Source organism: Oxynema mangrovii CENA135 (genome assembly GCF_016632315.1).
Lineage (GTDB): Bacteria > Cyanobacteriota > Cyanobacteriia > Cyanobacteriales > Laspinemataceae > Oxynema > Oxynema aestuarii.
Map to the genome: position 1 here is coordinate 968109 of NZ_JAEOXH010000001.1, position 115343 is coordinate 1083451.

The following is a 115343-nucleotide window of genomic DNA, read 5'->3' on the forward strand; positions in this document are numbered from 1 at the left end:
TAGACCCAGCCACCAACTTAGACCAAGCTATCACCGCCTACAACGAAGCAGCCACGATTCGCCGCCGTCCAGGACTGGAAAAAGACCTTGCCGATACCCTAAATAACGCTGGTTTTGCCTACCAAGCTCAATCTCGCTTGCCCAGTAATAGTCCCTCCCAGAAAGAAACCGCCCTCAACCATGCCTATCGCAGCTTTGCCGAAGCCTTAGAACAGGTGGAATCTCTGCGCGGTGAAATTACCACCGAGGGTTATAAACGCAACTTTAATGAAGAATGGAATAGTATCTATGGGGGCATGGTGAAAGTGTGCCTAGAACTGGGCAACCACACTACCGCCATTGAATATGTAGATCGCAGCAAAGCCCGCAACCTAACAGAACTCATCGCCACCCATGAGGCATACCCAGGCGGAGAAATCCCCACAGAAGTCCGCCAACGCTTGCAAGAACTCCGCCAAGCTATTTCTGAAGAAGACCGCCGCCTCACACAAGACCCCAATCCCGACTATAGCCACATCACCCAACTGCGGGAAGAGTTCCAGGCAAAATATCCCTATAAACCTTTGAACTTCGGGGATATTCAGTCTTTACTGGACAGGGAAACCGCTATTTTGGAATGGTATATTCTGGGCGATAAATTCCTTACTTTTACCCTCACTAAGGAAACCCTCAACCTTTGGCAGTCTTCTGAGAAAGACCTCAAAAACCTCATCGACTGGACAAACGCCTATATCAACGACTACCGCAGCCGAGACAACAGCCAATGGCGCAATACCCTCCCCCAACGCCTAGAACAACTCGCTCAAATCCTCCACCTGGATGAAATCCTGCACAACCTGCGGGAAAAATTCCCCAACTGTAAAAAACTCATCCTCATCCCTCACCGCTTCCTGCACCTGTTCCCTCTCCACGCTTTACCTATTCATCACACCCACAACCAGGGCGCAAGCATTGCGCCCCTACATGACCCCGTAGGGGCGCAATGCTTGCGCCCAATCCCCCTACAGGAATTATTTCCCAAAGGTGTCGCCTATGCGCCTAACTGTCAGGTGTTGCAACAAGCGCAAAAACGTATCAACCAACGTCCCGATTTTAACCAACTCTTTGCTATCCAAAACCCGACCCAAGACTTGGACTTTACCGATATCGAAGTGGCAGCGATTCAATCCCTATTCAATCCGCACCATATCCTCCAATATGAGGCAGCGGAAAAAGCAGCGATTCTCGATGGGGATAACTTGAAAAATGCTCACTGCACTCACTTCTCCTGTCACGGCTATTTCAATTTTGAAGATGCCCTGAAATCTGCCCTCCTGTTAGCTAAGAGCACCTTCACACCCCCGCCACCGAATGAGGACCAAAGCCGCTATATTCCCCTACAAAATGGCAATCTCCTCGACTTGGGCAAGTGCCTCACAATAGAGGATATCTTGCGTCTTGACTTGAGCAATTGTCGTCTCGTCACCCTTTCTGCCTGCGAAACTGGGATTACTGACTTTAACTCCACCAGTGATGAATATATCGGGTTACCCAGTGGGTTTATTTTGGCCGGTGCTCCGAATGTCGTCTGTTCTCTGTGGGCGGTGAATGACCTCTCTACCGCTTTGCTGATGATTCGATTTTACCAAAATGTCAAAAGTGGTGAAACGGTTCCCCTGGCTTTGAAACAGGCTCAAATCTGGCTGCGGGATGTGACCGTGGAGGGGTTGCAGGTGTGGTCAAGTCAGCTAATGTTACGTTCAACTTATCGAGGGCAGTTCCGTCGGCGTTTTAGTAAGATGGAGGGAACGGCTAAACCGTTTGCTTCGCCTTATTATTGGGCGGGGTTCTGTGCGATCGGTGCGTAGGAGCAAAACCATGTTACAAGAAGACGAAACGATCCAAGACTTTATCAAGTTGGTAGAGACGCAAAAGCCTTTATTTGCGGACTGCCAAGAGGAACTGCAACAACTGCTGGGGAATTTGCCCTCGGATAAGGAGGGAATGTCCGATGCGATCGCCGATTGGTGTGAGGCTCATCCATCGGTCCAGAATGCTCTGGATGCGCTGTCTGAACAAAAGGAGGGCGATCGGGTCCCGGGACATACCGGCATCGCACCCCCGCCACCAGACCCCAAATTCTACCAACAAATGCTGGAAAATGCCATCCGGCGCAACCAATCGCCGTCCAACAAACCATGACTGAGGATTCTCTGGCGCAACAGGTGGAGAATCCTAAACTCACGTTATATGCTTTCCACCTGTGCCACGATATGACATTAGGTGAAGGGGAACGGGTGGAAGATTGCGATCGCCTGTGGCAGACTTTTGAGGAATTGGGGCAAGAGTTGGCGATCGCACCCCTCGCCACTTGCCGCCAATGGTTCAACCTCCCGGAAAATGGGGGAACGGTTCCGTTTCGAGAACTGCTTTCTCAGGAAATCGATCGCTGCTTGCGCTTCCCGATTCCCCAATCCCGCCGCAACGGTGAACTTTACGCCCTCCAACTGCATGACACCTACGCCGCTGACCTCACTTTTCGCTATTCGGGTAGCGTCTCTGTTGACCAACTCAGTCACCTCAATCCCCAGGGAAAACTGCTTCCCGATCGCATTCAAGCTTCCCTCGGACAAACCTTAGTTTTGTTTGCCAAACCCCTCATCAATGGCGATACTTCCCACCCCGAAACCCTGCAAAAATTCGCCGATCGCTGCTTAAAAGCATTGCTGGCAGAAGCAGACTCCCACTGGCAAAATCTATCCTATATCGCCCAGGGCAAACTACTCGGTAGCCCAATTTTTGAATATGACAACTTCGCCGAAGATCCGGCGCAATCCTGCCACATTCTCATCTGGTTAAACTGCCATCCCGACACCACTCCACTCGAAGCCTCCGCCACCTATTATGAACCCCTCATCAATCTGCTCTGCTCCCGCAGCAAAATCCGCTTTAGCTATCACCAAGCCCGCCAGCGTTACCGAGACGCCCGCAAGATTTATCAACAGCTAGAAACGGTGATGCAGGGGTTACAAACCTTGCCAGCAGATACAGCAGAGCGATTAACCTTTCTGAAGGGTTCCATCTCAAAAACTACCCCCAAAGCGTTTACTTATGCCAGCTACATCCGCGATATTGAAGACCAACGCACGGCAATTATTACCAACTTTAGGAATTATATCACAGCGCTCAATCATTTGAACCAACTAGAAGGAGAAAATGAGTTAAAACTTTTCCAAGACTTCAGCGATCGGCGTTCCCAATTTCTCGGACAAATCCGCACCGACCTCAACTATTTAATGCCGGGAAAAACTTTATTCGGAGACTGTATTGCCACCATGCGCGGCATTGTGGAAGTGGAACAAGCTGAGATAAACAACAAACTTCAGGAAACGGAACAAGACCTGCAAGACCACATTCAGGCGATCGGGGTTGGCATTGCTGCAGGGGCGATCGTTGCTTCTAGTTTCGGGCTAGTCACTCAACCGTGGTATTTTCCCAATCGTGAAAAAATAGAGCTACCTTTTCTCTCACCTCACCCCTTGATAATGGCATTAATTTTCAGTGGGTTATGTTCTGTAGGTTCTTGGTTAATCGCTCGAAAAGTGATTGAGAAAAAGCGGGGGAAATGAGGCTCGGAAATTGTAGGGAAACACTCGGCTTCCCAGTTGGGTAGCAACACCTGCTATCCTCATCGGAGGATCGCCGCCGTTCCTCTCGAACGAGGGGCGATCGCCCGCTCTCTTTTCAACCCTACAGACTTCAATGGATTTCTCCTGTCCGATTCCGATCGCCCAATATCCCAAAATCTTACTCGCTCACGGGGGCGGCGGTAAGTTAATGCACCAGCTCATCGAACAGATGTTCGCCCCCACCTTTGACTCGCTAGGAACCCAACACGATTCGATCGTGCTGACGCCGCCGCCGGGGGCGATCGCCCTCACCACCGACTCCTACGTGATTAACCCCTTATTCTTCCCCGGCGGCGATATCGGTTCCCTCGCCGTCCACGGAACGGTCAACGATTTAGCCATGAGTGGGGCCCGTCCCCTGTATCTCACCGTCGGCTTTATTCTCGAAGAAGGCTTACCGATGGAAACCCTCTGGCGGGTCGTCCGATCCATGCGCCAAGCTGCCGATCGCTGCGGCGTGAAAATTGTGACCGGAGATACAAAAGTCGTCGATCGCGGCAAAGGCGACGGCATTTTTATCAACACCGCCGGAGTCGGCGTCGTCGAACATTCTCAGGAGATCGCCCCTCCCTCGGTCCGTCCCGGCGACGTCCTCATCGTCAACGGCGATCTCGGTCGTCACGGGATCGCGATTATGGCGGTTCGCGAAGGTTTGGAATTTGAAACCGAGATCGAAAGCGATTCAGCCCCCGTGGTCCGGGAGGTCTCCGCCTTACTCGACGCCGGAATCGAAATTCACTGTTTGCGCGATCTCACTCGCGGCGGTCTGGCGAGTGCCCTCAACGAAATTGCCTCGGCGGCGGCAGTGGACATCGCGATCGACGAGCGATCGATCCCGATCCGTGAAGACGTGCAAGCGGCGTGCGAACTCCTCGGTTTCGATCCCCTCTATGTCGCTAATGAAGGGCGTTTCGTGGCGTTCGTCCCGGAAGAATTTGCACAAAAGACGCTCGATATTTTGCAACGGAACGACCCGCGATCGCGAGCGATCGGTCGCGTTACGGAGATAGGAAAAGGCTTGGTGACGATGCAGAGTAAAATCGGTGCGAGTCGCATCGTCGATGTACTGAGTGGGGAACAATTACCCCGTATTTGCTAAAGAAGAGGAGGGGACGATCCCGAACGTGAGATTTTATCGGTCGAGGGATGTCCCCCATTCGATCTAAGAACCCGAGAAAGAGGCGGGGTAAATGGGAACCGTCAGCGATCCCCATTGTGTTCGCTCACTGCTCGGAGGGCAGTTGCACGAGGTTTACCCTACTTGCGATCGCCGATCGGTTCGCGACGCGAGGAGCGTTTTTTCTTGGGAGCCTCGAACGATTTACGAGGACGGGGAGTGCGGCGATCGCCATTGCGCCGGGGCTTGCTGCTGTACACCGGAATCGGTTCTTCTGGCGCTTCGCTTTCGGCCCAGTTCGGACGGATGCGGTCGTAAGCCAATTGCAAGGCGGCGGCGGCGATCGCGTGGGGATCGTACTCTTCGCTCAATTGGGCGACAATCGGCAAGAAAGACGCCAAGCGTTCTCCGGCGAGCACCTCATGCACCTGGGTTTGCAGTTTCTCCAGATGGCGCGCCTCAATTTGCGATCGCGTCGGAATCGAACGAATATCGAACCGTTGTCCCACCCGATCCTCGATTTGACGCAGTTTGCGGCGATCGTAAGGCAGAATCAGCGAAATCGCCGTTCCTTCCCGTCCGGCCCGGCCCGTGCGACCGATGCGGTGGACGTAACTTTCGACACTATCGGGCAAATCGTAGTTAATCACGTGAGTCAAATGATCCACGTCGAGACCCCGTGCGGCGATGTCCGTCGCCACGATCCAACGTACCTGTTGTTGGCGGAACCGATGTAACAGGCGCTCCCGTTGGGACTGGTTCAAATCGCCGTGATATTCGTCGGCACTGTGACCCGCCGCTTGTAGTTGGCTGGTCAGTTCGGCGGCGGCCCGGCGGGTACGCACGAAGACGATCGCCGATTCCGGATCTTCCAACTCTAAAATCGGCTGCAAGGCGCGCGATTTCGACCAGCCGCGCGGCACCATGTAAACCGCCTGTTCGATCCGCTTCGGCGTGGTTTTCATTTCGATCGCCACGGTGACCGGATCGTTCATGAATTTGCGGATCAGCGCTTTGATCGAGGCGTCCATCGTCGCCGAGAAAAATGCCGTCTGATGCTCTTGCGGTGCCGCTTTGAGGATTTTTTCGACATCTTGGATGAAGCCCATGCTCAACATCTCGTCGGCTTCGTCGAGAACCATCCATTTGAGGGTGTCGAGTTTGAGGCTGTTGCGTCCGAGTAAATCCAACACTCGTCCGGGGGTTCCCACCACGATCTGCACGCCACGTTCTAACCGTTGCATTTGGCGTTCGATCGAGGCGCCGCCGTAAACCGAGAGAATCCGCACGCGGCGATCGTCGTTCAATTCGGAAATCGCGTTCGAGACCTGAATCGCCAACTCGCGCGTCGGCGTCAACACCAGGGCCTGTACGGTTTTATCGCTCGAATCGAGCTGCTCTAAAATCGGTAGCGAAAAGGCGGCGGTTTTACCCGTCCCCGTTTGGGCTTGTCCCACCACATCCTGACCGGATAGTAGGTGAGGGATTGCTTGCTCTTGAATAGCCGTCGGCTCGGTGAAGCCGTTGTTTGCTAGATGCTCTACACGGGCATCGGAAAGACCAAGACTTTGAAACGAAAGAGTCATTTAATCTCCTAAAAACGTCTTTGGCGCTGCATTCGGCAGCGAATTGAGTAGTGATTGCAGTTCGCCCCCTGACTGGCTCGATCGCGAGCGAATCGATTGGGTCGCGGGCATCCCGATCGGTGGCCGCATTCCTTGAGGGTCACTCAAGTCCCGCGACACGACGAGGGTCAACACGAGGCGCAAATCTTGGCGCCGTCGGGTTCGAGCTTCGGCAAGTGTGCAATGCGATCCCTTCCTACGTGGGTCAAGTTCCCATCAAACCAAAACACCCGTATCGCCACACACTTGAACGGAGAAGGCCAGCTTGCCTTAAGAAACAACCACGGATTCTCTCTGAAGCGCGTCGGCTGCACGGGCAACCCGACCGCTCAGATCGTAGATATCGGCATTCTCAATCAGTACGGGAATCATCGATCCCAGTCGAGCTTTGCCTCGCACGTAGACTAAACCATCTACATCCGGGGAAAATCGAGCCGAGCGGCCAATGTACTGACCTGTTGCTGGATTTTCCTGTTCGATGAGAACGTCTACAACTTTCCCGACTTGAGTTCGATTTCTCTTTAAAGCAATGGGCTGCTGCATCTGCATCAAGGCATCCCGGCGGGCTTCCATGACCTCTGGCGAAATTTGATTGGGCAGGTCATACGCAGGCGTTCCTTCCTCTGGGGAAAAGGTAAACACGCCGACATGATCGAACTCATGACGCTGCACAAACTGAAGCAGATGGTCGAACTGTTCGTCCGTTTCGCCGGGGAATCCAACAATAAAGGTGGTTCGCAGGACTGCTTCGGGCAGCGCTTCTTTCAGCCGCTCTATAATACTATCATTTACCCCCGCTTGCCAAGGACGATTCATCGATCGCAGCATTTGGGGATGGGAGTGTTGCAGGGGCAAATCCAGATAAGGCAACACGTTCGGCGTTTCGCGAATGGCTTCGATAACCGGTGGCGTCAACCCGGTCGGATAAGCGTAGTGCATCCGAATCCAGGGAATATCTACTTTTCCTAACGCCCGCAGCAATTCGGCGAGTTTCGGTTCGCCGTAAATATCGGTGCCGTAGTTGGTGGTAATTTGAGAAATTAAGATAATCTCTTTCACCCCTTGAGCGGCGAGTTGCCGTGCTTCGGCAACGATCGATTCGATCGAGCGCGATCGCTGGTTGCCGCGCAAGTGGGGAATAATGCAAAAGGCACAACGATAATTGCACCCTTCGGCAATCCGCAGGTAGGCGACTCCTTCGCTCGTCGTGCGATACCGGGGCGTGGTTTCGTCGGCAATGTAGGTCGGCTCGGCGGAAACCTCTTTAACTCGTTCCCCAGTTTCGGCCCGTTCGATCACTTGGACGATTTTGTGATAGTCTCCGGTTCCGACCAGGGCGACGGCTTCGGGCAGTTCTTCCAAGAGTTGCTCTTGGAAGTGCTGCGCCATGCAGCCTGTAATCACGATTTTTTTCTGTTCTTCTGCCAGTCCGACCAAGGTGCGTACGGATTCTTCGCGTGCCGCTTGGATGAAACTACAGGTATTGACAATTACATAATCGGCGAGTTCTTCATTTGTATCGACGTTATAGCCCGCTTCTACCAATAAGCCGAGCATATGCTCGGTGTCGATGCGATTTTTTTCGCAGCCTAGATGAGAAATAGCAATGGTTGGCTTGTTGCCCATGCAGTTTGCTTTGTTTAGCGTCAGATTCGTTTCGGCTTTTGCTCTCGGGGAGCGACGATCGATCCTGAAATCGTTAACTTTTCTAAATTTAGATCTAAATTAGAGTATATCCCAATTCCCGATCGCCGCGACAAGTTCCTCAAAATTTAGGTCGATTTGCGCCGATCGCCAACTCTGCGGCGATCTCCCCGACGAAATCCGTTAAAATTGAGGGGGTTTGCGCTTTTGATTTTCCAGGATACCCTCAAATCAGCACCGGGATCTCTTTTGTAGGCATCCCCCCTTGGGTGCGAACGCTTGCCATAGCGATGGTTTGAGGTATTGCGTATAGATATAAGGATGGCGGCATTATGTCTGATTTGAATCGTGGAATTATGAAATTTAAGGGTGCCGACAGTCCGGTGGCGGTGGCCCTGTCGTCGATCGCGATCTTGGGAGGGATTGCCTTCTTGATCTGGTGGGCTTTGCAATCCGCCTATACCTTGAATTAGGCAGCGCGATCGAATCTACAGCTCTCGGCGGCTTCCCGGTAGCGATCGCTTCGACGGGTAAACGCCGGGAGCCCCGTCCGTTCCAGCGAGCGAACAACTGAAATCACCGCACCCTCCGTGCGGTTTTTTTGTATCCGTACCCGTTGACCCTCAAGGGAAGGAGATCCGACCCCCTCCCTCTCCCTTCGCCCGCCTTTCGCCCCCGGTGCGCCCTCGCCACTTGAGGGGGCGATCGCGTTATGATTTGCAAGCATAGTCCCTTTCAGCTCCAAACCCAATCGGGTTCTGGGGCGATCGCGTTCCTTATAGCCCTACCCCAATCGTGATTGCTTCATCATTTGACTCTCCTCTGATTGCTGCAGCTCAACCTGCTCCACTTTTGGGCAATGTGTGGCTCGATGTAGGAGTTTTGATTTTTCTGCTCGTCCTCTCGGGATTTTTCTCCGGTTCGGAAACCGCAATTACCTCCCTCGACAACCTCAAACTGCGATCGCTCATTCAGGAACAAGGGGATCCGACACGCATCTTTACCCTAGTTTTACACAAACGCACCCGTTTTATTACTACCCTGCTCGTCGGCAACAACCTCGTCAACAACTTCTCTGCCATCTTGACGAGTAATTTATTTGCCCTGTGGTTGGGAAACACCGGACTGGGAATCGCCACCGCTTTAATCACCTTCCTGTTGCTGATTTTCGGCGAAATTACCCCGAAATCTCTGGCGATTAACAATTCGATGTCTTATTTCAAGATATCGGTGCGTCCGATTTACTGGTTTTCCCAGTTCTTGGCATTTTTCGGGATCGTCCAACTACTCGAAAATATCGCCCAAACCGTGATTCGCTGGGTGCAATCCGAGCGCGTGCAGCAGGGAGAATCGGTCAAAGACCTGCAGTTGATGATCGAAATCCTCGGCGGGAAAGGACATTTAGACCTTTACAAACACCAATTACTCAATAAAGCGCTGATGCTCGACAGTCTCAGCGCCCGAGAAGTCGTCAAACCGCGCATCGAGATGCGGACGATCTCTCACGAGGCGAGTTTGCAGGATTTGGTGGATTTATGCTTGGAAACGGGGTATTCTCGGATTCCGGTTCAGGAAGAATCCAAAGATCGCATTGTCGGCGTGGTTCACTTGAAACGGGCCATCGGTCAGTTGACCGCGTTGCAGAAAGAGGGAACGGCGAACGGTCCGGTGACGATGGCGATGGATCCCCCGGTGTACGTCCCGGAAACGAAACGGATTGCGGATTTACTCAAGGAAATGTTGCAGCAGCGTTTGCATTTGGCGATCGTCGTCGATGAGTACGGTGGGACCGTCGGCTTGCTGACCTTGGAAGATATTTTAGAAGAATTGGTCGGCGAAATTTATGACGAGAGCGATTTTCCCATGCGAATGCAGCGAAACCGCCAGGGCGATCGCTCCCATCCCAACCGTCCGCCCAAACGCGGATCTCGCGGTTGATGGAGCCATTTTTTGCAGATTTTTAAATTGGCTGAAATACTCTTTGGGCAAGGGATATGGGCGATCGGGGGTGGGCGATCGCCCGACATTTTTAAAAAAAAATTGCAAAAACATTTGACATCTGAGGCCGTTGTGCTAGGATTAGTAATCGTGCAAGGAAAACGCGGGTCGGTGCCCGAGTGGTTAATGGGGGCGGACTGTAAATCCGCTGGCTACGCCTACGCTGGTTCGAATCCAGCCCGGCCCATTTCCTTGCCGAGTCCGGCAAGACCGCGAAACTGGGAGGCTTGCTTCTTAAGTCGCGATCGCCCGTGTAGCTCAGTGGTAGAGCACACCCTTGGTAAGGGTGAGGTCACGAGTTCAATCCTCGTCACGGGCTTTTAGAACAAATTAGAACAATAGAGTAACGTTTTCTGGCATCGATAGCTCGACGATCTATTATCGTCTATCGACGCCAGTTATTGTTTCAATTCCCCCTCTCATTCCCGTAGAAACACCAAATCCAGCAAACGCTCTCGTACTGGACCCACTTCGAGAATCGGGTTCAAATTTTATCCCTGACGAAAGCCTATACCTCCAAAAATTTCTCGATCCCATCGAGGTTTGCAGGCGTGACCCGCCAAAATTTGGTCAAGCCAATCAAAAAGGGGGTCCGATCCATTTTATTCGTGGATTGGTCTGGATTGAGATCTAATATATGCTGCTCGCAAAGCTGCTAGAGGTATGACATCCGTTTACCGACAAATTGGCAAAGGAGGTGAGCAATTATTTAGACAAATCGTCATAGATACTGCCAAATATCAAGATTCACGCTACGCCACATAGTCTGATGTTACTAAAATTAAGAATACTAAAGACAAAACACTATTCTTAGATGCACGTTTAAAACTTAATGTTATTCACAATTTAGACAGAAGAGAACGAATCAATCAGTGGATAATTAGCTATAGCAACTTCTGGAGGGTTCCTGCTCCAGCAAAAGAGGCAGTGTTTGAAGTTCGGCAAGGATATATAGCAATCTTAAATAGGTCGTGAAAATCAGGAGTTCGAGAGACAGGGCAATGCCCTGTCTCTCAAGGGTTTGACTCGTTTTTAATTAGATCGGAACTTGAAGTAATCTAGGATATTTACATACAAAATCTAAAATTCTCATCCTATGACACCTCAATAAGTGTCACACTCAAGCGATCTTTGTTTCCAGATTTCGCAAAATTGAAATTAACAAATTCCTACTCTCAAAATAGAAAAGAGGCGATATGGAATATCGAGGAAATCCCGTAAATTTTGGTATTTTTACGGTTGTTTTATTCGTTTTAATCTTGCTCGTATTTGCGATTTTGCAATGGTTGCACGTTCCCGTCGGGAGTTTTCTAGATTGGGCGATCGCGGGAGCCAGTTTTTGGTGGTTGTTGGTGGTCACTACGGTTCCGTGGAATATTCATTTTGCGGCGAAACAGGTTCTCGATGAAGGGGAACAATCCCAAGAAAAAGGGATTGCGGTGGAGACCAAACAACTGCGTTACGTGCAGAAAATTGCCCGCCGCAGTCTGCAAATCGCGATCGCCTTGCACGTGTTATCAGCCCTCGGTTTTTATTTCCTCGCCGCTACGGGAATCGGCGCGATCGGTTATTTGAGTTCGGGAGCGGCTTTATTGTTAACGGGATTGCGTCCGGCGGTACGCGCTTATCAATATTTAGCCACCCGTTTATTTAATATCGGTCGCGAGTTTAAATACCCCCGGGAGGACATTGTAGAATTGCGCGATCGCGTCGCCTTGTTAGAAACGGCGACGGAAGACCTCGAAAACTTACTCGATGGCGAACAACCCAATTCGCTGACGGCGAACCAACACCGCGCACTCGAAGCGTTGCGCCACGATTTATCCCGGTTGGCGAGTGCTCACGAGGATTTGCGCGCCACGAATCAGGCGGATCACGATCGCCTCTCCCGGGAAGCGCGCAATGCGATCGCCCAATTGAGCGCCGATAGCGAATTCCTCGATCGCGTTCGCGAAATTATCCGTTTTTTCAAAAATGCCTGAATTTGTGCCTGAATTGCCCGATTTCCACCTGTTGCAGCCCTAAATTGGCACGGGTAGGAGCTTGAAAAATCTTAATTATCTTTTTAGAGCCGATGATTCGTCCGGGAGAGCGAACGGCTCGTCGTTCGGTTTTGCCGGAAGTTTTCGGCAGGCGATCGCGCGATCGCAAACGGCTACACCTCAGTCGTAGCAGGGGATTTGAATTGTGGTCATTTCCAGCAGTTCTGCCGCGATCGCCCCTCGAAAAACTGCCGAGATCGACGGGATTGGGCGGCGCGATCGGTCGCCACGGTCTATCTACAGAGAGATACCCGAAATAAATGGAGTATGATAGAAAGAGACAAGACAACTGCGAATTCCCACAACAACTTGAATTTTCAGATCCCAACTTCCAGACTGCACGTATATTTTTTGCCCGAGCGCACTCGCTGTGAAATCGCTTCACCCCCGTTGCTCAATGATTTTACGGGTTGCAACGCGCTCGTTCGCACTCTGGCGGATGGCTGGGTTGGATCGATGAAAATGGCGATCGCCCGTAGATGCGATCGCGGTGCGGGGATGTTTGCATCGACGGTTTTCTAAAACTCATTGTCCCCCACGGGGGGCGCTGATACTGGCGACGTTCGCGGCGATCGCGAACCGCCTCCGATGTTTCATTGTTGTTCATTTGGATCCATCTCTATGCCTATGCTTCAGAAGCGAGTTAAAACTCAGAACTTACCCAAAATCAACGAAAGAATTCGGTTTCCCAAAGTGCGGGCGATCGATACCGACGGAACCCAACTCGGCGTGATTTCCTCGCGCGAAGCCCGAGAAATTGCCGAAGAGAAAGATTTAGATTTAGTCTTAGTCAGCGATAAATCCGATCCGCCTGTCTGCCGGATTATGGACTACGGCAAATATAAATATCAACAAGACAAAAAGGCAGCGAAAAAACAGCAAGGCTCTCAACTGAAAGAAGTTAAGATGCGCTATAAAATTGGGGAACACGACTATAAAGTTCGTAAATCCCAAGCCCAGCGCTTCCTCAAGTCTGGCGACAAAGTTAAAGCAACGATCCGCTTCCGAGGTCGGGAAATTCAGCATACGGATTTAGCGAAAGAATTGCTCGATCGCATGGCCGCCGACCTCCAAGATGTGGGCGAAGTGCAGCAAGGACCGAAAAAAGAAGGGCGGACGATGATGATGCTCGTGGCGCCGAAGAAATAAACCCTATGAATCCGCACCGTCGAGCTTGACGGAGATCTGAAAAGGACTCAGGAGCGATCGCCGCCTCTGAGTCCTTTTTTAGCGTCCTTCGCTCCCCCGATCGCCGAAATTGCGGGGGAAGGAGATCGGCTGCAACCTACGAAGATCTCGGGATACAATCGTCTCAAGAGGGGGAGGTGCGACCCACGGCGATCGCGGGTCGCTTGCCAATCATTAAGAGATCGTTGAGAAATCATTGAGAAGATCGTCGAACGTCTGCTGCGATTGAGGGGTCATCAGGGAATCGATTCTGTCTGTTCTATTCACTCCAGATCTCCGTGTTAAATACATCTCCAACCAAGCCGCACAACCTCATCGATACTCGCCTGCACGGCACCCGCATGAGTGCGTTTTTGCGCGAACTTTTATCGAATAGCGGGCATTTTTTAATCTTTAACGTCCTTTCGGAAATTTCTTTATTTGGTTGGCGATCGTATCTGACCTCTCAAAGTCATTATTTGATTACGATCGCCCTATGCGCGCAAGCGTGGTATTTATCGCGACCGAAGGCAAACCGCTTTTGGGGCAACTTTATCGGGCCGACGATTTACACGCTGACCGATTTACCCTTAGATGGTCTTGAGTTTTTCCAAGAACCCAATCATCTAATTTTATGGATCTTTTGTCTGGCGATCGCCACCTTGCAAGGATTGCGATGTCACTGGACGCCGGGACTTAAAAACTGGATCGTTCCCCTAGAAAGTTTCACCCGTAGCGGCATGTTAATTTCCCTCTACGTTATTTTAAAAATCAAAGCGGAACATTTGCCGTTGTCTGGGGCGCAAATTCTCGATATTTTTAGCACGGCTCACCATCAATTCTTTCTAGAAAGTACGATCGCCATCGGTCTGTTAGTCGGATTGCAAACCTTGCAAGTGAGCCAGCAACAGGAAATCCTACAAGAAACCGCTGTCGCGTTACGCAATTTGGCGCAATGGGGTCTAGGAACTCACGTAGTGAGTACGGCGATCGCCGATCCCGATGCCTTGGGATTTCAGCGCCGCGATCGCGCGATCGTCTTCCTCGACGTGAGAGGATTTACACGCTGGTGCGAACAAACCGCCCCCGATCGCGTGGCTCAAGTTCTCAATACTTACTACAATGGCGTCGAACCCGCAGCCGCCGAATTCGATCCCTTGCGGATTACCCTGACGGCGGATGAAGTGATGGCGATTTATCCCACGGTGGAACAAGCGGTCAACGCCGCCCAAAAAATGCGCGACGCGGCGATCGCCGTCCTCTCGTCCCACGGGTTGGGCGCTGGATGTGCGATTCACTACGGCAGCGCGATCGAGGGACTTTTTGGCAGTGAAGACGTGCGAACTTATACGGCGATCGGCGATGTCGTCAATACGGCCAAACGGATCGAAAGTGCGACCCCTGCCGGAGAAATTACTATTTCCGATGCCGTTTACCGACAGCTCGGCGATCGCGCAATCGTCGAACCGTGCGAGGCGATCGCCGCCAAAGGCAAAAGCGAGCCGATCGCCGTCTGGCGGTTGCTCGAATGGCGCCAGTCTCCCGATCGCCCCGATTCGTGCTAGAACAGCGATATCTGGTTCTCTTGACAGACTCATGACTATGTTACTGCGTTCGATCGCCCCCCTGGGCTTACTCCTGCTTGGCTCGATCGGTGTTGTCACGACAGATGTCCCCCGAGCGATCGCCTGCATCGCTTTTGACTGGGACGGTGACACCGAAACCTTCGGCGATGATGGCTACGACGGGAGCGACGGACGCAACGGCGAGGACGGGAGATCGGGACCCAACCGCGAAATTGTCGCCGACGGAACCGAGACGGTACTCGACTTGTCCGGGAGCGACGGGGAAGATGGCGAGGACGGGGAGGACGGCGATCGCGCGCGATCGTGCCGACAGCCGCGCAAGACTGAATACAACGTGAGAGGCGCCCCGGGCGGCGACGGCGGCGATGGCGGTCGCGGCGGCGACGGCGGCAACGGCGGCAATCTCACAATATATTACAGCGATCGCGCCGACTTAAGCAAAATTTACGTCGTCGCCGAGGGCGGACGCGGCGGATTCGGCGGCGACGGTGGCGACGGAGCCCGAGGGTGCGACTGTCGCGAACGAGATTGGGATGTAGAGATCTGCGAGACCGTCGAAGGGAGTTCCGAACGCCGTTGTTTCGATCGCGAATTCCGGTGTCGGGACGGCGACGACGGCGACGACGGACGCCGGGGAACGAACGGCAGATCCGGCGACTTCGGCCAACTCACATTAATCCCCGGCGGGGAGCCTCTCCCGGAAGACCGCCCGAGTGCCACGATTTCGCTCTCACAATTCGGCGATCGCCCGGTTTCCCTCTCCCGACATCGGTGGGAAACGCAATTCGGCGCAACTTCTCTATTAGCGCCGGGATCGAAAATTGCCGACGAATACCGAGAATATATCGACACGATCGCGGGGAATTTTAGCCTACGCTGGAACGACCCGCGCGCGATCGCCCGCTATGGGGACATTCCGGTAGCGTTAAATTTAGTCGAAGCGGGTAAAGTTGAAGCGACTGTTCCCGAATCGGTCTGGATCGCTGCGGCGGTTTCTCAAGAAAATCAAACGACGATCTGGACGGTCGATCGCATTTTACGCGAACAAGAAGCAACCCAGTTAAAGGTCTCTGAATTTACAGGAAGTCGTCAAGATATGAGGTTAAGCGCGATCGACATCGCCGCAAAATCTGATATTTTAACCACGGACTTCGCGATCGTTTATCGTTCCACGAAGTTCGGCGATCGTCTCGGAACTCGTTCTAATTACGAAGTCCGGTATCAAGGGGAAATCCCGCCGGAGTTGGTCGAACTCGACTACAATCGCTTTACTTTAAATTTAGGAAAGTTGCCGATCGACGATCGCTATTTAATGTCCGGGGTCGGGGTAGACATCGAGATCGAAGTGACGCGATCGCTCGGCGATCGCTCGGCAAAACAAACCCTGATTTGGCAGGGAACAATTCGATAAATTGCCGCCCTTCTTCTCAATCCCCTTCGCTCACGGAGTCCACGATCGCACCCGTACTTCCCCGGACGGACTGACGATAATCTGAAGCCGTGCGTGCGGCACCTCCAACCCTTCTCCCGCCAGGGAAAGAATGCCAAAACGTGCTAGAGGTGTGCTTTCTCCCCAGTCGTGGGCGGCGCCGTTAATCGGTTGGTAGCTGTGAAGTTGGCCGTCGCGATTGACGATCGCCGCGTAAACTAACCCTTCCCCGATCGCCCAAGCGACCGCCGTCGCCAAGACCAAACGTTCTGTCAGTTGGCGACGCTTACGCGGTGGAATGAACGGGGTTTTGAGGCGAGGTTCGGGCCGTTCGGAACTCATACAAGGGTTGAAGTTTTCAGCAACTATTTATAGGCGCACACATTCTCCCATTTTACTACAGACATTCTACCAGGCTTCGGGCGGATAAGTCAAGGGAATTTTAGAGTTTAAATTGCAGAGTTTAGATTGTAGATTTTAAGTTTTGAATTGAAACAATATCGGTTGTTTTTTTAGCAGTTCTCCTCGACTTAATCCCTCCTGACTTCTCATTTTTGGTGATATTTTTCCCTGTCGCATCTCTTCCTTCTTCCCTTTTGGCTTTTGCCTCCTCTCGACTCCCGACTCCCTACTTCTTCGCCTCATTCCGTCCATTCCAGGCGATCGGATGCGTCGGCGGCATTTCCCACAGTTCGTTCGTTTCCGCGTGCATTTGGGTTTCGCGGTCGAGCACTTCAATCACTTTTTTATAAAGGTCTTCGGCTTGTTGGGGAGAATTGGCGATACTGGTCAAACCTAACTTACCAAATTCCGACAAACATCCCATTAAATGAAACACCGTTCCCGTTTCCGTGCTGCTGTCAAAATGGAGCTGATGGTAGGCGATGATATCCATTAAATCATTCGGCAACAAACCCCGATAGCGGTCTTTTTGTAAATTGTCCGTAGCGCGATAGAATTTAGCCCGTCCTTGCTGGCTGTAAAACATCCCGCTTGAGAGTTCGTAGCGACCCATTGTTAATAGTTTTAATTCCATAAATGGATGAGTCGTGCCGCCTTTTCTCAGGTTAATTTCGATCGCGTGAAGTTGCCACTGAGCCGGGCGATCGCCCGGGTTATTGCAAACCGCAATAAAATCGACGCCGAAGCGTTCTAATGCTCCTTTTGCCGATAAATTTTGGCCGATTCGCAAGCCCAATTCTTGCAAGCGCAAGCGATAAGATTCATCGGCGGGAAACAAGCAACCGAGATACACTTGGCCGTCGGGACCGCCTAAAATTTGGTCGTGAGTCGAGAGAATTTCGACCTTACCTTCCGGCGTAATCCGACATTGGACGCTCGGCGATCGCTTCGTCGTTCCTTCGATAAATAGCTCGACGATCGCCCCCAATTCGGGGATACGACTGGCAAAGGTTTCCCAACATTCTCCACTGGCTTGAAAGCTCATCTGGGTCAGGCGTTCGCGCAAGAGAAGCGATCGCCGTGACGGCGAGACTTCCGCCAAACCTTCGACATTGAGAAGGGCGTTCCCTTCCCCGGAAAAGCCCTCGTTGAGTTTGACCACGAAGCGACGCGCTTCGGGTTGCTGTTGCCACAATTGTGCAGCCGCTTCGGCGAGGTCGTCCGCCGATCGCACCAACTCACTCCCCGGGGGATGGGGGATCCCGCATTCGGCGAAAATTTGGCGCGACCCGCTTTTCGTTCCCCAGTAGAGTAAATCGGGATCGACCGCCAGCAGGGGGATTCCGAGGCGGACCGAGAGTTCCCGTTCGAGGGGAGTGGTGTTAAAGCAGACCATATAGGACTGTTGGGGTCGCAAGGCGCGCCAGATGCGTTCCATGAGGCGAGGACGGTCTAAGATCTTGCGCGTCAGGGGGTGGGGAGACGAATCGTAGGTGGAGAACAGCAACAGGCGATCGCGCGCGTGGGAAAATGGAATTCCCGGTAGCAGTTGCAAGTAGTAATCGATCGTACTCGGATGTAAGGGTTGTGAGGTGACGTAAATCAGGCGAGTTCGGGGATTACGCAAGCGAATTAAGGAATATAAATTGCGTTCTTCGTAGTGGTGAACGCCGGAAATTTTTTGTAATTCTCGTTGGTCTAAAGTAATCGAAGGAATGACGACAATATCGTTATCGCCGCGATCGAATTCGTCGATCGTTTGCCAGCGATCGCGCAATTGTTGTTGAAGGTTGCGAAATTTATCCCGTAAATCTTCTTCCGAAATCGGTTCTCCGAACATCCGTAGTGGTCCTTCTGGGGTCTCAACTCTCATTCTAACGACCTTGAAACCCCCACGGCGATCGCCTGTCACATTTAGTAATATTTGCGTAATATTTGCAGCTCCTGAAAGTCCCCCTTTTTAAGGGGGATTTAGGGGGATCGGAGTTCTATTTCATTCTCTTGAAAAATGGGATGGACAATCCCCCCCAACCCCCCTTTTTAAGGGGGGAGTCGAGGAAAGTCGCCCTTTTTAAGGGGGGAGTCGAGTAAAGTCCCCCTTATTAAGGGGGATTTAGGGGGATCCTCCATACCCCATTGGATTGAGAAAAGCACGATCGTTTTCTATGGTTCTCTGCAGACAAAAAAACCGATCGCCCCAACGCGATCGCCGGATTGTCCAGGATCGCGGTTTACAGAATTTCATCTTGCAGTAACTCGAAGATCAAATCTAGGCGAATTTCAGTCACTAAATCCTCTAACATATCCTTACAGCTTAAGTTGCACTCAGGCATTTCTTCGATTAAGTTGAGTACCATGTTTTCATTGAGCGTGGTCACTGCATCGTGGAGGCGATCGCGCCATGGTTTAGGCATTTTGCTCAGTTCCGAACGCAAGAGTGAGGCATGATTCGGATCGAGCTTTCCCCAGGAGGTAAAGCGCACTTGTAAGGGATTATTTCGATTTTGTTGAGGCGAAGTTTCATAACAATATTCTAAATTAAAATATTCGGCGATTTTTTGATAGAGGATATTTTTATCCAAAGGTTTGGAAAGAATGTCGTCGTAACCACTTTCTTGAATTTCTTGCTGTTCTTCTTCAAAAGCGATCGCCGTCGTCCCCAAAATCTTGACCTTCTTCCCTTCAGGAGTAGCGCGAATCCGTTGGGTGGCTTCTTTCCCATTCATATTCGGCATTTTGACATCCATCAGAATTAAGTCGGGTTGCCAATTTTTCCAAACTTCTAACGCTTCTTGGCCGTCGGAGGCTTCGCGAACTTGGAAGCCAAGTGGTTCGATCACTTTGAGCAACAATTGACGGTTTGTTCTCGAATCGTCCACCACTAAAATTCGATAAGAGGGCGAACCGGGCATGACACCAACGATTTTCTGTGATTTTTGAACAGTTGAAAGAGTGGGCGATCGCCCTAGATTGAAATCGAGGCATCTCAGGGGAATTTCAAAACTAAACTTAGATCCTTTATCCACTTTAGAATCGACCTTAATTTCCCCTCCCATTAAGTGAATAAATTCCCGAGCAATTGACAATCCCAATCCGGTTCCTTCTTGACCTTGGCGACCTTTACTCGCTTGCGAAAAAGGATTAAAAATATTCTCTAATTCTTCCGGTTCGATACCACAGCCCGTATCTTCAACAGCAAAGTAAACTTTTGAGGACGCAGGGCGATCGCCATTCCCGGAAACCTCTGTCGATCCTTGGCGAGATTCGACCCGTAGGGTCACCGAACCGATTTCGGTAAATTTAAGAGCATTCCCGATTAAATTAATCAAAACTTGACGTAATTTAACTTGATCTCCACAGACGTAATGGGGAAGATTGCGATCGCGATTGAAAATCAGATTGACCGTTTTTCCGTGACTTTTCACCGAAAACATATTATGGAGATCGTCTAACATCAAATAAAGGTCGAAGTCATCCTCATGGAGTTCCGTTCGCCCCGACTCTATTTTAGACATCGATAGAATATCGTTAATCAACGTCAGCAAATGTTTGCCGCTTCGCTGAATAATATCGAGCATTTCTTGAGATTCGCGACTTAATTCACTGGCTTCACCGAGAAGATCTGCAAACCCCAAAATCGTGTTTAGAGGAGTTCGCAACTCGTGACTCATGGAGGCGAGAAACTCACTTTTGGCTTGATTGGCGGCGGCGGCGCGCCTCGCTTCTCGTTCGGCAATTTCTCGCGCTTCTTGTAACTGGTGATTGGCAGCTTGTAGCTGTTCCTCAGCTTGAATTCTCTCTTCGACTTCCCGTTTGAGATTTCTATTTTGTACGGCGAGATTACTTTGCAAAGCACCGATCGTCAGTTGATTTTTAACGCGCACCAATACTTCGGACATTTGAAAGGGCTTATTAATATAATCTACGCCACCAGATTCAAAGGCTTTGACTTTATCGAAGGGTTCGTCTAAAGCACTTAAAAAGATAATCGGAATCTTATGAGTTGCTGGATTGAGCTTGAGTTGACGGCAAACCTCGTAACCGTCAATTCCCGGCATTTTTATATCGAGTAAAATTAAATCCGGTGGGTTCGATCGCACCGACTGCAACGCCAATTCTCCGTCGGGTGCCATGCGAACTTTATAGCCACTGTCCGATAAAGTTTGCATGAGCAGTTGTAAATTGGCTAGGGTGTCGTCAACCACTAAGATGCTGGCTTTGTAAGTTTGCATCAACCCTCACTCCTTCTTTGAGTTCATCAATTCTTGACCTAATCAATAGGGATTTCATCGACGACTGGGTACGGAGAACCCCGGTGGGATCCCCTCGACCCCACAATCCCTCTCTATTGTTGTAGCCTGTGTAAGTAAAAATTTAGATCGTTTAGCTTGCTTCGCTGAGATTCGCAATGGTTTTGAGGGGGTGAGTTCGACCCGAAAACCAACCGACAGTTGCGATTTTAACTAATTTCAGTGAGAGATGACTGAGGATCGCCCCTTATTTTTTCCTGAGTAGCAGTCAATGGACACGGAGTTGACTCCGGTTCAAAACCGTTCTTTTTCCTTATCTATTTTAGGAGATATTCAAGCAATTTTACGAAAACTTATTATTCTGAAAAATTAGAACCAACACATTAGTGGATTCACTAGCGTGCTTTGCGGGTTCGGCCAAAAATATAGGGTTCTGGGTCACTAATGGCTTTAGCGGTTTTTGCTGGCCGTTAATTCGAGCAGTTCTTTAAAGCGGATTTGGCGGGCTAATTCGCTCAACCCGTCGGCGATCGCCGGGTATCCCTCGCGAATCTCGTCGATCGCACTCAAAATGTCGTCGAGATCTCCTTCGACTACCGCCCGATGGCACGACGCCAGCCAAGAAGCAGGTAAATCGGCCATCATCTCCCGGGTGAGGGCTTCGCGGGGTGTCGTTGGGGCGCCTGCAGGGGGTTTGTCCTCGTAAATGTAGCGAACGTTGAGAAAACGGGCGATCGCCTCGAACAGTTCGATCGCCTGAAAAGGCTTACATAATAAAGCATCACACCCCGCCGCAAAAATCGAGCTGTGTTCGGGTTCGAACGAACTCGCCGTCACCGCCACCACGATCGTCTGAGAACCGCGTTCGCTACTTTTAATCCGTTGGGTGGCGGTGTAACCGTCGATCGTGGGCATCCGCATATCCATTAAAATTAAATGGGGTTCAAACGCCTCCCACACCGCGATCCCCTCTTCCCCGTCGGTCGCCACGCGCACCTCAAATCCGACCGACTCCACCAATCGCTGCATCAAATAGCGGTTTTCTTCGTTGTCATCGACCACCAAAATGCGGTAACGCGGCTGATTTGGCGCCAAACCCACCACCCGACCCTCGCCGAGGGAGGTTTCGACCGCCGACGCTTCGGCGACGGAAACGGCGATCGTAAAGCGAAAACAAGTCCCCACCCCGGGTTCGGACTCCACACTCATCGACCCTCCCATCAGTTCGGCAAAATGACGGGAAATTGCCAAACCCAACCCAGTTCCTTCTTGGACCTGTCGTCCGGATTCCGTTTGCGAAAACGGTTGGAACAGTTTGTCGAGTTCGGTAGTCGCAATCCCCACCCCGGTATCGGCTACGGCAAATTCGATCTCGCAGCGATCGCCCGGTTGTAAACTGGTTCCCGGACCTCCTTTCGAGACCACCGTCAAACTTACCCGGCCCTTTTGGGTAAATTTGAGAGCATTATTGAGTAAATTGATTAGCACTTGACGCAATTTCAATTCATCCGTATTGATATAAGATGGCAGTTCGGCACTGGCTTCGACTAAAAGCGTCAATCCTTTATTTTTTGCTTTCCAATCAAACATTTGTTCGAGATCGTCGAGGAAGCGATAGAAATTGAAGGGATTTTCGTTGAGAGTAATGCGTCCGGCTTCAATTTTCGACAGATCCAATACTTGGTTAATCAACTGTAATAAATGCTGTCCGCTTCGCAAGACAATATTGAGGCTTTCTTGCTCTTTAGGATCGAGGTTCGGACTGCGTTCGAGCAGTTCGGAAAATCCCAGAATCGCATTGAGAGGGGTGCGTAATTCATGACTCATATTCGCCAAAAAGGTACTTTTGGCTTGGTTGGCGGCTTGTGCTTCCCGGGTTGCGGCGGCGAGCTCGGCAGTCCGTTGGGCGATTTGTCGCTCTAAGGTCCGGTTGTAATTGGCGAGTAACTCGGCGGCTTGTTTGCGTTCGGTAATATCTTGAAACACGTTAATAGCATAGATGATTTCACCGCGATCGTTATAAATTGGCGTGCCTTTCACTTCTAACGGAACGATGCGATCTTCTTTGTGAATTTCGATATCTTCGAGAAAAACATTTTCCCCTTTTAAGGCGCGTTGGCTGGGTAATTGCTGCACGGGATAGAGTTCGTCAGTTCCGGCGCGGTAAATTCGATACGCTTTGGAAAGAACTTCTTTGGTCGTTTCTTCCGTAACTTTATAACTGAGTTCGTGTCCCATCTGGTTCATATATTTAACGTTACCAGAGGGGGTAATCACGGCAATGCCAATTGGAATAGCTTCTAAAAGTTGGCGCAATTCTCGTTCGCGATCGCGCAATTGGGTATACAGTTGTGCATTTTCGATCGCGATCGCTACTTGTCCCGAAAGTAACTCGATCGCGTCGAGTCGTTCGGCACTAAAAGCACCGATAATTAAAAGATTTTCTAAATAGACAATCCCGCGAATTTGACCTTGATTTATTAACGGGGCGCACAAAATCGATTTGCAGGTATTGGCGCGCAAATAGCGATCGCTGGGAAAGCGTTCTTCGGTTTCGGCATTGTCGAGAACGACCGTTTTCTGCGTTCGCATCACGTAACGGGCGATCGAGGTCGATAAAAAGGGCGTATCTGCCGACTCTTCCAGGGTTTTGAGCTCAATTCCTAGGGTCGATGTTGTAATTTCTCCTTCTTCGGTACTGCCTGCGGCTTCGACCGTCCAATTCTCCCCATTTTTGAGCATTAAATAAGCGCGAGATGCACCGACATTTTCGAGTAAAATTCTCATCAAAGAATCGAGCAAGCGATCGATCAAAACTTCGCGAGCGATCGCCTGAGACGCTTTCATTAACGCCGCTACATCTAACGATTTTTCTACACTGCTTGACGTGGTTGCGATGGTGCTTTTCGCTATGGGCGATCGTCCCAAAATTTCAGGAGAAAATAAATCCGGATACTCCCGTTCGATCTGTCGAACTTTCGCCATTGCCCCCCAAAACAAATAGTGATAGTAGGCTTTCTTTAAATAGGTATCTGCAATATCTTCTAATTGGCGATCGCGGTAAAATTGAGCGGCTCGTTCGCAGGCGAGGGCTTCTTCTTGTAAATAGTCATTCTTTCTCGCCCCACGAATGGCTTTTTCGTAAGCCCGAACGGCTTGCCAGTCCTGTCCCGATAATTTGAGTTTTTCCGCCTCGATCAAATCCCATTTATGTTGAAAATTTATCGGCGCCTGTTCCGCCCAATATTTGAGTCTATTTTGACAAGATTCGACCTGTTTTAGAATCGCTTCTCGTTCGCTTTCTGGCACTGTTTCACAGACCGCTAATCCAGCTAAAGCGCGATAAAAAGGATTGTAAGCCCACGGTAACAAGCCGATAATTCCCCCTTCATAAGCTTGGGCGCGATCGCTGTACTCGAAGGCGCGACGATAATCTTTAAATAAATAACAAATAATAGCTTTAATTAAATAAAAATTGTAGAGACTTGAAAAATTATTATTTTCAATGAGAAGCTTTTCCATTTTTGTCTCGTCAAAATGGGTTCCTTGTAAAAGGTCTACCTTATCATCCCCGTCTCGACGAATATTTTCAATGTATTGCGCCCATATCTTAGTGTAAAGGAGCTGAAATTCTTGTTGCAAATCTGCAACTAAATCATGATAATCTAAGATTTCATTATAAGCAGTTTCTAAATTATTATCGAGCAAGGCAATATCGTGGCAGTAGTTGACCGCAGCATAACAGGCAAACTCAACTTCTCCCGTAGCAATGCCAATGGGAATCACTCGTTTTTTAAGAGGTTCCATCGCTTCTCGCGCTGACTGTTTCCAATGAATGATAAACGAATAAAAATTATTAATAATACGACATTCAATGTCCTGAGCTTGGTATTTATCTAAAACTCGTAAAGCCAGTTTTCCGAATTGATAACCCCGTTCAATTTGCTGCAAAACACTGCAAAGGAGTAAGCCATACAAGGCGTAAGCATAAGCCGCTAAAGGACAGTTGCCAAAGCGCAAACACAAATCGACCATTGTAAACGAAAGAGATGCCAATTTTTGAGGTTGGCCCGTGTAAATTGGCCCGAATAACCGCATTAAAATATGCATGGCCGCTTGCTTGTAAGGATCGGTCATTTCTGGAAGGTTGTAAAGCTGCTCGATCTCCAGATCTACGATCGGTTCGGTTTTGATAAAAGAGACGCCCAATTCCTCTAAAATAGTCATGCCTCGTTGAATAGAATCTGACATTTTATTTTGGGCGCCATAGACTAAAATCTTGGTGATGTACAAGTTGACTTTATCTAAAGGATTCCGCGCGTAAGAAATGGCGATTGCGGCCAATTTTATAGCGCGCGCGTAATCCAGATTCAAGTAAAGAGTTTCGGCAAATTGCGCGTACAATTCTAGACTTAAAGAATATTGAACCGACCAACTTTCTTCGGGTAAAAGAGCGATCGCGCGTTCAAAATAGTGAATGGCGGCACTGTAGGCGATCGCCTCTTTGGCTTTGCATCCAGCTTGCCTGTTGAGGTCGAGAATTAAGCACCGTGTTTGCTCGTCTTCAACTAAATCGATCGCGTTATTGAAGCGATCGACGATCTCGAACAGGCGATCGGAAAACTCTTCGGGGGGCGTATGTTCTAACAACCAGCGACCTAACAGTAAATTGAGCTGTTGGCGGCACTCAGGCGCGATCGAATGATAAGCGGCTTGCTGAATGCGATCGTGGCCGAACTTATACTCTTGAATCAATAAATTTTCATCAAAATTAGAAATAGGCAGAATCAACCCTTGTTGAATCGCGAGTAATAAATTGTGGAAAATTTCTGAGAGGGAAAGAGGAGAAAGGGCGCCGAGAGCCTCTAACTCGAAATCCGACCCGATACAAGCGGCAAAACCGAGAAGGGTTTGGGTCGATTCGGGCAGTTTTTGAATTTTCTTCAGCATTAACTCGACGAGATTATCGGTGATGTCGAGCGCTTCGATGCGGGTAAGATTCCACTGCCAGGTTTGAGTATCGCGATCGAAATCGATCTCGGTTTCGTTGTAGAGGGTATTGAGAAATTCTTTGACAAAAAATGGATTGTTTCCTGTTTTTTTAGCCACCAACTGGCCCAAGGAAGCGATGCTCATTTCCGAACAATCTAAGGTATCGGCAATCAGACGATTGATATCTTTATTCTTTAAAGGGGCGAGGGTAATTCGATCGATCGCCACCCCCTGTTGGCGGAGGGTGTCGAGGGTTTGCATCAACGGATGGGTCGGACCGACTTCGTTATCCCGGTACGCACCGAGTAACAATAGATATTTTAAATTCGTCGCCCCCATCGTCACCTCGATTAACTTGAGACTGGCGGTATCGGCCCATTGGAGATCGTCGAGGAAAATCACCAGGGGACGATCGCGATTGCAAAAGACGCCGAGAAAGTCTTCAAACACCCAATTGAAGCGGTTTTGAGTTTCCATCGGTCCGAGTTTGACCACGGGAGGCTGCGATCCGACGATCGCTTCGAGTTCCGGGATGACCTCAAGAATCACCGAGGTATTGTCCCCGAGAGCTTCGAGGAGGCGATCGCGCCATCGATTTAAAGATAGCTCACTTTCGGACAGCAGTTGTCTCACTAAATCTCGCAACGCCTCGATCGCCGCCTTGTAAGGAATATCCCGTTGAAATTGGTCGAATTTCCCGGCAATAAAATATCCTTTCGCTTCCGTAATCGGTTTGTACAGTTCGCGTACCAGTACCGATTTACCGATCCCGGAATAGCCCGCCACGAGCATCATTTCCGCTTTTGGCTCGCCATTTTCGGCAAATTCGCCCAAATGTGCCACCCGGTTAAAGGTTTGCACGAGGTGTTCGATTTCCCGTTCGCGTCCGTAAAGTTTTTGTGGAATTTGAAAGCGATCGCAACGGTCGTTTTTAGCAACTTCAAAGGGTTCGATCGCTCCGGTGGCGTCCCACTCTCGGGCGCAATATTCCCAATCGGCGAGCAGTCCCCAGGCGCTTTGATAGCGATCTTCGGCAGTTTTCGCCATTAATTTCGCCAGAATCGGCACCAGGGCCGCAGGAATGACCCCCTCGAAGTGAGGACGTTTGGCTAAGTGCGCGTGAATTAAGGCTAAGTCGTCTTCACCGGAAAAGGGTAGGTGACCTGCGAGCATTTCGTAAAAGGTGACGCCGAGGGAGTAGAAATCGCTGCGATAGTCGAGGGATCGATTCATCCGTCCCGTTTGTTCTGGAGAAACGTAAGCGAGGGTACCTTCGAGGAGTTGGGCAGTTTTAAAGTTGGGTTGTTCGCTACTCAGTCGCGTGGAAATGCCGAAATCGATAATTTTCAGTTGGTGGGTTTCGGGATGAATGATGATATTGCTGGGATTGATATCTTTGTGGATGATATTTCGGTCGTGAAGTTCGCCGATCGCCTGGGTAATTTCGATGGCGATCGGTAGGAAATCGCCGAGATCGAGGGGCTTTCCTTGTAGCCACTCTTTGAGGGAAATGGCGCCGATATCTTCAAAAATAATCGCAAACGTATTTTGATATGCTTGCCAATCGTAAGGGACGATCGCGCGATCGCATTCCAAGCCAGAGGCGATCGCGTACTCTTGTTTGTAGCGGACGATTTGCTCGGATTTGGCGAATTTTTGCTTGAGCAATTTAATCGCTACCGGACGGCGATCGCGCGATCGAATACCGCGATAAACGATCGAGTTGGAACTTTCGTAAATTTTTTGTGTAATGTCGTATCCGGGGAGTTTCATGGAACCATTACCAAGAGAAGTCAAGCGGGAATCGAGAGCCGGGTTCTCGGGAAATCGGGCGATCGCAGACCTTCCCCCGAATGAGTGTCTGTCGATCTCTCAAGCGGTCTTGAGGGGCGATCGCCCCGCTCTTCTCAAGGGATCCAACTCGTCGATAGATTCAGTGAAAACCCTGAATTGATTCGCTCCCTTAAAGGGATGACTCCCTTAGTATTCCCGTGGAAATACTGGTTTTCTCATCCGGGATTGCCGAGGCGCGATCGTGGGGCGCCTCGCCGAAAAATCACCCCGTTCTCTAACTACTGTATAAACTTGCCGTCCCTGGAACCGAACTTTATCTAAAAAATTTTACAAAAATTTTCAAATTTTAAACATTTATTCGAGCAATTATGGCGGCTTTTCGGCGAGGAAGGGAGATTTCAGAGTCGGTGCTTACTGCAACGGGGGTTCTCAATTGTATAGTTGATGGATTTCTACGGGAATTTGGCTAATTCAAGATAGTTATATTGAAGCTCAATGTTATCGATCGATAAAAAAGCATTAATCAGTAAAATAATAGATAAAGTATTTATTCCGAAACGACCGCATCACTCAAAATTATTATATTTTGAGTGATGGGTAACCACACTAGCGAGCAAGATCCACGGACGACAGCATGGCTTTAGTTACCTCACTACCAAGTTTTTCATCGATCTTTGACGGCATAAGTCATGATTTTCACATCATTTGTAAGCCGAGAAAATTTTTTGTATCGATCTTGAAAAACATTTCTTTCCCCTGTTCCCTCTTGGGTGTTGTCTTTCCCTTCGGGTAACGACGGACACCCCCCTACCTGTCAATCGATTAAAGTTTTAAAAATGCCTCTTTTTCTGATAATTTATGACCCTTTCTTCCTGGTTATTCCAACCGTTAGTCAGTTCGCCTGCCCTCGCTCCCGTGCCTCCCCTAGTTGCACCAGATACGGCGATCGCGGAAGTCTTAAAATTGGTCGGTCGATCCGGGGCGAGTTGTGCGTTCGTCGCGGATGAAAACCAGTTTCTCGGTTTGTTGACCGAACGGGATCTGGTGCGTTTGACTGTCGCCGATCGCCCCTTAAGAAGCGCCTCGATCGCCGAAGTGATGGGTCCCAAAGTGGTGACCCTCTCCCTAGCAGATAACCCCCAACTGTTTGAAAGCGTAATTTTGTTGCGATCGCAGCGAGTGCGACACCTTCCTATCCTCGACGGATCGGGACGGGCGATCGGTGTGGTGACCCCGAGTAGTTTGGGGCAGGCAATTCGACCGAACGAGCTTTTTCAACTCAAATCCGTGGGGCAAGTGATGGCGCGAGACGTGGCGACTGCTTCCCCGAAGACGAACTTGCTCGCCATTGCGCGCCTGACGATCGATCGCGATTGTACCTGCGCGATCGTCGTCGATCGTCGCGATCGCCAAACGGTTCCCGTCGGTATCCTCACCGAACGAGATCTGGTTCAATTCAAACGATTAAACCTCAATTTCGAGACGACGATCGCCCGAGACGTGATGAGCGCCCCCCTACAGGCGATCGGCCCGCACGCCTCGTTATGGCAAGCCCACGAACGAATGCAAACCCACCGGATTCGGCGCCTGGTCGTGGTCGAAGACGGGCAACTGGTCGGGGCGATCGAGCAGACCCACATTCTCGACGCCTTAGATCCGTTAGAACTCACCGTCAGTCTCGAACGCCTACAACACCAAGCCAACCAACGCAGCTTACAATTCAGAGCCGTTAACGAACGCTTGGCCCTAGAGAGGCACGATCGCCGTCGTGCGGAAGAAGCGCTCAAACGGGAACTACAAAGGGCTCATTGGTTGCGGGCGATCGCCGACGAAATTCGCTCCCAACTCGATCCCGCCGCCCTCTTTGAAACCGCCGCCACTCAAATCGGTCAAGCCTTTGGCGTCACCCGAGTGCTCATCCACACCTATCTCGAAACCCCCACCCCCCAATTGCCGATCGTCGCCGAATATCTCGCCGCCGATGCTCACTCGTCCATGCGCGGTTGCAGCATTCCCGTCGTCGGTAACGACCACTTCGCCCAAGTGACCCGGGAAGATCGCGCCCTCGCCACGATCGACGTCAGAGCCGATCCCCTGTTCGACAACGTGCGCGACCTGTGCGATCGCTTCGCGATCGTCTCGATGCTGGCAGTACGCACTTCATATAAAAAACGGATGAATGGGGCGATTAGCTTGCAGCACTGCGGCGGTCCGGCAGCACTTGGCGATCGATCGCCGAGGGTCAGACGCTGCTGGACGAGCGAAGAAACCGTCTTTCTCGAAGCGATCGCCACTCAACTCGGCGTCGCGATCGCCCAAGTGCAACTCCTCGATCGCCAAAAACAGCACAACATTCACTTGCGCGCCGAAATCGAGCGCCGCCAACAAGTCGAAGCCGAAATTACCCGCACCCGCAACTTATTTCAAACTGTATTTAACGAGTCTACCGACGCAATTTTCTTAGTCGATCTCGACGATCTCATTCTCGATTGCAACCAGCCCGCGATCGCCATGTTTCGAGTCGCCTCCAAAAGCGATCTGCTCCACCATTCGATCGCCCAACTGTTCGAGAACAACTCCCCCAGGGCGCGTTGGGCGGCGATCGCCCCAGAACTCCCCCGCGATCGCGTTTGGAGTCGCGAACTCGAATGCACCCACCCCAACGGTGACCGTTTCTGGGTCAATCTCGCCGGAAAAACCATCGAATTTGCCTCCGAAACCTTCCAACTGATTCGCATTAGCGATATCAGCGATCGCCAACAAGTTGAATTTGAATTACGCAAACGCGAAAGATATTCTAATGTGTTAGTTGAAGTTCATCGCGAACTGCTCTCCAAACCCGACGCGCAACAAGATTATTCCTCAATTTTAAAACTACTCGGCGAAGCCGCCCGCGCCTCCCGGGTTTACTTATTTGCCAACCATCGCGATGCCGACGGCGACCTACGAATGAGTCAAATCGCCGAATGGTGCGGACCGGGAATTCAACCCGAAATTGACAATCCGACCTTGCAAAATCTCTCTTACCAAGATTTTTTTCCGCGTTGGGCCGATCGCCTCTCCCGAGGTCAGCCGATTAACGGCATCGTCCGGGAGTTTCCCGAATCGGAACGGGTCATTTTAGAACCGCAAAAGATCGAAGCGATTTTAATTTTACCCTTACAAGTGAGCGGCCAATTTTGGGGATTTATCGGCTTCGATAATTGCGAAATCGCACGACCGTGGAATTCGTTAGAAATTAAACTGCTCGAAACCACAGCCGGAGCCATTGCCATTCGCGAAGAACGCCTTCAAGCGGACAGTACCGCCCGTCATTTAGCTACGATCGTCCAGTCTTCCACCGATGCGATTATCGGCATCGATTTAAACGGAACGATCGTCAATTGGAATCGGGGTGCACAACTCCTTTACGGTTACCGACCGGAGGAAATTGTCGGGCAAAAATTGAATGTTTTGTGGGAAGATTTAGAAGCGTCGATCTGTCCGTTAGTGTTCGATCGCACTTGGCCCGAGGGCGGCGATCGCGAAACCCGCCATCGCCGCAAAGATGGAACCGAAGTCGATGTCTGGCTCAAGCTGTCCCTCGTGAGCGGCTCGAACCAAGAAATTTTGGGTCTGTCGGCGATCGCGCGCAACATCACCGAACGCAAGCAAGCCGAACGCCAACTCGCCCGTCAAGCTGCCGCGATCGCCGCCGCCAGCGAAGGGATCGCGATCGTCGATGCCGAGCAGAAATACCTCTACCTCAACGAAGCCCACGTCAAGATGTTCGGCTACGACAGCGCCGCCGAACTGCTCGGCAAAAGCTGGCATCTGTTTTACGACCCCTCGGAAATCGATCGCCTCGCCGTCGAATTTATCCCCTTATTCGAGGGTCAGGGCGCGGCCCGAGTCGAGGCGATCGCCCGCAGTCGGGACGGTCGTCTCGTCCCTCACGAACTCTCGGTGACCCCACTCGACAACGGCGAGCGCTTGTGGGTCGTGCGCGACATCACCGAACGCCAACAAGCCCAAGCCGCCTTAGAACGCAGCCAGCGCTTCACCGAACAAATTGCCGAAACTTCTCCCCATTTAATTTATATTTACGATATCGTCGAAGAACGCAACGTCTACTGCAATCGCGAAATGGCCGCCATGCTCGGTTACCCCCCCGATCGCATCGGGGAAATGGGATCGGCCCTCTTACCCACGATCGTGCATCCGGAAGATGTCGAACGGATCGCCAGCCAATTGGAACGATTAAAACAGGCGCGGGACGGAGAAATTTTCGATGTTGAATATCGGGTCGCAGATGCGGCGGGACAATGGCGATCGCTCCTCGCTCGCGAAACGATTTTTCAACGGGGAACCGACGGCAAAATCGTTCAAATTATCGGGACGGCGATCGAGATTAGCGAGCTCAAACAAGTCGAGGCGACCTTGCGAAAGTACGAGCGCATTTTTGACGCCACCAACGACGCGATCGCCCTGGTCGTTCGCGAAGCGACGCCAACGGCGTATCGCCACTACACTTACGAATTAGTCAATCCGGCGTTTGAAAGCTTGCACGGCAAATCGAACGAGGAAATCGTCGGGTCGCGGGTCGTCGATCTCGTCGGCGAGGAGACCTTTGAGGAGATCGTCCGGGATAAGTTAGAGCGATGTTTGAGCGGGGAAACGATTTACTATCAAACCTGGTTTGAGTTTGCCCACGACGGACGGCAATTTATGAGCGTCACCTATTCGCCTTATGTGGATAGCAAAGGGGAGATCGTCGGCGCGGTCGCCAGCATCCGCAACGTGACCGCCCTCAAGCAAGCGAAAGAAGCGTTAGAACTGAGCGAATGCCGTTACGAACTGGCGACGCGGGCGGCTAAAGTCGGGATTTGGGAGTGGAATATAGAAACCGGGGAATTTTTTATCGATCCCAACGTAAAGGCGATTTTGGGGTACGAGGATGCAGAAATTGCCAACGATCGCCAAGTATGGTTGAGTCACGTGCATCCCGACGATCTCGACGGCGCGATCGCCGCCTCTCAAGCCCACCGCAACGGCGAAACCCCGGAGTTGATCCACGAACGCCGAATGCGCCACAAAGACGGTTCGACGCGCTGGATTTTAGTGCGCGGCACCTCGATCCGAGATCGCCACGGCAAGCCGATTCGCACGATCGGCACGGAAACGGAAATCACGGAACGCAAGGAGGCTGAAATCGCCCTGGCGCGGGCGAAAGAAGTGGCGGAAGCGGCGAATCACGCCAAAAGTTTATTTTTGGCGAATATGAGTCACGAACTGCGAACCCCCCTCAATGCCATTTTGGGCTTTACCCGCCTGTTAGAGCGCAGTGGGACGGCTTTGTCCCCGGAACAACAGGAATATTTGGCGATCGTCAGTCGCAATGGCGAGCATTTGCTGGCGTTGATCGACGATATTTTAGATTTCTCCAAAATTGAAGCGGGACATATCAGCTATCACGAAAGCGATTTCGACCTCTACCAGTTACTCGACGAGTTAGAGCGAACCTTCGAGTTAAAAGCGGCTCAAAAAGGCTTGCGCTTGTCTTTTGAGCTGGCCCCAGATTTACCCCCGTTCGTTCGCAGCGATCGCGTCAAATTGCGTCAAGTCGCCCTCAATTTACTCGGGAATGCGGTGAAGTTTACCCGCGCCGGGGAAATTGTCTTGCGGGCCCGTCCCCTCCCGTTCCCGGAAACGGCGGCGGCGGACGAGTGCGCGAATGGCGATCGTCGTCTGCTCGAATTCGAGATCGCCGATACCGGAGTCGGGATCGACCCGGAAGAACTCGATCGCCTCTTCAAACCGTTCGTACAAACTCAATCCGGTCTCAAGTCCGGAGAAGGAACCGGATTGGGACTGACGATTTCTTATAAGTACGTGCAGTTACTCGGCGGTACCCTGTCGGTACGATCCGAGCGCGATCGCGGCACCACCTTTACGTTTACGATCGCCGCCACCCCCTGCGAACGGGCGACGGGAGCCTCCGAAGTCCGCACCCGCCGGATCGTCTCTCTGGCGCCGAATCAGCCCCCCTACCGGATTCTCGTAGTAGACGACCGTTCCAGCAACCGCCTCGCCTTGGCAGATTGTCTGTCTCTCGTCGGCTTTGAAGTTGCCCAAGCGACGGACGGTTGGGAGGCGATCGCCCGGTGGGAAGCGTTGCGACCGCAAACGATCTTTATGGATTTGCGAATGCCCCACCTCGACGGTTACGAAGCCACCCGCGCCATCCGCCAACGTGCTGCCGCCTCGGATCCCCGGGGCGATCGCCCCCCGTTTCCCAAAATTATCGCCCTCACCGCCCATGCATTTGACGAGGAAAAACAACGGGCGATCGCCGCCGGGTGCGATGCGTGTCTCTCCAAACCCTTTCAAGAAGAACACATTTTTAACACCCTCTCAGAACATTTGGGAGTACGTTACCTTTATCAAGAGGAGCCTGTTGCAATTTCCGGCGATCGATCCTCTCCCAATACCTTGAGTGTCGAATTACTCCAACAACTCTCTTCCGGCGATCGCCTGGCCCTGCACGAAGCTATTTTGACGTTAGATCTCGACGCGATCTCCAAGGTCATGACGCACGTGGAGACCCAACACCCCGATCTCGCCCGCCTGTTACGCCGTTACATCGACCAGTTTGAATACCGCACGATTTTAAACTGTTTGGATGGTCTGATTTTCTGAGTTGACGTTCCCCGCCCAGTTCCCCGCCCAGTTCTCTGTCTATGACTTCCCGACCCCCCATTCCCCCCGATCGCAGCAAGATCTTGGTCGTTGACGACCTGCCGGACAACCTCCGCCTGTTGTCCGAATTACTGATCGATCGCGGTTACGAAGTCCGCATGGCACCGGAAGGCGAAATCGCCCTCGCCAACGTCACGCGCTTCGTTCCCGACTTGATTTTACTCGATATCAAAATGCCCGGTTTGAGCGGTTACGAGGTCTGCGCTCGACTGAAACAAAATCCTATAACCCGCGATATTCCGATTATTTTCTTGAGCGCTTTAAACGAAGTCGAAGATAAAGTTAAAGCGTTTAAAGTCGGCGGCGAAGATTATATTACCAAACCGTTTCAAGCCGAAGAAGTCATTGCTCGCATCGAGCATCAATTGGAAATTCGCTCGCTCCAACAGCAGATCGTCGCCCAACAAAAAGAACTCGAAGTTCACAATCACCGACTGCTCGATGAAATTGAGGAACGTAAAAAAGCGGAGGAAAAAGCTAAGTCCGCCCTGCAAGCCAAAAGCTTGTTTCTCGCCAACATGAGCCACGAATTGCGAACGCCTCTCAATGCGATTCTCGGATTCTCTAAACTGCTCGATCGCGCCTGCACCCTCAGCAGCGAAGAAAAAGAATACACCCAAATTGTCATCCAAAATGGGGAATATTTACTCTCGTTAATTAACGAAATTCTCGATTTATCTAAAATCGAAGCCGGACGGGCCACGCTCAATTTAACCGATTTCGATTTATATTGTTTCTTGTCCGACCTCAAAAATCTCCTCTCGATCCAAGCCCGTAAAAAAGGATTGCCCCTCGTTTTTGACTGCGGGTTCGACCTGCCCCAATATGTCAAAACAGATAAGGTCAAGTTACGACAAATTTTAATTAATTTACTCGGCAACGCGATTAAATTTACACAAACGGGTCGAGTCATTTTAAGAGTGAGATCCGTGAGTACTCCAGATACGGCCACCTGCGATCGCGATCGCTGTTTCTTAAATTTTGAAATTGAAGATACCGGGCCGGGAATTGCGAAGGAAGAACTCGAAAAACTGTTTCAAATTTTCGAGCAAACCGCCTCCGGTCGGCAAGCTCAAGAAGGAACGGGCTTGGGATTGGCGATCTCGCGATCGTTCGTCGAATTGATGGGTGGCGAAATTGATGTCAGTAGCGTCGTCGGTCGAGGGAGTATTTTTCGCTTTCAAGTTCCCGTCACCCCTTCGATCGCCCCCACTCGCCAACTCGACGGCGCCACCCGTTCCCCCGTCTCCGAGGAAGCGGCGATCGTCGGTTTGGCAGAGGGCGAACCCCTCTATCGCATTTTGATCGTAGACGATACCCGCGTCAATCGCTTGCTCGCGGCTAAATTGCTCGGCGATTTGGGCTTTGAAGTGAGAGAAGCCGATAACGGCAGTTCGGCGATCGCCGCCTGGTCGATCTGGCACCCCCATTTAATTTTGATGGACATGCGAATGCCCCAAATGGACGGCTATCAAGCCAGTCGTGAAATTCGCGAACGCGAACGCACGTTAGAGGGCGGCGATCGCACTAAAATTATCGCCCTCTCCGCCAGCGTCTTAGAAGACCGACGCGCCGATATTCTAGCCTGCGGTTGTGACGATTTCGTTCACAAACCCTTTGAAGAACGCGAACTATTGTTAAAAATTGCCGAACATTTAGGGCTTCGCTATGCCTACGCCGACGATCTCCCCCGTCATTCCAGTTCGGAGAACTCGGTTTTCACTGAATTGAAAACCTCGGATTTCGACGTCATGCCCCTCCAATGGCTGCGAGAACTGCATCAAGCGGCTTTAGCCCTCGACGATACCCGGGTTAAAGAACTGTTCGACGCCTTACCGGGCGATCGCCCCGATTTAGCCGCCAGCTTAAATCATTTAGTCGATAATTTCCGCCTCGATCGCATTGCCGAGTTAGCGCGATCGTGCATGAAACAAAAAATATAAACCCCCTGTTACCCACGGGGGCAATTGTTCGCACAATCACCCCCGATTCCGTCACTTCAGGCCGTCACGGCGACTTTTTCCGAAGGTCGTTGCCGCAGCAAGCCGTATTCCAACCCTTCGACGATCGCCTGATAGGACGCATCGATAATATTCGTCGAAACCCCTACCGTACTCCAGCGATCGACCCCGTTACTCGACTCGACCAACACCCGAGTTTTCGCCGAGGTTCCCGAGCTGCCGTCAATAATTCTCACTTTGTAGTCAGTCAGGTGAAAATCGCTCACCCGGGGGTAAAACGTCACCAGAGCTTTTCGCAAAGCCGCATCGAGAGCCGACACCGGGCCGTTGCCTTCTGCCGCCTCTAAAATATTTTGACCCTCGACGGTCACTTTGACCGTGGCCCAAGCGTGGGTCATTCCCGGCCCGCGATCGCAGTGAACCTTAAACCCTTGCAACTCGAACAAGTCGGGGCGATCGCCCATCACCTCGCGCATCAGCAGTTCAAAACTCGCCTCCGCCGCCTCGAACTGATAGCCTTCATTTTCCATCTCTTTGAGCTTTTGCAGCAGTTGGCGACAAGTGGGGTCGTTCTTGTGCAGGTCGATCCCGAAATTGCGCGCTTTCGCCAAAACATTGCTCATCCCCGCTTGCTCGGAAATCACGATCCGGCGGTGGTTCCCCACCGCTTCCGGGGAAATATGTTCGTAAGTGAGGGGGTTGCGCTGCACCGCCGACACGTGGATCCCGCCTTTATGGGCGAACGCCGAGAGTCCCACGAACGGGGCGCGCGAATCCGGGGCGAGGTTGGCGATTTCGCTGACAAAACGGCTAGTTTCGGTCAGTTTTTGCAACCGTTGCGGATCGAGGCAGTGATAGCCGAGTTTGAGTTGCAAGTTGGGGATCGCCGAACATAAATTAGCATTGCCGCAGCGTTCCCCGTAGCCGTCGATCGTCCCTTGTACCATCTCCACCCCTTCGAGAACGGCGGCGATCGCGTTGGCGACGGCAGTTTCGGAGTCGTTATGGGTGTGGATGCCAAACTTGAGATCCTCGCCACCGCGATCGCCCAAACGATCCATCACTTCCCGGCAAATCCGGGCGATTTCGTGGGGTAAGGTGCCGCCGTTGGTATCGCAAAACACCAGCCATTCGGCCCCGGCGGCGATCGCCGCGTCTAAGGTCTGCACCGCATAATCGCGATTGTGGCGATACCCGTCAAACCAATGTTCCGCATCGTAAATCACCCGACGTCCGCAGGATTTCAGGTAGGCGATCGTCTCGCCGATCATCGCCAAATTCTCCTCTAAACTCGTCTGCAACCCCTCGGTGACGTGCAGGTCCCAGGATTTCCCGAAAATCGTCACCCACTCGGTTCCGGCGGATAAAATTTCTTGTAACATCGGATCGTCGGCAGCTTTTTTCCCCGGACGCCGAGTGGAGCAGAAGGCCACCACTTGCGCCTGTTGCAAGGGTTCGTCTTTCAGCCGCCAGAAAAATTGAACGTCTTTCGGATTGGCCCCGGGCCACCCCCCTTCAATAAACGGGATGCCCAATTCGTCCAAGCGGCGGGCAATCCGCAATTTATCTTCGATCGACAGGGAAATCCCTTCGGCTTGAGAACCATCTCTTAAGGTGGTGTCGTAGATCCAAATCCGTTTCGAGGACTGTCCGCTCATTACGCTCATAATGGTTTAGCAAGTATCAATTCGGGTGTACGGCTCCGAGTTTTAAAGGTCTCGGTTTTCTGATTCCGGTTGGTTATGGGGTTTGGCGATCGCGCTTCAGCCTGCAGGCGTTCGGACTCCCCCCCCTAGGCGGCGGCAGGGTCGAGGTCGAATCGGAGTCGAGATGACAAGATCGCCAATTGAAAATGTCAGAATAAATAAAATAAATAATTGTTGTTTAAAGGGTGGTATCGATATGCCTCAAATCCAAGCTCAAGGAAAAACCATCGAATGCGATCGCGGGGCGAACTTGCGAAAGGTCCTGCTCGACCATGATGTCGAGTTGTACAACGGTCCGGCTAAAGCTTTTAACTGCCACGGCCTGGGAACCTGCGGGACTTGCACCGTTGAGGTTGAAGGAGAAGTCTCCGAAATGCAAGGACGGGAAAAAGCGAGGTTGTCCCTTCCTCCCCATTCTCCTACAAAAAACCGTCGTTTGGCCTGCCAAACCAAAGTTTTAGGGGATGTCAAAGTGAAAAAATATAACAAGATGTGGGGACAAGGAGACGAAACGCTCTGGACCGAACGGGGTTGAGTGCGATCGCCTCGGGACGGGTCGGCAACGGATGCGGCTCGTCCCGGAGCGCCCCTGGGGGGGGTGCGAGTTCCTCTCCCAAGTTACGAAATTTTCTTGGGCATTTCTCTAATTGTTAAAGTAATCTTCGGGATTGGATTGTTCCCCGATCGCCTTTCCCCGATCGATTTTTATATTTGATAGGTTTGATGACTACTCAAAGCGATATTCTCGCGATCGGCGGCGGCATTATCGGCCTGTCGGTCGCGATCGAACTGAAATTGCGCGGCGCCAATGTCACCGTTTGCTCCCGTTCGTTCCAGGAAGCGGCGACCCACGCGGCGGCGGGAATGCTCGCGCCTCAAGCGGAGGCGATCGCCCATCGGGCCTTGTTCGACTTCTGCCTCCAGTCGCGATCGCTCTATCCGGAATGGATCGCCAAACTCGAAAACCTCACGGGACTCTCTGCCGGATATTGGCCCTGCGGGATCCTCGCCCCGGTTTACGAAGGGGGCATCGGCGATCGGGATGCGGGCCTCGGCCCCAACGACGCGGACCCTCCCGCCTACTGGCTCGATCGCGACGCCATCCGGTTACACCAACCGGGTTTGGGTCCCGAGGTCGTCGGCGGCTGGTGGTATCCCGAAGACGGACAGGTAGACAGTCGCGCCCTCGCTCAAGTGCTGCTCGGAGCGGCTCGCGAATTGGGGATCGACCTGCGCGAGGGGGTCACCGTGGAGGCGATCGCCCAAGATCGGGGACGGGTCAGCGCCGTTTACACCAATATCGGCCCGTTGCGCGCCGATCGCTACGTACTGACCGCCGGAGCCTGGAGTAACGCCCTCTTACCGATCCCGGTGTCTCCCACCAAAGGACAAATGCTCTCGGTTCGGGTTCCCCAAGCCGAAGCCGCCCAGCATTTACCCCTCCAGCGCGTCCTGTTCGGCCCGCAGACCTACATCGTTCCCCGACGCAATGGCAAAGTGGTCGTCGGGGCCACCAGCGAGGACGCCGCCTTTACGCCGGGCAATACCCCCGAAGGCATCCACACCCTGCTTTCCCGGGCGATCCGCCTCTATCCCGCCTTGAAAGATTGGGCGATCGAGGAATTGTGGTGGGGGTTCCGACCCGCCACCCCGGACGAGTTGCCTTTAATCGGCCCGAGTCGCTGCGAAAATTTGACCTTGGCGACGGGTCACTATCGCAACGGGGTGTTACTCGCTCCCGCTACCGCCCGGGCGATCGCCGATTATCTCTGCGACGATCGCCGCGATCCCCTCCTCGATGCCTTCGATCCCCGCCGTTTCGACCTGCCCTCTACCCCGCATTCTCCTGCAATGACGAGCGCTTTAACCTACCCTTCCCCCAGTTCCCCCCGCCCGGATCGAGAAACTGCCGAGACCCTCTTACACCGCTTGGACGACCCCGTGGCGATCGCCGGAAAAACTTTCCGATCCCGCTTGATGACCGGAAGCGGTAAATATCGCACCGTCGAAGAAATGCAGCGCAGTATCGCCGCCAGTCGCTGCGAAATCGTCACCGTCGCCGTCCGTCGGGTCCAAAATAACGCCCCCGGTCACGAAGGCTTGGCGGAGGCGATCGACTGGCAAAAGATCTGGATGTTACCCAATACCGCCGGATGCCAGACCGCCGAAGAGGCTATCCGCGTCGCTCGTTTGGGTCGCGAAATGGCGAAGATTTTAGGACAGGAAGACAACAATTTTGTCAAGTTAGAGGTGATTGCCGATCCCAAATACTTGCTCCCGGATCCGATCGGCACTCTCAAAGCGGCGGAACAGTTGGTGAAAGAAGGGTTTGCGGTTTTACCCTATATCAATGCGGACCCGATCCTCGCCAAACATTTAGAAGAGGTCGGCTGTGCTACGGTCATGCCTCTGGGATCGCCGATCGGTTCGGGCCAGGGGATCGAAACTGCCGCCAATATCCGCATTATTGTCGAAAATGCCAAGATCCCCGTGGTCGTCGATGCGGGGATCGGCGTCCCTAGCGAAGCGGCCCAAGCGATGGAAATCGGCGCCGATTTCGTCTTGATCAATAGCGCGATCGCCCTGGCTAAAAATCCCCCCGCCATGGCTTGCGCGATGGCGAACGCCGTCGAAGCGGGCCGCCTCGCCTACCTGTCCGGTCGCATTCCGGTACAGGGGGGGGCGAGTGCCAGTTCGCCGTTGACGGGAATGGTCGGTCAGTAGGGAGTCGGGAGCCGGAAGTTGTAATTTTCCGGCTCCCATACATTCTTAAATAACCATAAAATGATATAATCGTTTCCATCATTTGGTAGAGTATTCGTAGTCGTAGGTAAAAAGACTGAGGATTTAACATAATGCCCTATAGCAAAGAAGAAGGTGGATTGCTCAATAACTTCGCGACCGAGCCGAAGATGTACAAGGCCGAACCGCCGACGAACAAACAGAAACGCAACTATGCGATTCAAGCGGTGTTGGCTTTATTGCTCGTAGGAGGCTTAGTCGTGGTAGCCCTGTCCGTATCGGGGGGGGCTAGCTAGGGACGCGCTTCAGGACTAGCGAACGAAAGTTAGAGTCTGTCTACCTTTCTCAACTGAAAAGCCAGGTATCCAAGTAGGGATGACCTGGTTTTTTTAACCCCCGAAATCGGACGGGGCGATCGCCTGTAAGTCTTTTCAATTGAGGCGTTCGCGCAGCATCTGCCTTGCACGATCGCGGCAATTCCTCCTGAAGTTTTAGGGAAAGCTTGGAAAAGTAAATTGAAATATGAAGCGCTAATTTGGAAAGTTTGTTAGTCGCTGACTTCGCCGCTTCTTCCGCTCCTGTTAGCATGGTTGTAACAGAAATTCCTTCCCAAAAAGTTTTGGGTTCAAATCGGCAAATCTACAAGCAGCTCCAGTTAGCACTGAAGCTAGGTTTGCGCCGTCAAGTGTTTGTGGCGGTGTGCGATGACTTGCGTCTGCGCGATCGCATCGTCCGCCGTTTAGAAGCAGATTTACAAATCCCCGATGAGTTCAGAGCAAGTCAAGCCGTCGGTCGCACGACACCTCAAGGGCAATCCTTTGTCAGCTTGCAAATCGACGCCAACCACCCCAATCCCTTCGAGCGCATTCGCGAGTGGTTTCGCGAACGGGATGGGAGTGGCGGCCCCTTGCCGAGTTTTCAAATTGTAGGAGTCGAACACTTGACCCGAGCGACTCCGGCGGTACAGTGGAGTTTTCTCAACGGACTGGAAGAAATCGAGGACGACGAACTCGGCGACGGACTCGATCCGGTCGGCGAGTGTACGGTGCTGCTGTGGGTGTCGCGTCCGTGGTGCCATACGATCGAGCAGTCGGCGCCGGACTTTTGGCGCTGTCGGACGGGGGTATTCGAGTTTGAGGGAGAACCGACCCCGGTATTGTATTGGGAACCGGGACAAGACGATCGCCCCCGACAACAACCCGAACCCGAACAACGCCGAGAGCACGATGTAACGCCGTCGAGTTTCCCAAAGCAGTCCGAAGGCGCGAAGGTGATGACGGAAAAGGGCGTTCGCGAAGCGTCTCCCCAGGAGAATCGCGTCGGGTCTGTGGAACAGAAGCGCCCGTCCGTGGCGACCCAGACCGTGGGGGAAAGGCAAACGGCGATCGCCCTCAAAGCGAGTCAAACGGGTGTAGAAGCTACGACACTCGCCCCTCGGAAGCGAGAGGAGTCTCAAGAGCAAACGACCCCGACATCGAGCAGCATTCCCGATGTTTTGATCGAATTAGTGTTAGCCACTGCCGAATCCTTGGGGCGATCGCACCCGAACGACCTGGAAGCGGAAGCGAACGGCAGTTTTCCGCCCTTGCAACTGCTGCAACAAATCGAAGAATTGCACCTGCAACGGGCCGATCGCGGGGAATTGGCGGCGGCTTATCTGAATTTGGGGAATTTTTACCGAAATTTACTCGAAAGCGGCCAAGTTGAACAGGCGATCGCCCAAGGGAGTACGGCGAATGTCGCCCCGGAAGCCTTACCCCAATGCTTGATGGTAGCGATTTTGACCTACGAGCAAGTGCTGCAGTTCCTGGAACCGGAAGCGGCGGTCGGGGTGGAATTGGCGAATGATTTAGGAAACTTTTACTGGATGCTGTCGCGCTACAGCAGCGACTTAGAAGAAAAGCATTTTAATTTAGAACGGGGGATAGCAGCGTATCGGCAAGGGTTGAAGCGGATCGATCCGGTGCGACAGGGCGAAGCGTGGGGGATGATTCAGAATAACTTAGGCGCGCTGTACGGGGAACTGGCGCGCGATCGCGATCCGGTAGAAAACCTCGAAAAAAGTATCGCCGCGTATTGCCAAGCCTTAGAGCAGCGTCGGGTGCAAATGGAAGCGGGAGACGAGCGAGCGGGTCGGCGCTACAGTGCCACCCAGAATAATTTAGGAACCGCTTATTGGAATTTAGCCCAACATCGGCAGCCTGCGCGACATCTGAAAGAAGCGATCGCCGCCTATCAGGAAGCCTTGGCCTATTACAGCGCCGAGAAGCAGCCCCTAGATTATGCGATGATTCAGAATAACTTGGGGACGGCGTACTGGAATTTAGCGCAATACGAACAGCCCAAAGATCACTTAATGCTGGCGATCGCCGCCTATCAAGTGGCGCTAACTTACCGGACGCCGGAACAGATGCCCCTCGCCTGCGCCGCCACCCAAAATAATTTAGGAACCGCCTATTGGCATTTGGCGAACCATTCCCAGCGAGAACCGGAGGCGAGAGCGCAATTTTTAGACCGGGCAATCGCCGCGTACCGAGGGGCGATCGAGAATATCCACAGCGCGATCGGTTCCGAAGAAGCCCTCAGTCCCGTTCCGATTCGGGGCTTACCCTTCGATCGCTTTGCGACTTACAATAACTTAGGTTTGGCCCATTACCAACGGGTTGCCGACGGGATGCCCCTCGCCGATCCCGACGAGCGATCGCCCCACCTGGAAGCCGCCCTCGACGCCCACCTGCAAGCCCTCGCCGGAAGTGGCGATCGGCCCGAATTAGCGAAAACCGCCTTGGCTTATGTCGTGCAGACGATTCGGGCCTTTTACAAATATTTCGGCATTCAAGGTCAGAGCCGCGCCCTGTCCAAAGTGCCGGCCCACCTGCTTTCCGAGATCGTCGGACGGCTATGAGTTCCCAGGAGAATCGCGGCTCCCCCCTCCCACGATCCCGCTAACAATGTCAAAATTAAAAACAAAACGCGATCGAATCGCGCGATCGGGTTCGATGTCATGTTACACCTGGAAAATCAAGCCCCTAAAGCTATCAATTTTTGGAATTTCAGTGCGTGAGTGTTTCACCTACCTTGTCAGAAATCGACCTCAAACGTTTATTTCCCTTTCCCCTCGATGACTTCCAAAGGCAAGCGATCGCGGCCTTAGAAGCCGGACGCTCGGTGGTCGTCTGCGCCCCGACGGGTTCGGGAAAAACCCTGATCGGCGAATATGCCATCCATCGCGCCTTGCACCGCAACGGGCGCGTCTTCTACACCACTCCGCTCAAAGCGCTCTCGAATCAAAAATATCGAGATTTTCGCGAGCAGTTTGGCGATGAGAATGTAGGACTGCTGACCGGAGATCTGTCCATCGAACGGGACGCACCGATCCTGGTGATGACGACGGAAATTTTCCGCAACATGCTCTACGGCACCTCGATTGGCGCTGTCGGTACCTCCCTCAACGGCGTCGAAGCAGTCGTCCTCGACGAATGCCACTACATGAACGACCGCCAACGGGGAACCGTGTGGGAAGAATCGATCGTCTACTGTCCGCCGGAAATTCAACTGGTGGCCCTCTCGGCGACGGTCGCCAACAGCGAGTTACTGACTCGCTGGATTTCCCACGTTCACGGGCCGACGGAGCTGATTTACTCGGACTTTCGCCCGGTTCCCCTTCAGTTCCACTTTATTTCCAGTAAGGGGATGTTTCCCCTGCTCAAAGCGCCTAAAAATGGCAAGAAAGCGACGGAAATCAACCCCCGGATTAAATCGTTCGGCAAAGGGCGCCAAGGGCGCAAGGAAGAACCCGCCCTGTCCTTCGTGCTGTCCGAGTTGGAGCAACGACAAATGCTTCCGGCGATTTATTTTATTTTCAGTCGTCGCGGGTGCGATCGCTCCGTCGAAGCGGTCGGCGATTTGTGTTTGGTGACGCCGGAAGAAGCCCGGGAACTGCGATCGCGCGTCGGGCAGTTTTTGGCGCGCAACCCGGAAGCGGAACGGGCCGGACAACTCGAACCGCTCTTGCGCGGAATTGCCGCCCACCACGCCGGAATTCTGCCCGCCTGGAAAGGGTTAGTGGAAGAACTGTTTCAAGCGGGATTGATTAAAGTGGTGTTCGCCACGGAAACCCTCGCCGCCGGGATTAATATGCCCGCGCGCACGGCGGTGATTTCGAGCTTGTCGAAGCGAACCGACGACGGACATCGCCTGCTCAAAGCCTCGGAATTCTTGCAAATGTCCGGACGCGCCGGACGGCGGGGAATGGACGAGCGCGGTCACGTGGTGACGGTGCAAACGCGCTTTGAAGGGGCGAAAGAGGCGGCTTTTTTGGCGACGGCCCAAGCGGATCCCCTGGTCAGCCAGTTTACGCCGAGTTATGGCATGGTTCTCAATCTGCTGCAAACCCACAGTTTGGAGGAAACGAAAGAGCTGGTCGAGTCGAGTTTCGGGCAGTTTATTGCGAATTTGCACTTGCAGCCCCTCGTGGAGGAAGTGTCGCAACTGAAAGAGGAATATCGCCAGCTTGCGAGCCAAGTGGCCCAGGTGGACGAGGACGATATTCAGAGTTACGAGAAGTTGCGCGCTCGCTTGCGCGAAGAAAAGCGACTGTTAAAGATTCTTTGGGATCAGGCGATCGAAACCAGCGCCCAAACAGCCCGCGAAGCGTTACCCGCGATCGCCCCGGGAGCGATTTTGAGTTTGAAAGGGCCCAACGTCCGCACGAAAGATCCGGTGATGGCGGTGTTGGTCGCTACGGCCCCGAGTCCGGGTCAAGCGCCGTATTTGATTTGTTTGGGGGAGGACAATCGCTGGTACGTGGTTTTGTCTACGGACGCGATCGCCATTAACGGCGAATTCCCGAATTGGCAGGAGGTCGGTCAAACGATACTTCCCGGCGAGATCGCCTTCAAACCGGGTCAGTCTCGCAAAGGAACGGCGGAAACGGCGGAAATTGCCCGTCAGATTTCGGCGAGCGCCGAACCGCTCTATTTCGCGGAAGTGGAAGCGCAACAACAGCGCATGAAGGCGGTAGAAGTGCAGTTAGAACAGCATCCCCTCAATCGGTGGGGATCTCCGGGAGCGCTGTTTAAGTCGTTAAAACGACAGAAGAAACTCGCCAGCGAGATTCGCAAGCTCGAAAAACAACTCGATCGCCAATTGGGCGATCGGTGGGGAGAGTTTCTCAATTTAATCGATATTTTAGTTGAGGTCGGCTGTTTGAAGGCGTCCAACGCCGAACCGGACGCGGAAGACGACAATCCCGTGTTTGAAGTGACCGCCATGGGCGAAAGTGCGGCGGCTATTCGCGGCGATAACGAGCTATGGTTGGGATGGGCGGTGCGATCGGGCTTGCTCGACCACGTCGATCCCCACCATTTAGCGACGGTGGCGGCGGCGTTGGTAACGGAAGTCTCCCGCCCGGATACCTGGACGAATTACGGTCTGTCTCCGGCTGTGGAAGCGGTGTTGGGGCAATTGCAAGGACTGCGGCGACAGTTGTTTCAACTGCAACGACGCCATCAGATCGCTTTTCCGATTTGGCTCGAACGCGAGCCGATCGCCTTGGTCGAGCAGTGGGCTCTCGGGGTGGAGTGGAACGAGCTGTTTGAGAATACCAGCTTGGATGAAGGGGATATCGTCCGGATTTTACGCCGGACTTTGGACTTTTTATCTCAGATTCCCCACGTTCCTCATATTTCCGAATCGTTGCGGATCAATGCGTATCGCGCGATGGCGTTAATCGATCGCTTCCCGGTCAACGAATCGATCGAGTAGGGATCGGGGCCGAGCGATCGCAGCCGTTTCCCGTTGGTTGGAGTAATGAGCATTGCGAAGGGGTTTTATGGGAGATCGCCTCAATATCTTACGAGTTTTGCTACCCAAGGCGATCGACGGTCGCGCCAAACCCCAGGCGGCGATCGCCATTCTGGCGATCTCGATCCGGGCGAGTGCGATTCTAGTTCCCGCGATCGCGATCGCCCGCCCTCAAGCGTCACGCCCCACCGTAGAAAGACGCTTGAGCGAATTGACCCAAAATTCCGATTTAGTCCTCGGCGTGGTTCGCAGCCCCGAAAATGAGGGGCAATGGCCCGAGATCGACCGCCGCATTCGCCAAGCAGGTTTGGTTTATCGCCCGATTGCCCTCGATCGCCTTCGTCAAGAAGTCGAAAATTCCGGGGTCAACTTGTTACTGCTGCCCAATCTCTCGACCTGGAGCGGCGAGCAAGTTTTAGAACTCGAAGCGCTGATGAGTTCCGGGATTCGGGCGATCGTCACCGGACGCCTCGGCGAGAACTCCTCTCCCGGCGTCCGCCAAGCCCTGCGATCGCTCGTCGGCGCCTATTGGGAACGCTCCCTCCCCCAACCGGGCACCATGCAACGGATCCCCTGTCGCACCGAGGCCCTCTGTCCCGCCAAATGGATTCCCGCCAACACCTCCGACGCGACCCTCCCCGGCGGTATTTTAAGCGCCACCGACTTTAACGCCCAAGCCATGGCAACCTGGATCGGGACCGACGCCGCCCCCGCCGTCATGATCTCCGATCGCGCTACAGTGTTCGGGTGGCAGTGGGGAACGACCCCCAACGCCGAATTCGATACCGCCTGGTTGCGCGCCACCCTCGTACAGATGCAAGCCAACAGCCCCCCACAGTTCCAAAACAATCCGCCGCCGCCACCGCCACCGACCGCCGCTCCACCGCCACCGACCGCCGCTCCACCGCCACCGACCGCACCGACTCCGCCTCCACCCCCCGAATCCCCTCGCCGAGAGCGGACTTTACCCTATTTTCCAGAGAATTCAAACTCGGGCGCTCTCTAGAGCGATCGATAGTTAGTTTTTTGTGCAAAAATAATTGTGAGTATTTTAAATATATTAAATTTTAATACATTATATTAACAATTTTATCCAGAAATTCCTTTGTTGTGTTGTCGTAACACTAAAGCTAAAGCATATTTGATGTGAGATAAAAATAATTGACAGGCGATCGCGCAGCGTCTCCGATCGCGCAGCGTCTCCCAGCCTAGCCTACGGCAAGCCTCTTCGCGTCTACGGCATGGCTTCGCTAGCACGCTGAGCGACTCCAAAGGAGTCAGGAGAATCGCCCATTTTTTATCGCTTTCTGTATAAATTTCCCGTTCCCCCTTGCCTCTCCAGTCGAGTGGAGGCTTTATCCTCAAAACAAGCCGCACGCGACAGCATATTTTGAGGAACGAACCATGAAAACCCAACATTTAAAACTGCAAGGGATGGGGTGCGCCTCCTGCGCGCGCACCATCGAAGACGCCATTCGCAACGTTTCCGGCGTCAGCGACTGTCAAGTTAACTTTGGCATGAGTCAGGGAAAAGTCGAATACGATCCCCGAAAAACCGATTTAGAACACATCCAACACGCCGTTTCCGAAGCTGGGTATAGCGCCGAACCCCTCGACGACGATAACCCCTCCGGCGATAGCGAACGAGATGCAAGAGAAAGCGAAGAACGAGACTTAAAACGCAAAGTCCTCCTCGGAAGTACCATCAGCTTAATTCTGATTGTCGGTTCCCTTCCGATGATGACCGGGTTATCCTTACCGATTCCCATGTGGATGCACGACCCCTGGTTGCAATTCGTCCTCGCTACCCCGGTCTTATTTTGGTGCGGAAAAGGCTTTTTTGTAGGTGCTTGGAAAGCCTTTAAACGTCATGCGGCTGATATGAACACCTTAGTTGCACTGGGAACGGGAGCCGCTTATTTCTATTCTTTATTTATCAGTTTATTCCCCAGTTTTTTGCGATCGCAAGGCTTGAACGTTGAGGTTTACTACGAAGCGGCAGCCGTCGTGACTACCTTAATTTTAGTCGGGAGAATGCTCGAAAACCGCGCGCGCGGTCAAACCTCCGAAGCGATTCGCAAACTGATGGGATTGCAAGCGAAAACTGCACGAGTAATTCGCAACGGCGAACAACAAGATATTCCCATCGAAGACGTGCGCGTCGGCGATACCATTGTCGTCCGTCCTGGGGAAAAAATCCCCGTGGATGGAGAAATTGTCGAAGGATCTTCCGCCATTGACGAATCGATGGTCACCGGGGAACCGATTCCCGCTCAAAAATCGGCGGGAGATCAAGTCATTGGCGCGACGATTAATAAAAGCGGAAGTTTTAAATTTAAAGCCTCTCGGGTCGGGAAAGATACCGTCTTATCTCAAATTGTCAAACTCGTGCGCGAAGCGCAAGGATCGAAAGCTCCCATTCAACGGTTAGCCGATGAAGTTACCGGGTGGTTTGTTCCGGTGGTCATTGCGATCGCGATCGCGACTTTTGTGGTCTGGTTTGACATCATGGGGAACTTTACCCTCGCCTTAATTACCACCGTCGGCGTGTTAATTATAGCCTGTCCGTGCGCCCTCGGTTTGGCGACGCCGACATCGATTATGGTCGGCACCGGAAAAGGAGCGGAAAACGGGATTTTAATTAAAGGTGCCGATAGTTTAGAACTGGCGCATAAAATCAATACGATCGTTCTCGATAAAACCGGAACGTTAACCCAAGGGAAACCGACGGTTACCGATTATGCTACCGTTAATGGAACGGCGAATCGAAACGAAATTAAATTATTACGATTGGCGGCGGCAGTTGAAAATAATTCCGAGCATCCGTTAGCGGAGGCGATCGCGGAATATGCGAAGTCCCAAGGGGTAGAAATGCCTTTCCCCGATGTAGAAAACTTTGAGGCAATTTCGGGAATGGGGGTTCGGGGAACGGTGAGCGATCGCCTAGTGCAGATTGGCACCCAATCTTGGATGGAAGAATTAGGGATTAATGTCGATGGCTTGAAATCAAAAGGTGAACAATGGGAAGAAGCCAGTAAAACCACCGCATGGATTGCCGTTGATGGCGAATTAGAAGGGGTATTTGGAATTGCGGACGCCCTCAAGCCCGCTTCCGCCAAAGCCGTGCGTAAATTACGCAAAATGGGACTGGAAGTGGTGATGCTGACTGGAGATAACCGCCATACAGCGCAGGCGATCGCCCGGGAAGTTGGCATCGATCGCATTTTTGCACAAGTCAAGCCCGATGAAAAATCCCAAAAGGTCAAACAATTACAAGAAGAAGGCAAAATTGTGGCGATGGTCGGCGATGGGATTAATGACGCGCCAGCGTTAGCCCAGGCCGATGTAGGAATGGCGATCGGAACGGGAACGGATGTGGCGATCGCCGCCAGCGATATTACCCTAATTTCTGGCGATTTGGGGGGCATCTTTACCGCGATTCAACTCAGCCGCGCGACGATGAAAAATATCCGCCAAAATCTCTTTTTTGCGTTCGCTTACAATACGGCGGCTATTCCGATCGCCGCCGGAATCTTTTATCCGATTTTTGGATGGCTGCTCAATCCAATTATCGCCGGAGGTGCAATGGCGATGAGTTCGGTGTCTGTGGTCAGTAATGCGTTAAGATTGCGGAATTTTACCATTTCTAATTAAGTTCAGTTGATGGAGATAGAGCGAAAATAAAACATCTCAAAACCGATCGAAGAGAAAGGAGAAAATATGAGTCAGTTAATCGTCAGATCTTGTAAATTTTTAGTTGCTAGTTTGGCGATCGTCCTAATGGTCTCTACGGGAGAAGTATTGGCGGAGAAGTCGGGCAGTTCTTCCGAGCAAAGTCAGTTTGAAAAAATCGAACAACCTTGGCAAATCAAGGGAGGGGTGACCTTACTAGGAGTCGGATTAATTGGTTTGGAGTTATGGTGGTTTTTGTTTTCTAAAACTCAAGCGAAGGAGGCGCGGCGCGATCGCGAAATCCAAGAAGTTGAAATTATTGTCGATGGCGGATACAATCCCGATCGCATTCGCGTGCGGGTCGGCGAACCCGTGCGGATTAATTTTTTAAGAAAAGACCCGAGCAGTTGTTTGGAAAGGGTGATTATTCCCGATTTCCAAAAAGCTGTAGATTTATCTCTCAATCGACGGACTTCTGTAGAGTTTACGCCGGAAGAAGCGGGGGACTATTCTTTTCATTGCGGAATGAATATGTTTCGCGGGGCGATTGAAGCTCGTCAGTCTTCTTGAAAAGCGTCTTCGCCAATTTCCTAAATTTAATGCTTGATGGATTTCGAGTTAATTTTGGGGGATTGGCGAAACCGATCGCGGGTTGAATTTGAAAGAGATTAAGGGGGAGGGGAAAAGAGTTTAAAAGATAGAACGGTTAATTTTTGAGGCTTTGGCGCGATCGCCTCTGAAACAGCCGACTAAAATATCTGTAAAATCAACACATCTGTTATTAATACTTTTCGTCAATCTAAAATCTAAAATCTAAAATCTAAAAATCCCCTAGAGCCATTGCCACAAATGCCATTCCCCTTTATCCTTATTGAGTTGGGGAAAGGGGGAATCCAACCAACGAGGGAATGCGTCATTTCCCTAAGATAGACGGGAAAGCGGATCGACTCCAGACTCGCCATTTTTAACCGTTCGTAGCCGTTGGCGCGCCCAAGCGAGGCGAATTGGCGGCTCGTCGGGGAGAAATTGGACTGTATTCGAGTCGAGTTTTGGGGTTTCAACCCGTTTTTGTCGATTCATCGGCGAATAACTCGTCAGCGATCCGTCAAACTCATTGCTGTGGGGGGTCAATCCCCTAGTCTTGGCAAGCGATCGCGCCAAATTATTTCTAGCAGGATCGGTGGGTGCGACTTTATCGGCAAAGTGACTTTAAATCAAGCGGTTCTAGCAGTACCATACTTTTTCGATTGGCTGCGACCGTCCGCGATCGCGCGGAATCGTGCTTAACTGTTTTTGCCTGACCTTGGCAGTGTCGTTAGAGTGCTCGTCAAACCAGAAACTTATGCGAACTTTTCGTCTTTTGATGGTTTTGGGAATGACCAGTGTTGTTTCCTTAAGCCAGATGCGCCCGAGTTTATCCCAACCGCCGTCTCAGTTGCAACCGGAAGACGGCGAACTATCTGACTCGGGGGTTCCCAGCGCCACTGTCGAATCGGATTCCCGAGAAGATGCACTCACGCCTTCGGCGGATAGTCAGATCCAAGGGAGTGGGAACGGAACGGAAAATGCGATCGCCTCCCCAGGAAGGATCGATCCGTTTACCGACGCAGCGTCCACGGTTATCGGTCAATTTGCGCCGGGTGGGGCGACGGGAAGTCGGGAAGGTGCGCCCCCGGAATATCTCGATCCGAGTACCAATCCACTGTTGTATCCGACGGAAGCGCAGGAGGTGGAAATCGTCGGGACGCAACCGTTGACCTTAACGCAGGCGATCGAATTAGCGCGCCGGAACAATCCCGATTTACAAGAAGCGTTACTCAATTTCGAGCGATCGCAAGCCGCTTTGCGAGAAGCGCGGGCCGCACTCTATCCCAATTTACAACTGCGATCGAATTTAACCCATGCCGATTCGTCCCAAACCGAATTGAGTAACGAACGCCAGCGCGATTTATTCGGCGACAACGCCACCGAACAGGATGACAGTACGACCTCGTTGGAAGGCACCGTCGAACTGAGTTACAACCTCTACACCTCCGGGCAACGTCCGGCTCAAATTCGGGCGGCGGAAGAACGAGTGCGCCTCAACGAACTCGAACTCGAACGGATTGCGGCGCAGTTGCGTTTCGACGTGACCGATGCCTATTACAACCTGCAAGAAGCGGACGACGCAGTTCGCATTAACCGTTCGGCGGTAGACAGTTCCCAACAAAGTTTGCGCGACGCCGAAGCCAGAGAACGGGCCGGGGTGGGGACGCGCTTCGACGTGTTGCGGGCCCGAGTGCAGTTGGCGAACTCGGAACAGGATTTGACGCAATCGCTGTCCCAACAACGGATCCGACGCCGGGAGTTAGCGCAAATTTTGAATATTCCCCAATCGGTGGACGTGTCGGCGGCGGATGAGGTGGAAATTGCAGGGCTGTGGGAGTTGTCGTTAGAGGAAAGTATTATCCGGGCGTTTCAAAATCGCGCCGAACTCGAACAGCAGTTAGTGCAACGGGAGATTAACGAACAGCAACGGCGCGCGGCCCTGGCGGCCCTCGGACCGCAAGTGAGTTTGTTTGCGAATTACAATGTCATCGATATTTTTGACGACGACCAGGGCTTGGCGGACGGTTACGCCCTCGGGGCGCGCTTGCAGTGGAATTTGTACGATGGGGGCGCGGCGAAAGCGCGGGCGGCCCAGGAAGAGAAGAATATCGAGATTGCGGAAAATCGGTTTACGTCCCAGCGCAATCAAATTCGGACCCAGGTGGAGCAGGCGTATTATAATTTGCAGTCGAATTTTAGGAATATTCAAACGGCGAATATTGCGTTAGACCAGGCGCGAGAAAGTTTGCGGTTGGCCCGGTTGCGGTTTCAAGCGGGGGTGGGCACTCAAACGGAGGTACTCGATGCGGAAACGGAGTTAACGCGGGCGGAAAATAACCGCTTGCAGGCGATCGTCCGCTATAACCGGGCGTTGGCGTCGATGCGGCGCTCGATTACGAATCTTGACGATCCCTATCGCAGCGATCGCCCTTCGGCGGAGCCTTAAGGGGAGCGATGGCGGGGCGATCGCGGCGGGATCGTTCAAAAATTGTAATTTTTCGTAATAAAATGCCTTTGGGGTAACATAAAACCCGACGGGCAACCTGCCACGGATTCCCTGGCGGCAGTTGTCGCGCGCGATCGCGGTGGGGATGGGGTGATACCGTTGCCGAGAACGAAACGGGGAAAGGGCGATCGCCCTCGTGCCGTTCGAGGGTCAATGACGAAGCAGTAAAAGGAATAGAGGAATCCCGATGCCGAATATTAAATATGTCAATGAGGATAAAGAAATCGTCGTCGCCGACGGTGCCAACCTGCGTTTAAAAACGCTGGAAAATAACATCGACCTGTATAAGTTTGTCGGTAAAATGATGAACTGCGGCGGCTACGGACAATGCGGCACCTGCGTGGTGGAAATTGTCGAAGGAATGGAGAATCTTTCGCCGCGTACCCCGGTGGAAAATCAGAAATTGAAGAAAAAGCCGGAAAACTACCGTCTGGCCTGTCAGACCTTAGTAAACGGCCCGGTGAGTGTCAAAACCAAGCCCTAAGTGGTGGCGGCGATCGGGCGATCGCGCCGCTTAGAAGTCGGTCGAGTGAGCTGGGGGCGATCGCCGTTCCCGAGTCCGAACCCGGTCGCCAAAAATGATATTCTAATCTTATTGATTTTGAAATTTAGATAGAAGCGGAGTTCTATGGAAGTTAACGATCTAGGTTTTGTGGCTAGCATCCTTTTCGTGTTAGTTCCTGCGGTATTTTTGCTCATTTTGTACATCCAAACGGCTAGCCGACAAAGCAATTAAAGATCGGGCGAGGCGATCGCGTAGCGACTCCGGAGGAGGATCGCGCGATCGTTTATTCCGATATTCCAAACGCTCCGGGTTTTTTCCTATGGCAAACCCGGAGCGTTTGTCGTTTGAAGTTAGAAGCTCCTGGCGAACTCCGAGGGGTCGTTGCGTGCGATCGAGAGTTGCCTAAAATAGTTACCTTAACCCCTAAGTATATTTCATCATGACTACCGTTCGTGCTTATGCGGCCCGCGAACCCAAGGGCAAACTAGAACCGTTCGCTTACGAACTCGGACCGTTAGACCCGGAAGGAGTCGAGATCGAGGTCGAGTATTGCGGGATCTGTCATAGCGATCTGAGTATGCTCAATAACGATTGGGGGATGACCGAATATCCCTTTGTTCCGGGACACGAGGTGGTGGGGAGAGTCGCGGCGATCGGGTCTCAAGTCACGACCTTGCAAATCGGTCAACGAGTCGGTCTCGGTTGGTTTTCCCAATCGTGCCGGACGTGCGAATGGTGTATCTCCGGAGAGCAAAACCTTTGTGCGAGTGCGGAAGGGACGATCGTGGGACGCCACGGCGGCTTTGCCGATCGCGTCCGGGCCCATCGAGATTGGGTTTTCCCCCTCCCCGAGGGTCTCGATCCCGAAACAAGCGGGCCGCTTTTTTGCGGGGGGATTACCGTTTTCAATCCGATCGTGCAATGTGGGGTCAAAGCCAGCGATCGCGTCGGTATTATCGGGATCGGCGGCTTGGGTCACATGGCGATCCAATTCTTTCGCGCCTGGGGATGTGACGTGACCGCCTTCTCCAGCAGCGCGGACAAAGAAGCTGAAGCTCGGGAGATGGGAGCCAACCATTTTGTCAATTCCCGGGATCCCGAGGCGATCGCCGCCGTCGCCAACTCCTACGATTTGATTCTGTCTACGGTGAATGTAGATCTCGACTGGGCCGCCTATATCGACGCCTTGCGACCCAAGGGACGCCTACATTTAGTCGGCGCCGTCTTAAATCCCCTGTCGATTCCCGTATTCCCCCTGTTGGTCGGTCAAAAAACCATTTCGTCGAGTCCCGTGGGCAATCCCCACAGCATCGCTCAAATGCTCGAGATCGCCGCACGACACGACGTCAATCCGATCGTCGAGATCTTTCCGTTAGAACAAGTCAACGAGGCGATCGCCAAACTCGAAAAGGGTCAACCCCGTTATCGTCTGGTCTTGAAATGTTAACGCGGCACGATCGATCGCGCCGATGTGAGAAGTCCGCGATCGCCCCACCGTCGATCCCGAACCGTATTGAATTCGAGCGCCCCTCCCCAAGGATCGTTAGTTGGGGGGTATAATTTGGGTGTCCTTGACTCCGTGCAGGCAAAGGATCGCGGCTGGGCCGTCCGAGACGTTGGATCGACGTGGAGGAAACTCAGGACTACCGCAAGCAAAGCAGCATCCGAGGAAGCGACAACCGAGCTCAAGTCCATTCCGAAACAGGAGAGTGCGACGATCGCCTCGCCGTCGGGAAGCGGGAGCGAATCGGCCAAAAACTCGGCCAAAAACTCGGCCAGGTCAAACTTGCCCCTTCCACAGCAGCGTGGATGACTCGCAAAGGTTTCAATTCCGAACGAGGGTTTGGCAACTTGTAATCTTAGTGGAATTATTTTTGACTGAGTACCGCTCGTGCCATCTGAAAAAGCCCAGAAGATCGATCTCAACAGTGACTACCCCTGTCCTTGCCGACGGCGGGGGCGCTTGGTGCCGATTGCCCTGACCGAGGCTCTCGGCTGCGATCGCTGTCAGAATATTTTTGTAGTCGCTCAAAATGGTTACGCGATCGAACAGCTCCCCACGACCTCGCCGTACAAGCGATCGTGGCGCTGGAACGGCCATCATTGGTGTGTTGCCAACACCAGTTGGCGAGAAATGTACTTACCTGTCGCCCTGGTCATTGTCATCGTTCTCTTAATTGGCTGGTTGCCCTTTGCCCTGGGTCTTCCCCTCGGACCGAACATCATTCCCGGTGCAATTCTCGCGGTGCTGCTGGCAGCATTTCCAGCATTGATGGTTTGGCTGGCTTACAGGCGTTAGGTTAATGACAACTGATTCTGCATTTAATTCCGTTCCCGATGCCAAAGCGGTTGTAGACCGCGCTTACGACGCATCGGTAGTCTTGGCGAAAACCAAAGGAGACGATCGCGCCCGCGCCTTGGAGGCGATGGCAGATGCCCTGCGAGAAGCTTCCGACGATATCCTCGAAGCCAATACCCTCGATTTAGAAGCCTCTCGGGAAATGGCGGTCCCCGAATTGATCCTCGAATGGCTCAAACTCACCCCCGAACGGATCGGTTCGACGATCGCCATTTTAGAAAAACTCGCCCAACTCCCAGACCCCCTGCGACAGGTGATGAACGCCACCTATCAAGTCGGACGGTCCCAGAGTTACTCCCAATTGATGCCCTTGGGTACGATCGCCCTAGTTTACGAAGCCTTTCCCGATTTTGGGGCGATCGCCGCCGGATTGTGCGTCAAAACGGGCAACACCTTGATCTTGCGCGGCGGAACCGAAGCCAGTCACTCCAACGCGGCGATCGCCCAAGCCTTGCAACGGGGGATCGAACAGAGCAATTTACCCCTCGGCACGATCGAGCTGTTCCCCCCGGATGTCGGCGTTTCCACCCGCGACCTGATCCGTCAGGACAAATACATCAACCTCGTCATTCCCTACGGTCGCCCCAGTCTCGTCCAACAAGTAGTCCGCCAAGCGACGGCCCCGGTCCTCAAATCCGCCATGGGCAACTGTTACCTGTACTGGTCCCCCACGGGGAGCATGGATCTCGCCCGCGCCACGATCGTAGACAGTCACGCCAGCGAACCGGATCCGGTCAACGCGATCGAAAAAGTCCTGGTCAATGCCAAAGCCAAACCCTCATCCTTAAGTCTGTTGTGGAATAGCCTCAAAGAAAAAGGCTTTACCCTCAAAGGCGATCGCGAACTGGCGGACCAATTCCCCGAACTCGAAGCCGTCGAAGACGATGCCGAATGGAATCGGGCCTATCTGACCAAAACCGTCGCCTTTAAAACCGTAGAAGACCTCGACGCGGCGATCGCCTGGATCGACCAACACAGTAGCGGTCACGCCGACTGTATCGTGACCGAATCCTATCAAGAAAGCTGTCAGTTCGCCGTCGGCATCCACAGCGCCTCGATCTATATCAACACCTCCCCCCGCTTCCATCGCGCTCCCCCCCAAGGAGACGCCGTATTCCTGGGGATGTCCAACCAAAAAGGTCACCGTCGCGGTTCGATCGGTTTGGAAACCCTGACCACCACCAAACACGTGATTCAAGGATGGGGGGAATTTTAATCAAAGGGAGAGAATTTGGGCAACCTGTTCTTGAAGGTTGGCAAACCGACGAACCCTCGTAGTTTCTCGAACTCGCAATATGGATTCTGTTGTTGATTGGCCCGTCGAACCGATGTCCGGCGATCGCCCCGTGGCTGTCGAGATCTCCGGGTTGAAAAAAATCTACCGTACCGGGTTCTGGATGAACCAAACCGTCGAAACCCTCAAAGGCTGTAACCTCAAAGTCTATCGAGGGGAAACCTTCGGCTTACTCGGTCCCAACGGGGCCGGGAAAACGACCTTATTAAAAATCCTACTCGGGATCGTCCGCCCGAGCAAAGGGAAAGGACTGCTTCTCGGTCATCCCTTGGGCGATCGCGCCGTCCGAGCCCGTGTCGGCTACCTCCCGGAAAATCCCTACTTTTACGACACCCTCACCGGGTGGGAAATCCTGCAATTTAGCGCCAATTTATGCCAAATTTCGGCCTCGATCCAACGCCGTCGCATTCCCGAACTGCTCGATTTAGTCGGCTTGTCTAAAAAAGCCGCCCGAGATAAACCGTTGCGCCAATATTCTAAAGGAATGCTGCAACGGATCGGCATGGCCCAAGCCTTAATTAACGATCCCGAGGTCGTCTTTCTCGACGAACCGATGTCCGGACTCGACCCCCTCGGACGCTATCAAATCCGAGAAATCATTCTCTCGTTACGGGAACAAGGGAAAACGATCTTTTTTAACAGTCACATCCTCGCCGACGTGGAGAAGATCTGCGATCGCGTCGCCATTCTCGCACGCGGGCAATTGATCTGCACCGGATCGTTAAAAGAACTCCTCGGAACCTCGGATAGTTATTTCGTCCAGGGACTCGGCGGCAATTTGGAAGTGTTAAAACAGTGGTTGCCCGATTTAGAATTAGACGGCGATCGCTGGCAAGGGTATCTCAAAGGCACCCCCCAAGATTTTCTTTCCAGTCTGCAACTGATGGGGGGTAAACTCCTCTCGATCGACCTCACCAGCGCCTCGTTAGAAGAGTTCTTCGTCGGTCAACTGCGCCAACAAGGCATCGAAACCAGCGAATAGGTCAAAAAAGCTAGGAAACCGCCCAAACCGCCCCCGATCGCCCCTCCAGGCTGACGGTCGCGCGATCGCCGTCCCAGGCGATCTCGCCATTTCCAAACACGCACTGACTCGGACGGGACTGCAATCGACTCGCGGTTAAGCTCAATTGTGCCTTTTCCGTCCCCGCATTGACCGCCACGACCAGTTCCTCCCCGTCTAGCTGGCGTGCAAAGCTGTAAATCATTCCTTGCGCCCCTAATGGGAGATAGAGCCCGGTTCGCAACGCCGGATAGCGGTGGCGCAAAGCAATTAAGCGGCGGTGGTATTCTAAAATTTGTCGATCCCACTGTTCCGACGGTGGGAAACTGCGCCGACAGTCGGGATCGTCCGCCCCCGGAAGACCGATTTCGTCGCCGTAGTAGATACTCGGGGCTCCGGGGAAGGTAAATAAGAGCAAGGTGGCGAGTTCGACCGTGGGGCGATCGTCTTGGGCGCAAGTGTACAGCCGCGCCGTATCGTGAGAATCTAAGAGATTGAGTTGGGTCAGTTGAATGTCCCAGGGGTAGAGATCGAGTAATTGGGCGATGCGATCGCCGTATCCCGGGGCGTCTAAGGCGGGAAAGGGTTGATAGTCGCTGTGAGGGAAGTAATCGCGGACGATGCGATCGCCTGCAATAAAGGCGAGGGTCGGTTCGGTAAAACGGTAATTCATCACCCCGTCAAATTGGGTTCCGTCCAACCACTCCCTGGCGTCTACCCAGACCTCTCCGACGATGTAGGCGTCCGGATTAATTTTTTTGACGCGATCGCGAAATTCCTGCCAAAATCCCGGCACTTTAATTTCAAAAGGAACGTCCAACCGCCAGCCATCAATCCCAAATTCGAGCCAATATTCGGCAATTTCAAAAATGTATTCGCGCACTTCGGGATTTTCGTGATTGAACTGCGGTAAAGCGCGATTTCCCGCCCAACCGACATAATTCGCGGGTTGACTGCCATCGTAGGCGGAAAGCGGCCAATCTTCAATCTTGAACCAATCCAACCACGGCGAATACGGACCGTTTTCGAGGATGTCATTGAAGAAGAAAAAACCGCGACTGGCATGATTAAAAACGCCATCGAGAACGATTTTGAGATCTCGTTCGTGCGCCGCGTCGAGTAAGGCTTTAAAGGCGGCATTTCCGCCTAATAATGGATCGATTCGATAGTAGTCGTGGGTGTGGTAGCGATGATTGCACGCCGACTGAAAAATTGGGGTAAAGTAAATGGCATTAATGCCCAAGTCTTGCAAGTAGTCGAGGCGGTCGAGAACCCCCCACAAGTCCCCGCCTTTATAGCCTTGTAAGGTCGGTTTTTCTTCCCAAGGTTCCCACGGGGCATTTTTCAATAACTTCCGGCGCCCGGGTTCGCTGCGGGCGAAGCGATCGGGGAAAATTTGGTAAAAAACTGCGTGTTTTACCCAGTCCGGCGTCTGAATTTTCATGGCTTACTCTACGATATCCTCTTGTCATAGTAACGAGCGGGGGGCGATCGTTCAAAATTCGCCAGAGCATTTACTTTTTTTAATGAAGGAAGATTACAAAAAACCGAAAGATTAATTAAATTTTTGATTCATTCACTCAAAACAAGGCTACGAAGAAAAGAAAGAGCAATAGCTTCTTGCCAAACTAATCATCGATTCGGTGTGACGCTCTAACATGGGCATCTCCTGGAAGCTCTATAAGCATTTATCAAAGGAAAATAAAAATGATTATCCTAAAAATTCGCGAACTATGCAAACAAAAACAAATTAGCTTAAAAGATTTAAGTTATTCTACGGGAATTTCTCGATTATCTCTATTTATTTATTGCACTCAATTATTTGAGGAATCAAAATTAAACCTTTTTGCTCATCAAGAAAACCTTCGTAAAATCGCTCGATATTTGAACTGTTCCGTTGCCAATCTAAAAGCTGAAAGCAATGAGGCATATTTCTATAACTTCAATAATATTCTCAATTCCGATCGAAAAAGAGTAATTTATGAACTTGGTTATTCTTTTCTAGAGATGATGTCATGGTGCAATCTCCCCCGAAAAGAACTAGAACTAGAACTAGAACCAGAACTTTTTGAAGATTTTTGCAAAATTTGTCCTAATGCTGAAATTTGTAAGCGAATCAACTAACTAGCTAAAAAAAGCTAAAAAATTGCTATCTGCAATATTCAGTGAATTAACTAATGAACAAGATAAGGGGTCAGAATAGAAATATTAAAGGCATAAACTTTACCTACAAAACACTAGAAAAAGAGTTGAAAGAAGCCGAAGGTGGTATTCTTCCTTTCCCTCATTTATGTCTATCACTCTTATGGCAGTTCATTGGTTTTGCTTCTGCTGTAATTCCCGTTGTCTCCGGAATTGTATTTATTTGGGTCATCGAGGGACTGAATGGAGTTAGCAACAATATAAATCTCATAGTATTTTTACTATTTTTTATTGGGTTGTATTCTACTGCTATCATTACGCTAATTTTCAAAGGGTTTGAAATTACCAATCTAGCTCTCGTTGTTCTCATATTAGTAGGAAGTTCTCTTGCAAATTTAATTTTAAGAGTACAAAATTCTTCTCCCTTTATATTCATTGGGATTGCAATAGTTTTTGCATGGATAGGAATCTTAATACAATCGACTTTAATGTGTATTAATTACTTTCTACTTAAACGCAAAGGTCTTTTCACTCTAATCGTGGGAATGTCAGCTATTAGTCTTCTGACGATCTTATTCGATCTTAGGGTTTTTCCAGGAGATTTATCTTTTGTTCATTATGCTACGAGTATTGTGTCTGCTTATTTTATTCTCATTATTGGCATATTTATAGGAAGGCAAGCCATTCAAGATCTAGAACGACTTAAATGGATTCGAGAAATTGCTATTTATTTAACGACTATTTGGGGAACATCTTTTTACGGATTGGATTTAACCGATGTTTGTTTTGATGGTTCCCATCTACCGCATACAGATTTTAGAAAAACAAATTTAACTAGAACTAGCTTTGAAGGGGTGAGCGGTTTAGAAACTTCCAATTTAAAAGGAACGCTACTGGAAAATAAAAAAGTTAGAGATTTAATGGTTACTAAAATTGGTTGCAATGAAGATTATACCGAATGCAACTTTAATGGAGCCAATTTAAGGGGAGCAAATTTAACAGGAGCGACTTTAATGCGCGCTCAGGCATTAGGGGCTGATTTTTCGGGGGCGACGTTGACCGATGCCTGTATTGAAGGATGGAATATCAATCACGAAACTCGGTTTCATAACGTTTTATGCGATCGCATTTATTTAAAATGTAGCCGATATGGAGATCGAACAATTATCTCCGAACCGAAACCGGATAGCGGTCGCTTCAAGCCGGGGGAATTTGAAAAATGGATAACAGAAATACAAGATACGGTCGATTTAATCTTTGATAAAGGCTTGAACTGGAAAGCATTTGCCTTTTCTTTAACTCAAAGTGCGATCGAAAAGCAAGGTATCGATTTAGGTCGCTATCAAGTAGAGAATAAAGGGGAAGGGGTGACCGTCGTTAAAGTCGGGGTCGAAGCCGATTCAGATAAGGCTGAAATTCACGAGAAGATTACCCATCACTATCATGAGGCGGTGGGACAACTCGAACAAGGTCATCAACTTTGGCTGCAGGCCAAACAAGAAGAAATCGACGCATTAAGAGAAATTTTAAGAAATCAGTGGCAAGAATTTAGAGAGCTAGCGAATATTTTCTCAGACAGTAACAGACAGGTTTCGATTCAGGGTGAAGGTCATCGGATTTTTGTTTTAAAAGAAGCAGGAGAAATCATGGAAAATAAAAGTGAAGGCTTTAGCGTCGGCGGTAGTCTCTCCATTGGCGGCGACAATATGAGCTTGACAGGCGCACAACTGACGTTAGGAGATTTGACGGGTCAAGTGACCAATACCATTCAGCAGCTTAAGGATGTCAAAGCGGATGACGGTAAACAGTTGGCGGAAATTCTCGCCAATTTACAGCAATCAATTAGTGGGGATGCGCTGTTAGATGAAAGTCAGCAAAAAAGAGCGCTCAAAGCCGTCAATACGTTAGCAAAAGAAGGGAAGAAAGACCCGAAAGAGCGAGATTTAGATATTTGTGCGATGGCTCTCGATGCCTTGAAAGGGGTTTCGACAACGGTGTCTCATGCGAGTAAACTGGCAGAGTTTGTAGAAAAATATTTGCCCACGTTATCTCAATTGTTGGGAATTTGAGTTGAGCTAGCCAGTCTACGAAAGCCACTCTACGAAGATGAGGCGATCGAATATTTCGATGTAGGGGGGGAATTTTTTTCGCCCCTACGCTCCAATTCATCTCTTAATTTAGGAATGTCAGTCTTTTACGGTTTTGGTAATGCATAAACGCTTTGAGAAAGTTTCTCACTTCAATGGGTAATGCTACAGTACACGGCAGCCGCAAGTATCCGGCGGTCGTGGTTCGCAAGGTAGGCTCATCTAGGGATGAAGATGAGGATTGCTTTGCTGTCTCTGGTTATTTGGGAACCGATGTTTTTTATTTTGTCAATTGTTGGGTTTGTGGTTTGGCGCCAGTTCGACGGGGAGATGCGGCAAACGGGCGAGTTTATTGCATAATTAAAAGGCACCCAGAAGCCGAAAGATCATCTCATGTTTGCTGCACCACCTGAAAAACCCGAGGATGAATGGCGTCGGATCTTAGCCGATTTTGCCAAAACGAACGATCGCGACTTGGCGGCCCTGTCGTGGGGATTGTGGCAGGACAAACAACTCGAAGAAAATGTTATCGGGATCGATATGATGCCGACGCCGCATTTCATTTACTGTCCCAAAAGCGCGATCGCCCAACTCAATACTAACGTAGATAATCGACTGCGCGAAATTCTCGGTATTCTTGACGGCTTTAACCCGGAAAAAGAAGTGTTAATCTTCGGAATTTGTGACGGACAAATTAAGTTAATTAACTTTGAAACGGAACCGCCGCCGCCGGAGTGTTTTACGGAAGTCGGGGCGGATGTCAATACGTTGCTCGATCGCCTCGAAGCTCGTTTGCAGGGGAAGGTTGAGGCTTAAATCCCTTTAAATCCCGTTTCCATTTCTAACTCTTTGGCGGGACTGGTCGGCGGCGGCAGGGCAGTTGCTTTCTGTTTCTGTCGCACGCCAATTTGGTTCAGAATAATCCCGACGACAATGACGCTACCGCCGATATATTGCGCGGTCGTCGGGGTTTCTCCTAAAATAAAATAAGCGGCTAAAATTCCGGCGATCGGACTGAAAGAACTGGCTAAAGAAACTTCCGATGCTCCAGTTGTTTTTAAGCCCTGAAACCAACAGAGTTGACCGCCGACGACGATCGCCGCCCCGTAAATCAACATCCATTGCCACACAAAGGGGGAAAAGGCATCGATAAAGTGATCGGCGCCTAACAGTTTGACGGTAATGACAAAGAATAGAAAAACCCCCATTGCCGTGCGAAAAATGGTAAAAATTCCGAGGGGAATTTGTCGCAGTTTGATTTTACTGATAATGGTAGAACAGGCGAGGGCGATCGCCCCTAAAGCGGCATAAATTTCGCCTTTACCAATTTCTACACTCGTCCCCATGCTCAGCATTTCTTCCGAGGGACTTTGCCAGACAATGGTCAAGACGACGCCGATAAAGGAAACGACTGCCCCCGCGACGACCCAGCGATTGACGCGATCGCCGAGCAACCATACGGACAATGCTAAAATTAAAGGCGGTTCGATCCGGCCAATTAATACTACATTATTAACCATGGTCAGATCGAGGGCCATAAAGGTTAATGATGGGGCTAAAGCCCCGGAAAGAATGGCGACCCCCATTAACGCCAACCAATCGATCGCCGAAAGTTGTTTTAAGGTTCGCGGCGTCCACTGTTTGCCATACAGGGCAATTAATACGATTAAAGCGCAAAGATTGCCGACGAATAAGGTATTGCAAAATGAAATGGGATTGCGTCCGTCGATGAGATGTTGGGCGCCGATGTCCGTGAGTTTGCGGACGACGGAGTTCGCCGCAGCAAAAATTAAAATCGCCAGAAAGAGATAACCCCGTCCGGGAATTTTAGTGAATAGATTATTGAATAGATTAGAGAGAGAGGTCACGGCTCAAAATTATCCTTATCAGTGATTGAAATTAAACCGAACAATAATGAATCACGGGAGAGGATCGCTGCTGTTGCCATTGCCGTTGCCACCGATTGCAAACCCGCTCTTTTATACCCTTTCTAACCGTTATTCGACTCGACGACAAGGGATGTAGATATTAAAAACCGTTCCCGATCCCAGTTCGCTATTGACTTCGATGCGTCCTTCGTGAAGGTCTACGGATCGTTTGACAATGGCTAAACCCAAACCCGTTCCGGGAATATTGCCGACATTGCGGGCTCGATGAAACGGCTGGAATAGATGTTCTAGTTCTCCTTCGTCGATGCCGATTCCGCGATCGCGAACTTGAAAGCAAATATAACTTTTATCTTCAAAAACCGATAGATCGACGGCACCGCCATCGGGAGAATATTTAATAGCATTTGACAGTAAATTATTGAGGACGTGCCACATTAATTTAGCATCTAAATAAATCATAGAAATATCGAGATCGCAGGAGAACGTTAAGTTATAGCGATCGCCGACGGCCATTCGCAACGGTTCGAGAATACTTTCACAAAAAATTGAGATATCTACCGGAGTTAACTCTAAAGACAGTTGGCTTTCTTCGGTACGACTGAGAGTTAACACATCTTCCAACAACTCATTTAGGGATTTAGTCGCCGATTCGATCATGTCGATCTGTTTTTCCTTTTTCTCATCGGACAGGCGATCGCTGTAATATTTGAGTAAAGCAACCGAAGTTTTAATCGTAGTCAGGGGATTGCGAAAATCGTGAGCGGCCATTGAAATATATTGCGATTTCATATTGCTATTTTCTTCTGCCTGTCTCCGTTCGTTTTCCGCCGCCACCAACGCCTGTTTGATATCTAATTCAGCCTGAAATCGAGATAGAGAAATTTCAATCGTGACCTTCAATTCTTGAGGAGTAAAGGGTTTAATAATATACCCAAAAGGATGGGTGATTTTAGCGCGCTTGAGTGTATTTTCATCGGCATAAGCGGTTAAATACACAATCGGAACGGGAAACAGGCTTTGAATTTGATTGGCGGTTTCGATCCCGTCGATCTGACCTTGAAGCATGATATCCATCAAGATTAAATCTGGTTTAGTATTGGCCGCTATGCTAATAGCTTCTTCACCAGAGCCTACAATATCGATCGCTTCATAGCCCATACTTTCGAGGTGACTGGCAATATCTTCACCGACGATCGCTTCGTCTTCGACGATCAAAATTTTAATACTTGACATCGGATTAGAACCTCTTGCGTTCTGTAGGCTGAGGAAAGGTCACTGTAAAACAGGTTCCTTGAGTTCGATCGATTTCTAAATTCCCTTTGAGTTGTCGGGAGAGGGCGCGAATTAAACGGAAACCGAGAGAATACCCGGTACGAGAGTCAAAATTGGGAGGTAAACCGACACCGTTATCGCGCACTATCAGGCACAATCGATCGGGGGGTAAAATTGAAAACTCAATTTTAATTTGGCCGACTTCGCGATCGCGAAACGCATGTTTTAAGGCATTGGAGACGAGTTCGTTAATCAGCAGACCGCAAGGAATAGCGGTATCTAAATTTAACGAAAGTTTTTCGACCTTGAGATCGAGGGCGATTCGCCTGTTGCCAATATTATAGGAAGAAAATAAATTTGTGGTCAGATTTTTGATGTATTCGGCAAAATCAATTTGAGCGATATTTTTGGACTGATATAGTTTTTCGTGAATGAGGGCCATCGAGGCGATCCGTGCCTGACTGTCTTGCAAAATAGCGAGAATTTTTTCGTCTTCTAGCGATTGCGATTGCAAAGAAAAAATACTCGAAATAATTTGCAAGTTATTTTTAACGCGATGGTGAACTTCCTTGAGTAATAATTCCTTCTCGTTGAGGGAAGCTTTGAGCTTTTCTTCGGTTTGTTTGAGTTCGCTCAAGGTTCGCATCATTTCGCTGATGTCGCGACAGACGCAAATACAACCGCCATCGGCTAATTGAGTAAAGGAGAGATCTTCGACAAAGGTGCTGCCATCTTGGCGCCGGGCGATCGCCTGTCCTTGCCAGTGGCCCTCGCGGCGCAAGACGGGCAGAATTTCAGTCTCGAACCGCTCGATTTCGCTGTCGTCGTAGAGAGCCCGCCAGGTTTGGCCGAGGATATCGCGGGCGCTGTCGAAGCCGAAAAAGGTAACGTGAGCGTGATTGAGGTAAATAAATTGCCCGTCGCTATTGAGAATGGCGATGCCGTCGCTGGCGGCTTCGATCGCCGCTAACTGGCGTTGCAACTGAACTTCAGCCTGTTTGCGTTCGGTGATATCCGTATGGGATCCGGCCATGCGATAGGGTTTGCCCCTGTCGTCGCGCAAGGCCGATCCTCGGGTCAAAATCCAGCGATAGTGACCGTCTTTGTGGCGGGCCCGAAACTCTTGTTCGTAGCTGCTAACTTTGCCCGTCAGATAGTCGTCGAGGGTGGTCATCGCGCGATCGTAATCGTCCGGGTGTAGGGTTTGCTGCCAAGATTCGATGCGATGGGGTACTTCATCGTCGGCAAAACCGAGCATACTTTTCCACCGGGGAGATAAATACAGGTGTCCGCTTTCGATATCCCAATCCCAAATCCCGTCTTTAATCCCTTCCACGGCGAGGGCAAATCGTTCTTCACTCTTGCGTAAGGCAATTTCGGCTTGTTTGCGTTCGGTAATATCTTGCGCCAACACCATCCCCGCAAAAATCTCGCCGCGATCGTTGGTGACGGGTAAACTTTGCAACAAGAGTAACTTGTTCCCGTAGCCGACTTCAAAGGTTCGCGATTCGCCGACGAGGGCCGCGCGGTAGTGGGGTTCGAGGATGGCGCACAGATCCGGCGGAAACAGTTCCCAAATCGTTTTACCTTGCAAGGCTTCCCCGGAAAAGCCGATATCTTGCACTCCGGAACCGTCGCAGATGGTGTAGCGCAAATCGCGATCGTATAAAATCACGGCTCCGTTGGGAAAGTTGGCGATCAGGGTACGGTAGAGTTCTTCACTTTTACGCAAGGCATTTTCCGAACCCTCGCGCCGTTGGACTTCCTGACGCAGTTGCTCGATGGTGTCGGCGAGTTCGGCAGTTCGCAGGTTGACCCTCGCTTCGAGTTCCGCATTGAGCTGTTGCACGGCAGCTTCTGCTTGTCGGCGTTCGGTGATATCGGTGATCATGGCCAAAACTCCAGTATAATTCCCGGCATCGTCGAAGAGGGGATTGGCGGAAACTAAGCCGTAAAATGAGGAACCGTCCTGGCGTCGAAATTGAAATTCGTGTTGGGCGGAGATCCCTTGGCGGCGCCATTCGAGGTACTGTTTGACCATCTCGCAATCCTGTTTGTAGACAAAAAACTCCAAAGGTGCGCCGAGCATGTCTTCGCTGTCGTAACCGAGCATCGACGCCATGCGCTGGTTGACGAAGCTGGTGCGATCGCCCTCGTCGAGGGTCCAAATCCCTTCCATGCTGGTTTCGACGATTTGACGATAGCGCTTTTCGCTTTCGCGCAAGGCGATTTCCGCTTGTTTGCGATCGCTGATATCGCGATAGGCACTTAAAAATAATTCCCGTCCTTGATGGTTGACGATCGACGAAGACACCAACAAGGTTCGCCGGGTGCCGTCTTTGGCGCGAATCGTGGTTTCGATATTGCGAAACTCGCGCAAGTTGAGCAGTTGGGACAGTCGGGATAAAGCGCGCTGGTATTCTTCGGGTTCGGGATAGATCAGGGCTAAAAAGTTCTCGCAGCGATTGGCTTCGTCGGCGGTATATCCGGTAATTTCCTGCATTTTCGAGTTAAATAGCAAGAAAAAGCCTTTGGGATCGCTCAAGGCGATGCCTTCGCCGACGGTTTCGAGAACGGTGGAAAGCTGTTGGGCCGTTTCGGCGATCGCCCGTTCCGTTTGTTTGCGTTCGGTGATGTCGGTAATCGTGGTGACTAAATAGCGCTGTCCCCGATCCGTACTGGCCCATCCCCCGGTGAGGTAAATGTGAAAAACGCGACCGTCGTGACGGCGGATCTCCCATTCTCCGGGGGTTTCGAGGTCGAGCAGCTCGGTGTAATGCCTGCCGACTAACTCCCCTTCCGGGTAACCGAACAGGTAACAAAAGGCGGGATTGACCCGCACGAAACAGCCCTGTTCGTCGGCGAGGGCCAATCCGATGGGGGCGGTTTTATAAAATAAGCTCAACAGTCGTTCGTTATAAGCCAACTGTGCTTCAGCCCGTTGGCGGGCTTGCAATTGAGCTTGCAGTTGTTGGAACAGTTGGGCTTGTTGGATGGCGATCGCCAGTTGCACCCCCACCCGTTCGAGTAAGTTCAACTCTTCCGCATACCAGTTGCGCGGTTCGTCGCACTGATGGGCCACCAACAATCCCCACAGGTGGCGTCCGATGCTCTCGGCGGCGATCGCCTCGCCGTGTTTGAACTTCTTGCGTCGGGGTTCCATAATAATTGGAATCACTAAAAAGCTGCGAACCCTGACTGCCTGACAGAAGTAGGTGAAAGCCAAGAAGCACGAGGACATGAGCGAAGAGGGTAGAGAATCATGAGAAGCTAGAGTTACCACACAACAGCCTAAACACATGAGAACCTCTACCCATTTGTATGGTCAACTATTCAATCAATTAAGTCAACATAGCCGCGTCTGCGATTGGCGCCACTTAAAAGCGCTGGCATGGATGGTGAGTGCCTTGCTCTATAGCGGAGAATTGAATCTGGCTGCATGGGAGCCATATGTGTTGAGTCGAGCGAAGAAAGCGCAAAGTACGGAGCGGCGCTGGCAACGATTTATGGACAATAACCGCATTCGCGTGATGGCGATTTACTTACCGTTGGTGCTAGCGGCTCTGAGTGGATGGAAGCAACAGCGATTGTATTTAGCCTTGGATACGACGGTTTTGTGGGAGCGCTTTTGCATGATTCACCTGTCGGTAGTGTGCTGTGGACGGGCGGTTCCCTTGTTGTGGCGAGTCCTAGAACATGGCAGTGCCACTGTTGCCTTTGAGGAGTACCAACCGGTTTTGCGCCGTGCTCGATGGCTGTTGCGGCATCATCAGGATGTGATGCTCTTAGCCGACCGAGGCTTTGCCAATCATGAATTAATGAAATGGTTACGGCACAGCCACTGGCATTACTGTCTGCGATTACCCTGTGATGTCTTGATCCACACCACAAGACGTTATCCTTTGAAGGTTGGGACGCTTTATCCTCCCCTCGGCGAAGCCAGACTTTATCAAAATGTGGGCTTGTGGCTTGACGGCGAGCATCGCTGTAACTTAGTCATTGCAACGGTACAGGGAGCTAAAGAATCTTGGGCAGTGGTCACTGATGAACCTCCGAGCTTGCAGACACTCTGGCAGTATGCCAAAAGGTTTCAGGTAGAGGAATTATTTTTGGATAGCAAGTCGGGTGCTTTTGAGTTAGAAGACTCACGCTTGCGCTCTGCTGCCGCCCTTGAACGCCTTTATCTGGTCGCTGCTATTGCCTTGCTGTTTGCTACCTCCCAAGGCATGGCGGTGCAGATCGCTGGCTTCAGGCAACAGGTAGATCCGCATTGGCGACGTGGTATAAGCTATCTCAAAATTGGACTCCGCTGGCTGCGAGGGGTAATTCATAAAGGACGGACTTTGCTGCCTTGCGTTGCGTTGTTACCCAATGACCCTCAACCTTGTTTCGCCTCCCTCAAAGCCAAGCATCACTATTATGACCACATCTGGTTTGATCGAGTTCGCTCCATTGTTTGTAAACCTGGTCATACTGTCAATTAGAAAAGATGTGTCAGGCAGTCAGCTGCGAACCTGGAACTGTTCGAGTAGTTCGACGTGACAACCCGTCAATCCCGCCTGGTAAATATCGTTGACCGATCGCTTGCGTCCGTTGAGATATTCCAAACTGCCGTTCGTCTGAAAGTAAGTATCGCGAATCTGCTCGCCGAGGATCGACAGACAGCCCTCGCTGACCGATTCGGCGACGATTTCCCCTTCCATATTCGGCGCGAACTGGTAGACCAAGACCCGATTGCAGTCGAGAAAGCGCCGCACTTCGCGCGCGGTGGAATCTAAAATTTCCTGGAGGTTGAGCGATTCGCGAATGCGGGAGGCGACCCCGGCGAGGAGGGCTTCGCGACGGACGCGATCGCGCAGTTTGGAGGTGCGCTGTCGCACTTTTTCTTCTAAATCGGCGGCGCGATCGCGCAGTAACTCCACTTTTTGGGCTTCTAAATGCAAGACTTGCTCGTGCAGCACTTCGATGACGCGATACATCTGCACCGGATCGAGGACTTGCAACAAGCGCGTTTGAGTGACGATCCCGAGTAATTCCCCGGACGCCCCGACGACGAGCAGGCGCCGGATCCGGCGCTCGATCGTGATTTGGTGGGCGTCCCAGAGGGAATCGTGCGGGGACACCGCGATCGCGGGAGCGCTCATCACGGTTTGGGCGCTGAGGGATTCTAAATCGAGTTCTAAGCTTTGAAATTGAATAACATCCCGTTGGGTGACGATCCCGAGGGGGATGAGATGACCGTTTTGCTCTTCGGCGATCGTCACGCAGCCGATCCGCCGCCGCACCATCAGTTCGGCAATTTCGCGAATTGAGGTGGTTGGCGACGCGCAAATCACTTCCGGGTTCATCACGTCCCGGACTTCCTGAAATCTGAGCAGGTTAGACGGTTGAAGCACTCGCCGGATCTGGGCGGCGGTGACGACGCCGAGCAGTTGCGATCGCCCGTCCACGATCGGTACGTGGGTGATGGCGTGTTGGCGAAATAACTGCACGATATCGAACAGGTTGCGTCGCTCGCTCCATTCCAGGGCGATCGGATCGGCGCTCATTACGTCGGCTACGGTCAACTGGGCGAGGGGGATAGCGCGGGATGCGAGTTTTACCAGGTCGCTTTCGGTCACGATGCCGACTAAGCGCGCCCCTTCGACGACTAGAATATAAGTGTTGCCCGTGGCGATTTCTCCTTCCAAGGGAAACCCTGCACTTAAGGTTTTCTCCCACTCGTCCTCTAAGGTACAGGTTCCATCGCGAACTTCACTCATTAAGGCGACGACCTCGACAATCGGTCGGTCGGGACTGACGGTAAGCGGATCGCGCTCGATCGCCTGCTCTAAGGAGAGGGATTCCAACACGGAAGGGTTGAGAGACATAGTAAACCGAACCAAGGACGCAACAAGCGATAAAGGGATAGCTCTAGTATTTTTATGGTTGTTTTTATAGTTGTTTTTAGGGTTGAAGCCTTGCAGGGCTAAATTTATTTTTGAAAAGCTTTATCGCAACTTTAAAATAAGTTTTTAAAGATCGATGGACGATCGCTCTGAGATCGCGAGGGCGAGTCGAACTGTTCTCAACACCCCGCTCTAGCAAGCTCTTTGTCGATCCCGACCACCGAACGACGGCGACGCGATCGCGACGGTTTGGAGGCTCCTCGTTGTCCGTTTACTCCCCTCGGACAACCGATCGGTTTCTATCGGTAGAAATGTCCAAATTTTACCGAATAGATCCGCGATCGCAGACCCCGGTTTCACCCAATTTTGTTCCTTCAATCCCGAAAATTTTCGTTCTCTGCGGAGGCGATCGCCCCGATCTCCCTAGAGTCAGGATATCTGAAACTTTAACAAGAATTGAAATAATCTTAAATAATATTGACAAGGGTTAAAAATGAGTAACATTCACCCCTGAAGTGGACGGAAGACGATCGGAGGGCGTCTCCGATCTCCGCGCCTTCTAAAAATCGCTGGCTTCGATGGCGCGCCCGCTAAAATTGACGATATGACGAGCAGTTTCTCGGGGTTTTTCTAAATGAGGAACGTGGCCGCATTCGGGAATCCAAATCAGTTTGCTGCCCGCAATTTCTTCTTCAAACCGAGTCGCATCTTTGACGCCGATAATGCGATCGCGATCGCCCCAGAGAATTAACGTATCTTTTTCGATTCTACCAATCTTATCCCTTAAAAAACCATAACCGCCACTTTTCGTAAAGGAAATCGTCGCTTCGCTCCACCCGGGCATTTTTAAATGCAGCGCCGCACAAACCGCCGCATCTACAGAGGCAAATGTCCGGTCGTAATAAGCTTGCTCGCTAATTTTTTGGCGGACCCGAGGATTGCGTAAAAACTCCGTCGCCCAATAGCCCAACGGCGGAAATAAAAAGCGACTCATCACCGGGGCTTTGGCAAATCCGGCGCTATCGACGAGGACGAGACGGTCTACGGCGTCGGGATAGGATAAGGTAAAGTCGATCGCCGCCGCCCCACCCATGGACACGCCGACTAAAATAACCGGACGGGCGATCGCTTCTTGCCAAAACGAGTGTAAATGAGTCTTAATCGCCGCCGGGGTCGGCAATCCAACCGGGCGATCGCCGAAACCAAACCCGAGCAAATCCAGAGCCCAGGTCTCGAAATAGGGCGAAAGCAAGGGCAAGAGACGGCGAAACTCGAACAGGGAGCTATCAAAGCCGTGCAGCAGCAAAATTGGCGGGTCGCCGCTACCGTCGCGGACGAAACTGGTGACGATCGCCTCCTCGCGCAAGGGGGTGGGGATCCCCTGCCGTTGGATGCGTTGGGCCAGGGCGATCGAGGTCGGCTCGGTCAAATTTTCGACGTCAGGCGGGAGGAAACTGGGGAACATCAGTCAATAAGTATATATATGGATCGCGATCGCTTCGTAACCGAGGCTATGGCGGGCGATCGCCCATCGGAGGTAAGCTAAGGTGAACCGAATCTCACTATAAGCATTAACGATCGTGATTTCAACACCACTCTCGCCCAACCTTCCCACCTTAGACGAACTGGTGGACGGCCTGCCCAATATTTGCGGCTGGGAAAACGAAGTCAGTCGCGTGGTCAACCACGACGATCCGATTTTCCTGGGCGATACCAACATCAAGCTCGACCGGATTAATTCCGGTTTCGCGATCGCCCTGCACATGCACCAGCCGACGATCCCCGCCGGGGCCGACGGCGAACCGATCTGCAACCTCCAGTACATGTTCGAGCATCCCGGCGAAGGCGACAACCACAACGCCGAACCCTTCGCCTGGTGCTATTCGCGCATGGGCCAGTTCATCCCCGAACTCGTCGCCGAAGGCTATAACCCCCGGGTGATGCTCGACTATTCCGGAAACCTCCTGTGGGGATTGCGACAAATGGGACGCGACGACGTCCTCGACAACCTCAAGCGGATTACCTGCGATCGCGCCTATCAGCCTTACGTCGAATGGTTGGGGACCATGTGGGGCCACGGCGTCGTCCCCTCCAACCCGATCCCCGACATCAAACTTCACATTCAAGCGTGGCAACACCATTTTGCCGCGATCTTCGGCTGGGATGCCCTGCGTCGCGTCAAAGGCTTCTCGCCGCCGGAAATGCACCTTCCCAACCACCCGGATACCCTCTACGAGTACGTTAAAGCCCTCAAAGAATGCGGCTATCGCTGGTTACTCGTCCAAGAGCATTCCGTGGAAACCCCCGAAGGTCACGGACTCGGCTACAAACACATCCCCTATCGCCTCGTGGCGCGCAATTCCAACGGCGAAACCACCAGCATCACCGCCCTCATTAAAACCCAAGGGTCCGATACCAAACTCGTCGCCCAAATGCAGCCCTATTACGAAGCGAAAGGGCTGTCTCGCCAGCAAATCGGCAACCGTTCCGTTCCCCCCCTCGTCAGCCAAATCGGCGACGGCGAAAACGGCGGCGTCATGATGAACGAGTTTCCCGACGGCTTCAAACAGGCGATTTACGACATCGGCAAGAATGAAGGGGGCAGTTCCGGAACCGTCGCCCTCAACGGAACTGAATATCTCGAACTGATCGAAGCGGCGGGCTGTTCTCCGGAAGATTATCCGATTTGCCAACCCGTGGGACAACACAAGATCTGGCAAAAGGTCGATCCGGAGAAAGCCACTTCTGAAGCCGTAGAAGCGGCGATCGCCGAAATTAAGCAACACGACCACAATTTCCACGTCGAAGGGGCTTCCTGGACCAACCACATCAGTTGGGTGCAAGGCTACGAAAACGTCCTCGGGCCGATGAACGAACTCAGCGCCCTCTTCCACGAAAAAATTGACCCGATTTATAGTGAATCCCTGACACGGGAACGCCGTTATCGCGAAGCATTGCTTTACAACATGTTGGTTCAAACCAGTTGTTTTCGCTACTGGGGACAAGGAACCTGGACTGACTACGCCCGCGAACTCTATCGCCGAGGGAAAGAAATTCTCCAACGCGACTTTTAAGGCATTCTGAATCAGCCATGCCCACCAGTCCTCTCAATCTCAATTGCAACAGAATGGTGGGCTGTTTTTTTGTGCGTTTTTTGTGCATTTTTTGTGCAGGTCAAAGACCCACGCCACAGAGTAAGAACTCTAATTTTTCTCCTCTTGAATGACGTCTTGCAAAAACGGTGCCAACTCTCGATTTAAGCGCCCCGATCGCACGAATTCGGCATAGGTATCGGCTTCGATCGCGAGGAGTTCTTCGCGGAACTTTTCGCGGACAAATTCTTGTAAATCCGGTTCTTGCGATCGCAGTTCCTCGATTTCTCTTTCTAACTCTTTGATTTGCCCTTCAACCAAGCTTTTTTGATAGCGATAATATTCCGGATCGATATCCGGTCGCCGTTTTTCTTCTTCGAGGCGTTCGAGAACCCGGGTTAATGCAATCCGACGGGCGATCGCTTCTAAATATTGCTGTTTCTGGCTTTGTTCTCCCAGCAGATTTAACGCTTTTAGTAACGGTTTCGTCGTCAATCCTTGAACCAATAACGTAAACAGAACCACCCCGAATACGGTGGCGATGATTTCTTCTCTGGCGTCGAGAATAATCGGAACTGATAATGCGAGGGCGATCGACACCGAACCGCGCAATCCGCCCCACCACAATACCGTCCGTTCCTGCCAATTAATATTCGATTCTACGACCCAATTACTAAATCCTCCGAGGAGATAAATCGAAACAGCCCGAGTCACCGCAACGGCGGCAATGGTAATGGCGATCGTATCTAAATTATTGCCCAAACTCGCAAATTGAATTTGATCGCCAATCAGTAAAAAAACAATCGAATTCACGAAAAATGCGAGGAATTCCCAGAATTCAGTCACAATTAATCGCGTTCTCGGATTCATGCCAATTCGCGAACCGAAATTCCCTAAAATCATCCCCGCCGTGACGACACCGATCACCCCAGAACCGCCGAGTTCTTCGGTAATTAAATAAGTCCCGTAAGCGGAAACTAAAGTCAGCGATTGTTCGACTAAAGGCAAGTCAAACCGTTGGGTTAAAAAAGAAATTCCAAAACCGATTAAACTCCCAACCCCTACCCCAATGCCGACAAAACCGACAAATTCAGCCACCGTCCGCCGCAACTCAAAATCATCGGTTCCCAATGCCAATCCGACCAGCAAACTAAAGGCGACAACGGCAACACCATCGTTAAATAAGCTTTCCCCTTCCATGAGGGTCGAAAGCCGTTTGTCTACCCCTAATTCTCGAAATAAAGCAATCACTGAAACCGGATCGGTAGCGGACAGACTCGCCCCGAGTAATAAGGCTGTAGTGAGGGGGATTGCCGCCCATTGATTGAGGGAAAATGCGATGCCAAGAACGGAAATAATGACGCCGACGATCGCGTAAAGAACGACGGGAAATAAATCTCGTTTTAGATCGGGCCATCGCAGGTTCCAAGCTGCCTCGAATAACAAGGGAGGCAGAAAAATAGAGAGAATTAATTCCGGAGAAAGATTGACGAGACGGACATCGACAAAGGCGAGGGCTAAACCGACAATAACTAAGAGTAAGGTATAGGGAATTTGCCGAACCCAACTAAAAATTTGTGGCAGGGTGGCAACGCTTAAGGAAACGGTGAGAACGAGCAAAAATCGTTCTAAGTTTTGCTGAATGAGGGCTTCGCCTGCAACAGTTTCGAGAGACATAAGTAAGATTTTAGCTTTTAGATTTTAGATCTTAGCTTCAAGTAAGGTGGAGGAGTGGGGTGGGTAATAATTGCCCAAGTTGCTATTTTATGATGGCAATTCAACGATCGCAGAGTCTTCAGGTTTCAGTTTCCCTAGGGGCAAATAGTAGGGCAAAACCTAGGGCAAAACGGCTGTCCGTCCCTACTATTTGGTATCCCATGCATCCCATGCAACAAATTACACCCGATTTGCTGAAGACCTTTACAAAATTTCAAAATCATCGCGATCGATCGCCCCAAATTCGATGTTATCGAGAGTCACTAAAATGCGATCGCCGGAACGAACGATCGCCCCCCGTTCGCTGTCAACGATCGCCAACATTTCAAAACTTATCCCAGACGATAATACCAGGCGATCGATCCCGTCTTCAAAATCGACAATGCGATCGCCTCCACTACTGTGTAACACGAAGCGATCGCTACCGTCGCCACCGCAGAAGATATCGGCCCCGAAATCGCCGAATAACCAATCATCGCCGCGATTTCCGGCGAGAATATCGTTATTTTGTCCGCCGTGGAGGGTGTCGTCTCCATTTCCACCGATAAGGGTGTCCTCGCTTTCGTTTCCGTTGAGAAAGTCGTTCCCTTCCCCACCGAATAACCAATCTCGACCGTCAGGGTCGCCAACGGTGGAATCGCTAACCCCACCGAAGACGGTATCATCGCCGTTATCCCCCATCAGGCGGTCATTTCCACGATCGCCCCAGATCAGATCGCCGTCTTTCCCTCCCCAGATCGAATCGTCGTCTCGTCCGCCGTAGAGGCTATCTCGGCCTTGATTGCCGTGGATCTCATCGTCGCCACGATTGCCGAAGATCAGATCGCGATCGTCGTCGTCGGCGGGCGATCGATCGCTGCCGACCCCGCCGAAAATGCGATCGTTGCCCAAATCTCCCCATAAAATATCGTTATGGCGATCGCCAAACACTAAATCGTCATCTTTGCCACCGTGGGCGCGATCGCTGCCAGATCCGCCATAAATCGTGTCATTACCTTCATTTCCATGAAGAATATCGTCCCCGGAGCCCCCTTCGAGGCGATCGCGATCGATCGAATCTCCCACTGGGGTTTTGCTTCCCCGTCCGCCGCGAAGAATGTCATCCCCTTCGTCGCCATATAAGTTATCGTCATTCCCCCGACCGAATAAGGCATCATTACCGCTAAATCCAAATAAGCCATCGGCGCGATCGCTGCCAAAAATGACGTTATTTTGTTCATTTCCGAGGCGATCGGCTTCGATTGAATTGGGAATAGGCGGCGTTATATTACTTAATGCTGCATTGAATTCAGTCTGTTCTACGCTCAACTCGCAATCACAACAGCGATCGCTGACAGGGAGGTTATTTTGGGGGGCGATCGGAATTTCTGGAGGATCTTCGTTAACTGGAGTTTCAATAACGGGATTATCGATAACCGGATCTTCGTTAACTGGAGTTTCAATAACGGGATTATCGATAACCGGATCTTCGTTAACTGGAGTTTCAATAACTGGGTCTTCAATAACGGGATCTTCGGTAACTGGAGTTTCAATAACCGGGTCTTCAATAACGGGATCTTCGGTAACTGGAGTTTCAATAACGGGATCTTCAATAACGGGATCTTGGTTAACTGGAGTTTCAATAACAGGATCTTCAATAACCGGGTCTTCAATAACCGGGTCTTCGATAACTGGATCTTCTTCTTCAGAATTGGGAGTAACCGTCACGCCAAACGTCTGACTGACCACTTCCAAACCGTCGCTGGCGGTAATTTTAATACTGAATTCGCCGAGATCTGCGGTGTCCGGCGTTCCGCTAAACGTTCCGGTGGAGGGGTCGAAAGTCAACCAAATGGGTAAATCGGCACCATTATTTAAGGTTGCAGTATAAACCAGATCGTCGCCGTCAATATCGTTAAAATAAGTGGCGGCGATCGCGAAACTCACTAATTCCCCTACAATCGCGGTGCGATCGCCGATCGCCTCGTCCACTGTTGGCGGGTCATTTTCCGGCGTCACCGTCAAATTAACCGTCGCGTCATTATTGCTGAAATCCTTACCATCAGAGGCATTCCAGCTAAAACTGGTGGTTCCGTTAAAGTCGGCACCCGGGGTAAATACCAACTTGGCGAGGTCTGAACGGGCGATCGCACTTCCGGCAGTTAGTTGCGCCCCTGCAAGGGTCAATGTTCCGTGACTCGGTAAAGCCGTTATCGAAATTGCGGATAATTCGTCACTTTCCGTGTCACTAAATGCTGCGGTAAAGTCGGATTCGCTAAAGGCGATCGCCGTATCTTCCGGTCCGGATAGGGTAATATTACTCAGAATCGGGGCATCATTAAGCGGGGCGATCGCGATCGTAAAGGTTCGAACCGTTGACGTATTCTCGCCGCCATTTGCCGTCCCGCCGTCATCCTGCAACGTCACCGCCACCGTCGCCGTTCCCGACACATTCGCCGCCGGAGTATAAGTTAGAGTTCCCGTATCCGAGGCGATCGTGGGTAACGTCGCAAACAAACTGTCGTTATCTGTCGTTAGATTAAACGTTAAGTTCTGACTGACTTCATCGCTACCGCCCCCGGCAGCAATCGCACTTGCCCACCCAGCTACCGTTTGCGAACCCGCATCCTCGTCGATACTGAGATCGCCCCCCGGGGTAAAACTCGGGGCGTCATTGACCCCATTGACCGTTACCGCCACTGTCGTTTCTACGAACTTTCCGCCCGTATCGGTTCCCCGTAAGGTGAGATTAGCGCTTCCACTGACATCGGCGGCGAAGTCGAGAGTGAGAGTTCCCGCCGTCGGATCGATATTCGTCGTGTCGAACAGTAGGGGATTACTATTGTTGATAATGGTATAAATTAAATTTGGATCCGTATCTTCTGCATCGTCAAATGCAGCAAACAGATCGATCGCCTGATTCGCCGCATCTTCGTCAACGACGATCTCGGCGATCGCATTCGCCGTTGGCGGCGTATTCGTATCCACCAGAAAACTCCCCAAACTGCCCGCGTCGAGGGCGTTTCCGGTCGTGTCGGTCACTTCGCTGGCTTGAACTTGAACCGTGTAAGTTCCATCGTCGGTCACGTCCCAGGTTCCGCCGGGAGGGACGATTTGATAGGTTGCCGTAATCGGGGTATTGTTGCCCGTCGCCGTCGTACTTTGTAGCGTCGCCGCCAGATTTGCCCCCGTCGGCGTCACCACAATAATGTCATTATTATCTAAATTACTGACATCGATCGCGCGATCGTCGCTATACTCGACCGTAAACGTGTAACTCGCCCCTCCAGCCACGGTCACATCGGCAGCCGTCAGATTCGCCATGGGAAGCGTAGTATCGATCGAACCCGGGGAAGCGATATCTAAGCCATTATTGCCGCCGAGGTTAGCACTTTCGTAAGCCGTTCCCGTTGCCGAAGTTGTACCAATATTGTTTAACGCCCAGTTGCCACTTGTATTATTATCTGCACTGAGATCGGTTAAATAGATCGACGGTCCGCCACCCCCGGATAACGACGGCCAAGGTCCGACATTATCGTAGTTTACCTCGTCAATCGTTGTTGTAAAATCGCGACTATTGTAACTGGTTAAACTATCCCATAATCCGATGCGATCGCCATCATTCGCCAGGGCGGGCCAATCGGTAACCGGGATAAGATTGAGTCCGCTTCCCCACGCCGCCTCGAACGCCGCCGCCGTAAGATCTTCCGCATTATAAAGAATACCCGTTTGACCGGGGGCGATCGTCCCACTGGCAATATTCGCCGCCGCCAGAACGCCTGAATCATCGTCATCTAAGACAAACCCGGATAAATCAATCGGGGTCGTCCCGTCGTTGTAAACCTCAATCCACTCCCAGTCATGCTCTACACTTTCGGGATTGTAAAGAATCTCAGAAATAATCAACGGTGGTAAATCGTTATCGACAATACTGGGATTTATTATACTTGACGCCGTACCATCAACAGTAATTGAAATTCCCCCATCTCCATAAACCGTATCGGTAGAGGTGACACTGTGGGTGAGAGTCCCCGTATGCGATCCCTCCCAAACGAGATCGTCTACCGCCGTGACCGCAATCGTTTGCGGAATAAACCAATTCGCCGAAGTAAAGGTCACCGAATTGGTAGCATTCACTTCAGTATCCGACGCAACTTGTACCGTTACATCTGCTGTCGGTTGCGTCGTCAGGAGAATTTCGTACTGTTCCGTTAAGGTTCCGTCTTCGTCTACCGTCACATCGCCATCAGTCCGAATTTGAACTTCCGGCGACCCGGTGACAATTTTGGAGACAAAAGCGTCATACCCCTCCATCCCAAATTGATTGGATGTTTGCAAAGCATTGGTGACTAAACCCAAATTAGATAAAGGAACTACGGGGAAGTCCGAAGAACTGGTTTCTCCAGTAACATAAGCATTTCCAGAACTATCGAGGGCAATAGCGTAGGCGCGATCTTCACTCGTACCGCCGAGATAAGTAGAATAAGTTAAGGCAGTCGCATCGTTATTTAATTGGGCAATAAACCCATCGTCCCCGCCCCCAAAAACTTGTTGAATGGGACTATTTGTAAGGGTTGGCGGTAACAGAGGAAAATCATTACTTCGTGTATATCCAGTTAAGTAAGCATTACCGCTATCATCAACGGCGAGACTCTTCGGTCCGCGAACGTTGTCATTTCCTATTCCCCCTAAATAGGTCGAATAGTCTAATGAAAAAACGGGCGTAACTCCCGTTTCGTTAAACTTCGCCACAAAAACATCAAAGGTTCCGCCGCCGTGGGTATCTTGTAATACTCCAGCCGTCGTTGGTAATGGAAGAGTTGCAGTGGTTCCCGACCCGGTAATCCCAGCTATGTAAATATTGCCGATATCATCGACAACAATCCCGTAGCCTTCATCGGTATTACTTCCTCCGAAATAAGTCCCATATTCGACATTCGTTCCCGCCGTATTTAATTTAACGATAAAGGCATCACTATTGCTGGTATTATCCCCTTGATTGATATTGACCTCTAAACCCGTCGAAGTCGCTGGGAAATCTGTATTAAAATCTGTTGCAGTCGAATAGGTTTCCCCAGTAATATAAACTTCCTCATTGCTATTAATAGCAATTCCCTGACCTTCATCGATGTGTTTTCCGCCAACATAGCGACTGTAGGCTAAAACTGCACCGGATGCTTTGATGCGGGCGACAAAAGCATCAACGGCGCCGTTATTGGTATTATTGGCACTATTAAAATCTGTAGAATAAGTTTCTCCAGTAACGTAAGCATCGCCGTTACTGTCAACGACAATCCCCCGTCCGATATCTATGCTAGTACCGCCGAGATAAGTGCTGTAAGCTAATGTTCCTGTATTATCTAATTTTGTAATAAATACTTCATTTTCATCAGAATTACCTCCAGTTTTTGCAGTTTGAAAAGCAGAAAGGGTAGGGAAATCTATTGAATTTGTACTGCCAGTAATATAAGCATTTCCCAAATTATCGACAGTAATATCCGTTCCTGCATCGATGGTGGCACCACCGATATAGGTGCTGTAAAGCAATCCCGTTCCTGTCGGATTGAGTTTGGCAACAAATACATCTAAACCTTGATTTCCCCCCACGGTATCGGGGAAATCGTTCGATAAAGTTGCCCCGGTGATGTAGGCATTTCCTGCATTATCTACGGCGATGCTGCTGCCGCCATCATCTCCCGTTCCCCCTAAATAGGTAGAGTATTCTAAGACTGGATCGATCGCCACGGCGTAAGCGGGATTGTAGGCGCCTAACTCAAAACCAATACGATTCTCGTCGAGTAATTTGTAGCGACTTTCAACTTCGACGATTTCGCCGTGAATATACTGATAACTGAAGGGAGCATCTTCGATGAATTCTCCGTATTCAGTGGTTAAAATTAAGTCTCCTTCTTCGTCAATCTCGATGTTTTCGATGCCGCTATAGTCAATTTTAATTAAATTCGGATCGACCCCAGGATCGACAATAAAATCGCGTTTTAAATTTCCTGCCGTACCGCGATAAACTAAATCAATTCCCGGATATAAATCTTGATAGACTACACCGCCATAAGTTGGAACATTCGTCAACCATTTTTCCGGGTCGTTGCCGTAGAAAAAGTTGGCAACTCCTTCTAATTCTTGTAATCCTGTAATTTCAGGATTGGGATTGGCCCCGAGAAACTGCATTTCCACGGTGGAGGAAACCGTTTCACTTTCGAGTTGATTGATGCTATTGAAAACAATTTCATCGGGGGTGAAAAAAATATTGACCCCATCGTGGCGGAGGCTAAATGCAACTTTTGCATCGGTCTGGCCGACATTGGGAATAAAGCTGAGGGGAAGTGCGGTTTGAGAGGGGGAATTCGATTCGCTGTCGGGGGGAAGCGGAACGAGGTGATTTTGCATGAGTTTGGCGGTAGGTAGAGCAAATAAGAGCGACAATTGACTGATTGCCGCCCTCCCATAATGATTGATGTAGCTGCGATCGCCCATCTACAATTAAAATTGTACCCAAGTTAGACGCACGATCGCGATAATAAGTTTCATCAGAGATAATTCGCCAATTGCGCCAACGCAAACAGGCGGTTTGTACTTTTTTATGAGGGTTCAATGAGCAACAGTCATCATTCTCAAACCTATGAAGGGGGTTGTCACTGCGGTGCAATCCGCTTTCGGGTTGTGGTTAACCGACATGAGGCGGTGGATTGCAACTGTTCGATTTGCACGAAAAAGGGCTTTTTACATTTAATCGTCCCTTCCGAACAATTTACTTTATTGCGCGGAGAGGAGATGTTACAAACTTATACGTTTAACACGGAAATCGCAAAGCACAAATTTTGTAAGAAATGTGGCATCCACCCCTTTTATATTCCGCGATCGCACCCGGATCGAGTTGATGTGAATGTCCGGTGTTTGGATGGAAATGTTATCTCGAAATTTAAGATCGTTCCCTTCAACGGCCAAAATTGGGAAGAAAATGTCGAAAGCATCCGCGATTAACGGCCCCCATGCCAAAACTCAATCTAAAATCTAAACATCTAAAATCTAAACTCTAAACATCTAAAATCCCTCTCATTCGCCTCCAGGCATGGCTAAAATTTGCCAGTTGCCCTCGACTTGACCGAATAAGACCCGATAATCCAAGGGCGTATAAACATATCGATTATAGATATATCCCTGGCGATCGCCCGCCAAGATCACGGGAGTCCAGCCGTCGATGGGGTCGATTTCGCCGCCGGAAGCTTGTTGCATGTTCTCGGCTTCCTCACGATCGCGCGTGACGACGGCATTAGAGACGCTGGCGATCGTCTCACCTTCTAAAGTCGGTTCCGATCGCACGTTGACATTCTCGCCGACGACGATCGCCTGTTCCAACTGCCACGAAACCCCCTCCACCTCTTCCGGTGGGGGAAACTGGCTGACGAACGCCTGCACCACATTCGGACAGACCCAAATTTGAGTATCCGCATCGACGCGATCGAAAGTCGGGGGATTCTCCGCCGGAGAACAGCCGACATCGATCGCCTTTTGTAACTGGGCCCAAAACCAACTGTCGGACTCCTCTAAATTTAGGGCATCGTGCGATCGCGGCACCGAAAACCCGATCGGTAACTGTTCGGGTAACACCGATTCGACAAAAGTGCGATCGCGCTGTCCGACCGCCGCGCGCAAGCGCTGACGAAACTCGTAAAAGTCGCTCCCCGGTTCGGCATCGTCTTCCAAGGCGATCGTGCGATCGGTTTGGGAGTCCTCCGTCGAGACCACCTCGGCACCGTTCCCCCCGTGAATCAAGCGTTGCACCTTCGCCGAAGTACCCGTAGACGAGCGAATCGCCGCCGCCAATCCCGCACCGAGTCCCAATCCCGCGATCGCCACTACTAGCGTCAGTCCCTGTACTTTGTTCATCGTCCCTTGTTTGCCTCGACTCGCCGCCTTCGCTTAGCGTCTCCCCAGGAGGATCGCCCCCATCCAAATCGCCCTTATTGTAACAACCGTCCCGCACCCAGTTCCCCTCTCTCCAGAGGTTCGGAACTATTAAAACAACTTAACTTTCAAGAAAACTCAGCAGAAAATGAGTTATAGAACAAAAGCAGGAGGAAAAATTTTTACTGTTCGCAGTCCATTTCAACTTCTTCGTAAAACCGTAGAAAATATCCCGCGCTTATGCAACCCATTCGTACCTTTAATGTTTCTCCGTCCTTACCGGAAAAACTCGAACCCTTACGCAAACTTGCTTATAACCTTCATTGGGATTGGAACGTCGAAACTAAAGACCTGTTTCGCCGACTCGATCGCGACTTGTGGGAATCCAGCCGCCACAACCCCGTCTTAATGCTCGGGACGATCTCCCAAGCGCGCTTGCAAGAAGTCGCCGAAGACGAAGGCTTCCTCGCGCAAGTCGAACGGGCCGCCCTTCAACTCGAAGACTACCTGCGCGAACGAACCTGGTACGCCAAACACCGCGACCCCGACAAACAATCCCAAGACTGCTACGCCTACTTTTCCGCCGAATTCGGCTTGACCGACTGCCTCCCGATCTATTCCGGAGGTTTGGGCGTCCTCGCAGGCGACCACCTCAAATCGGCGAGCGATCGCGGGTTGCCCCTCGTCGGGGTCGGTTTACTCTATCAAGAAGGCTACTTCAGCCAGTATCTCAACGCCGATGGCTGGCAACAAGAACGCTACCCGATCAACGACTTCTACAACATGCCGTTGCACCTCGAACGCGACGCTAACGGTAACGAACTGCGGATCGCCGTAGACTACCCCGGACGCCAGGTTTACGCCCGGGTCTGGCGCGTCCAAGTGGGAACGGTGCCGCTTTACATGCTCGATACCAACATCGAACCCAATAATCCCTACGATCACGACATCACCGACGAACTCTACGGCGGCGATCTCGATATGAGAATGCACCAAGAGATCATGCTCGGGATTGGCGGGGTCAAAATGCTCGAAGCCCTCGGACTCAAACCGACGGTCTACCACATGAACGAGGGACATTCCGCCTTTTTAACGTTAGAGCGGATCCGTCATTTAATGGAAAGCGACGGTTTGAGTTTCCACGAAGCGAAAGAAGTCGTCAACGCCAGCAGTATTTTTACCACCCATACCCCCGTCCCTGCCGGATTTGATATGTTTCCGGCGGACAAAATCATGTACTATCTCGGTCACTATGCCGAGAAATTGCACCTCTCTCGCGAGGAATTTTTAGCCCTGGGTCGGGAAAATACCGGGGATCTCGAATCGCCGTTTAGTATGGCAACCTTGGCGATTAAAATGGCGAGTTTTGTCAACGGGGTGTCTAAACTGCACGGGGACGTGTCGCAAAGGTTATTTAAAAACTTGTGGCCCGCCTTACCTGTGGGGGAAGTCCCGATTACGGCGATTACGAATGGGGTTCACGCGCGCAGTTGCGTGGCGAAGTTCACCCAGGAATTGTACGATCGCTATCTCGGACCGAAATGGTCTACAACTCCGGCGCACAATTCTTTGTGGGATCGGGTCAGTTCGATTCCCGATGACGAACTGTGGAGGGCGCAAGAGCGGTGTCGGTCCGAGTTGGTGGTGTTCGTGCGCGATCGCCTCGAAAAATATTTGCGCGATCGCGGCGGATCCTTGAGCGAACTGTCCCAAGCCCAAGAAGTCCTCGATCCGAGCGTGTTAACCATCGGTTTCGCCCGTCGTTTCGCCACTTACAAGCGCGCGACCTTGTTCATGCGCGATTTAGACCGGATCAAACGGATTTTGTTCGACCTGCACAGCGATCGCCTCAAAGGCGGAATGCTCAGTCCTAAAAAACGGATGGTTCAGTTCGTGATCGCCGGGAAAGCTCACCCGAAAGATATTCCCGGAAAAGAAATGATCCGCCACATCGTCCACTTCATTCGGGAACAGAAGTGCGAGAAAAATATCGTTTTTATTCCCGATTACGATATCAACGTCGCCCGCATGATGGTGTCTGGCTGCGATGTCTGGCTCAATACCCCGCGCCGTCCTCGCGAAGCCTCCGGAACCAGTGGGATGAAAGCGGCGATGAATGGAGTGCTCAACTTGAGCATTCTCGATGGCTGGTGGAACGAAGCGGACTACGTGCGCACGGGATGGCCCATCGGTCAGGGGGAAATGTACGACGATCCGGACTATCAAGATGAGGTGGAAGCCAACGCCCTCTACGATTTACTCGAAAAGGAAGTGGTTCCCTTATTCTACGATCGCGACGAAGAAGGCATCCCGCGCCGATGGGTGGCGAAGATGAAACAGGCGATCCGGCTCAATTGCCCGCAGTTTAACACCGCGCGCATGGTCAGCGACTACGCGACTTACGGCTATTTCCCCGCGAGCGATCGCTACTACCAAACCATCGAGAACCACTACCAACCCGCGAAAGAACTGGCTCACTGGAAGCAACACCTGTTCGATCGCTGGTACGATATCAAGATCGAAACGGTCGATATTTCCGCCCCTGCAGAGATCCAGGTCAACGAGGATATCGCCGTCAAAGCACAAATTCACCTCGCCGGACTCAAGCCGGAAGATGTGGAAGTGCAAGTGTATAAAGGGCCGATGGATGCGGACGGCAATATTGTCGATGGGGTGCCGATGACGATGGAATATCAGGGAAGCGGCGCCAACGGTCGCAGTATTTATACGGCCAATATTGCTTATTCGTCTTCGGGTTTACAAGGCTTATCCCTGCGGATTTTACCGCAGCATCCTTATTTGAGTAGTCCGTTTCAACCCGGATTACAGGTAATTTGGGCGAATTCTTAATCGCCAATTTCGGGGCGTAGATTCTGCGCCCCCTTTTGAAGTTCAATCGATTTTTATTAAAAATTAAAACAAGAGCGGCGATCGACTGAAGCGATCGCTGCGATCGATGTTTAAAAACATATTGTTATTTAAACTAAATTGACTAATTGTTAATTTCTGAAGTAGCAATTCGGATCGATCGGGTTTGCATTGGAAAAGCGATCGTGAATTTAAAAAAATCAATCAGAATTGCACGATATCGCCATGACTTACCAAAAGCATTTAACCAACGATTCTAATCCCGATATTCATAAGCTTGACTCTAGCTTACAAGTAATTCACCAAGATATTCAGCAGCAAAACTTGGTTTTGGAAAAAATCTTAGAAGAGTCTAGTGGAGGTGGGATATGGTCGAGAAATACCCTTGTTTATATTTTGCTTCCTGCTTTTATCGGTGCGATTTTTGGGGTATTAATTGCCGCTTGTGGTGTGTTTAAGGTAGAACCTATGGCACCGGATAAATCCACACCCGCTTTAAACGAGACAACACAAAAAGTTGTTTTTGGTGCGCTCTCCTGTACGGGTTCTTCTATTCTAACCCTGTGTTTGTTAGGGGCGCCCAGCCATAACGCTCAAAAGAGAAAAACTTTAGCGCTTTCATTTTTTGGTTCTTTGTTCTTTTTCTTTCCCCAACAAAGCTTAGCGACTTTAACAACTATTTCAGAAGCATTTCAAAGACAACAGTCTAAAAATAATCAATTAGCCGAGCAACTTTCTACGGCTCAGGATAAAAAAACTCAAGCTTTACGAGCAACTTTGCAGGCCAGTGGCTCTCCAACTCCCGAAATCAAAGAGGATGTTGCTGAAGTTTTAGACACCAACATTACTTTGATTGGGAATGCCGAAGTTGCTACATTACAACAGCAAGCATCTTCACAAACCATAGAATTGCTAGAGGAAAATCCCGAATTATTACAAGACCCAGACATTAAAGAAAAATCAATAGAATTAGGGAAAAAATTGCAAGAGCAAATTCAAACAGTCAATCCCCAGGAAAGTCCCGATCCTATTTCAACGTCGAACGATCGCGAATTATTACAAGAACTCACTGATTTAGACGAAAAATATTCTCAAGAATCGGTCAATTGACGATCGCCGGAATCACGATGTAACCGGAGGCGCGATCGCCGAAAACCCAGGTACGATCGCGCCCCCAGTACCACCAGTAGGCGCCGATATACGCACAAAGCAACGCATCTAAGCGGTCTTCTAAGGCTTTGAGCTGTTTTCCTTTAAACGATTCGACTTCGGCATTAAAATCGGCGGGTTTGAGGCGGAGTAAATCGCAGTCGGTGTCTAAAGACAAACGCGGTTCTAACTGAGGCAGGCGATCGACTATATATTGACGCAATTTCATTAATTCCGGCTTGCGATCGCCTAATTTTCCCTTTTTATACTTTAAAATGCGTTCCAATCCAAATAAGGCGATCGTTGCCGGATGGGGAAACACTTCAATTTGATAGCGACCCGGTTTTTTGGGCTCGATTTGCGCCGCATGAGCAAAACCGCACGCTTCCAAACGACAGCCAAATCCGACCGTTCGCGCCGCAAAACGACTGTTGAGATTCGCCGGATAGCACCCGGCGTGATAGCGTCCGAAATACTTGTGCGTTAGTTTATCCGCTTCTCTCATTCCCGTCGCATTGGGAATCACCGTCGGCGCGTCCACGGCGACTAAGGCAGTTTGCGGACGGGGGGCGATCGCCTCGATCCAGGCGAAAATATCGTCAAGATCGAGCTTGCACTCTGACGAGTCCAAATAGAGGCGATCGCCCCGCCAAACCAAGCAACACAAGCCGCTTTTGCCAGAACTCCACCCCAAATCGACCCCTAGAAATTTCATCGTGCGATCGCGCCAACCCAATTCGCCACTTCCCCCTATCTCCCTCGGGAAAAGGCGATCGCGCGCGCCAGTTGTTCGGGACTGTGAGAACCGATTAAAATTCGCTCGCCGTTGGCCAGTTCTAACTGAACCCCGCGATTGCCACTGACATTGTACGCCTTCCCCGTCGGACTGTGACGGATGCCCCATCCCCCATATTCCCGTAAAGGATGGTAGATTTTGACTTCCGCTTTGACAATATTTTCAAAAGGAATTTTAATGCGAGAAAACAGCAACGGATAAAAACTCAGATATAAACCATCACTGCGAATTTCAGTAATTAATTTAGTCGTGTAAAACAGAATCGGGAAAATAACGCCAAAGATAATCCCGAATAAAATCAGAATGATATGGACGACGAGGGTATCTTCCGAGTTGGAATCTAATACAAACGGGATCGCGGCAACATAAAGGGCCGCCAGAGAACTGCACGACAGTACCACCCAAATCCAAGGCTGACGAAACTGTTGCACTTCTCGAAACATGAGGGTTGCATCGATGTCATCGGTAATGCTGACTTCCGACGACATCGGTTTAGAGCGCAGTTTATCCACCACGGTCTCCTGATTCGCTAAGGGGAAAAGTCGCGATCGCGTATCGGGATCGTTTCGGACGATCGAGCCAACGAATCTACGGCAACAAAGCAACGGGCTTGCGGCTGTCTAAAACAATTCCCGCTCCTCAATCGTATCACTCCCCCGAGGGCGATCGCCCCCAATATGGCATCAACAATCCGTCCTCTGCAAGCCGGGAGGCAATTGGGTGAGGGGCGAAGATTTGTTAAGATGTCCGATTGTATGTCCTTTGGCGTGCATTTCGACAAACGCTTTGAGAATCTTCCTCAGCACCCAGGAATGTTCTCCAGCCAAGTTCCTTGTCCTGTCAAAAAATCAGTTTGTAACGGCAACCTATGGGTAAGCAGCGCATTCTTTCAGGAGTCCAACCCACTGGCAATCTGCATCTCGGTAACTATTTGGGTGCGATCCGCAACTGGGTAGAAGCGCAGAGTCAGTATGAAAATTTCTTCTGTGTCGTCGATTTACACGCGATTACGGTTCCGCACAACCGCGCTACTCTGGCGCAAGATACCTACACGATCGCGGCGTTGTATTTAGCTTGTGGCATTGACTTAGATCGTGCCACGATTTTTATTCAGTCGCACGTTCGCGCCCATACCGAACTGACCTGGCTGCTCAATTGCATCACCCCGTTAAACTGGCTCCAAGACATGATCCAGTTTAAAGAAAAAGCGGTGCGTCAGGGGGAAAATGTCAGCGCCGGATTGTTAGATTATCCGGTGTTAATGGCGGCGGATATTTTGCTTTACGAAGCCGATAAAGTCCCCGTCGGCGAAGATCAAAAACAGCATTTGGAACTGACCCGAGATATCGCCGCTCGATTTAACCATCAGTTTGGGAACGATGACGAACCCGTCCTCAAAGTCCCCGAACCGTTAATTCGCAAAGAAGGGGCGCGGGTGATGAGTTTGACCGACGGTACCAATAAAATGTCAAAATCGGATCCGTCGGATATGAGCCGGATTAACCTGCTCGATCCGCCGGACGCGATCGCCAAAAAGATCAAGCGCTGCAAAACCGACCCGATTCGCGGCTTGTGGTTTGACGATCCACAACGTCCGGAGTGCCATAATTTGCTGACCCTGTACGCACTCCTGTCCGGGAAAAGCCGGGAAGCGGTTGCCAAAGAATGTAAGGACATGGGATGGGGTCAGTTCAAGCCGTTGTTGACCCAGGCGACGTTAGAGGCGCTCAAACCGATTCAGGAGAAATATAAGGAGGTCATGGGCGATCGCGCCTATCTCGAATCGGTGTTGCGAGAGGGACGGGAAAAAGCGGAGGCGATCGCCAATCCGACCCTCAATAAGGTAAAAGCGGCTTTGGGTTATTCGATGCCGTTATAACCCCCCCTGCGTTACTTCCACTCAGTTACACTCGCAAAAAGGAGACCGAAACTCGGAACGGGGCGATCGCGACGGGAGACAGGGAAGCAGTCACGCTCTCCCTGGCTTCATTCTCGACAGCCTCAATCCATCACTTTATGGGATCTGGATGGCTGCCACACCATCGGGGTCGAACATTGACCACTGAAACATAACAACACAACTATGACACAACAGCCTTTAGCGCGATCGCGCTTCCGTCTCGCCGTCGAAGCGCGAGAATTTTTAATCACTGCCGAAGTGATGCCGCCCAAAGGTAGCGATGCCTCGCATACGGTGGAAATGGCCCGCCAACTCAAAGATTGGGTACACGCCGTCAACGTGACCGATGGCAGTCGGGCCGTGTTGCGGATGTCTCCCGTCGCCACTTCCGCGATTTTACTGCAACACGGTATCGAGCCGATCTGTCAAATCGCCTGTCGCGATCGCAACGCGATCGGTATTCAAGGGGATTTGATGGGCGCTCACGCCCTCGGCATTCGCAATATTTTAGCCTTGACTGGAGACCCGATTAAAGCAGGCGACCACCCGAAAGCCAAATCGGTGTTTGAGTTGGAATCGGTGCGTTTGCTCAAATTGATTAAAAAACTCAATAGCGGTACGGATTTTAACGATAATCCCCTCACGGACTCTCCGACGGATTTATTTCCCGGCGCGGCAGTCGATCCGCAGTTAAAAAGCTGGTCGGGTCTCAAAAGTCGCTTTGAACGAAAACTGGAAGCGGGAGCGGAATTTTTCCAAAGTCAGATGATCTGCGATTTCGATCGCCTCGACAAGTTCATGAACGAAATTGCTTCGGGAACGGACAAGCCAATTCTCGCCGGAATCTTTTTACTCAAGTCGGCGAAAAATGCCGCCTTTATCAATCGTTGCGTTCCCGGCGTCCACATTTCCGACGAAACGATCGCCCGTTTGGCTGAGGCGAAACATCCCCTTCGCGAAGGCATGAAAATTGCGGCGGAACAGGTGCAACACGCGCGATCGATCTGTCATGGCGTTCACATGATGGCGGTTCGCCGAGAAGATTTGATCCCGGAAATTCTGGATATGGCTGGTGTCTCGGCCCTTACTCCTCAAGAAGCGAAAATCGCGGTTTAGAAACGGCGGGCAACTGCACCCAAGGACACGCAACGATAGGCAACGAGCGATCGCGCATTTTTTCCGGATCGCGCCCTGTTGTGTCGGAATCTACACCGTGGTAGATGCACCCTGATGTCCAAACCCCCTGGCTCGTTCTGGGGGTTTTTTATTTTAGATTTTTTATTTTAGATTTTCGATCGACCAAATGAAAACCATCCGGATGAGTGAGAGGATATCCGAATTCTCAATATAGATGCACCCTGATGTACCACCCCTGGCTAGCCAACCAGGGGTTTTTTTATTTTCACTTTTAGCCTGTAAAGTTTAGATTTTAAATCGGCCAGATAAAAATTGTCCGGATCGACGGAGAGCGATCGCGAAATCCTTAATAGATGCACCCTGATAGTCCACCCCCGGTCAGCCAACTGGGGGTTTTTTATTTTCACTTTTAGCCTGTAAAGTTTAGATTTTAAATCGGCCAGATAAAAATTGTCCGGATCGATGGGGGGCGATCGCCTCTCGTGAGGACAAGACACCGGGAATAACACCCTGAGAAAAAGCGCCGGACGAAGTATGCAGTCCGACGTCAAAAACAAGAGATAAGCTAACGATCGCGCGATCGGCTCGAAGAGTTCAAGCGACCTCGGAAGCGGAATCGGAACTGACCTCAGCGTGTTCGACTCGGAAGACATTTGCGTAGAGATTCGCCATAATCTGCTTGCCTTCTTGAGTCAATCCCAAATATTTCAACGCATCGGTAATGTAAGGATAAACCCCATTCCAATAAAACTTGGCGTAGTTTTTACGCAAGTCATCCGGGTGACGGTATCCTAACGTTTTGTTCGCTCCAGTTTCTTCAAATTCGTAGAAGAGCGCGCCAATTTTTTGTAAATAACGCGGGTCGCTCAATTGTCCGATCAAATCGGCAGCGCGGACCAGTCCGGAATAATTGAAGGTATCCTTATGATCTTCGTCCGCCGGAACGGGAAAACGAGTCAGTTCGATATTGCGTTTGATCGCTTCGGCATCGATCAGGCGATGACCGCCGAAGCGCTCTTGGATGAACAATTTACCGCGATCGACGTGATAGGGGGTCAAACTGGCGTCGGTCGCGCCGACGGGGACGGTGACTTTCATCCCATCACGACCCGTGGCGTACAAGTTTTCCTCGGCACGATCTTCCCTGCAAACGCCTTTGACGTAACCGATATCGTGACAGAGCAAAGAAATAATCGCGTGTAGCCAATCTTCGCAAGAAACGCCGCCTTCGCGAATATGTTTGCCGCGCAAGATTTCTTGACCGACTAAGGTGACGAGGATCGTATGTTCGACGTTGTGATATAAAGCGTCGCTATTGGCAATATTTTCCAGAGCCATATTGCCAGCCCAGGCAATAATATCGGCGTAGTCGGATTTGTAACCGCCGTAAGTCCGATGATAGCCCGCTTGGAGTTGTTGGACGAAAGCGTCGATCAGGAGTGCCGTGGAGTTAAACATTTCTATCTCACCCAAACTCAATTTTTGATCAATCCGATTTTAATCGACTCTTCAACGGCTTACATGAGGTGTGGGATACAGTATTGCGCTAGATCGGCGTTGAATTTTCGAGTCGAGATCCACCCCGATCGCGATCGGGCATTTTCCATCACTCGGATGAAAATTTTGAGCCGATCGCGTCGAGTTGGCAAAATCAGAAAAACGTTCTAGCGCTGGCCTGCGTTACAAACATAATTGAGGACTTTGCACCTCTCCCCTGTTCTAAATACTTTGATTATGCTGAAAATTTTCAAAAATTTCTGTGACGATCGTCAGAAAGGGGTTGGGACGAGATCACTCGGGGGTGCGATCTTTGTCGCTGACAAGATACGATCGCCCTTGAGAAATGGTAGCATCGAGCGGATAAATCCGGGAGCGATCGCCGTCGCGATCGAGGTAGATCGACCTGGATCGTGGACTTTACAAGCCTTGGCGATATTTTTGCAAGCGTTGGCGGTAAACAGGTTTCAAGCGCGCGATCGCCCGCCGTCGGTCGCCATTGCCGACATCGAGCAAGGAAGGCCACACGGGAATTAATTCGAGAGCCGCCATATCGAACCAGCCCGCTTCTATATCTTCTAACACGTCGTACTCTTCCAACATGGCGATCGCCGCCCGATCTTGATTTTCCGGGGAAAAATCCCGGGCGCCGATTTTGCGAGCCATGCGATCCCAACTCGTACTGAGGAACTGATAGCGACCTGCCGCATCGGAACAGAGTTGGCGACCGTGGCGCCAACCGCATTTCAGCTCTCGGGGGTGATCCTCGAAACTCTCGAAGGTCGTTCCCGTAAACTGCATTCGGTAAGCGTTCGGTCCTTCGGTTCCTTCGGCCCAAGCGAGCATGTCGAGAAATGCCTTAATATAAGCGACTTTCAGCGCCGAAATTCGTTCCGGGTCGTGGCGATCGTCTCGGGGTAGAACGTGCTTTCCCCATTCGCGAACCTCCTGTTCCGTCACCTCCGGGGGCGGTTCCTGACTCGGTAAGGCTTGAATGGTCGCTCCCAAGACTAGGGTACAGAGGATGACGGTAATGGTGGCGGCGAGGGTGCGCCGACGGCGTTGCTGGCGCGATCGCGATCGCCCCTCCACGGTCGGCCAACTTTCCGCAGGTAAGATCTGGGACAAATAACCAATTTGATAGCCGAAATCGAACAAAGATCGCAGGACGATCGCCTTTTGGCTAATGATTTCCGGTCTTTGGCGGCGCGCCATCAAAAACTGCACGTAGCGGTGCAAATCTTCGACGGCGATCGCCCCTAGGGGTTTGCCGCACACCTGTAAAAACTGTTTCGCTAACAACCAATCGGCGCGCCGTTGTTTCGATGCTTTTTGGCGCACCCACAGTTGAATGAGTGCGACATCGGAATCGACGATCGGTCGGCGTGTGATTGGCGGTTGATTCATCTTGTTTGTTCGTGCGAGCGGCCAATTCTCATCGAGGCGGGCGATCGCCCCGAGTCTTCCCCCTTCTCGAATTTTCTCCCCTTCGAGTAAACATAAACTGGACTATCGACGCATTTGCCCGTCCTTCTCGGACGCAAACCCGAAAGGGATCGACAATTTCGTATTTTACAGCGATTTTTAACCGTTTATTAAAGGATATCTTTACTAACGCGATCGCCCTGAATCGCCCTTCTTTGAGGGATCGGCGAACCCCGATCGCCGTTGACTGGCCCGACGGCGCGCGATCGCCCCCTCAATCTTATCGGACGCCCGCCCCGCCACCCGATTCTGCCGACTCCTTTGGAGTCGCTCAGCGAACGCAGACACTTCGCGAACGCCCCTTGCACTTCAGAAAAAATCGCGCCAATGATTTAGGATTGCTCTTAGAAGAGCGCTTTCCTTACCAACACCCCGATGAGCATCGTCACCCTGCAATCCGTTCAAAAAGACTTCGGTATCAAAGAAATCCTGCGAAATGCCAATTTCAGCCTCGGACCGACGGATAAAGTTGGGGCGATCGGCGTCAACGGTTCGGGAAAATCCACCTTACTCAAAATCGTAGCGGGAATCGAACCGATTGATGGGGGTCAACTGCTCGTCAATTCCGGCTTGAGAATTGTCTATTTGCCTCAAGACCCAGATTTAGACGAAAATCGCACGGTGTTAGAGCAAGTCTTTGCCGATAGCGGCGATCTCATGGCTTTAGTGCGGGAATACGAAGATTTAACTCACAAAATCGCGCGATCGCCCCAAGACGAAAAACTGATGTCCCGCCTGTCCGCCGTCATGCAACAAATGGAGGCATCCGGCGCCTGGGAACTCGAAACCCAAGCCAAAATTATCTTATCCAAACTCGGAATCGAAGACTTCGACGCCCAAATCGCCACCCTGTCCGGCGGATATCGCAAGCGGATCGCGATCGCCGCCGCCTTATTGTGCGATCCCGACGTTCTCCTGATGGACGAGCCCACCAACCATCTCGATGCGATCTCCGTCGAATGGTTACAAAGTTACCTCAATACCTTTCGCGGCGCCATCCTCCTCGTCACTCACGACCGCTACTTTCTCGATCGCGTCACCAATCGTATTGTCGAAGTCGATCGCGGCGACCTCTACACCTACGACGGTAACTATTCCTATTACCTCGAAAAGAAAGCCCTCGCCGAAGACGTCGCCGCCAGCCAACAACGCAAACATTACGGCGTTTTACGGCGCGAACTCGAATGGCTCAAACGCGGACCGAAAGCGCGCAGTACCAAACAAAAAGCCCGCATCGATCGCATCCACGAAATGCAAGATACCGAGTTTAAAGAAAGTCTCGGTAAAGTCGAAATTTCCACCCCCAGCCGCCGAATTGGCAAAAAAGTTATCGAACTTGAAAACATCTCTAAATCTTACGGCGATCGCCTTTTAGTCCGCGACTTCACTTATAAATTTACCCCCGAAGATCGCGTCGGTATTATTGGCGGAAACGGCGTCGGAAAATCTACCTTGCTCAACTTAATTACCGGACGCCTCGACCCCGATATCGGACAAGTCGAAATTGGCAGCACTATTCACATCGGTTACTTCGACCAACATAGCGAACCGCTTCAAGACGCTATGAACGAAAATCAGCGCGTCATCGACTATTTAAAAGAAGAAGCCGAATACGTCCAAACCGCCGATGGAACTCGGATTAGTGCCTCCCAAATGCTCGAACGGTTTCTCTTTCCTCCCGAACGGCAATATTTACCTTTACACAAACTTTCCGGCGGCGAAAAACGGCGGTTATTTCTATTGCGCGTCCTCATGAGTGCGCCCAATGTTTTAATTCTGGACGAACCGACCAACGATCTCGACGTCCAAACCTTAGCGGTTTTAGAAGACTATCTCGAAGACTTCAACGGTTGCGCGATCGTCGTTTCCCACGATCGCTATTTCCTCGATCGCACTATCAACACCGTTTTCTCTTTTGAAGGGAATGGACAGATCCGTAAATATCCCGGAAACTATTCGATTTATCTCGATTTCAAGCAAGAAGAAGAACGAGAAGCGGCGAAACAAGCTGCACGGGAAAAAGAGAAGGAAAAACCGACCGCCGAAAATGGCAAAGTTGAAAAATCACCGCGCTTGTCTTGGGATAAAAACCGCCAGCGAAAATTGTCTTCTAAAGAGCGCAGAGAATATGAAGGTTTGGAAAGAAAAATCGCCGAGATGGAGGAAGAAAAAGAAGAATTAGAAAAATCTTTATATAATGCCAAACCCGGCGCCGTCACTGAAGTGCAGAAGATGCACGCGCAACTGGAACAGTTAACGGAGGCGATCGAATCTGCAATGGAACGCTGGATGGAACTGGCAGAAATTGATTCTTAATGCTCCTACAAAGGTGGGGAGATTCGCGATCGGTCATGAAAACCTAAAACGGGAATTCACCCACCCTTTTCTGACTCGTTATTCTAATTCCAACGAAGACCAATATCAAACATTGGCAGATTAACCACCTTAAATTCTATCTGCAATTCCTAAAAAAATGACTTTACCCAACTTTATTATTATCGGCGTTCAAAAAGCAGCCACGACCTCAATTTATAACTATTTAAAACAACATCCCCAAATCTACATGAGTCCAGCTAAAGAAACCAGCTTTTTAGAAAAAAATTGGGATGCAGAAGCGATCGCGCCGGAAATGAAATATAACAAAGTATTGTCTTTAGAATCTTTTGAAGACCAGTTTCGCGACGTTACGACGGAAACCGCGATCGGAACGACTTCGCCAAACTGTCATTTTCTCTACGAAACTGCAGCCGATCGCATTTTAGAATATACCCCAAATGCCAAACTTATTTTAATTCTACGCAATCCTATCGATCGCGCCTATTCCGACCATTTAATGCATATTCGCGATGCGATCGACGATAAAACTTTAGACGATCGCCTCAATTCTCCCAGTTCTTTTATTATTCGTAAAGGCTTTTACGCCGAACAGTTGCAACATTACCGCGATCGCTTCCCTTTCAAACAAATTAAAGTCTTTCTTCACGACGATTTAAGAAAGAACACGATCGAATTTATGCAAGAAATGTACCATTTTCTCGAAGTCGATCCTAATTTTATTCCAGATACGACGAAAAAAGCACAAGTGTCGCAAGTTCCCAAATCGAAAAAACTCAATCGAGTTTTGCGAAATTCAGAAAAAATCGCCGCACCAATTTTGCCGATCCTCAAACGACTATTTCCGTTCAAAGTTAGAGAAGGACTGCGATCGCTCAAATCTAAATTACTCGCGCTCAATACAGAGAACAAAAAGCCACAACTCTCCGAAGAACATCGCCGACGACTGCGCGATATTTACCGCGAAGATATTCTAAAATTGCAAACATTAATCGAACGAGATTTATCCCACTGGTTATCTTAATATTTCGATATACGATCCATTTTATGGACGATCCCCCCCAACCCCCCTTAGAAAGGGGGGAGTCTAATAAAGTCCCCCTTTTTAAGGGGGATTTAGGGGGATCCGAGTTCTATGTCATTGTCTTGAAAAATGCTATATTTTATCCGCCATGACGATAACTTCTGCATCTCCCGCATTTCCTAGCGCGATCGCCTTCCTCGAAAGTCCCCCAGAACGGCGCTGGCAAACCCTAAAACAGCTCGGTTTAGCGCGATATGACTTTTTAATTAAAATGCCAAAAACTAAGACAAATATTGCTTGTGTAAAGCGCTTTCTTGAGGGGCGCAAACGAGTTAAATTTCCCGATCTGTCTCGTGCAGATTTATCCGGTTTAATCCTCGATCGCACCAACTTGATTCGCGGCAATTTAAGCGGTGCCAATTTAACCAAAACTCGGTTAATTGAAGCCGATCTATTGTTTGCGAACTTTACGCGAGCAAACTTAACTGATGCTAATTTATCCGGTGCAACCCTCAATGAAACTATTTGGACGGAGGCGATCGTTTTCGGCTGTCATTTTGGTGCGGGGATCGGCTTAAGTGAGACCCAACGGCAAGATCTTGTCAACAGAGGGGCTATTTTTGGCGGTAGCGAAGGGAATGATTTAGACAAAAATAAGTCACTGTCATTCTTCTGATTTTTCTACTTTATTTAAGATTACTATAGAGAGTTTTATGAACCAAATTATATAGAACTAACCACTTCTATAGGAAGTTTCAATGCATCAGCAATCTGTTCGTCATTCAAGCCAAAATGACGCAGTTTTTCAATTGTTGTAGTATCTGAAATGTCTGTATTTGTCGGCTTCGATTGAGATTTTTCAAATCCATTATAATCAGAAGTCTTAGCAGGGCGATCGGAGCAAATATTAATATAACCAATAATATTTTTCTTGGCTCCGATAATATGAGTGCGGTTAAAATTGATGTTTAAATTCCCCTGTCGTTCTAACACAGATTTGAGATTCTGCTTATTCACAGGTTCGTCAAAGATATCCGACAGCAATTTTAGCAACTCATACCCCACATCTTTCGCGTGACCCGGGGTACATCCATAGAAGTCTGCAATATCAGCATACTTTTGTCGTTTCAGCGTCCCCTCGATAATCCCTCGCTGTAAATCGTTGAGATATTGACCTGTCTTCGCATAAACGAGTTCATCGACGAACTGCAGTACCTCACGAATTTCCATAAGGCTCGGCCACGTACCAACATGAGCTATTATACCCGACTCAATCCGCCTCAATCCGTATATATCCGCTCTATTTCGCTTTTTGTAGCCTTTTTGTAGAAATACCCGTCTTTTTCCGCTTTTCAATAGTTAATTAGCTAGTCTATCCTAAAACAAGGGGAAACAAAAGTCTATTTTTAACGTTACGCCAGCTAAAACCTTCAAACCTTTACCCGAGGTAAACCATTTCAACTTTAGATGAAATCGCCCAAGCTCCTTTAGAAGCTGCCTGGAACCAACTATGCGAATCTTGTGGGGCAGTATTTCAGTCAGAGGGTAGTGTAGCAGGGATAAGCGCGGGTGATGCAGATGGCATTGGGCGAACAGCAATGATTATTATTCATTTAATTATTATTCCTTTAGTAATTTTACTATTGGCTGGAGCTGTGGCTTGGTATATAATCTTTAAAGCAACATCTATAGCAGTAGTGGTAACAGCGTCTGCATTCAAGATTATCATTAGTTAATGAATCTTAGAAGGGACGAACAATGATTCGTCCCTTCTAAGCCAACGGGAGAGAAAATCGGAAGGTCGTTCCTTCCCCTAGCTGACTTTTAACCTGGATTTGACCGCCTTGTAACTCGACCAAACGGCGCGAAATGGCCAGACCGATTCCCGTTCCGGTACCGCGTCCGCCTTTGGCGCGCCAGAAGCGATCGAAAACGTGAGGTAAATCTTCAGGAGCAATTCCGCTTCCGGTATCGCTCACTTCGATCCATAACGATCGCCGATCGCCCCAGGCGCGCACGGTAATCGACCCAGACGCCGTATGACGCAAGGCATTTCCCAATAAATTCACTAAAACCTGTTCGAGACGATCGCCGTCCGCCAAGACCAACGGCAATGGTGAGGAACAGTTTAACACCAGTTGCGGTCCGTTTTCGAGCAGTTGGTCGGCAAATTTGGCAACTAAATTCTCTAACAGGGGACGAATATTGAGACGTTGAATATCGATGGGGAGATATCCAGCTTCTGCTTTAGAAAGTTCTTGTAAATCGTTGACTAAACGTTCTAAACGGCGAGTTTCTGTGACCAAACGGTGATAAACTTCCGGATTTGGCGCCAGGGTTCCGTCTTCGAGTTCTTCTAAATTACCGCGCACGATCGTCAATGGGGTTCGCAATTCGTGAGTGAGATCGCCGATTAATTCTCGGCGTCGCTTTTCGACATCTTGCAAACTCGCCGCCATGCGGTTGAAGCTGGTACTAAAGCGATTCAGTTCGGGAATTTCACTATTTGGCATTCGTTCTTCGAGGTTTCCCGCCGCAAATTTTTGGGTAATTTTTTCCATTTGCGTTAATGGTTGTACGATGCGTTGGGCCAGCCAATAGCTCAAAATTCCCGCGCCGGAAGTTCCGACAATTACGGACCAAAAGGTGCCTCGATTCCAGGCTGTTTCAAAAACATCGACGAGGGAAGTTCGGACGTAGCGCAAGTTAAATCCGCGTCCTTCGAGTTGTTCGAGATGAATCACGAATAAGCGCGGCGATGAAAGTTTTCCGGTAATGACGAGACTGCCAATACCGACGACTAGGACGAGTAAATGAGAGAAAAATAAGCGCGATCGCAAACCCATGAGGGAGTTTAGATGTTAGATGTTAGATGTTAGATTTTAGATTTTAGATTGAGCTATTGAGGGGATTGAGAATAGTTCAGGTTTCATCTTCAAATTTATAACCGACACCGATCGCCGTTTTAATAAACGTCGGATTCGCGGGGTCGGGTTCGATTTTTTTGCGTAATCTCGCTACATGAGTATCGACCACTCGTTCGTCTCCAAAAAAGTCGTCACCCCAGAGTTTTTCGATCAGTTGCGATCGCGTCCACACCCGCCCGGGATAACTCAAAAACGTACTTAATAAATTAAACTCTAACGCCGTTAAATCTAACGGTTGCGATTCCTCGTCCGAGACGTGGCGCGTGGCGCTGCGGCGATCGAGATCGACGGTAAAATGACGGGTTTGATAGAGCTGACTTTGACCGCCTTGACGCAAACTGCGCCGCAACAGGGCGCGGACGCGGGCGACCAACTCCCGACGGCTGAAGGGTTTGACGAGATAATCATCGGCGCCTGTAGATAAACCGATGACACGATCGATTTCCTCTCCTCGGGCGGTCAACATGAGGATGTAGGGGTCTTTCGGTCCGGGTTGCTGGCGGATGCGGGCGCAGACTTCGAGTCCGTCGAGACCGGGTAACATTAAATCGAGAACGATTAAATCCGGTTTTTGCGCTTGGAAAATTTGCAACGCCGCCAGACCGTCGCGACAGGTTTCACAGGTGAACCCCTCTGCTTCCAGGGCCCGGCGGATAATTTGAGCGATTTCCGCTTCATCTTCGACGATGAGGATTTGCATCGGTTTGAGACTCCCGATTTCCGGATTTCGGCGTTAGCTGACTGGGGTCGGCGTTTCTTCTCCAGAAGAGATCGCCGGAACACGATCGCCTGGTTCTTGCTGAGTTTTCTCCGGTTCGCGATAGACCGCCAAATCGAACCAGAAGGTCGTCCCCACGCTGACCTCGCTGACTAAATAGACTTGGGTATGGTGTTTTTCGATAATATTTTTAACGATGGACAGTCCCAACCCAGTTCCTTCGAGAGTATGCACGCGGTTTTCGACCCGGGAGAAGCGATCGAAAATAATTTCTTGATCTTCGATATCGATTCCGATTCCCGTATCCCCGACTTCGATGCGGACCCGTTCCGGAGTATCGCCGCCTTCCGGGGTCAGGGAACATCGGGGATTGGGGATCCAGTGTTCCCGTTCCCAGCGACCGTGAACGCGATCGCCCGTGTCGAGTAAATAGGCGCGCATCGCTACTTTGCCGCCCGTTTCCGTAAATTTGAGGGCATTGCCTACCAAATTTGCGAAGACTTGCAATAAAAGATCGTAATTGCCCACCACGGGGGGCAGGTCGGATTCGATATCTTGGATCAGTTCGATGCCCTTATCTTTGGCATTGAGCTGGTAGGTTCGCAAGGTTTGCTCGATCGGTTGGGCGATATCGACCGCCTCGAAGTGGTACACCCGGCACGATTCCAAGCGCGAGAGGTCGAGAACGTCGTTGACCAAGCGGGTGAGGCGATCGGTTTCGCGGTTGGCGGTTTCGAGAAACTCCGATCGCTCGTCGGCGCTGAGGTCTTCGCCGTATTCGTGCAGGGTTTCGATAAATGACTTGATATTAAACAGGGGCGTTCTCAACTCGTGAGACACGTTGCTGATAAACTGACTTTTGGCTTCGTTGAGTTCCACCTCCCGGGTAATATCCTGCACGGTCATCGCAATTCCTTTGAGACTTTCCCGATATTGTTCCGCCAAATTGGGTTTGGAACTGTCGTGGTAGAGGGTGCATTCTTTCGCTTCCGGGCGTTCCGGGAACGTACAGGTATCGTCGAGATTGTAGGTACAGCTACTGCATAACGGCTCGTTTCCGGGAGACTTGTGCAGCAGTACCGTGGTCAGCAAAATGCGGACCGTGCGGCGATTCGGTTCGGTGAGGGTAATGCGGAATTCGCCACCTTCACGTCCGGCGTAATCTCCCGAGGGAGTGGCGTTGTCCGAGGCGGGATAGCCCCCGGTGAGGGCATTTCCGGCGGCAATTTCGTACAGTGGGCTGGTCAGTTCCGCCACGACGGGGGTGGGGAGGTAGTCGAGGACATTTTCAGAAACGACGTTTTTCCCTTCCCACCCAAAAATGCGGCGGGCGGTGGGATTGACCAAGACGACTTGAAGGGAAGTATCGAGTAAAACGGCGCCGTCGGCGATCGTTGAAACGAGGGTTTCGAGTTTGGCTTTTTCGGCGGTGAGTTCTTCGATATTTTGTTCTTCGTAGCGCTCCAAACGTTCCGCCATTTCGTTAAAGCTGCAAATTAATTCCCCGAGTTCCCCTTCGAGGGGGAGGTCGATGCGCTGTTTGAAGTTTCCGGCGGCAATATTTTTAACGCCGAGGAGGAGTTCTTTAATCGGTTTGGTGATGGTCAGGGCGTTGAAGACGGCGCCTAAGATCACCATGACCCAGATGGAGACAAAAACGGCGATCGTCACGTCTCGGGTAAGGTTAGAAGAGGTGACCACCGTGGGATTGGGGTTAATCCCGATCGCCAAGACCCCGAGATAGGCCCCTTCGTGAATCAGGGGGACGAAAACATCGGTGACTTCGCCATCTGGGGTTTGGTGTTGGCGCACCATCGGCAGCTCGAAATTGCTCGTCGCCGCTTCCGGTAACTGGATGCGCCGTTGGATGGTCAGGGAATTCTGCACTTCCGATTCCGAGAAGGGAATCCCGAGGAAGATTTTTCCTTCTGCGTCGGCGTAGAGCATGTAGCGGATGCTCGTCGTGCTGCTGTAGAAACGGTGGGAAAAGCGGGCGACTTCAGTTAAGTTATCTTCGGCGACGAGGGGGGCGACATTCGCCGCTAACAGCAGACCCAAGTCGCGACCGAAGCGGGTATCGTTGAGGCGGGCGTCCTGTTGAATGGTGTTGACCGCCCAGAAGGTCAAGCCGCTCATAATTAAGGAGACGACCAAAGTCGCCGCCGCCATCAAGCGGGTTTGGAGGGTGAACTCCGACCACCAACGGGCGATAATTTCTCCGATCTTGTGAATGAGAGCCAGCAAGGTAGATTTTTAGGGATGACAGCAATAACACGAAGGCGAGAACGCAAGCGCGGGCGATCGCCGGACGCTGCTATTGCCAGTTTATCAAGATCGGGGAGATACGGGAGGCTTCCCCCATTGCGGATGGCAAGATCTCGCTCTTTTCCAGGATGGCAGCGATCGGGTATAAATTAATCGGGCATAAATTAGAGGACTGCCCCGATGGAGGGGCGAACAATTTTTGCGCCTCCTTTCTATACCTTCAGCCAGGTGAATCGGTCGGCGACACTCAGCCGCACTGCTCTGGTAAACTCAGGGACGGGTAAGATCGACGCTGCATCGTCACAAATTCTCACTTGCTTGTCTGCTTCGTAAACAAAAACGCACCCTTCCTCTGGGTCGATTAACTAACCCATTTCCGTACTGAAATCGAGACAGTGCAGGAGACTAAGGACAACTCGGGTATGACTGGAGTTGGGGGAAAGAATTTCAATCGTCCAAGCGGGATGGAGGTCGAACCTATTGGCAACTTCCCTATTGCGATCGGTGGGAATACGGGCGCTGCGAAAAACTGCAATATCGGACACGAGGGAATGTCCGCCAAAAGTGCAGCGTAGTGCGGGAAACGCTTGAGCGGTTCGCTCTATTCTCTGTTGCTAGAGGATGCCGTGTTTGCCTTGAGGCACAGGTTTCTGGATGATTTACCCGTCGATGTATTCCCTGGCAGCTTTTGAGTTTCTGACATTTCTAGAAAAGCTTCTAATACAGGGTAGCGAAAGAACATGACTAGCTATAATGAAAGGAGCGGTTCGCCACCCTGCACTGGATTAACAAGAAGTTTAACGATCGCAACGTTTTTCAAAGTTGGCGCTACGATCCCGGGAAAGGCGATCGCTTGGATCCAAATTTAAGTCATCTTCACATCAATTTCTATTCTTTCCTATCGTTATGGAGAGAAGACGATGAAACTCCCTCATTTAATCAAAACCATTTGTTTTCTCGGTTTAGGATTCTTGGTCGCTTTATCTATTGTTTTATCTCCGAGTTTGACCGGGGCGATCGCCATTCAGGACGTTCCCAATCCCCGAGTAGAATATGGGGGATGGGTCACGGACATGGCCAATATCATCAGTCCGGCGACGGAACGAGAGTTAAATCAGTTAATCGATACCTTGGAAGCAGAAACGACTGCCGAAATTGCGATCGTGACCGTTCCCGATACCGATCCGTTTCCATCGGTAAAAACCTTTACAACGGAATTGTTTAATACTTGGGGAATTGGCAAAAAAGGTAAAGATAACGGCATTTTATTCTTAACTTCATCCGGCGATCGCAGAGTCGAAATCGAGACGGGTTATGGAATCGAAGCGATTTTACCGGATGCTCAAGTTTTAGACATCCTCAATCGCCACATTTTACCGTATTTTAAAACCAACGATTTTGATACGGGAATGCTCGAAGGAACTCGGGCGTTAATTGATGTTTTAAGTGACGAAACGTTTGAGGGAGGAATCATTGATAAAGACCCTTTTTTTTAAAACGACTCGATCGCCGGGAACGCCAGGGAGCGATATTTGCTGTTGTTCTGGCATCGATCGCGATAATTATCGGCTATATCAGCCAAAGCTGGCACCTACAAAAGGCAATATTCATCGAACCCACCGGGCGATCGCGCACCAATTATCCCAATGAAATGAGAGGAATTCTATATCCTCTGGCTTATTTATTCTGTTTTGCATTAATTTTATTAACTCTCGTGAGTCTCAGTCTATCGAATACGATATTGTTCGTTTATTTGCTAATTTTAATATCCAGCTTTTCTTTGTTTTTATCTCTCCCGGGTTTTATTCTTTATTGTCTTGCTGTTTTTAATCATCCAATCCTTATCCAGATCTTTATTAAAACAGTCTTCTTTGGGTTTACCGTTGCTTTAATTCTGCTTTTGTTCGGAAATTTATTATCAATTTTACCGAATTTTGATGTTCAATTACAGTGGTCGATTGTCATCTGTATGGCGATGTTACTGGGCTTTCCACTCTCCAATTTTTTGGGGAACTTATTTAACTTAACTGGATATTGGTGGCCGCAGTATTACTGTAAAAAATGCCATCACAGAATGATTTCCCCTAGTAAAAATATACTAGAAATTTACCTAACCTCTCCGGAAAAAGTTGCCGAACAATTGGGCAGTATCAAAGTGAAAGGCTGGTATTGCCCCCATTGCAGTTTAAAATTTAAAATACCGTTTCACATTCGTCGGTATTTAGGCGATCGCAGCAAGCAATTCGATTACTGTCCGAACTGTCAGGAATTAACGCTCGTTAAACAGAAGAGCGTACTATACGAGCCGACCCGTTGGAGTGCGGGTAAATACCGCATTGTTTACCATTGCCATTGTTGCAATTATCGGGAAGAAAGAGAAGAACTTATCCCCTGTTTGGTTAGCCATCGCGACTACACCGTAGCCAATTATTATTTTGGCCCTTGGTTTAGCCAATGGTGGCGCAGTTTGGTCCCGAGTCTAGGCGATGGCGGCGGCGATGGTGGCGGTGATGGCGGCGGCGATGGTGGCGGCGGCGATGGTGGCGGCGGCGATGGTGGCGGTGGTAGTGGCGGCGGCGGCGGCGGTGGCGATTTCTAAGGCGGATCGCCGCAACTCGTTTCCTCCCGCTACTTATTTTTAAAACAGTTCATTCTCTCACATTATCTAAATTTGCCCTAGCATTGCGTCGCCACATCTGGGGTTTGATCCGTCGCAAGGCGGAGGCGCGAAATCGCCGATCCCACTCGGTGTCCGACAGTTCGGCGAGTTCGGCGAAGGTCGGGGCGATGTTTTCGGGATAGGGTCGAAATTCACTGACGTCGGTTGCGGTGGCAAAACGCTGGTTCCAGGGGCAAACGTCCTGACAAATATCGCACCCGGCGACCCAGCCTTCTAAGTGAGATTTGATGTTGTCGGGAAGGTCGGGCGATCGATTTTCGATGGTATGATAGGCGATGCAGCGATTGGCATCGACGACGAAGGGTTCGACGATCGCCCCGGTCGGACAGGCATCAATACAGCGCGTGCAACTGCCGCAATGTTGCGTATGCGGGCGATCGCTCTCTAAAGTGAGATTCGTTAGCACTTCCCCGAGAAACACCCACGACCCGTACTCCCGGGTGATGACGTTGCTATTTTTGGCAATCCAGCCGATCCCCGCCCGTTGCGCCCAGACTTTATCCTGAATCGGTCCGGTATCGGCATAATAGCGCGCTTGGATGCCGTCCCCTTGAGCTTGCAACCAGGTGGCGAGGGCTTTGAGTTTTTTGTGCATGACCCGGTGATAGTCCCGTCCCCAACCGTAGCGGGAGATTTTGGCGCGATCCGGGCGATCGCTGTGGGGGGTGGGGGTGTAGTAGTTGAGGGCGACGCAGATGAGCGATCGCGCCTCGGGCATCACTTGACGGATGTCTTGGCGTTTCGGGTTCGCCATCCAGTCCATCTCGGCGCCGTAGCCACGATCGCACCAGGTTTGTAACTGTCGCGCGGCGTCTGCGGGGGGCGGTTCGACGGCGGCGATGCCGACTTTGTGGAAGCCGAGGTCGAGGGCCTGTTGTTTGACGAGATCGCGGTCGGGAGGGAGACTCGAAGATGTAGAAACCATTGACAATCGGAAGGTTGGCAGTCTCTAGGGCGGTTTGTTCGAGTCTACACCGAAGTCCGCGCGCGATTCCCGGGGTCTTGTGACCCAGATCTCATCGCTTAACTTTACGATTCGTTACAATAGGGCTAGTTTGTAAAAAATATTTGATTTTCTTAAAAAAAAGTAACATGAACCGGAATGCTAGCCCGTTAACAAACGAAGTTCCTCCCACGGACGACACCCCGGAGGCGATCGCGATCGAAGGAGTGGATCGCGACAAGATTCGGCGTTATTTTGAAACCTTGAATGCAGGGCAGTTCGAGCGCACGAGCAGTCTGTTCGCCCCACAAGGACAACTGATTCCGCCGTTTGAAGAACCGATCGTCGGTCCCGAGGCGATCGCCGCGTATCTCCAACAAGAAGCGCGGGGGATGAACTTGCGCCCGAAACGGGGCGAAATTACCGCCACGGCGGGGGGAACGGAAGAAGTTAAGATCTCTGGGGAAGTAAAAACTGCCCTATTTACTGTCAAAGTCGGTTGGTTATTTATCCTCGAGCGCGACGAGCAGATCCTCAGCGTCACGGTCAAGCTGCTGGCGTCTTTAGCCGAACTCGCCAGCTTGCGGCGCTAGGGGCTACCTTGACGGCGCCGGGTTGGGGATTAGGCGGCGATCGCGCTTTCCCAAGACCGCATCAGCATCCGGCGCCCCAAATCTACGTCTTTCGGCGCGCACTGCCAATCCGGGTGAGCGGTCATCAGCAGGCTTTCGAGGCTTTCGCGATCGAACAAATGCCAGACGGGCGCCCCGGCGACCTCTCCTTCGATCGCGTAGCAATTCTCGCCGAGACAGTGGATCGTCAGGGCGTTGCAGATGCGCTCGACCTGCATTTTTTCGCCCCTTACGAGCGATCGAAATCCTAAAATCGTCTGTTTGAAGTCGTCGAAGTCCGCCACGACTAACCCTTCGACCGACACGCGGTGAGCGGGAGAACTATTGACATCAATCCAATAGCGACGGGATGGATCGATGCCTTGCAGCCACGGGGATTCGTCATCGAGTCGATACCGGGGGGCTAGGGGAAAATAGTCTCTAGTCATAAGGCGCTTACCAACGACAAGCATCTACACGAGGGCAGCGCGATCGCGGTTCGCCAGCGATCGTCAACCCCTTTCGACCGCGCCGATCTGAGGCGATCGGGCATCGATTAATTTTTTCTAATATGCAAGATAAGCGCCGTTTAAGCAACAGAAGTTAATAAAAGTTATAATAATTTCGCCAATTAAGTAAACTTATGTAAAGCAATGCACCCTCGATGGGGTGATGGAAGAGCGATCGCCCCGAGGCCAAATCCATTGACGCCTGAATTTGGCGATCGACCGATGGAACGACACCGATCCTGCGAGCCACCTGGGGAAACCCGATAGCTGACAGACATAGCCCGAATTTAGTCGGGGTCGCCCAGGGTTGTCGGTCAACAATTAAGCTTTTTCCTTTTCCGGCAAGCTAGCTTCCAGCTTCAAGCAGTTGCGACCGTCAATTTGCAAGCGATATTCCACCCGATCCATCAATTTATTCATGATCAGCCAGCCGTAGCCCCCATCGGGCATGTCTTCGGGAACTGGCGCCATGTACGTCCCGAGGTCGTAACCTTTGCCGTGATCCCACACTTCCAGGGCAATATCGTGTCCCTTGAGTTCCAAGCGAATCAACACGGGTAAATTCGGTTGCTCCCGGTGGGCGTGCCGCACCACATTCGAGTAAGCTTCCGCTAAAACCAAGCGCAGGCGGTTGGACTGACGGGGCCAATCCACAGCATCGCCCAGTTCCATTTCTAACGACCCCAGCAGCCAGTTTTCAACAATAGCCAAAAACCGCAAGTCGCTTGGCACGTGCAACTCAGTTCTCATCGATTACAGAACCTCCAGAGAAAGTATTGTTTGGTCATCTTCCTGCTCGTGAGCGAGATCGCGGATGCGAGCGAGTAAGTCATTGAGGTCGAGAGGGACATTCTCGTTAGCAATCAATTTCCACAGACCTTCTTGTTGGATCATTTCACCCGCCTGGACGCCATCGAGGGAGGAATCGGGATGGGTAATCGTAGCCTCCGTCAAACCATCGCTCGTCAGCAAAAACACGTCCCCTGGATTTAATTCCAAGCTCCCTGCTTTTCCCTTCCACATCGGTAAAATTCCCACCGGAATTCCTCGATCTTTGAGAAAATTGGGTTCGACTGCCAATTTCTCCGCCAGAGCCGTTTGCGACCAGACTAAGGGGTAAATATGTCCGGCATTGGCATAAGCAAGCTGGCGCGTCGAAGGGGTATAACGGGCCAACACCATAGTAATAAAGCAATTATTACTAATGAGATCGTCTGATAAAGCACTGTTGAGGTTTTTCATTACGTCTTCCGGCATCGGCGAAACCTCTTGAGCCAGTTCCCGACGCATCACCGAAATGGCACTCGCCATAAACAGTGCTGCCGGAACGCCCTTACCGGAAACGTCGCCCACCGCCAACCAGATGTCCCCCTGGGAGTGGATGTACACCTCAAAAAAGTCCCCTCCTACGGCGCGAGCGGGGAAGCAACAGGCTTGGATTTTAGCGCTGTCGAGATCCGGCCAACTTTGGCGCAGGAGATTGGTTTGGATTTGGCGGGCGACTTCAAGTTCGGCGAGCATTTGCTCCGCTTGTTCTTGAGAGCGCTGGTAGAGTTTGGCTTGGGACAGAGCCAACGCCGCCTGTTCGCCCACTAATTCGATCAATTGGATGTCTTCAGGGGACCAATTGTTGCCGCGACCGTCTTGGTAAAGGGACATGACGGCGAGCAAATCTTTCTGATAAATCAGGGGAACGCCCAGACGAGTGCTGCCGTTGCCGCCGTTGTCTTCCTGAAGCACCTGGGTTTGGCGCGTTTCGAGAACTGCCGCGATCGTCGGTTCGAGGATCTCGGGTTCGACGGGATTGGAGGCGTTCGCGTCTTGGTAGGAGAAGATTTCGGGGGTCAGGCGATCGCCTTCCACCGGACGGACGATACAGCCTGTCGCTTGAAAGTTTTCGCCGACCGTTTCGACGATCGTTTGCAACATACTGCGATAGTCGAGGGACTCGCGAATGGCACTCATCACCCCGTTGAACAGCGATTCTCTTCTGAGGGTGCGGTTGAGTTCGTTCGTGCGTTGCTTGAGAACTTGATAGGTTTCCGACGCTTGATTGACGACGGCTTTGAGTTCTTCGGGATTCCAAGGTTTCGTAATGTATTTGAAAACTTGACCCGAGTTGATGGCCTCCACCAGATCTTCGACATCGGTGTAGCCCGTGAGTAATATACGAATCGTATCGGGAAACCGTTCTACAGTTTTGCTTAAAAATTCCGTGCCGTTCATCTCTGGCATACGCTGGTCGGAGATGATCACGGCCATTTCGCCGTTTTTGTCCAGCGTTTCCAGGGCGCTGAAGGCACTATCAGCTCTATATACGTCAAATTCCCGCCGAAACGTCCGGTACAGCAAGTCTAGGTTGTCGATTTCGTCATCGACGACCATCAGTTTCAGCTTGCTTCCTTTTCCCCGACTCATGCAATACCCCACTTACAGGCTAATGGATTAAGGGTGATTGGCACGGGATTCCACCAATGGAACTGGTGACTCCCTCGACTGAGGCCGTCTGTTGGTTGGTAGACCCGCGACCAATCACGCTTTTGGGTGGGCGTTCCAATTGAAAAGTACCCCAAATCACCTCGGCGCTAACGGACCGATTCCGCTCCAACGAGCTTATCATAGGAAACCCGCTCCCTAGAACGGATCGAGGCGATCGCGCCGATGGAGTGACGAGCGTTGGAGCGGCTGGCGCTTGGCCGCGATCGCGCGGCTACTCGATCGCCGTCACCCGCTCTGCTATTCTCAGCTTCGCCGAGCGAGAACGAGGGTTGTTTTGACTCTCTTGCTCGCTCGGTCTTATCGGTTTTTTGGTGAGCACCCTAAGCTGTGGCGACTCTCGCAAACGATGTTTGACGATGCGATCTTCCAAGCTGTGAAAGCTGATGACCGCCAGCCGACCTTCCGGCTTGAGCCAGTCGGCCACTCGCGCCAAAAAGGTTTCCAAACTGGCTAACTCTTGGTTGACGGCGATCCGCAAGGCTTGAAACACTCGCGTCGCCGGGTGGATCCTCCCGTGACGATACCGTCCGGGGACGCTGCGCGCGATCGCCTCCGCCAATTCGGTTGTCGTTCGCAAGGGTCGAGATCGCCCGATCTGCCGGGCGATCCGCCTCGAAAACCTTTCTTCTCCATATTTATAGAAGATATCTGCTAGTTCTGTCTCGTCCCAGTGATTGACGATTTCTTCCGCCGTCAGTGATTGGCGACCATCCATACGCATGTCTAAGCGAGCTTCTTCACGAAAACTAAAGCCCCGTTCTGAAAGATCTAACTGAGCAGAACTAACCCCCAGGTCTGCAATAATACCATCAAATTGTTGCTCTCCCGGCTCGTATTGCGCAAAATTACCCTGCCAAAAATTCACCCGCTCCCCAAACGACCCCAGGCGCTCCCTCGCTACCCGAATCGCTAACTCGTCGCGATCGATCGCCGTCAAGCACAGATCCGGCGCCGCTTCTAAAATCAGCCGCGCGTGACCCGCTCCCCCAACCGTCGCATCTAAATAGTGACCCCCCGCACGCACCGCCAATCCGGCGATCGCCTCCTCGCTCAACACCGGAATGTGGACGAATTCCTCGGTCAATCTTTCATTTCCCACCGACTTCTCAGTGTTTGGCAACCTAGATCTCCCTATAATTAAATGGACGAAACAAAAATAAACATTCAGACATAACTCTACCGTCCCGGAGCGATCGGTTCGTGACTGGTCTCGAACTGCACTCGCCGTTCTCCACTCCCAGCGCGATCGCCCGCCCATCCGGTACGGTAACCCAAAACGGTCTCAAGGGGAAAAACTCGACTATGGTAACAAGAATCGAAACTCGCACCGAACCCATGATAATCAACATGGGTCCCCACCACCCCTCCATGCACGGGGTGTTGCGTCTAGTCGTCACCCTCGACGGCGAGGATGTCGTCGATTGCGAACCCGTCCTCGGATACCTCCATCGCGGCATGGAAAAAATTGCCGAAAACCGCACCAATACCATGTTCGTCCCCTACGTGAGCCGATGGGATTACGCGGCAGGGATGTTCAACGAAGCGGTCACCGTCAACGCTCCCGAAAAACTCGCAAATATCGAAGTCCCCCGGCGCGCCAGCTACATTCGAGTCATCATGCTCGAACTCAACCGCATCGCCAACCACCTGCTCTGGCTCGGACCGTTCCTCGCCGACGTCGGCGCCCAAACGCCCTTCTTCTACATCTTCCGCGAACGGGAGATGATTTACGACCTCTGGGAAGCTGCCTCCGGAATGCGCCTGATCAATAATAACTACTTCCGCATCGGAGGGGTCGCCGCCGATTTACCCTACGGTTGGGTCGATAAATGCGAGGACTTCTGCGACTACTTCGATCCCAAAGTAGACGAATACGAAACCCTGATCACCAATAACCCCATTTTCCGCCGCCGCATTCAAGGCATCGGCGTCATCTCTCGCGAGGAAGCCATCAACTGGGGCCTGTCCGGTCCGATGCTGCGCGCCTCCGGCGTCAAATGGGACTTACGCAAAGTTGACCACTACGAGTGTTACGACGATTTCGATTGGGACGTCCAGTGGGAAACCGACGGCGACTGTTTGGCCCGCTATCTGGTTCGCATCCGCGAAATGCGCGAATCGGTCAAAATTATCCGTCAAGCTCTCAAAGGCTTACCCGGCGGCCCTTACGAGAACTTGGAAGCCAAACGCATGTTTGAAGGTCCCAAGTCCAAATGGAACGATTTTGACTATCAGTTCATCGCCAAGAAAATCCCGCCGACGTTCAAAATCCCCTCGGGCGAACATTACGTCCGCATCGAAAGCGGTAAAGGCGAGTTGGGCATTTACATCATCGGCGATGATAATGTCTTCCCCTGGCGCTGGAAAATCCGCGCGGCAGATTTCAATAACTTGCAAGTCTTCCCGCAATTAGTACGCGGCGAAAAGGTCGCCGATATCGTCGCCATTCTCGGCAGTATCGATATCATTATGGGTTCGGTCGATCGTTAGTCCCTTTTTATCCCCAAAAAAACGGGTATCGAAAATTAAAAGATACCCGTTTTTTTGGGGATTTTAGATTTTAGATTTTAGATTCAAGACGGTCAGGCTACAGTCTTCAGCTTTGCAAAAGCGGACATCTGGAAGACCCTATAGAAGTTTACTAATTTCCTATTCCCGATTGCCTTCATGCACTCCAATCCCAAACTCTTTCAAACCATCACCGAAATCATTGAATCGCGACCCGAACGGCGCATTACCTTCGCCGAATATATGGATCTCGCCCTCTACCACGAACCCTACGGCTACTATGCTTCCGAGTGGAGCAAAATTGGTGGGGCGGGGGACTTTATTACCTCCCCTCATTTGAGTTGCGATTTTGGCGAAACCTTGGCGGTGCAGTTTGTCGAAATGTGGGAGATTTTGGGCCGTCCCTCGCCGTTTCACTTGGTGGAAATGGGGGCGGGTCAGGGATTGATTTGCGGCGATGTTTGGCAATACTTGCACGAAAATCACCGGGATTGTTTGCAGGCGCTAGATTACGCGATCGTGGAAAAATCCCCGGCAATGCGGGGGTTCCAACAAGGGCGATTGAATCCTTTGGCGGCGAAAATGGGGGTGAAATTGCGCTGGTGTACCTGGGAAGAAGTGGGCGAGGAGAGTATTATCGGTTGCCTGTTTTCTAATGAGTTAGTCGATGCGTTCCCGGTGCATCAAGTGGTGTTCGAGGGGGGACAACTGCGCGAAATTTACGTGACTGTCGATGGGGAGGGTTTTGCGGAAGTGACCGGGGATCTCTCGACGGAGGCGATCGCCGCTTATTTCGATCGCCTCGGGATCGACTGGAGTGAGGGCCATTACCCGGAGGGATATCGCACGGAAGTCAATCTCGCCGCCGTGGATTGGATCGATGGAGTGGCGGCTAAACTTCACTGCGGTTATGTT

The 115343-nt window shown here is 51.2% G+C and carries 78 protein-coding genes, 2 tRNA genes and 1 pseudogene (1 of these 81 only partly in view); 49 read left to right on the plus strand and 32 right to left on the minus strand.

Going from position 1 to position 115343, the window contains the following annotated elements:
- The 4 genes from JJD41_RS03810 to hypE all read left to right on the plus strand — a co-directional run.
- Positions 1-1847, plus strand: a 1847-nt coding sequence (locus JJD41_RS03810; RefSeq protein WP_370583717.1) for a CHAT domain-containing protein, incomplete at its 5' end; no start/stop codon positions are given.
- 10 nt (positions 1848-1857) lie between these two features.
- Positions 1858-2181: a hypothetical protein gene (locus JJD41_RS03815; RefSeq protein WP_200664787.1), complete on the plus strand. Its 324-nt coding sequence runs from the start codon at positions 1858-1860 to the stop codon at positions 2179-2181.
- Positions 2178-3608 (plus strand): hypothetical protein, encoded by a 1431-nt coding sequence (locus JJD41_RS03820; protein ID WP_200664788.1) that lies wholly within the window; start codon positions 2178-2180, stop codon positions 3606-3608. Before JJD41_RS03815 ends, JJD41_RS03820 begins: the two co-directional genes overlap by 4 nt.
- A 133-nt stretch (positions 3609-3741) precedes the next feature.
- Positions 3742-4767, plus strand: coding sequence for a hydrogenase expression/formation protein HypE (gene hypE / locus JJD41_RS03825; RefSeq protein ID WP_200664789.1), 1026 nt, complete (start codon positions 3742-3744; stop codon positions 4765-4767).
- A 158-nt stretch (positions 4768-4925) separates the two neighbouring features.
- Here the strand turns inward: hypE and JJD41_RS03830 are convergent, their stop codons facing one another.
- Positions 4926-6371: a DEAD/DEAH box helicase gene (locus JJD41_RS03830; protein ID WP_200664790.1), complete on the minus strand. Its 1446-nt coding sequence runs from the start codon at positions 6369-6371 to the stop codon at positions 4926-4928.
- A 309-nt stretch (positions 6372-6680) separates the two neighbouring features.
- On the minus strand, positions 6681-8036 hold the full coding sequence (gene rimO / locus JJD41_RS03835) for a 30S ribosomal protein S12 methylthiotransferase RimO (RefSeq protein WP_200664791.1): 1356 nt from the start codon (positions 8034-8036) through the stop codon (positions 6681-6683).
- A gap of 813 nt (positions 8037-8849) precedes the next feature.
- Here rimO and JJD41_RS03845 point away from each other — a divergent pair.
- From JJD41_RS03845 to JJD41_RS03865, 5 genes are all read left to right on the plus strand, one after another.
- Positions 8850-9992, plus strand: coding sequence for a hemolysin family protein (locus tag JJD41_RS03845; RefSeq protein WP_200664792.1), 1143 nt, complete (start codon positions 8850-8852; stop codon positions 9990-9992).
- A 165-nt stretch (positions 9993-10157) separates the two neighbouring features.
- Positions 10158-10239 (plus strand) — tRNA-Tyr (locus JJD41_RS03850).
- Between the two features lie 60 nt (positions 10240-10299).
- A tRNA-Thr gene (locus JJD41_RS03855) sits at positions 10300-10371 on the plus strand.
- Between the two features lie 877 nt (positions 10372-11248).
- Positions 11249-12034, plus strand: a complete 786-nt coding sequence (locus tag JJD41_RS03860) for a hypothetical protein (protein ID WP_200664793.1) — start codon at positions 11249-11251, stop codon at positions 12032-12034.
- A 92-nt stretch (positions 12035-12126) separates the two neighbouring features.
- Complete coding sequence (locus tag JJD41_RS03865; RefSeq protein WP_200664794.1) at positions 12127-12354, plus strand: hypothetical protein; 228 nt, start codon at positions 12127-12129, stop codon at positions 12352-12354.
- Between the two features lie 143 nt (positions 12355-12497).
- On the opposite strand, the gene JJD41_RS03870 is transcribed toward JJD41_RS03865, so the two are convergent.
- Positions 12498-12701 (minus strand): hypothetical protein, encoded by a 204-nt coding sequence (locus tag JJD41_RS03870; protein WP_200664795.1) that lies wholly within the window; start codon positions 12699-12701, stop codon positions 12498-12500.
- A 20-nt stretch (positions 12702-12721) separates the two neighbouring features.
- Here JJD41_RS03870 and infC point away from each other — a divergent pair, with 20 nt between their 5' ends.
- From infC to JJD41_RS03885, 3 genes are all read left to right on the plus strand, one after another.
- Complete coding sequence (infC, locus tag JJD41_RS03875; RefSeq protein ID WP_370583718.1) at positions 12722-13243, plus strand: translation initiation factor IF-3; 522 nt, start codon at positions 12722-12724, stop codon at positions 13241-13243.
- A 317-nt stretch (positions 13244-13560) separates the two neighbouring features.
- Positions 13561-14826, plus strand: a complete 1266-nt coding sequence (locus JJD41_RS03880) for an adenylate/guanylate cyclase domain-containing protein (RefSeq protein ID WP_370583719.1) — start codon at positions 13561-13563, stop codon at positions 14824-14826.
- Positions 14827-14857: 31 nt separating this feature from the next.
- Entirely contained in the window at positions 14858-16258 is a 1401-nt protein-coding gene (locus JJD41_RS03885; RefSeq protein ID WP_200664797.1) for a collagen-like protein, read from the plus strand.
- Between the two features lie 30 nt (positions 16259-16288).
- Here the strand turns inward: JJD41_RS03885 and JJD41_RS03890 are convergent, their stop codons facing one another.
- The 4 genes from JJD41_RS03890 to JJD41_RS03905 form a co-directional block, all read right to left on the minus strand.
- The gene (locus JJD41_RS03890; protein ID WP_200664798.1) at positions 16289-16618 is read right to left on the minus strand and encodes a hypothetical protein; all 330 of its coding nucleotides are present in this window, start codon (positions 16616-16618) and stop codon (positions 16289-16291) included.
- Positions 16619-16904: 286 nt separating this feature from the next.
- Positions 16905-18518, minus strand: coding sequence for a peptide ligase PGM1-related protein (locus tag JJD41_RS03895; RefSeq protein WP_200664799.1), 1614 nt, complete (start codon positions 18516-18518; stop codon positions 16905-16907).
- 391 nt (positions 18519-18909) lie between these two features.
- Positions 18910-20910, minus strand: a complete 2001-nt coding sequence (locus tag JJD41_RS03900; RefSeq protein WP_200664800.1) for a response regulator — start codon at positions 20908-20910, stop codon at positions 18910-18912.
- Between the two features lie 468 nt (positions 20911-21378).
- Positions 21379-27693 (minus strand): AAA family ATPase, encoded by a 6315-nt coding sequence (locus JJD41_RS03905; RefSeq protein WP_200664801.1) that lies wholly within the window; start codon positions 27691-27693, stop codon positions 21379-21381.
- 879 nt (positions 27694-28572) lie between these two features.
- On the opposite strand from JJD41_RS03905, the gene JJD41_RS03910 reads away from it, so the two are divergent.
- On the plus strand, positions 28573-34392 hold the full coding sequence (locus tag JJD41_RS03910) for a PAS domain S-box protein (RefSeq protein WP_200664802.1): 5820 nt from the start codon (positions 28573-28575) through the stop codon (positions 34390-34392).
- A gap of 41 nt (positions 34393-34433) precedes the next feature.
- Complete coding sequence (locus JJD41_RS03915) at positions 34434-36395, plus strand: response regulator (RefSeq protein ID WP_200664803.1); 1962 nt, start codon at positions 34434-34436, stop codon at positions 36393-36395.
- 56 nt (positions 36396-36451) lie between these two features.
- Here the strand turns inward: JJD41_RS03915 and cimA are convergent, their stop codons facing one another.
- On the minus strand, positions 36452-38071 hold the full coding sequence (gene cimA, locus JJD41_RS03920; RefSeq protein ID WP_200667065.1) for a citramalate synthase: 1620 nt from the start codon (positions 38069-38071) through the stop codon (positions 36452-36454).
- 244 nt (positions 38072-38315) lie between these two features.
- Between cimA and JJD41_RS03925 the strand changes: the two genes are divergently transcribed.
- The 9 genes and pseudogenes from JJD41_RS03925 to JJD41_RS03960 all read left to right on the plus strand — a co-directional run bounded on the left by JJD41_RS03925 (position 38316) and on the right by JJD41_RS03960 (position 50908).
- Positions 38316-38654 (plus strand): 2Fe-2S iron-sulfur cluster-binding protein, encoded by a 339-nt coding sequence (locus JJD41_RS03925; protein ID WP_200664804.1) that lies wholly within the window; start codon positions 38316-38318, stop codon positions 38652-38654.
- A 188-nt stretch (positions 38655-38842) separates the two neighbouring features.
- Positions 38843-39877, plus strand: a pseudogene (thiO, locus tag JJD41_RS25610) (glycine oxidase ThiO); the annotation flags it as partial.
- Positions 39878-40048: 171 nt separating this feature from the next.
- A complete protein-coding gene (locus tag JJD41_RS25615; RefSeq protein ID WP_370583818.1) occupies positions 40049-40843 on the plus strand; it encodes a thiazole synthase in 795 nt (264 codons plus the stop codon).
- 131 nt (positions 40844-40974) lie between these two features.
- Positions 40975-41157 (plus strand): photosystem II assembly protein Psb34, encoded by a 183-nt coding sequence (gene psb34 / locus JJD41_RS03935; protein WP_200664806.1) that lies wholly within the window; start codon positions 40975-40977, stop codon positions 41155-41157.
- A 290-nt stretch (positions 41158-41447) separates the two neighbouring features.
- A complete protein-coding gene (locus JJD41_RS03940) occupies positions 41448-43766 on the plus strand; it encodes a tetratricopeptide repeat protein (protein WP_200664807.1) in 2319 nt (772 codons plus the stop codon).
- Positions 43767-43921: 155 nt separating this feature from the next.
- Positions 43922-46627, plus strand: coding sequence for a DEAD/DEAH box helicase (locus JJD41_RS03945; RefSeq protein ID WP_200664808.1), 2706 nt, complete (start codon positions 43922-43924; stop codon positions 46625-46627).
- 67 nt (positions 46628-46694) lie between these two features.
- Positions 46695-47672: a hypothetical protein gene (locus JJD41_RS03950; protein WP_200664809.1), complete on the plus strand. Its 978-nt coding sequence runs from the start codon at positions 46695-46697 to the stop codon at positions 47670-47672.
- A 398-nt stretch (positions 47673-48070) separates the two neighbouring features.
- Positions 48071-50320, plus strand: a complete 2250-nt coding sequence (locus tag JJD41_RS03955; RefSeq protein ID WP_200664810.1) for a heavy metal translocating P-type ATPase — start codon at positions 48071-48073, stop codon at positions 50318-50320.
- Positions 50321-50386: 66 nt separating this feature from the next.
- The gene (locus JJD41_RS03960) at positions 50387-50908 is read left to right on the plus strand and encodes a cupredoxin domain-containing protein (RefSeq protein WP_200664811.1); all 522 of its coding nucleotides are present in this window, start codon (positions 50387-50389) and stop codon (positions 50906-50908) included.
- A 351-nt stretch (positions 50909-51259) separates the two neighbouring features.
- Here the strand turns inward: JJD41_RS03960 and JJD41_RS03965 are convergent, their stop codons facing one another.
- Positions 51260-51469 carry a hypothetical protein gene (locus tag JJD41_RS03965; protein WP_200664812.1) on the minus strand — a complete coding sequence of 70 codons (210 nt, stop codon included), beginning with the start codon at positions 51467-51469 and terminating at the stop codon, positions 51260-51262.
- Between the two features lie 211 nt (positions 51470-51680).
- On the opposite strand from JJD41_RS03965, the gene JJD41_RS03970 reads away from it, so the two are divergent.
- The 8 genes from JJD41_RS03970 to JJD41_RS04005 all read left to right on the plus strand — a co-directional run bounded on the left by JJD41_RS03970 (position 51681) and on the right by JJD41_RS04005 (position 58572).
- Positions 51681-53372 (plus strand): TolC family protein, encoded by a 1692-nt coding sequence (locus tag JJD41_RS03970; protein ID WP_200664813.1) that lies wholly within the window; start codon positions 51681-51683, stop codon positions 53370-53372.
- A 247-nt stretch (positions 53373-53619) separates the two neighbouring features.
- Positions 53620-53916 carry a 2Fe-2S iron-sulfur cluster-binding protein gene (locus JJD41_RS03975; RefSeq protein ID WP_168570464.1) on the plus strand — a complete coding sequence of 99 codons (297 nt, stop codon included), beginning with the start codon at positions 53620-53622 and terminating at the stop codon, positions 53914-53916.
- 144 nt (positions 53917-54060) lie between these two features.
- Positions 54061-54168 carry a photosystem II reaction center protein PsbM gene (gene psbM / locus JJD41_RS03980; RefSeq protein ID WP_168570465.1) on the plus strand — a complete coding sequence of 36 codons (108 nt, stop codon included), beginning with the start codon at positions 54061-54063 and terminating at the stop codon, positions 54166-54168.
- A 208-nt stretch (positions 54169-54376) separates the two neighbouring features.
- Entirely contained in the window at positions 54377-55384 is a 1008-nt protein-coding gene (gene ahr, locus JJD41_RS03985; protein WP_200664814.1) for an NADPH-dependent aldehyde reductase Ahr, read from the plus strand.
- A 179-nt stretch (positions 55385-55563) separates the two neighbouring features.
- Positions 55564-55794, plus strand: a complete 231-nt coding sequence (locus JJD41_RS03990; protein WP_200664815.1) for a hypothetical protein — start codon at positions 55564-55566, stop codon at positions 55792-55794.
- 34 nt (positions 55795-55828) lie between these two features.
- Complete coding sequence (locus JJD41_RS03995) at positions 55829-56236, plus strand: hypothetical protein (protein WP_200664816.1); 408 nt, start codon at positions 55829-55831, stop codon at positions 56234-56236.
- A 4-nt stretch (positions 56237-56240) separates the two neighbouring features.
- Positions 56241-57512, plus strand: a complete 1272-nt coding sequence (locus JJD41_RS04000) for a glutamate-5-semialdehyde dehydrogenase (protein ID WP_200664817.1) — start codon at positions 56241-56243, stop codon at positions 57510-57512.
- 79 nt (positions 57513-57591) lie between these two features.
- Positions 57592-58572, plus strand: coding sequence for an ABC transporter ATP-binding protein (locus JJD41_RS04005; protein WP_200664818.1), 981 nt, complete (start codon positions 57592-57594; stop codon positions 58570-58572).
- Positions 58573-58582: 10 nt separating this feature from the next.
- Here the strand turns inward: JJD41_RS04005 and JJD41_RS04010 are convergent, their stop codons facing one another.
- Positions 58583-60034, minus strand: a complete 1452-nt coding sequence (locus JJD41_RS04010) for a glycoside hydrolase family 13 protein (RefSeq protein WP_200664819.1) — start codon at positions 60032-60034, stop codon at positions 58583-58585.
- A gap of 263 nt (positions 60035-60297) precedes the next feature.
- On the opposite strand from JJD41_RS04010, the gene JJD41_RS04015 reads away from it, so the two are divergent.
- The 3 genes from JJD41_RS04015 to ccmS all read left to right on the plus strand — a co-directional run bounded on the left by JJD41_RS04015 (position 60298) and on the right by ccmS (position 63635).
- Entirely contained in the window at positions 60298-60714 is a 417-nt protein-coding gene (locus tag JJD41_RS04015; RefSeq protein ID WP_200664820.1) for a helix-turn-helix domain-containing protein, read from the plus strand.
- 53 nt (positions 60715-60767) lie between these two features.
- Positions 60768-62801: a pentapeptide repeat-containing protein gene (locus tag JJD41_RS04020; RefSeq protein ID WP_200664821.1), complete on the plus strand. Its 2034-nt coding sequence runs from the start codon at positions 60768-60770 to the stop codon at positions 62799-62801.
- Positions 62802-63212: 411 nt separating this feature from the next.
- Entirely contained in the window at positions 63213-63635 is a 423-nt protein-coding gene (ccmS, locus tag JJD41_RS04025) for a beta-carboxysome assembly chaperone CcmS (RefSeq protein WP_200664822.1), read from the plus strand.
- Here the strand turns inward: ccmS and JJD41_RS04030 are convergent.
- The 3 genes from JJD41_RS04030 to JJD41_RS04040 form a co-directional block, all read right to left on the minus strand.
- The gene (locus tag JJD41_RS04030) at positions 63632-64687 is read right to left on the minus strand and encodes a DMT family transporter (protein WP_200664823.1); all 1056 of its coding nucleotides are present in this window, start codon (positions 64685-64687) and stop codon (positions 63632-63634) included. The genes ccmS and JJD41_RS04030 overlap by 4 nt on opposite strands.
- A gap of 129 nt (positions 64688-64816) precedes the next feature.
- Complete coding sequence (locus JJD41_RS04035; RefSeq protein ID WP_200664824.1) at positions 64817-65941, minus strand: hybrid sensor histidine kinase/response regulator; 1125 nt, start codon at positions 65939-65941, stop codon at positions 64817-64819.
- A gap of 4 nt (positions 65942-65945) precedes the next feature.
- On the minus strand, positions 65946-69221 hold the full coding sequence (locus JJD41_RS04040; RefSeq protein ID WP_200664825.1) for a PAS domain S-box protein: 3276 nt from the start codon (positions 69219-69221) through the stop codon (positions 65946-65948).
- Positions 69222-69279: 58 nt separating this feature from the next.
- Between JJD41_RS04040 and JJD41_RS24600 the strand changes: the two genes are divergently transcribed.
- Positions 69280-70464 carry a transposase gene (locus JJD41_RS24600; protein WP_234488498.1) on the plus strand — a complete coding sequence of 395 codons (1185 nt, stop codon included), beginning with the start codon at positions 69280-69282 and terminating at the stop codon, positions 70462-70464.
- 18 nt (positions 70465-70482) lie between these two features.
- Here the strand turns inward: JJD41_RS24600 and JJD41_RS04050 are convergent, their stop codons facing one another.
- Together JJD41_RS04050 and JJD41_RS04055 are read right to left on the minus strand one after the other, a co-directional pair.
- Positions 70483-71850 carry a CBS domain-containing protein gene (locus JJD41_RS04050; protein ID WP_200664826.1) on the minus strand — a complete coding sequence of 456 codons (1368 nt, stop codon included), beginning with the start codon at positions 71848-71850 and terminating at the stop codon, positions 70483-70485.
- 577 nt (positions 71851-72427) lie between these two features.
- Positions 72428-73333 carry an alpha/beta fold hydrolase gene (locus tag JJD41_RS04055; RefSeq protein ID WP_200664827.1) on the minus strand — a complete coding sequence of 302 codons (906 nt, stop codon included), beginning with the start codon at positions 73331-73333 and terminating at the stop codon, positions 72428-72430.
- A 112-nt stretch (positions 73334-73445) separates the two neighbouring features.
- On the opposite strand from JJD41_RS04055, the gene JJD41_RS04060 reads away from it, so the two are divergent.
- Positions 73446-74942 (plus strand): glycosyl hydrolase family 57, encoded by a 1497-nt coding sequence (locus JJD41_RS04060; RefSeq protein WP_200667067.1) that lies wholly within the window; start codon positions 73446-73448, stop codon positions 74940-74942.
- Between the two features lie 129 nt (positions 74943-75071).
- On the opposite strand, the gene JJD41_RS04065 is transcribed toward JJD41_RS04060, so the two are convergent.
- On the minus strand, positions 75072-76637 hold the full coding sequence (locus JJD41_RS04065; RefSeq protein ID WP_200664828.1) for a Na+/H+ antiporter: 1566 nt from the start codon (positions 76635-76637) through the stop codon (positions 75072-75074).
- Between the two features lie 243 nt (positions 76638-76880).
- Positions 76881-83060: a DUF7948 domain-containing protein gene (locus JJD41_RS04070; RefSeq protein ID WP_200664829.1), complete on the minus strand. Its 6180-nt coding sequence runs from the start codon at positions 83058-83060 to the stop codon at positions 76881-76883.
- A 204-nt stretch (positions 83061-83264) separates the two neighbouring features.
- Here JJD41_RS04070 and JJD41_RS04075 point away from each other — a divergent pair, with 204 nt between their 5' ends.
- Entirely contained in the window at positions 83265-83654 is a 390-nt protein-coding gene (locus JJD41_RS04075; protein WP_200664830.1) for a GFA family protein, read from the plus strand.
- A 72-nt stretch (positions 83655-83726) separates the two neighbouring features.
- Here JJD41_RS04075 and JJD41_RS04080 read toward each other — a convergent pair whose 3' ends face one another.
- Positions 83727-84560 (minus strand): SH3 domain-containing protein, encoded by an 834-nt coding sequence (locus tag JJD41_RS04080; protein ID WP_200664831.1) that lies wholly within the window; start codon positions 84558-84560, stop codon positions 83727-83729.
- A gap of 258 nt (positions 84561-84818) precedes the next feature.
- On the opposite strand from JJD41_RS04080, the gene glgP reads away from it, so the two are divergent.
- Together glgP and JJD41_RS04090 are read left to right on the plus strand one after the other, a co-directional pair.
- Positions 84819-87428 carry an alpha-glucan family phosphorylase gene (glgP, locus tag JJD41_RS04085; RefSeq protein WP_200664832.1) on the plus strand — a complete coding sequence of 870 codons (2610 nt, stop codon included), beginning with the start codon at positions 84819-84821 and terminating at the stop codon, positions 87426-87428.
- Positions 87429-87671: 243 nt separating this feature from the next.
- Positions 87672-88556 carry a hypothetical protein gene (locus tag JJD41_RS04090; protein WP_200664833.1) on the plus strand — a complete coding sequence of 295 codons (885 nt, stop codon included), beginning with the start codon at positions 87672-87674 and terminating at the stop codon, positions 88554-88556.
- Here JJD41_RS04090 and JJD41_RS04095 read toward each other — a convergent pair.
- Together JJD41_RS04095 and JJD41_RS04100 are read right to left on the minus strand one after the other, a co-directional pair.
- Positions 88549-89310, minus strand: coding sequence for a DUF429 domain-containing protein (locus tag JJD41_RS04095; protein WP_200664834.1), 762 nt, complete (start codon positions 89308-89310; stop codon positions 88549-88551). The genes JJD41_RS04090 and JJD41_RS04095 overlap by 8 nt on opposite strands.
- Positions 89311-89345: 35 nt before the next feature.
- The gene (locus tag JJD41_RS04100) at positions 89346-89903 is read right to left on the minus strand and encodes a DUF6141 family protein (protein WP_200664835.1); all 558 of its coding nucleotides are present in this window, start codon (positions 89901-89903) and stop codon (positions 89346-89348) included.
- 356 nt (positions 89904-90259) lie between these two features.
- Here JJD41_RS04100 and trpS point away from each other — a divergent pair, with 356 nt between their 5' ends.
- Positions 90260-91270, plus strand: a complete 1011-nt coding sequence (gene trpS, locus JJD41_RS04105; RefSeq protein ID WP_200664836.1) for a tryptophan--tRNA ligase — start codon at positions 90260-90262, stop codon at positions 91268-91270.
- 204 nt (positions 91271-91474) lie between these two features.
- Entirely contained in the window at positions 91475-92407 is a 933-nt protein-coding gene (locus tag JJD41_RS04110; RefSeq protein WP_200664837.1) for a methylenetetrahydrofolate reductase, read from the plus strand.
- Positions 92408-93022: 615 nt separating this feature from the next.
- Here the strand turns inward: JJD41_RS04110 and JJD41_RS04115 are convergent.
- Both JJD41_RS04115 and JJD41_RS04120 read right to left on the minus strand, forming a co-directional pair.
- Complete coding sequence (locus JJD41_RS04115) at positions 93023-93886, minus strand: Npun_R2479 family HD domain-containing metalloprotein (protein ID WP_168570488.1); 864 nt, start codon at positions 93884-93886, stop codon at positions 93023-93025.
- Positions 93887-94345: 459 nt separating this feature from the next.
- Entirely contained in the window at positions 94346-95332 is a 987-nt protein-coding gene (locus tag JJD41_RS04120) for a glycoside hydrolase family 24 protein (RefSeq protein ID WP_200664838.1), read from the minus strand.
- Positions 95333-95785: 453 nt separating this feature from the next.
- Here JJD41_RS04120 and JJD41_RS04125 point away from each other — a divergent pair, with 453 nt between their 5' ends.
- The 3 genes from JJD41_RS04125 to JJD41_RS04135 all read left to right on the plus strand — a co-directional run bounded on the left by JJD41_RS04125 (position 95786) and on the right by JJD41_RS04135 (position 99444).
- Entirely contained in the window at positions 95786-97726 is a 1941-nt protein-coding gene (locus JJD41_RS04125) for an ABC transporter ATP-binding protein (protein ID WP_200664839.1), read from the plus strand.
- Positions 97727-97883: 157 nt separating this feature from the next.
- On the plus strand, positions 97884-98768 hold the full coding sequence (locus tag JJD41_RS04130; protein ID WP_200664840.1) for a sulfotransferase family protein: 885 nt from the start codon (positions 97884-97886) through the stop codon (positions 98766-98768).
- Positions 98769-98916: 148 nt separating this feature from the next.
- Positions 98917-99444 carry a pentapeptide repeat-containing protein gene (locus JJD41_RS04135; protein WP_200664841.1) on the plus strand — a complete coding sequence of 176 codons (528 nt, stop codon included), beginning with the start codon at positions 98917-98919 and terminating at the stop codon, positions 99442-99444.
- A 47-nt stretch (positions 99445-99491) separates the two neighbouring features.
- On the opposite strand, the gene JJD41_RS04140 is transcribed toward JJD41_RS04135, so the two are convergent.
- The 5 genes from JJD41_RS04140 to JJD41_RS24605 form a co-directional block, all read right to left on the minus strand.
- Positions 99492-99998 carry a hypothetical protein gene (locus JJD41_RS04140; protein WP_200664842.1) on the minus strand — a complete coding sequence of 169 codons (507 nt, stop codon included), beginning with the start codon at positions 99996-99998 and terminating at the stop codon, positions 99492-99494.
- 542 nt (positions 99999-100540) lie between these two features.
- Positions 100541-101614, minus strand: a complete 1074-nt coding sequence (locus JJD41_RS04145; protein ID WP_200664843.1) for a sensor histidine kinase — start codon at positions 101612-101614, stop codon at positions 100541-100543.
- 76 nt (positions 101615-101690) lie between these two features.
- The gene (locus tag JJD41_RS04150; protein WP_168570494.1) at positions 101691-102395 is read right to left on the minus strand and encodes a response regulator transcription factor; all 705 of its coding nucleotides are present in this window, start codon (positions 102393-102395) and stop codon (positions 101691-101693) included.
- Between the two features lie 33 nt (positions 102396-102428).
- Positions 102429-104657 (minus strand): ATP-binding protein, encoded by a 2229-nt coding sequence (locus JJD41_RS04155; protein WP_200664844.1) that lies wholly within the window; start codon positions 104655-104657, stop codon positions 102429-102431.
- A gap of 386 nt (positions 104658-105043) precedes the next feature.
- Positions 105044-105223 (minus strand): PDDEXK family nuclease, encoded by a 180-nt coding sequence (locus tag JJD41_RS24605; protein ID WP_370583720.1) that lies wholly within the window; start codon positions 105221-105223, stop codon positions 105044-105046.
- 375 nt (positions 105224-105598) lie between these two features.
- Here JJD41_RS24605 and JJD41_RS04165 point away from each other — a divergent pair, with 375 nt between their 5' ends.
- A complete protein-coding gene (locus JJD41_RS04165; RefSeq protein WP_200664845.1) occupies positions 105599-106174 on the plus strand; it encodes a TPM domain-containing protein in 576 nt (191 codons plus the stop codon).
- 578 nt (positions 106175-106752) lie between these two features.
- Entirely contained in the window at positions 106753-107277 is a 525-nt protein-coding gene (locus tag JJD41_RS24610; protein WP_234488499.1) for a hypothetical protein, read from the plus strand.
- Positions 107278-107326: 49 nt separating this feature from the next.
- Here JJD41_RS24610 and queG read toward each other — a convergent pair whose 3' ends face one another.
- On the minus strand, positions 107327-108283 hold the full coding sequence (gene queG, locus JJD41_RS04175; protein WP_200664847.1) for a tRNA epoxyqueuosine(34) reductase QueG: 957 nt from the start codon (positions 108281-108283) through the stop codon (positions 107327-107329).
- A 167-nt stretch (positions 108284-108450) separates the two neighbouring features.
- Between queG and JJD41_RS04180 the strand changes: the two genes are divergently transcribed.
- A complete protein-coding gene (locus JJD41_RS04180) occupies positions 108451-108894 on the plus strand; it encodes a nuclear transport factor 2 family protein (protein ID WP_200664848.1) in 444 nt (147 codons plus the stop codon).
- Positions 108895-108923: 29 nt separating this feature from the next.
- Here JJD41_RS04180 and JJD41_RS04185 read toward each other — a convergent pair whose 3' ends face one another.
- The 4 genes from JJD41_RS04185 to rsmH all read right to left on the minus strand — a co-directional run bounded on the left by JJD41_RS04185 (position 108924) and on the right by rsmH (position 113040).
- Entirely contained in the window at positions 108924-109361 is a 438-nt protein-coding gene (locus tag JJD41_RS04185) for a hypothetical protein (RefSeq protein WP_200664849.1), read from the minus strand.
- 381 nt (positions 109362-109742) lie between these two features.
- A complete protein-coding gene (locus tag JJD41_RS04190; RefSeq protein WP_200664850.1) occupies positions 109743-110171 on the minus strand; it encodes an ATP-binding protein in 429 nt (142 codons plus the stop codon).
- A gap of 3 nt (positions 110172-110174) precedes the next feature.
- Complete coding sequence (locus JJD41_RS04195; RefSeq protein ID WP_168568516.1) at positions 110175-111839, minus strand: SpoIIE family protein phosphatase; 1665 nt, start codon at positions 111837-111839, stop codon at positions 110175-110177.
- 292 nt (positions 111840-112131) lie between these two features.
- The gene (gene rsmH, locus JJD41_RS04200; RefSeq protein WP_370583721.1) at positions 112132-113040 is read right to left on the minus strand and encodes a 16S rRNA (cytosine(1402)-N(4))-methyltransferase RsmH; all 909 of its coding nucleotides are present in this window, start codon (positions 113038-113040) and stop codon (positions 112132-112134) included.
- A gap of 182 nt (positions 113041-113222) precedes the next feature.
- Here rsmH and JJD41_RS04205 point away from each other — a divergent pair, with 182 nt between their 5' ends.
- Both JJD41_RS04205 and JJD41_RS04210 read left to right on the plus strand, forming a co-directional pair.
- A complete protein-coding gene (locus tag JJD41_RS04205) occupies positions 113223-114410 on the plus strand; it encodes an NAD(P)H-quinone oxidoreductase subunit H (protein ID WP_200664852.1) in 1188 nt (395 codons plus the stop codon).
- A gap of 177 nt (positions 114411-114587) precedes the next feature.
- Positions 114588-115343, plus strand: the 5' portion of a protein-coding gene (locus tag JJD41_RS04210; protein WP_200664853.1) for a class I SAM-dependent methyltransferase. The gene runs 429 nt beyond the window's last position; only the first 756 of its 1185 coding nucleotides appear in the window; the start codon lies at positions 114588-114590; its stop codon lies beyond the right edge, outside the window.

Excerpts from the sequence above, each read along its gene's own strand:
- JJD41_RS03815 (WP_200664787.1), top strand. The coding sequence starts at position 1,858 with ATGTTACAAGAAGACGAAACGATCCAAGACTTTATCAAGTTGGTAGAG.
- JJD41_RS03820 (WP_200664788.1), top strand. The coding sequence starts at position 2,178 with ATGACTGAGGATTCTCTGGCGCAACAGGTGGAGAATCCTAAACTCACG.
- hypE (WP_200664789.1), top strand. The coding sequence starts at position 3,742 with ATGGATTTCTCCTGTCCGATTCCGATCGCCCAATATCCCAAAATCTTA.
- JJD41_RS03830 (WP_200664790.1), bottom strand. The coding sequence starts at position 6,371 with ATGACTCTTTCGTTTCAAAGTCTTGGTCTTTCCGATGCCCGTGTAGAG.
- rimO (WP_200664791.1), bottom strand. The coding sequence starts at position 8,036 with ATGGGCAACAAGCCAACCATTGCTATTTCTCATCTAGGCTGCGAAAAA.
- JJD41_RS03860 (WP_200664793.1), top strand. The coding sequence starts at position 11,249 with ATGGAATATCGAGGAAATCCCGTAAATTTTGGTATTTTTACGGTTGTT.
- JJD41_RS03865 (WP_200664794.1), top strand. The coding sequence starts at position 12,127 with ATGATTCGTCCGGGAGAGCGAACGGCTCGTCGTTCGGTTTTGCCGGAA.
- JJD41_RS03870 (WP_200664795.1), bottom strand. The coding sequence starts at position 12,701 with ATGAACAACAATGAAACATCGGAGGCGGTTCGCGATCGCCGCGAACGT.
- infC (WP_370583718.1), top strand. The coding sequence starts at position 12,722 with ATGCTTCAGAAGCGAGTTAAAACTCAGAACTTACCCAAAATCAACGAA.
- JJD41_RS03885 (WP_200664797.1), top strand. The coding sequence starts at position 14,858 with ATGACTATGTTACTGCGTTCGATCGCCCCCCTGGGCTTACTCCTGCTT.
- JJD41_RS03890 (WP_200664798.1), bottom strand. The coding sequence starts at position 16,618 with ATGAGTTCCGAACGGCCCGAACCTCGCCTCAAAACCCCGTTCATTCCA.
- JJD41_RS03895 (WP_200664799.1), bottom strand. The coding sequence starts at position 18,518 with ATGTTCGGAGAACCGATTTCGGAAGAAGATTTACGGGATAAATTTCGC.
- JJD41_RS03900 (WP_200664800.1), bottom strand. The coding sequence starts at position 20,910 with ATGCAAACTTACAAAGCCAGCATCTTAGTGGTTGACGACACCCTAGCC.
- JJD41_RS03905 (WP_200664801.1), bottom strand. The coding sequence starts at position 27,693 with ATGAAACTCCCCGGATACGACATTACACAAAAAATTTACGAAAGTTCC.
- JJD41_RS03910 (WP_200664802.1), top strand. The coding sequence starts at position 28,573 with ATGACCCTTTCTTCCTGGTTATTCCAACCGTTAGTCAGTTCGCCTGCC.
- JJD41_RS03915 (WP_200664803.1), top strand. The coding sequence starts at position 34,434 with ATGACTTCCCGACCCCCCATTCCCCCCGATCGCAGCAAGATCTTGGTC.
- cimA (WP_200667065.1), bottom strand. The coding sequence starts at position 38,071 with ATGAGCGGACAGTCCTCGAAACGGATTTGGATCTACGACACCACCTTA.
- JJD41_RS03925 (WP_200664804.1), top strand. The coding sequence starts at position 38,316 with ATGCCTCAAATCCAAGCTCAAGGAAAAACCATCGAATGCGATCGCGGG.
- psb34 (WP_200664806.1), top strand. The coding sequence starts at position 40,975 with ATGCCCTATAGCAAAGAAGAAGGTGGATTGCTCAATAACTTCGCGACC.
- JJD41_RS03940 (WP_200664807.1), top strand. The coding sequence starts at position 41,448 with ATGGTTGTAACAGAAATTCCTTCCCAAAAAGTTTTGGGTTCAAATCGG.
- JJD41_RS03950 (WP_200664809.1), top strand. The coding sequence starts at position 46,695 with ATGGGAGATCGCCTCAATATCTTACGAGTTTTGCTACCCAAGGCGATC.
- JJD41_RS03955 (WP_200664810.1), top strand. The coding sequence starts at position 48,071 with ATGAAAACCCAACATTTAAAACTGCAAGGGATGGGGTGCGCCTCCTGC.
- JJD41_RS03960 (WP_200664811.1), top strand. The coding sequence starts at position 50,387 with ATGAGTCAGTTAATCGTCAGATCTTGTAAATTTTTAGTTGCTAGTTTG.
- JJD41_RS03970 (WP_200664813.1), top strand. The coding sequence starts at position 51,681 with ATGCGAACTTTTCGTCTTTTGATGGTTTTGGGAATGACCAGTGTTGTT.
- JJD41_RS03975 (WP_168570464.1), top strand. The coding sequence starts at position 53,620 with ATGCCGAATATTAAATATGTCAATGAGGATAAAGAAATCGTCGTCGCC.
- psbM (WP_168570465.1), top strand. The coding sequence starts at position 54,061 with ATGGAAGTTAACGATCTAGGTTTTGTGGCTAGCATCCTTTTCGTGTTA.
- ahr (WP_200664814.1), top strand. The coding sequence starts at position 54,377 with ATGACTACCGTTCGTGCTTATGCGGCCCGCGAACCCAAGGGCAAACTA.
- JJD41_RS04000 (WP_200664817.1), top strand. The coding sequence starts at position 56,241 with ATGACAACTGATTCTGCATTTAATTCCGTTCCCGATGCCAAAGCGGTT.
- JJD41_RS04005 (WP_200664818.1), top strand. The coding sequence starts at position 57,592 with ATGGATTCTGTTGTTGATTGGCCCGTCGAACCGATGTCCGGCGATCGC.
- JJD41_RS04010 (WP_200664819.1), bottom strand. The coding sequence starts at position 60,034 with ATGAAAATTCAGACGCCGGACTGGGTAAAACACGCAGTTTTTTACCAA.
- JJD41_RS04015 (WP_200664820.1), top strand. The coding sequence starts at position 60,298 with ATGATTATCCTAAAAATTCGCGAACTATGCAAACAAAAACAAATTAGC.
- JJD41_RS04020 (WP_200664821.1), top strand. The coding sequence starts at position 60,768 with ATGAACAAGATAAGGGGTCAGAATAGAAATATTAAAGGCATAAACTTT.
- ccmS (WP_200664822.1), top strand. The coding sequence starts at position 63,213 with ATGTTTGCTGCACCACCTGAAAAACCCGAGGATGAATGGCGTCGGATC.
- JJD41_RS04035 (WP_200664824.1), bottom strand. The coding sequence starts at position 65,941 with ATGTCAAGTATTAAAATTTTGATCGTCGAAGACGAAGCGATCGTCGGT.
- JJD41_RS04040 (WP_200664825.1), bottom strand. The coding sequence starts at position 69,221 with ATGTCCTCGTGCTTCTTGGCTTTCACCTACTTCTGTCAGGCAGTCAGG.
- JJD41_RS24600 (WP_234488498.1), top strand. The coding sequence starts at position 69,280 with ATGAGAACCTCTACCCATTTGTATGGTCAACTATTCAATCAATTAAGT.
- JJD41_RS04050 (WP_200664826.1), bottom strand. The coding sequence starts at position 71,850 with ATGTCTCTCAACCCTTCCGTGTTGGAATCCCTCTCCTTAGAGCAGGCG.
- JJD41_RS04055 (WP_200664827.1), bottom strand. The coding sequence starts at position 73,333 with ATGTTCCCCAGTTTCCTCCCGCCTGACGTCGAAAATTTGACCGAGCCG.
- JJD41_RS04065 (WP_200664828.1), bottom strand. The coding sequence starts at position 76,637 with ATGTCTCTCGAAACTGTTGCAGGCGAAGCCCTCATTCAGCAAAACTTA.
- JJD41_RS04070 (WP_200664829.1), bottom strand. The coding sequence starts at position 83,060 with ATGCAAAATCACCTCGTTCCGCTTCCCCCCGACAGCGAATCGAATTCC.
- JJD41_RS04075 (WP_200664830.1), top strand. The coding sequence starts at position 83,265 with ATGAGCAACAGTCATCATTCTCAAACCTATGAAGGGGGTTGTCACTGC.
- JJD41_RS04080 (WP_200664831.1), bottom strand. The coding sequence starts at position 84,560 with ATGAACAAAGTACAGGGACTGACGCTAGTAGTGGCGATCGCGGGATTG.
- glgP (WP_200664832.1), top strand. The coding sequence starts at position 84,819 with ATGCAACCCATTCGTACCTTTAATGTTTCTCCGTCCTTACCGGAAAAA.
- JJD41_RS04090 (WP_200664833.1), top strand. The coding sequence starts at position 87,672 with ATGACTTACCAAAAGCATTTAACCAACGATTCTAATCCCGATATTCAT.
- JJD41_RS04095 (WP_200664834.1), bottom strand. The coding sequence starts at position 89,310 with ATGAAATTTCTAGGGGTCGATTTGGGGTGGAGTTCTGGCAAAAGCGGC.
- trpS (WP_200664836.1), top strand. The coding sequence starts at position 90,260 with ATGGGTAAGCAGCGCATTCTTTCAGGAGTCCAACCCACTGGCAATCTG.
- JJD41_RS04110 (WP_200664837.1), top strand. The coding sequence starts at position 91,475 with ATGACACAACAGCCTTTAGCGCGATCGCGCTTCCGTCTCGCCGTCGAA.
- JJD41_RS04115 (WP_168570488.1), bottom strand. The coding sequence starts at position 93,886 with ATGTTTAACTCCACGGCACTCCTGATCGACGCTTTCGTCCAACAACTC.
- JJD41_RS04120 (WP_200664838.1), bottom strand. The coding sequence starts at position 95,332 with ATGAATCAACCGCCAATCACACGCCGACCGATCGTCGATTCCGATGTC.
- JJD41_RS04125 (WP_200664839.1), top strand. The coding sequence starts at position 95,786 with ATGAGCATCGTCACCCTGCAATCCGTTCAAAAAGACTTCGGTATCAAA.
- JJD41_RS04130 (WP_200664840.1), top strand. The coding sequence starts at position 97,884 with ATGACTTTACCCAACTTTATTATTATCGGCGTTCAAAAAGCAGCCACG.
- JJD41_RS04135 (WP_200664841.1), top strand. The coding sequence starts at position 98,917 with ATGACGATAACTTCTGCATCTCCCGCATTTCCTAGCGCGATCGCCTTC.
- JJD41_RS04140 (WP_200664842.1), bottom strand. The coding sequence starts at position 99,998 with ATGGAAATTCGTGAGGTACTGCAGTTCGTCGATGAACTCGTTTATGCG.
- JJD41_RS04145 (WP_200664843.1), bottom strand. The coding sequence starts at position 101,614 with ATGGGTTTGCGATCGCGCTTATTTTTCTCTCATTTACTCGTCCTAGTC.
- JJD41_RS04150 (WP_168570494.1), bottom strand. The coding sequence starts at position 102,395 with ATGCAAATCCTCATCGTCGAAGATGAAGCGGAAATCGCTCAAATTATC.
- JJD41_RS04165 (WP_200664845.1), top strand. The coding sequence starts at position 105,599 with ATGAAACTCCCTCATTTAATCAAAACCATTTGTTTTCTCGGTTTAGGA.
- JJD41_RS24610 (WP_234488499.1), top strand. The coding sequence starts at position 106,753 with ATGATTTCCCCTAGTAAAAATATACTAGAAATTTACCTAACCTCTCCG.
- queG (WP_200664847.1), bottom strand. The coding sequence starts at position 108,283 with ATGGTTTCTACATCTTCGAGTCTCCCTCCCGACCGCGATCTCGTCAAA.
- JJD41_RS04180 (WP_200664848.1), top strand. The coding sequence starts at position 108,451 with ATGAACCGGAATGCTAGCCCGTTAACAAACGAAGTTCCTCCCACGGAC.
- JJD41_RS04185 (WP_200664849.1), bottom strand. The coding sequence starts at position 109,361 with ATGACTAGAGACTATTTTCCCCTAGCCCCCCGGTATCGACTCGATGAC.
- JJD41_RS04190 (WP_200664850.1), bottom strand. The coding sequence starts at position 110,171 with ATGAGAACTGAGTTGCACGTGCCAAGCGACTTGCGGTTTTTGGCTATT.
- JJD41_RS04195 (WP_168568516.1), bottom strand. The coding sequence starts at position 111,839 with ATGAGTCGGGGAAAAGGAAGCAAGCTGAAACTGATGGTCGTCGATGAC.
- JJD41_RS04205 (WP_200664852.1), top strand. The coding sequence starts at position 113,223 with ATGGTAACAAGAATCGAAACTCGCACCGAACCCATGATAATCAACATG.